This window comes from Thalassoglobus sp. (genome assembly GCF_048270125.1).
Lineage (GTDB): Bacteria > Planctomycetota > Planctomycetia > Planctomycetales > Planctomycetaceae > Thalassoglobus.
In genome coordinates this window covers 173015-286381 of the sequence record NZ_JBLWTN010000005.1, presented here as the reverse complement: position 1 = coordinate 286381, position 113367 = coordinate 173015, and the positions used below count along the sequence as shown (strand labels likewise).

Below are 113367 nucleotides of genomic sequence, written 5' to 3'. Positions count from 1 at the left end.
GCGGACGAAAGCGTGGCACACTCCGTCACGAAGGGCGTCGAGAGTTCGGGAAGTATCTGCATGGCTCACCTTGACTTCAGTCGACGATACCGACTCTTGACACAATCTCGTTCTTGACGGCCACTTGCAGGCGCCCCGATGCGCGAAATCCTTGCTATGTGAGGCTCTGATATCTTGCTTCAAAGGATACCGAGTCAAATCCTTTAATTCTGTCATTTACCTGACAGAACGGTTCTCGCCAAGCCACTACTATCCCGCCTCGCCGTGCCGGACTGTCTGGCGGGCACTTCTGCCGGACGTGTTTCTGGTGGGTTTTGTAACAACAAGCGAGGTCTCAAATGAAGTTGAAATGGTTGGCCGGGCTCTCACTGGCCGTTGGAGTTGGCGGTCTCGGACTGTGGCTGTCCACAGCCCCTCACGCAGTTGCTCAGGAAACGGCTGCAAAAAAGCCGTTGGTGGAGTTCACGAAAGACGGCAAGGTGAAACAGCCTGTCGGTTATCGTAAGTGGGTGTTCATCGGTTCGCCAGTGACACCGAACGACATGAACGATGGTGAAGCCAGCTTTCCGGAATTCCACAACACCTACATGGATCCTGAGAGTTTCGCCTACGTCGAAGAGCATGGCGAGTACCGGGACGGAACTGTGATCGTCAAGGAACTGACCGCGGTGGGATCGAAGGAGGAGTCCAGCGGAAACGGGTACTTCCAGGGTGAATTCACCGGACTGGAAATCTCTATCAGAGATAGCAAGCGGTACCCGGACGAGCCAGGTAACTGGGCCTACTTCAGCTTTGGCCACAAATACCCGCTGAAGGAGATGGCCGCGAAGAATGGTGCTGCCTCGTGCAATAGTTGCCACGAGAATAATGCAACAAACTTTGTCTTCTCTGATGTTTACCCAGTTCTCAAGGACGCCTTGAAGAAGGCAAAGAAGAAGTAGGTTCTTGATTCAGTGCTGCGAGGGTGTGGCGCTCGCCACTCTCGGCAATGCTTCTGGTACGCACGTGGAGACACTGGAGGGCGGAGTGCCTGCCCTCCAGTGTGTTTTTCGGTGCTAGCGAAAGGTGCTCGTTATGTTGAATCGGAAGGTGGATCGCCGCAGTTTGCTCGCGTCGGCCGGGGGGGCTGTTGGGGCGTGGCTTGTGCACTCGGCTGAGGCTGTCGCTGCTGGCGATGGCGTCGCCCGTGAGTCTGGTTCCTCGATGCTGAACTCCCCTTTTGGGGTTACGCCTAATGGATACGTATACCAGCAGAACTTTTTGCCGCGAGGCGAGGTCAATCTGGATCTGTCGCGCACGGCGCTGTTCATTACAGATCCGCAAAACGATTTCATCTCACCGGGTGGAGCTGCGTGGGATCTCGTTGGGGAGGAGGTGCAGCGCGACAAGGTCGTGGAGCATCAGGTTGAGCTGAGGAAGGTCGCCAAAGAGGTTGGCATCCGGGTTTTCTATTCGCCTCATATGTACACCGAGCAGGACTACAGAACCTGGCCTCGCGAGAAACTCAATGCCATAGATAAGGCGATGTTTGCCCTCGGGATGTTCAAGCAGGGGACTTGGGGGCACGATTTCCATCCGGACATGAAACCAGATGACAACACTATCGTGATGAATCCCCATAAAGGGCTCAGCAACTTCTGGACGGGAGACGCAGTTGTTCAGCTCAGAGTTCATGGCATCACTACACTGGTTATGTGTGGTATGTCGTGCAATCTGTGTGTGGAATCGCACTGTCGGGACGCTGCGGAGAACGGCTTTGAGGTTCTGGTCGTTGCCGATGCCACTGCCGGGGCTGGGCCTTTGGCCAAGAAGGCGGCTTTGGTGAATTACGAATTCATCGCTAATGAAGTGGTTACGACAAGCCAGATTATTGCCAGGTTGCGGCGGGCAAAGGCATAGCCTGCATTTGTATTTGGGACTTATTCGAGCCCCTCGATATCGGGCTCGCACTCTTACAACAATGGACCATAGAACAATGAGATACTCGCGCGTTACTACAGCTATTGTAATCGGTCTGCTCGTGGCGATCGTCAATGTTGGGTCGGTGAAGGCCGATCATGGTCGTTACTTGTATATTCAGACAAATGATATTCGCGAGGGGCAGAACGCTGTTCTCGGATACACACGGAACGACGATGGAACTCTGACTCCTCTGGCAGGCAATCCGTTTTTTACGGGCGGAACCGGTATCAACAACGATACGCACGGTAAGCTGGGCCCGAATGACAATGATACCCCACTCGTCGTTAGTTCGGACGGGAAGCGGTTGTTCACCGTGAATTGCCACAGCAATACAATCGCTGTGTTTGATATTTCGCACGACGGTTCCCTCAAGCATGTTCCAGGTTCGCCGTTCTCGTCCCACGGAATCGGTCCGAACAGTCTTTCCGTCAACGGGCACACGCTCTTGGTGTCAAATCGAAATGGCGATTACCATCAGGCGGATGATCTGCGTGGGCGTTCAGAAGGAAGTTACTGTTCGTTCTTTATCGAAGAGAACGGGTCGCTTCGATTTGTCTCCAAGATCGACGTGAAGGACGGTCACAAACCGCTTCAGGTGCATTTTTCGCAGATCAACCCAGCCTTGGCATTTGGAGATGACTTCCAGGTTGACGCAGATTTCGACGGAGATGGGAAGCGATCATTTCTGGCGGGGAAAGAGCCAAGCGTTAAGGGGCAGTTGCATGTGTTTCAGATCGGACATGGCAGTCGCTTGACCGAAAAGGCTCGAATGGAAGTCGCGGAAACCAATAAGCAATTCAAATATAAGGGAATGGCTGATGTTCCAACAATGCCTTTAGGGTTGTGGACTCATCCCAGTCAGCCGCTGCTTTACGTGGGGTTTGTTACCCGTAATGAGCTGGGTGTGTTTCATTACACCAAGGAAGGCGATTTGCATTTCCGAGGTGCTGTTCCAATTAGTGGTCAGGATATCTGCTGGGTGCTGCCGAATCATTCTGGAACTCGGCTGTACGCCGTGAACAATTTGCCACGTCCGGATCTTGGGCAGAAGGCGGCAACGGTCACGACATATGACATCTCAGGCGACCATGCGGAGAAGCCAATTGAGATAGGCGTTCTTGAGGTCCCAATGCCTGGTGGCACGTTCATCAACAACAGGAATTTTGAACAACCGGATAGCACAGCGTTTCAATGTGCTCTCGACCCGGAAGGTAAGTTCTTTTACGTGATCTGCCAGAGAATCAATCAGACTGATGAGAACAAGGGGACCGAAGGGAACATCCTCCATACCTTCAGGATTGATGAGATGGGGCTTCCACAGCCGGCCCATTCGCGGCACCTCGGACCGGATGGCGTGTACTACCGTTGTCGCCCACAGGGCGTGGCAACTGTGAATAGGTAGTGTCTTGCCAATTGTGTTCGAGTATTGCGTACAGTGGTTTCTCACTCTCATTTAAGTAATAGGTGGTTGTATGTCGGTTTTAGATGTGCTTGGTCGTTCGGCGTTAATTCGCTCAGGCCTTGTGGTGGGCAGTGCAGTGCTTGCGGGGCTCGCGTTGGTCCAGACGGCGCATTCGCTCAGAGGTGCGGCGCTCGCGCAGGAGTCTCAGTCGGAACCTTCACTGGATCCACCGCCCGTCACCGTTGATTCTGAGGATGAGGCGTTTTCGCCATACGTCGACGCCACAGGCGGGATCTCACTACCGACCGACTTTGAGACGAAGTTCGTGCATATTGGTACGGTCTCGGTCGAGAAGAAATCCGAGGAGCCCGTCAGTGAACTGCATGGCACCTACACTCGTGCAGAAGATCTCGAAGCGTTTCTGCGAGATGGCCACTTCCCCGATGGCGCTGTGCTTGTAAAAGATGTCCGGGCAACGACCAATTCGAAACTCACGACAGGTGCGGCTGCGTATGGTGCGGACGTGAAGGTCTGGTTTGTCATGATCAAGGATGCCAAGGGGCGGTTTCCGAATAATGACCTTTGGGGTGATGGTTGGGGCTGGGGACTATTCGAAGGCAAAGATCGAACGAAGCAGGTTGCCGTCAATTATCGGACGGAATGTCGATCATGCCATGTTCCAGTAAAGAAGAGCGACTGGGTGTATACGCAGTGCTATCCCGCATTGAACGCGGCACCGAAGAAGGCGGCTTCGACTGACGTCCCGTCTGAGGGTCAGGGGGAACGCCCCGACCTCGCCGCCATGTTTCCGCAATGGAATGATGCTCAGAGGCTTCGTGGTGACGTCGCGGCGGGCCGCGAGTACTACCTGTCGAAGACTGTTGAGAACACGATGACATGCCAAGTGTGCCATAGTTTCAACGCAAAGGATACGATGACAGCTGACGGGGATGGGTTGATCCGGGCCGGCTTCCCCATTTTCGCATCTGCCCAACGAACCAACATCAAGAATTCAGGGACGAACCTGGCAGCGCTGGGTGGTAATGTGTGCGTCATTCACTTCATGGGGGGAGCGGCGCCAGGAATGACGGCGGCTGAATTGGCGAATCTGGATGCATTCCTGAAGAGTGGTGGCGACAAGGATCATGCCACCGCCCGGAATATCGACTACGGGAAGGCGGCTTGGACGATTCCTGAGTCATTCAGCGGCGGAAACCCTGAGCGAGGAAAGGATCTGGCTCTCCAGTCTTGCATCACCTGCCATAACGTTGGCGATCAGAAGGCAAAACTGGTGGAAGCGGGTGGGCCACTCGAGGGGCACTCGTATGGGCCGGACGATCTAAAAGAGCTTGCCTTGCAGATTCGCAACCCGGACTACAAACACAACTCGGAAATGCCTGGGTACACAGATCTTCGCCTGAACAACCAGCAGTTGCTGGACCTGATCGCGTGGTTCGCGGCAAAGTGACTTCCGTGTACGAGTGCAGCCCAACAATCCAAGTGCAGGCAAAGGGAGAAGAAATGGCAGAAAGCGGATCGACAGTTGTTGTTGAGGGTCTCCGGAGAGTATTCGCTGATACGTATGCACTCTATCTAAAGACACAGAACTACCACTGGAATGTGACTGGGCACCATTTTGCGTCGCTGCACGCGATGTTTGAGGCTCAATATCAGGAGTTAGCAGAGGCGTTAGACGCACTCGCGGAACGCCTGCGAATTCTCGGGGAGTTTGCACCGGGAACGTTTGGCGAAATTCAATCGCTGTCGTCCATTAAAGATGGAAATCCAAGTCAGTCCGCCGATCTGATGGTTGGCGACCTGTTTGCAGGCCACGGAGCAATCATCCGTCGGATATCTGAGTTGATTCCAGCCAGTGTCGAAGGTGGGGACGAGGGGACTGTCGGTCTGTTGTCCGAGCGACTTGCCAGCCACGAAAAGACCGCGTGGATGCTTCGGAGTACGTTGACTTGAATATTAACGGGCAGACGGGACAAGCGATTCATCGCATTCGCTGCGGAGAAATCTGGGGTGGGAATCGTGGCGACCAGTTGGAACTCGTGACGAGCAGCCTGCGCGCGAGCTTGTTTTCTCGGTCGTGTGATGGTGGCAAAGGCGGCGACCTCTATTACCTCAGCGTCTGCGAGAGCGACCTTCTCACACGAATTGCCATTGTGGATGTGGTCGGACATGGGGAGTCTGTGTCGACTACGAGTGATCGCCTTTACGAGTCGCTCGCCCGGCAGATGAACTCGTCCGATGGGAGCGTTGTCTTAGCCGATCTGAATCGTCTCTCGAACGAGTTGGGCCAGAAAGCGATGGCCACTGCGGCGGTCTCCGCCTTCTATCACGCCGATTCCAGATTCTATGTAGCCTATGCTGGCCACAACGAGCTGCTGCTGAAGCGGTCCACTGAAACGACCTGGAAGCTAATCTCACCGACAGAGTCCGACGATATTGCCGGCTTGCCGCTTGGGGTACTTGAAGAATGTGATTACGTCCAGCAGTCTCTTCCAGGGGCGGTGGGAGATCGATTGTTTCTGTACACGGATGGGCTTGTCGAAGCCATGGATTCAAGCGGAGAGCAGTTTGGGATACAGCGGCTTCTCAACGTACTGAACGGCACTGGAACTGAGTCGGTTTCTACGGTTCGAATGGCGGTTCTGGATGCGATCATGACGCATTCGGGTGGCTCCCTTGGTCATGACGACGTCACTTTCCTTGTCGTCGAGATCGCAGAACAGGACACAACAGAAAAATGAAGAACGACTTTGACGTTGTTTGGATTGGGACAGGCCAAGCGACAATGACAGTGGTCCCACGCCTGGCCGCCGCGGGAAAGCGTGTCGCGATTGTGGAGCGAAGCTCGTTTGGTGGAACATGCGTGAATACGGGCTGCACGCCGACTAAAACGTTGGTGGCGTCGGCCCACGCGATTCATCTGGCAAGAAGGGGGCGGGAGTTTGGCTTTTCAGCCAACGGCCTCACCGTCGATTTCTCGGCTGCGATGGAGACTCAACAGGCCGCACGACGAAGGTCGAGTGCCGGGATCAAAGCATCGTTGGCTCGACTTGGGACTGTGTTTGAGGGTGAGGCGTCCTTTCAGGACGACCATACGATTCAAGTGGGCGCAGAACTGCTGGAAGCCGACACGATCGTGATTCATGCGGGTACTCGTCCCGTCATTCCGAATGTTGTCGGGCTTGAAGATGTTAACTACCTGACGAATGAAACCCTGCTGGACCTACGTGAACTTCCGTCGCACCTGGTAATCGTCGGTGGCAGTTACATTGCGTTGGAGTTTGCTCAGATCTTTCGTCGGTTCGGCAGCGATGTCACTGTTCTGGAACACGGCCCTCGCCTCGTGTTCCGTGAGGATGAAGACATCAGCCGCGAGGTTGAACGTATCCTGTCCGAGGAGGGGGTGCGTGTTGTTTGCAATGCCAGGGTCGATCGGGTCGATCGGTCCTCGTCAGGTGTTAAGATGGAAGTGATAATTGGCGGGGAGCCGCAGACTGTTGCAGGCTCGCATCTGTTGCTGGCGACAGGGCGAATTCCCAATAGCGATCGACTCAACACTTCAGCCGCAGGACTAAAACTCACTGCGCGTGGTTATATCAAAGTCAACGAGCTGACCCAAACGAACGTTTCGCACATCTGGGCGGTCGGCGACATTAATGGGAAAGGCGCGTTTACTCACACGTCGGTCCACGATGGAGAAGTGTTCTGGGATCAGTTCGCTCGCCAACACGGGTTGAGCACTGATCCGCCGGAACTTGATCGGACTGTTTCGCAGCGATCCGTCATTTACTCGATGTTCATTGACCCACCGCTTGCACGTGTTGGCCTGAATGAAACGCAGGCTCGCGCCAGCGGTCGCAACGTGTTGATGGCAGTCTCTCCAATGTCACGGATCGCACGCGCTCGTGAGAAACGTGAGACGAACGGCCTGGTAAAGATTCTGGTTGACGCGGACACCGAACAGGTTCTCGGGGCGACGATCTTCGGAACGGGCGGTGATGAAGTCATCGGTGCTTTCGCTGTCCTGATGCAAGCGGGGCTTTCGTGGAAGCAATTTCGTCGAGTCGTCTTCCCGCATCCCACCGTGTCTGAACTCATGCCCTGGATCATGGACGGCCTGAAGCCGCTCGTGTGACGCAGTAAGGAATCCCTATGAGCGAGCAAACAAGTGCGACAGAGTCGGGCCGGCAGTTCTTTGCGGATGTGGTGCATGGCCTATCGTTGCCGGGCAAATCGATTCCCAGCAAATACTTCTACGACGAACGCGGTTCTGCGCTTTTCGATCAGATTTGTGATACTGAGGAGTACTATCCGACTCGGGCAGAGCTGGAGATTCTTCAGCACAACACAGAATCGATTGCCTATCAGGTCGACCGTGGAGTCATGCTGGTCGAATACGGGAGTGGCAGCAGCGTGAAGACACGGCTTCTACTGGATTCTTTGAATGAACCAGCAGCGTACGTACCGGTGGATATCTCAGAAGAGCATCTGCTGAAGACCGCCGAGGAACTGCGGTTGGGATTCCCGCAGTTGGCGGTGTTGCCAGTGGTAGCGGATTTTACCAAACCGTTTGCCCTGCCGACCGGCGATTACGGGCAGACGCACGTAGCGCTTTATTTCCCCGGCTCCACCATTGGAAACTTTACGCCAGCCGAGGCCGGGGAACTCCTGGAGATGATGGCCGGCTTACTCGGCACGCAAGGAGGGTTGCTGATTGGCATTGATCTGCAGAAAGAGATTTCAGTGATCGAATCCGCCTACAACGATCGCGACGGAGTCACTGCTGATTTCAATCTGAATCTGCTCAGAAGAATTAACACGGAATTGAACGCTGATTTCAATCTGGATCAGTTTGAGCACCGGGCGATCTACAACATGGTCCACCATCGCATTGAGATGTCCCTTGTCAGTCAATGCGATCAGTCCGTATCCGTTGGTGGTCGCCGATTCGAGTTCCGAAGGAGCGAGCAGATCCTGACGGAATACTCGCACAAGTATACCGTGGAGGGATTTGCTCGCTTTGCATCGCAATACGGATTTTCACTTCATCGGCACTGGACGGACTCAAAAGAGCACTTTGCTGTGCTGCACCTCGTTATCGAACAGGAGTTGGTAGTATGAAAGCGGTCTGGAATGGAACGATCATCGCGGAAAGCGACATTACGGAAATTGTCGAAGGGAATCACTATTTTCCCCCGGAGTCTGTGCACGCTCAGTTTCTGATTTCGTCCGAGCACAAGTCAATCTGCCCGTGGAAAGGCGTTGCGAGTTATTACGATATCAACGTGAACGGAGAAACGAACCCGGGGGCCGCCTGGTATTACCCGAACCCGAATCCGCAGGCCGCTCGACTTAAAGGGTACGTGGCCTTTTGGAAAGGTGTCGAGGTTCAGCAGTGAAAGCGCCGACACAGGAGGATTACGCGTCGCGTGCTTCCGACTCGCAGATTCGCAGATTCATGGCGGTACGTCGTTTCACAGAACGGCTCGTCGAACCGCTGACACCCGAGGACTGTATGGTCCAGTCCATGGACGATGCGAGCCCCACTCGTTGGCATCTGGCCCATACGACGTGGTTCTTCGAAACTTTCGCTCTGTGTGACGAGCCGGGGTACAGAGTCTTCGATCAACACTTCGCTTATCTGTTCAATTCATACTACAACAGCCTGGGCCAACAGTTTCCACGCCCCGCACGCGGTGTCATCTCGCGGCCAGGGCTGGAACAGATTCGGCAGTATCGACACCATGTGGAACACGCAATCGTGTCACGGCTTGAATCGTCGGAGTATGCCGAAAGGCTGAAGTTGATACTCGAGATCGGAATCCAACATGAGCAACAGCATCAGGAACTGATTCTGACGGACATCAAGCATGCCCTCTCGTGTAACCCGATATGCCCAGCCTACGTCGGTCATGGATTTGACTCGACGTCGGTCCATGCCGCAGAGAACATCGTCGTCGAGCCCGGTAACTATGAAGTCGGTCATTCCGACAATCGGTTTTCCTATGACAATGAGTCTCCAAGGCACACCGTATATCTGCCCGGTTGCTCGGTTAGTCGTGATTTGGTCACATGCGGTGAGTATCTGGCCTTCATGAACGATGGAGGATACCAGCGTCCGGACCTGTGGCTTTCGCTTGGATGGAACACCGTTCAGAAGGAAAGGTGGTCGGCACCGCTGTACTGGGTAGAGAAAGATGGCGTCTGGATGCAGTTCACACTGGCGGGAATGGTTCCGATCAACACGAGTTGGCCAGTCTGTCATGTGAGCCTGTTTGAAGCGGACGCATTCGCTCGCTGGTCGGGAAAGCGACTCCCCACTGAGTTCGAGTGGGAAGTCGCTGCAGACAGGCTCTCCGCCGCGGGAGATTCGCCAGAGCCATTCGCTGACCATTTCGTTCAGAATGACCTTTGCATCCATCCGACACGCTCCTCACCGAGACTGCTGGGCGGAGTATGGCAATGGACAAGTAGCAGCTATTCGCCATACCCAGGATATAGACCGGCAGCCGGAGCACTCGGTGAATACAACGGAAAATTCATGTGCAATCAATACGTTCTACGTGGCGGAAGTGTGGCGACGCACAGTAGCCACATCAGAACCACCTATCGAAACTTCTTCCCGGCCGACACGCGATGGCAGTTTACCGGTATCCGTTTGGCACAAGACATCGAACAACCAGGAGGAGCCCAAACATGACGAAATACAACCCGCTCAGCAAAGAGGAAGAACGTGTCATTCTTCACAAGGGAACTGAGTATCCAGGTTCCGGCGAACTGACGGACAACGACGAAGATGGAACCTACATCTGTCGCCGGTGCAACGCGCCACTCTACCGGTCGAAAGACAAGTTCCATTCCGGCTGCGGCTGGCCGAGCTTTGATGATGAGATACCCGGTGCCGTTCGCCGGGAAGTGGACGCCGACGGTCGTCGAACAGAAATCCTGTGCGAGAACTGCGGCGGTCATCTGGGCCATGTCTTCATTGGCGAAGGCCTGACAGACAAAGACACCCGCCACTGTGTGAACTCCATTTCCATGCAGTTCATTTACGAGGGCGAAGAACTACCTGAGATCATTATCCCGTCACAGCGAGATGACGAACAGCTACTTTGAACGTTTTCCACCCACTTTACGAGAACTGGAGATTAGTAATGAACCGACGTACCATGTTATTTGGGATGAGTGCCCTCGCTACTACCGGAGTTGCATTCGGTCAGAGGCCACACGCGCATGCTGCCGACGAAGCTTCCGACAGACTGAGAGCTTTACTCGAGCAGTGCGCTCACGATTGCGCCGAGTGTATGACTGAATGCGAAGCTTGTTACCGGCACTGTTCGGGCCACGTTCTGCACGGAATGAAGGCTCATGCAGTGTGCATGCAGATCTGTAATGACTGCGCCGAAATATGCGCGGTCGCCAGCCGTATCTGTGCTCGCAGCGGGCCTTTGGCAAAGACCATATGCGAGGTGTGCATCGAGGCCTGTAATGCGTGTGCGAAGGAGTGTGAGAAGTTCCCGGATCAGGACCAAATGGTACGGTGTGCCGAACGATGCCGTACTTGTGCAAAGACATGTCAGGAGTTGGTCACCGCGTTGGCATAATTGTCGCAAGAATCTCTGTCATGAAACAGCGAGACCGTGGACCGGCAATGAAACGACTTCTGCGAGACGTTCGCGCGTGTGAAATCTGTCGTGAATTTCTACCGTTTCCACCGAGGCCGATTCTATCTGTCGGTCCGAGAACCAAAGTGCTTGTGATTGGACACGCGCCGGGAAGAAAGGTCCACGAAGCGAGGAAGCCATGGCAGGACAAGAGTGGCGAAACGCTGTGTTCGTGGCTGGGTATCAGTCGACAGCAGTTTCTGGACACCAAACTCTTCGGCACCATGCCGATGGGATTTTGTTACCCGGGCACAAAGCCGGGCGGTGGTGATTTTCCACCTCGCCCGGAGTGTGCTTCGGCCTGGCACGAAAAACTTCTGACGCTCATGCCTGAACTGCAGCTCACTTTGGTCATTGGCCAGTTCGCCATACAGAGGTACCTGAGGTCCGGCAAGAACCTCACGGAAACTGTACGCTCCTTCAGTGACTATCTGCCGGCTTACTTCCCGTTGGTCCATCCGTCACCGTTGAACTTTCGCTGGCAGGCGAAGAACCCCTGGTTTGAGCAGGATGTTGTGCCGTCCCTGAGGCAGCGTATTCAGGAGGTAATAACGGGATGAATTCCGCAAATACGCTTGAAGTGTGCGAACCATGAGTAAAACCCAAGGAGCATCTCTGGCGATCCAGTTCGACGCCCAGAGTGTGGACAACATCGATATCGACGCGATCTGCCGATTGCGGAAGTCGGAAGAACTGGACGAACGCGTGGTATGGGCCAACATCGCGGACTGTTCCTCTTCCTCGCGTGTGCGCGAGGTGGCCCAGGCGTTCGGTTTTCACGAGTTGATCGTGGAAGATATTCTTGGCAATCGACAGCGACCGAAAGTCGAGACCTACGGCAACCAACTGTTCTTGATTCTGCGGTTGCCAGATACGTCCTCCGGGGAATTCGAATCTCAACAGGTTTCGATACTGGTTTGCCACCATGTTGTCCTGACATTCCACGCGGGAGGCGAAGACTGTTTTCAGCATCTCCGGGCACGAATTGAAGATCCAGGTGATTCAATCCGTGGTCGTGGACCGGACTACCTGGTTTACGCATTGTTTGATGCGGTGGTCGACACGTACTTTCCCGTTGTTGAACGCATCGCCCAGGAGATTAGCGATGTCGAACGCCGTTTGGCCGAAGCGGTCAGCGTCGACTCCGTGACGCACTTGCAGGCACTTCGCTCAACGCTTTTTGTCCTGCAGGAGACGATCGAGCCACATCGTGAAGTTGTTTCACAGCTGGGCCGCGAAACCAATCTCATCGACGATCAGACGCGGCTGTACCTTCGGGATGTATCCGATCACTTGTCTCAGGTGCTGCATGCCACCGAAACTCATCGCGAGCAGGTTGCGGATCTGCGAGACTACTGCTTTGCGGAACTGAGCTTCAGTCAGAATGAGACCATGAAGATTCTGACGATTGTGGCCAGTGTCTTCATCCCTCTGAGCTTCGTCGTGGGGCTCTATGGAATGAACTTCGACCCGACGGTGTCTGGCTGGAACATGCCGGAACTGAAATGGAAGTACGGCTACCTGATTGCTCTGTGTCTTATGGCGGCAATCGTTGCATTGTCATTGGGAGGGCTCTGGTGGCTGAACAAAGTGCAGCGTGCCAGCCGTGCGAATCGGTTTATGACCACGAGGCGGGTGTTCTCCAAATGAGCGGCCCTATACGCGACCAACTCTCCCAGATCTGCGAGCGACTGAATACAGAGAAATGTTATCCCCCATGAATGTTAAGCTCGATATCAAGGAGTTTCTGCAGCAACAAACAAACGCCGTTGTCGTCGACGTCTTGCCGCGGTCCAGCTTCCGCACAGGTCACATACCCGGCGCAATCAATCTTCCGGTTCATGAATTACGAGAGCGGGTCAGCGATGTGATTCCGGGGCTCAACGTGAGCATCATTGTCTATTGTGCGAACGTTACCTGTCCACTTGGCGGTGAAGCCGTGTCGCTGCTCGGTGAACTCGGCTATTCGCAGGTCGCTCATTTTCGTGGTGGGCTGGAAGAATGGGTCTCACTCGGTCATTCGCTTGTCTCCGAAGTGGCCCCAGAAACAATGCCAACGGCATCCGAGCGTCTGTTGCAGTTGGTTGATACGCTCTCGATTGAACAATGGGTCGTTCTGTGGTTTTCCATGGTGTTGGTGTGCGGGTGTGTTTACTGGATTAGCAACTGGACGAGCTTTCCCGGTCTGCAGCAAAACGATAAACCACTTTCCGCGAGCCTTCAGGGGTTGGTCGATTGCCTGTACTTCAGCGTTGTCACAGCAACGACACTCGGATACGGCGACATCACTCCGGTTACTTCATGGGCTCGCCTGCTGGCAGCGGCCGAGGCGATTGGTGGAATGGTCGTTGTTGGCGCAATGATCTCCAGGCTTCTCTCTGCTCAGCAGGAGAAGCTGCTTCGCGATACGCACAATCTCGCCTTCAATGAGCGGCTTGGCCGGATGCAGACAAGTCTGCATCTGCTGATTGCCGAGTTCCAGGACATGGAGTCACAGCACGCCGAACGGAAGGTTGATCAGACGCGACTGCAGTTGCGACTTTCAAGTGGTGCGACCATTCTCGTTCGCGACCTGCGAATTGTCCGGGAACTATTGCACGATCGTGGATACCAAGCCGACGAAATGTCACTGGAGTTGCTGCTCGTCACGCTCAATAGCGCGCTTCACGCTTATCTGGACGTCCTGTCCATTTGCCAGGCAAGCCAGCATCGCGTCACGATTCAGCTTGGGGCAATTGTGTCTGAAATTTGCTCGGAATGTATGCCAGCGGGATTCTCCGAAGAGGTTAGGGGATTGATCCGGAGAACAGAACTTCTCGGTCAACGGATTCGTCAAACCAGCGCCCGACCATAACTATATGCATCGGCCATCCCGAATTCGCAAGGGCTTCATCCAGCCGCCTGGTCGACAGCCGGAGAATTCTCACGAATCAGAGTTCTCACTATATCAATCCGAAGTGGTTTGCTCAGGAATCCATCAAACCCTGCGTCCGCGACTCGCTGTTGTGTGTGGGCGTCGGTAGCACCGCTGATTGCGTAGATCTTCAATTCGGGCACTCCATCCATTTCTCTCAACATTTGCAAAACTGTGAACCCATCGACTCCCGGCATGTTCAGGTCGGTTACGACAATCTGAGGGGTAACGTCACTTTCCAACGCTGCCAGCGCCTCGCGCCAGCTAAGGGCCTTTGAACAGGACACTCCCAAGGCTTGAAACAGCGCACAATGGGTACGGAGCACAAGCTCGTCATCGTCGAGCAGGAGGACATGCGAAGTCATGGCGAAGTCGGATTCGAAGAGTTGACAGCTCGCGCAAAACCGGACCAGTCCCAGCAAAATCGCGGGACACGTACACTATCCGGTCTAAAAGTCGCTCAGGGAGCCGCAGAATAGTATGGTCGCAGACAGACGCGACCATTGACTATGGTTAGTGACGGCTCGTCAGTGTTTCTTACGTCGCTTTCGCAAAAATCCTTCTACAGAATCGTATCGGCACACCTTCCGTCTCAACTCGTGTCGAAAGGCGATTGTCAGGATTCCCGGTGTGGGCCATTTAGGAGATGCCCGACGTTGTCCAGGTGAAGGATCAGTTCCAGAAGCGGTGCCTGAGTCAGCCTCGGAACAAGTCTACAGGTTACGCAGATGAATCCGATCTATTCCGGATTTGCCGACACGGCCGCCACCACGATTTCAAATTCCTCACGACAACATTCACACTGACTCAGATGAATGCTGACACAGATTAGATCCGGCGGAATCTCTGTCTGGACAAGAACTGCCTCAACAAACTGAGGCAGCCGTTCGAGACAACCGTCACAGTCGAGAATGTCTTCAACTGTGGTGGCCACCATCTGCAGGAGTCGCTTTGTATGTTCTGGGAGGGAACTCATTGGTAGTCTCCTGTTACTCAATGGCTGGCAAGGGCGGTTAGGTCGTCGGGGGAAATCCCTGCATTCAATAATCCATCCCGTAATCGAATCCTCGCATCGTGAATTAACTTGTAGATGGCGTTTCGATTGCTTCCCAAACGTGAGGCAATTTCTTCGACAGGCAACTCATCCAGTGTCGCCTGTATTGCCGTACGCTGCCGATCAGTGAGGTCTTCCTGAATCTTCTGCGCCAATACACTCAGGATTCTTCGGCGATCCGAATCTGCTCCGGGTGACTCGGTTGCATCACTCAGTGAGGCCACCAACGCCGGACCTTCACTCGCGTCGAGCGAGACATCTTTGTATCGGCGTTTCCGGAGTTCTGTCAGCCCGACGCGCGTGGCAATACTGATTGCCCATGTGGTGAAGCGACTGCGTCCTTCAAATCGATGAATCGAATCCAGAATCTTTACCAGTGATTCCTGCACAATATCTTCAATGGAAAGCTGCGAGCCATAGCGTTCTGTCAGAGTTCGCCTCAGTGCACGGACCAGCAATTGACGCAGCTTGCTGACGGCGGCGTCTCGATGAATCGGATCATCGGAAGTCAGCTGGCTGACCCAGGCTTCATCCGTGAGGTGGTGTGGCATGCGGTAATATCCCGATCGCTTACTTTCTCTCAAACGCTCCGTCATTGTCGCAGATCTGTTCGGCACGTCCAGTCGCTAGTCACCGGTACCATGCTTTGCATCAAGAAGAGTCGCTGGCAAGGGTGTATTACGTCTCCCGCATCATGTTGCCCGCAGACACAAGGTGACGAGTAGAACAGAGTCAAGTACAGCATTGACAGAGTGAAGCGTTCCAGCCGTCAGGCATACCAGATCCCCGGGTTCAAGATGATGGGTCGTCTCTCCCACGTTGAAATCGACATGCCCCGCCAGACAGACAACGGCGATATCACCCATGGCCTTGTGTTCAGCAACAACTTCACCGGCCGTCAACGGCAGTCGAACGGCTTTCAGGGAATTGCTGCTGGCAAGAACGCCTTTTTTGAGGTCGCTGATTGCCAGGTCACGGGGAATGACATTGATTATTTCGTTGAAGGAAGTGGTCATGAGAGAAGTGTCTTTCTAATTGCGTTCGTGAAGCCAAACGAACTTTGCTGGAAGGTGAAGTCTGGAATTGTCGCTCAATAAGTGAGACGCAGTTGAGTTGGCTTATCTTACGCCGGGTCACAACGTTTTGTCGCCATTTGTCAGTCATCGGCTTCTGCGCACACGATGCGCTGGGCGTATTTCCGATACACCGTGGCAGTCGAGACACCGCAAACCGCACCAATTCGACTGGCTGCGTCACTGTTTGCATCATTTCGACCGTTTTTTTCCGCTGGCCCCCGTGCTTCAGGTAAGACGGACGCGAGTCGCGGCGTCTCAGCCTGGTCCGGTCGCTGTCGGCGTTCATGACCTTCCAGGTAACGCGACATGATGAGGAAATGACTGGTAAGACGGGTTCACTGTATGTCGTCAGATGCATAAGGAAGCGACGTTAAAAACCTCTGGCCGCTCGATCTGGACACTCAGTTTCTCACGTGACAATTTTCCGTCCCACACGAATTCAGGGAGTTAAAACATGTGTCGTTGCAATGCTCTGACTAGCCGCCTAACCGTCGTGCTTGTTCTTCTGGCCGGTGCAGGTCTGCTTGGACAACAGATGCTCCACTCAGTCGCTCAAGACAAGTTCACAGAAAGCCGGGGAAAACAACCAGGATCACCAACCAGTTCACTCAATCGAAAGGAACGAAACACAATGGCAACGATCGACAGAACTGCCAACTCACAACGAGACTGGCAGAACTACGTCAAGCCCGCAGATGCCGAACTGCGAAAATCGCTGACGGCGATGCAGTACAAGGTGACTCAGCATGAAGGGACCGAACGAGCCTTCACGGGAGAATACTGGAACAACAAGCATGACGGACTGTACGTCGATGTTGTTTCCGGCGAGCCGCTGTTCAGTTCAAAGGACAAGTTTGATTCCGGAACCGGCTGGCCATCGTTTGTGCGACCGGTGGATGATGCGAACGTTGTCGAAAAGACAGACCGAGCCTTCTTTATGACTCGCACCGAGGTTCGGTCGAAACACGGTGATTCTCACCTGGGACACGTCTTCGACGATGGTCCGCGTCCGACCGGACTGCGATACTGTATCAACTCCGCTTCACTGAGATTCGTTCCGGCGGAGAACCTCGTGGCGGAAGGCTATGGCCAGTACGCCCTGCTGTTTGGACTGGAAGACACCAGCGATTCGTCCAACGCTACTCAGGATGATGACTTCAACAAGCAAGGAACTGAAATGACCACTAAGACTGAACGAGCTGTCCTGGCAGGCGGCTGTTTCTGGGGGATGCAGGATCTCATTCGCAAGCTGCCGGGAGTGCAGTCGACGCGAGTCGGCTACACGGGCGGCGACGTGAAGAATGCAACTTACCGCAATCATGGAACGCATGCCGAAGGTCTTGAGATCGTGTTCGATCCCTCGAAAACCAGCTACCGCGATCTGCTGGAGTTCTTCTTCCAGATTCATGACCCGACCACAAAGAACCGTCAGGGAAATGACCGTGGATCGTCGTACCGATCAGCGATTTACTACACCAGCGATGAACAGAAACAGGTCGCGCTGGACACCATCGCAGACGTCAACGCTTCGGGACTGTGGCCAGGAAAGGTTGTGACCGAACTTGAACCGGTCGGTGACTTCTGGGAAGCAGAGCCTGAGCACCAGGATTATCTGCAGCGATATCCCAGTGGCTATACCTGCCACTATCCTCGAAAGGACTGGGTGCTGCCGAAACGGAGTGCTCCAACTGGTTCATAACGTCGAACTGGCTGGAGTATAGCCTTCAGGCAGACTGAACAGTAACGATCAACTCGTCGACCGAAGCTGTCTCCAGCAATCGGCGGGCAAACTGCAGACGCAGGACGACACGACATCAGAATCAAACGAGCCCTCGGGTGACCAGCACGGCGACCACGTGCTGCCCTCACCAGAGGGCTCGACCGGTCGTTCACGATGAATCCCTTACATGCATCCCGACAGGCGGACACTCTCATGAAACTCAACACAGACAACCGATTCAACGCTGAACTGCCTGCTGACAACGACACGAGCAATACGCGACGACAAGTCCGTGGTGCTGCGTTTTCGTTTGTCGAACCTCGCCCGCCTTCCAACCCGGTGCTGCTTCACGTTTCGGAAGAGGTCGCTGATCTCATCGGTATCGCAGATGGAGAAGCCAATCGCGCCGAGTTCCTGAATTGTTTCAGCGGAAGGTCCGTACCCGAAGGCATGCAACCATACGCCATGTGCTACGGCGGTCATCAATTCGGATCATGGGCCGGGCAATTGGGGGATGGCCGTGCTATCAATCTGGGCGAAGTCGAACACGATGGCCAGCACTGGATGCTGCAGTTAAAGGGAGCCGGTGAGACGCCGTATTCCCGACAGGGAGATGGCCTGGCCGTACTGCGTTCGTCAGTGCGCGAACATCTCTGCAGCGAAGCCATGCATCATCTGGGAGTCCCAACCACGCGCTCGCTGTGTTTGATTCAGACCGGTGACAAGGTGTTACGCGACGTCATGTACGACGGTCACCCGGAGATGGAAGACGGGGCAGTTGTCTGTCGAGTCGCTCCCAGTTTCATTCGCTTTGGCAACTTCGAGATCTTCGCTTCTCGCAACGATGTCGACACGCTCCGACGGTTGGCGGATTTCACCATTCGACACCACTTCCCGGAGATCGAACCCGTAAAGCCCGATGGCTACGTGAAGTTGTTCCGCACTGTGTGCCAGCGAACGATGGAAATGATCGTGCATTGGCAGCGAGTCGGCTTTGTCCACGGAGTTATGAACACGGACAACATGTCGATCCATGGTGAGACGATCGACTACGGACCGTATGGCTGGCTTGAGGGGTTCGACCTCGATTGGACTCCCAACACGACGGATGCTGGTCGAGGCCGCTATCGGTACGGAAATCAGCCGGCGGTCGCGCTGTGGAATCTGCAGCAACTGGCATCGGCATTGTATCCGCTGATTCAGGAAACCGAACCACTGGTTGAAGCCCTCCGGGACGCGCAGTCGGAATTCCTCCGACGCAATCAGGAGATGAAAGCCGACAAGATCGGGCTCACAAGTGCGCAACCGGGCGACGCAGCGATTCTGGATGAGCTTGACGAGGTTCTGCAACTGACGGAAACCGACATGACCATCTTCTATCGACGCCTGGCGGATTTTCCCGTCGACACGACGATTGATGAGGGGGCCGCGTTTCTGTCGCCGGTTGTGGATGCATTTTACAAGCCCGAAGAACTTCGAGGCGAAACCCTGAATCGCTGGCGATCGTGGTTCCAGCATTATCAGACTCGACTGAAGCAGGACCACATCAGCGACTCACGGCGGCGTACCCGCATGAACACAGTCAATCCGAAATATGTGCTGCGAAACTACATGGCTCAACTGGCCATCGACAAAGCCACGAACGGAGATGTCTCGTTGATTGAAGAACTTCATGAAATGCTGAAACGTCCCTATGACGAGCAATCCGAATACGAACACTGGTTCGCCAAACGTCCAGACTGGGCTCGCCACAAGGTCGGCTGCTCAGTGCTGTCCTGCAGTTCGTAGTGTCGTCGTTGGAGTACAGGCTTCAGCCTGTCGTTGCCGGTCGTTCATTTGAGCATGAACCGCACCACCTGATCACTGATCCTCAACATCGACGAGCACAATCATCCCTCACGAAGGACATACACGTGCCGAATACATTGCACCTCACCCGACCTCACTTGGGTATCGTCGGTCAACAGGCTCCGGCCTGGTCCGTTTCCGAATGGCGGCAACTGCCAGTGGGCGTCACCACACTAAACGTGGACGACTTTCGCGGCAAAGTGCTCTACCTGTACTTCTTCCAGTCATGGTGTCCCGGCTGCCATTCCAGTGGCTTCCCGACGCTGCAGAAACTTCAGCAGCAGTTCACCAACAGCAGTGACGTAGCGTTTGTGGTCATACAGACAACATTCGAAGGCCATGATCAGAACGGCGTTGACAAGTTGCTGCCAACGGCTGGACGCTATGGCCTGAAAATCCCGTTTGGCCAGAGTGCAGGAAATTCCGGAACGCCGGACATCATGTACAAATACCGCACCGGTGGAACTCCCTGGGTCGTGCTCATCGATAAGCAAGGCAAAGTTGTCTTCAACGACTTCCACATCGACCCAGCCGGCGCGGCGGAAGCGATCAGGCAGCTCAAGACTCGCTGATCATCTTTCTGCATTGACAGACTTTCACATCAGAATTCAGACGGAGCAAATGATGACATCCGACACCAACCACAATCTTCCCGAAATCGATCGCCGAGTTCCCGAAGAGCTGCAGACCGCTACGTTTGCCATGGGGTGCTTCTGGAGTCCGGATGCCGAATTTGGTGCGATGCGAGGTGTGTGGCGGACGCGAGTTGGCTACACGGGCGGCAGTACCGACGCTCCGGAATACCATAACCTTGCGGATCACACGGAAGCGGTGCAGATTGATTTTGATCCCGCAGTCTTTTCGTTTGACAAACTTGCGGAGCTGTTCTGCCGCCGTCATGGTCCGAGAGCAAAGGCCCACAAGCAGCAATACATGTGGGCCCTCTGGTATCACAACGACGAACAGGCAGACGCCATTCACGCGGCTCGACGGCGTGTCGTCCGGGAAACCGGTGCTAAAATGGACATGCACATCGCTGCTGCGCTCCCGTTTTATCGAGCGGAGGATCGTCATCAGAAATACCGCCTGCAGCACTCGCCGTTGATGACGTACTTCCGAACGATGTACCCCGACTTTCAGGATTTTGTGGACTCCACCGCCGCAACTCGGATCAATGGATTGGTGTCCTGCAAGGGGGACGCGTCTCTATTCAAAGATGAACTCGCCGACTACGGTATTCCGTCAAACGAAATACTCTCGAGCCTTCAATTCGTATCGGTCGACTCGGCCAACAGCACCTGCGGAACAGTGTAATTAGCCATGGACCGGGATTTCGTTTACCTGAACCATGCCGGAACAAGCTGGCCGAAACCTGATCCCGTGATCAAAGCTGTTTCACAGGCGATGATGTCCTCGCCAGTGGAATGGCCCGGGGAGTTTCAACGCGCTCATGAAGCAGCGTGCCGGTTCCTTGGCGTGCGGAATACGGAGCAACTCATACTCACTCCGGGCTGCACATCATCGCTGGCGACAGCTCTTGCCTTGGTGGACATTCCCTATGGCAGCCAGGTGATCACCAGTTGCTGGGAACACCACGCACTCTCCGGCCCGCTGTTGCGGCTCAGAGAACGCAACGTCACTGTGCGAGTGCTTCCACCAGGAGAGCTGGGCCTTGGTGTGGACTTGAGTCGATTTGAAGGCCTGTTAAGCCACGGTCATACGGCGCTGGTGGCGATTACGGCAGCCTGTAACGTCACGGGTGATCTGCTGCCCATTTACGATATCATCTCAATCGCACAGAGATTCGGTGTGATGGTGTTGATCGATGCAGCCCAGGCCATTGGCTGGCTCGATCTCCAATTCGATGAGCTTGGAGCGGACTTCGTTGCATTCGGAGGCCACAAAGCTCTGCAGGCCCCGTTGGGAATCGGCGGGCTCTATGTCTCTGATTCAGCTCACATGAAATGCGGCGGTGCCACCTGTGAACTTCCCGCAGCTTCAGGCGCTCGTGGCGACGAAAGTCAACACGGAAAAACTCGTCGACCCGGCCCCAGTTACTGCGATGTCGGTTCCGTGGATCTCGTTGCCCTGGGAGGCCTGCAGGCGTCATTTGAGTGGCTGCGGCAAACTGAGTCTCAGATTCGGCTGGCAACAGCCAGGAAGCAAACCGCTCAACTTCGAGATACCCTCGCTCAGTTCCCATGTGTGCACATCCATGGCCATTTCTGCGCAGAGCAGAGACTCCCAGCCATTGCATTCCACGCCGAAGGCATCAAAAGTGCCATCCTCGCAGAACAACTTAGTCGTCATGGTGTGATTGTCGGCAGTGGTTTACAGTGTTCACCGCTGTCACACCAAACACTGGGGACGACTCAGCATGGCGTTGTGAGGCTTTCTGTCGGCATCGAACAATCTGATCAGGACATCGCAACGGCACGTAAGCGCCTACAGATTGCGCTGACGGACCTTGGGCTTCGCTGACGCCAAAGATTATTGACACCGGAGACAGCTCACCCGGTTGATGAAGTCGGCTGCCCCAGCCAGAGCGTTTCAATAGTATCGAACGCAAACTGCACAGCGAGTGCAAGGACGGCGGCAGGAATCGCCCCTTCCAGAATCAACTGCGTGTCGTTCAGGCGAATGCCAGTAATGATCGACTGGCCAAAACCACCTGCGCCGATCAGGGCCCCCAGTGTCGCGAACCCAACATTCATCACGGCAGCCGTCTTGATGCCTGCCAGAATGCTCCGTGCGGCAAGTGGCAATTCAATGTGAAACAGCCGATAGAACGACGAGACACCCAGCGATTGAGCAGACTCCTGTAGTTGCGGCGTGATTGACTGGATGCCGGAGTGTGTATTTCGAACGATCGGCAGCAGACTGTACAGCATGAGTGCGACGATGGCCGTTGACGAACCGAGTCCAACGCTCACCAGACCCAGGGAGTGCATGACTGGCATCAGCAGCACCAACAGTGCCAACGCCGGGATGGTCTGAAAAATTCCGGCGACGCTCAGGACAACGGCGCCGACCATGCGCCGCTTTGCCGCAAAGACTCCTAACGGAATTGCAAACAAAATGGCAGGAATGAGCGACCTACGAACCAGATCGAGGTGTTCCAGCGTTCGCCTCGAGATCCGCTGGAATGCCGAAAGTTTCTGGACGTGACTGCTGAATCCCAGCTGTGTCTCGATCAGTTCGGAAGCCGCCTCAGATTCCGACACTCGGTCGACCTCCACCCGGGCATTCGCAGCAAGCATTGTGGCTTCATCAATCTGTCCGGTAAGCCGCAGCAAAGATTTTAGTCCGGTCTCATCGCGGTCTGCAAGATCAGCCCGGTAAAGTAAGACGGCGTCGTACCGTGGAAAGTAGGCTCGATCATCTTCCAGAAGAACCAGGTCGTGTGTCTGAATTTTTGCATCTGTGGAATAGGCATCGATGACATCAATGACTCCAAGGTCCAACTGACGATACGCCAGGTCGTGGTCGAGCCCCGAAACCGTCTTCGGCTGCAACCCGTAGCTCCGATGCAGGTTGGGCCAGCCATCTTCGCGGTCCATGAACTCGTTGCTCAGTCCAAAGATCAGGTCCGAATGCGCGGTCAGATCAGAGATACGTTTGACTCCCAGCTCGTCGGCCCGATGCCGGTGCATCGCCAGGGCATAAGAATTATTGAATCCAAGCGGGTCACTCATCTCAACGCCCTGTTCCCCTAGAACTTTTCGCATTTCGTCGAGAGATTCGACTTCTTGTTCGGAGAGAATCTCTTCCCGAATTGTCCCAGTGTATTCGGCGTAAACATCGATCTCCCCATTCCGGAGGGAATCATACACCAGTCTCGTGCCACCCAGTTCACGCAGGTGACGCGCCGGACTCCCCGATTCTTCAAACATCACGCGCAGACATTCGCCCAGAATGACTGATTCGGTGAAACTCTTGGACCCAATTCGACGTTCGCCTCGCCCAGGCGACGAATCCAGTGGAGCAAAGCCCAGAATGGTGAGTGCAACGCATAGCATCAACAACCGCTTCATTGTGGCCTCCTTGTAAGAACATGCTGCTGAGCGCTCACGAATCGCTTCGCGAAATCCGTTGCGGGCCGTTCGACCAAGTCGCTGATTGTCCCCTTCTGAACGACATGGCCGGAATCCAGCAGCACAACCATGTCCGCGAAGTACGCTGCCTCATGCAGATCATGAGTGACCATGACTACAGTTTTATGAAGCGATTCAAATATCTCGCGCAGATCCTTCTGTAATTCGCTGCGAATGATTGGATCAAGTGCCCCCAGAGGCTCGTCCAGCAACAGCACTGGTGGGTCCAGCATCAATGCTCGCATCAACCCCACGCGCTGTCGTTGTCCACCGGAGAGCTCTGTTGGACGGCGCCCGAGCATCGAAGCCGACAGCCGGACCAGCTCCAACAGTTCACTGACACGCGAATTAATTCGCTCCTGCTTCCAGCCCAGGTACCGTGCAACAATGGCGACGTTCTCCGCCGCTGACATGTTCGGAAACAGTCCTCCATCCTGAATGACATACCCAATCCGATGTCGCATGTGTTCAATTGGCTGTTCTGATAACGGCTTTCCGTCAAAAGAGATTGTCCCCGTCGTTGGCGGAATCAGCCCCAGCAACATTCGTAGGATCGTCGACTTTCCACACCCACTTGTTCCTAAGAGCACGCAGGTGCGCTTCTCTGGAATCGACAAACTCATTCGGAAGAGTGCAGTGGTTCCCGAAAACTGCTTGGACACATCAGAAAGGGAAATCATGAAACGATGCCCAGTATCTTGAATACGAATGAAGAGTTTTGCGAAGGTAACCCTCCACTGCCTCTATTGATGTAGTCTGTCATTGGCCCATTCGGGGTGCCAGGGTGGCAAGTTAGTTTCTCAGAGCGACAATAGACTGACTGTAATGTGGATTACATTATTTTCCTCGTCCATGCCATCTCAATCACAAAGACGCGCACTCCCTCGCCACCCCTGGCACAACTCTGTCAGGCATTAGAGCAGCACCGAATGCGGCAATCTCAATTTAGCGGGCTACATGCCCAGAGGTGATTTGATTCCTCGACAACAGAAAGCTGCGGAATGCGTTCCTGCTCAATTCGCAGGTTTTCCGATGCGCAGATGCGAAATGCCTGCGACTCTTCGACCGTCAACCCAGGGGGAGCGAAAAAAGGGGCACGGCCTGTGCCGTGGGCTCCGATACTATCCCGCCATTCTGCCACTGATCGCTCATCCATCATCATGCTTTGGGTTCCGGGCAGGACAGCCCGCAATCGCGAGAGGATTTCGAAGCCTTCGACGTCGATGTCGCCCCAGTACCAGATGTCTTTATTGGCGAGCCATTTGAGGTATCGCAGGTCGGTGACCGCGTTGCCGAGGCCTCCCATCGCAATCGTGTCGCGGAGGAACGGAAGCGTCAGGAGATTGACTTTATTTTCGACGATGACAGCCCGACGGCAGGGAATGGGGTACTCGGCGAGTGAATGCAATGGAATCGAGCATTCACTCCACGGAGACTTGGCCTGTGCTTGAACGCCTTCATCGAGGAATCGAACGAGAATGAGCGGTTCCACGTAGCGCAGACCGAAGCGTCGGTCGAAATGGTCCTCGTCGGCGCGAATTTGGTGTGGCGGCAGAACGATATCGAGCCAAGCTCGAAGGATGCGACGGTTTCGTTCGACAAACTTCGTGTCCACCGCAATTGGAAGTTCGCGTGCGAACAGGTTTGGTCGCGGATGCTCAACGAGGTAACTGATCACGGCAAACAACCCATCCAGTTCGGTCGCGGCATCAACCAGCTCTTTGCGATGCGAACGAATCCATGGACTCAGTTGCGGGAAGCGTTCCTGGATCTCTCTCACGGCCGCAGTGAACGTTGCAAACTCAGCTTGTTTGCCGATCAGCTGAAGAAAGTCCTCTTCGGTCTCAAACAGGATTTTCTCGGGGAACTGATTGCGTCCGTGTCGCCTTGAGTTTCGCTCCTTCCATTCGATCGAGTATCCGTACCCAAGTTGTTCCTTCGAGCCAGCCCGCAGGCGTTGAACGGATTCTGCCGCAATCGCGATGTTATCGTCGAGCTTCTTCTCGCATGGAATCAATTTAGGAAAAAATGGCTCGTCGTTTAGCCAGGCGACCTGCCAGGTTGAGTACAGGTTCAGTGCTTTCTGTCGGATATCGTCCGGATGAATCATGACACCACCGTTCGGCCCTCGGGAACAGCGGTCGCCTCGCACTCGTCAAACTCATCGGCGCTCATTTCGTAGATGGCGGAGCGGTTCTCCTTTTTGACGACGTGCAGGTAGCAGCCCACGTATGGCTGAGTGACGCGGGCCTTGGCGTCGAGCGGAGCAACAATCAGCAGCTGCAGCCCGAATTGCCGGAACAGATCGAGCGCGTATTCCGCATGCTGGTCATCCACCTTGGAGAACATCTCGTCCACGACAACGAAATGAAACCGGTCGCTGACCGGATGCTCCGGATCGAGGTCGTACTGATACGCAATCGCGGCCACAAGAATCGTAAAGGCCAGTTTGGCCTTCTCACCCCCGGACTGACCACTACTGTCCTGATAAACCGAGACGGACTTGAGGGTGCAGGGCTTTCAGGGTCTTGCTGTTTTGTGTAGACCACGGGAATTACTCAGGTTGACATCCACTTGATCGCAGGGAGGCGACTGGTATGAGTGCGGAGAAATTGTTGCAGCGTTTTATTGCCAAATGTCCGTTCGCTGTCTTGACGCAGGTTGCGATTCGGGGCTTGTTGCGGGACGAATTGGATCAGGTCTTTGCAGCCAACCGCTCGCGACAGTACGTCAAGGAGGCGTTGTTTTCCGATGTGGCGCTGACCGTCGCGGATGTCACGCTGGGGTTGGCCCAATCGTTCCACCAGGCTTACGCCGAACACAAACAGCGACTGGGAATTTCGCTCAGCAGTTTTTATGAGAAGGTGAGGATCGAGCTGCCGATTTCCGAGGCGGTTGTGCGCGTGTCTGCCGAACGGGCCGCCCAGTTGCAACAGGAACTGGAGTTTGTCGAGTGGGACGTGTTGTCGGGCTACCGGGTGTATTCGGTGGACGGAAATCACCTTCAGGAAAGCGAGAAACGTCTGGGGCCGCTGCGCGACGCCTATGACGCACCGCTGCCGGGCACGACGGTGGCCCGCTTCGACCATCAGCGACAAGTGTTTGATCGCGCGTATCTGCTGGACGACGCGCATGCTCAAGAGTCGACCCTGCAGGACCGCATTGTCGCCGACCTGAAGCCTGACGATCTGTTGCTGGGGGACCGTCAATACTGCGTGTTGAGGTTTCTGCACGGCATCGACGCGGCCCAGGCCGCCTTCGTCATTCGACAGCATGGACGCTTCAAGGGAGTGCTGCAGGGTGCACCCCGCCAAGTCGGACAGACGTCGCGCGGCACGGTCTCTGAACAGGAACTTCGCACCAGCGACCGGGACGACGCCCAGGTCATGCGACGGATCACAATCACACTCAACAAGTTGACCAAAGACGGTGAGTCCGAGGTCCACCTGTTGACGAATGTGCCAGCGGAGGTGAATGCCCTGACGATTTCCGAACTGTACCTGGTGCGCTGGGAAGAGGAGACCGCGTTCTACTACCTGACGACGACCCTGACCTGCGAACTCAAGTCGATCGGGCATCCCCGGGCCGCCTTGTTCCTATTCTGCATGGCCATGCTGGCTTTCAACGTGCGGCAAATCCTCTTGGCCACATTGTACGCCACGCACGATGAGTCGAGTGTCACGGAGGTGAGTCACTTTCAAATCTCCGTCGAGGTCCGGCGCTACACCGACGGCATGCTGGCCGCCATCGACCCCGCCCACTGGCCCCAACTGATCCCCGCAGAACTCCCCGCACTGGCCCAACGCCTGCGCGAGATCGCCACTGCGATCCCACTGTCAAAGTACGCCAAAAGTCATCGCGGCCCCAAGAAACGAAAACCAAAACCACCCCAGCCAAAACGCAAGAAAACGCACATGTCAACAGCCAAAGCCCTCGAAAAAGCCAAACTCAAAACACCCTGAAAGCCCTGGACTTGAGGGTGTGCCGATCGATGACTTCCGCAACGAAGTCGAACCAGCGCCGCACGTCGGTCACCTTGTCGCGCCAGCGGCGGGTGTCGTCGTCCTGGAGCCGGACGATCAACTCTCTGATGCGCAGGAACCGGGCCTCGTTGGCTTCGGCACTGTCGTCAAAACTCTCCTCGACGCAGTCGCGTAACCGCGTCTGGAAATCAATGATCTCCGCGTCGCGAACCGGACGCGGTTGCAACTGAATGTGCGTGTCCGGGCGATATTCAAGCTTCTTGAGCGAAAGGTTCAGCAATTCGATCTTGTCTTCAATGACGCGACGCTCCTGTTCCAGGCCGTTTCGGAATACGGCAATCTCTTCAATCACTTTCTTGTTCAGGCGTTCCTTGAAACGCTGTTCGTGCCGCGGTAGGTCGTCCTCCAGAATGCGCTGACGCAATTCGAGAAATCCATCCAGGTAGTCGATGGCGCCTCGCAGTTCTGCGGATTCTTCCGGACAGAATCGGAGAAACCTAGCCATCGCATCGGTCAGTTTATTGCGGATCGGCTCGATCAATTCCCGAATCCGGGCAATCTGTCGATCCTGCCGTTCCCGCCACTGCCGTTGCATTTCGAACAGCGTTTCCGCAGTGAGCGGCGGATCGACGAACACCGCATCGAGATCAGCAAATGACGCTCGGTGGGCTTCCAGCGACCCCTCGGCCTGACGTCGACGCAGATCGTTCTCTGCGTTCTTAACCAACTGCTTCGCCTTAGTGATGTCATCCTGCAATAGCCGTTCGTCGCCAATCAGTCGACGTTCACTCTGCTGAAGTAATTCGCATCGAGCTTCAGCATCCGTGAGCCTTTGCTTCAGGACTCGCAGGGCATCGGACTGGCTCTCAATCGCCCGGCGTTCTTCCTCAAGTTGTCGAATCTCCAGGTCGTGTGTCTGGAAGTCGATTTCGCTAAAACTCGTGATCTTCTGAGCCGACTCGACGGCAGTCAGTTTCGACTGCAAGTCGGATGCCAGTCTTTCCAATCGCTCCAGTTGGGACGTCAAGGAGTGATCGGACTGCGATAATCGTTCGATCTCCTGAGCGAGCCGGAGTTTCTTTTCCCGGTTGTCCCAACCCAGCACAAAATTGCGCGGGTCGACGACGTGATCGCGGTCATCCTTCTCGTGACGCTGACGACCAGACTTCACATGGCGATTGCGGGTCATCGCCAATCCGCGGGTCGACTGAAGCTCCTCAATGGAGTCGCAGCACGCGTAATCAAACCGCTCGATGAGTTCCGCCTTGAGCCAGGGGAGCAGGCTCTGCCCTTCGCGAAACACCAGTTTGTGAATCATCGAGTGACGACCGGCTGCCCCGGTGGATCGACTCGCCTCTTGCTCCGCGACGCGCAGATACACCAGCCGCTGTCCGCGTCCATGCGCCGTCAGTCGCGTGCGTTCGATATGTGTGGCCACCAGCGAATAGAACCGATCGGGCACAAGGAGGCTCAAGGCCAGGCCGTGCAACACTTTCTCAATCGAGGCTTCCCAGTCCGTTTCCTCTGGGCGAACCTGCATCAACTCTGCGGCGAATGGCAGGTCACGAATCGCCAGGCCGAGTTCATCGCAAAGTGCGCCTCGCAACTGGACGGACCACTCGGGAATGTTTTCCCGACGACGTTCAAGCCCGGTGAGTTCTTCTCGCATTTCGGTGAGTTGTTTTCGCAATTGTCCGCGTTCAAGAACCAAATCCTGGTAACGCTCTCTGTTTTGCCTGGCTTCGGCTTCAAATTGAGACCGGAGTGAGGGGAGCCGTGACTGCACCTTGGTCAGATCAGACTGATCACAAATCTCCGCCTCGATCCCCAGTCTGCGGAGTGCATCGTGGAAGAACTGCGATGCCTGACGCTTCCGCTCACCGCGTTCCTGCTCGATGTCGATCAGTCGTGGAATCTCTTTCAATCGATCACCGCCGACCTGATCAATCTGATTCTGCAACGACCTGCAATTCACCTGCAGTGACTTGATGTCTGTGGTGAGCGTTTCGCGATGTTTTCGGACCCGATCGCATTCATCGACTTTGTCCGCAATCAGAGGGACGAATAGATCGATCGTCCGCTGTGAAAAGTACGCGGCAGACGCTGACTGGAGCCTTTCCGCCCGTTCCAGCGTTTCGGCCTGCTCACGATACTCGCTGCCGATGCGGGCGACAGGCTCCAGCAGGTCGCGCTGTTGCCGAGCCTTGACCAAACTGTCATGAGCCTCGCTGAGTTGCGTGAAGTGTCCCAGCAGACAGTCGACCTTCTCGCTCCAGTCATGTGCCTCCAGCATGTGATCGCGGATGAAATCGTTGAGTTTTTGAATATCTTTCACGGCGACCGTTTGATTAAAGACCTCCATCGCCTTGGATTTCACGCGTGTCGTTCGTTGAAACCAGCCTTCATATTCCTGAAACGTTTTGGTTGCCCGCAGGCCCCGCTGCTTCAGCGTCTTGAGAATGGCCTCCGACGATTCCAGTTGACTGAAATCGTCCTGGATGGACCGTTCGTCTTCCGAAAAGCAGTACACCTTGTCTACGCTCTGGTCGGAAGTCAGATACAGCACCTGCGCCACGGTGAAAGACTTCTCGACATCCTCGTTGCGAAACGTCGCCAGAATGACCGAATACCGGTCTCCCTTTTGACGGAGGTACTTTACACGAATCCCCTGGCCCTCTTCGTCGCTCCCTCGGTCATAAGCTCCCAGCAGATACGAACGCTCGTCACGTTCCCGTTTCTTTGCCCCGGCAGCCACGTTGAAATTTCGCACACCAGGACGCACCAGCAACGTCAGGAGGGCATCGACGAGCGTCGATTTCCCCGAGCCGTTCTGACCAATCAACAGCGCAGACATTCCTGCGGGCCGCGCTGAGTAAATCTGTCCGTCGAACGTACCCCAGTTCAACAGTTCCACTTTGTGAAGACGGTATCCCTTGGCATGCGAGTCCGCAAATGGAAGATGGGAATGATTTGCCATGGTTGGCCTCAAGTGATTTCTGTCAGTTCAATTCCGCTTTTCTTAATACCAACGGACACGGCACTGTTCCTAATCGTCGGCGACAGCATCCGTCCCCTGTTTGCGATCGATGGCGGTCTTGAGCTGCTCGTGGAGATGTTCCAGGACATCAGCCGTCAATCGCGCCTTGAGAATTCTCCGTACCTCCCAGCTCAGTGGCTCTTTTCCGAATCTCCGCACGAAGCCAAGATCTTCCAGCTTGTGCAGGGTTGTCTGAAGATCACGCTGCTGCTTGACCTCGTCACTCTGGCTGGGGAAAAAGGACTTCCACGATTCGAGCAGGTCGGTCTCCGCCACCACGCAGCGGGCGTCATGCGTTTCTTCTTCTTCATACCGCCTCAGCGCCTCTCGCAGCAGCACGGCCAGGACGGTCTGTCCAAAGCTGAGACGGGACGTGCGAAACAGCTTGGGAATGGCGTCGTAACCAGCGGGCAGGTCCTCTTCGTGAAACTGCCGAAGGTACGCCAGTCCTTCCGCTTCATCGACGATCAGTTGCAATCCCAGGCGAGCGGCGAATTGCTCGACCTGAGAAGTATTCGACATCAGCAGGTCCCAGACTCGCCCGTCCTCCTGTTCAACCACGCCCTGAAGCAGACGGACTGCCGCCACACTCCAATCACGAAATTCAGGATAGTCACCCCGCATGGCCGTTCCTCCTGGGTGGCAGAAATGTCACTCGCGGGACAGTGACCACGTAACCGTGGTCCTCGGCTTCGTTCGCCGGGATGACAATCGACTCCTTTGTCACCGGATCAATCAAATGTCCGTCTTCACTGGCAATCTGCAAATATCCAACCAGTTCGACGACTCCTGAAGTCACTGGGTATCGAGCCACCAATTCCGTCAGTGTTGGCGTTTCGTCGGTGGCCAGAAGGTGGCGGATGTGGTCGCGCATCTGGTGCCAGTCAAGATGCTTCAGCGCCGCAAAGTCCTCAAAGACGCCGCGTCGTTCATCGGCATCGGGCGTGAAACAATCGAGTTCCACGGACTCAAATCTCGCTGGCTCAACCCAGAATGAGCGTCGGAAGGGAGACTCAATATTGACTGCCAGCTCCAACGCGACACCCGGTTCCTCAGCGCCCGTTTCTCCGCCATATGAAATGGCTAATCGTTGTATTTCCTGCAGCAATCTGGCGACTCGCTGCCGTTCCGCGAAGGCCCGTGCATCCAATAGCCGACGCAGAGTGGCCGACAGGCGCTGGTTCGTCCGCATCACTTTCTCTGCTTCATTCTGCAGAAGCGTGACCATGTTGCGAACGGTCTCCAATCCCTCCCGTTGCTCCAGAAGTTCCGGAATCCTGCGGACTTCGCGAATCACTTTTTCGAGGCGATCAATCTGGCTGGGCGATTGAATCAGGTTGAAGAACTCGTAAAAGCTCACTCCCTGGTCTTCCTGTTTGAGGAGATCCTCGGCATCAAGTGCGAACTCAAGAATCATCCCTCGGCTCTCCATGCCCCCCTGTTGCCGTTTCTGCACCTGCAATGTGATCTCGCGAAACGAATCCTCCACAGCACGAAAGTCTCCCTGCAACTGTCGCAACAGTGAGACAGCTGTAGAGAATCGCTCACGGATTTGAGCGGGCTGGTACTTCGAGATTTGCCCATCCCGTTCGATCTGTTCAATCTCCGCCTGCAGTCGATCGCGCTCCGCGCGCAGATGGGCCAGCCGGATTTCGGGGTCGTCCGATGCTCCGATCACCAGGTCGGAGAGTGTCTCGATCACGAGTTTCAGTCGTGATTCGGTCCCCACAAATCCCAGATCCCGGTCCAGCACGCGATCCAGAAATACGAACACATCTTCCGTGTGCGGAGTCAACTGATAGACGGGCTCATCGCGTCCCGCTTCAAGAAATCGTTGCAAGTACCTGGACTCAGGCGAGCACCACTGAGTTAGATATGCCTCCGGCTTGTCTGTCATGCGGCCAGGATGAGACTCCTGCAACTCGTCCAGATAGAGAACCAGACTTGCGATCAACTCGGAATGCGGTACCACAATCCGACCGGGCTGCTTGAATTGCTGCTCCAGAAAATCAACGACAAACGGGGCGTTACGAGCCCGCAGCAGGCTGAGCGCCGGAGATGTCTCAAAATAAACTTGCAGCTTCCCCAGACGCATGAACGGACGCCTCCACATTTCCCTATGGCGCGTCCCGTTCCATCAAGCACATGCCAACAATCCTGAGCCATTCGACTCAGCCCTCTCCCATATCTCGCAATCCTACACGTTCAAAAAGTATACAGAACGTCCGTGTGGGAAGGGTAGAACTGAATTGTGTGGATGGTGGTGAATTTGCCCCGTGACGGCATAACACTCGCGATCCAACATCTTCGCGCCGTGTGGCCAGATTACCGAATCGTCACGATCGTTCAGCCAACCTGCGAGATGCGGGTCAGGGTTTGCACTCAAGTTCGAATCAGAAACGACGATGCCCCGCATCACATTACTGCAGACGCGGGGCATCATTTGGGTGATTTAAGTCTACAACTTTGACGGCATCAGTCTTTCGTAAGCTGTACGTCGAGGGCTCCGATGTCGATCGCCTTGCGTCCCGCCTGACGTGTATGCTCGCAGAGGATCGCCGACAGTGAACCGGCGGAGCAGAGGAGCAGATCCCAGTCAGCCGAAAACAGTTCATCTTCGATTCGTTGCCGGTGACGACGTTTGGGCACCGACTTGTCGGGGCACTGAACCTTCGCTGCGACGGACCATGTGACGTCTGATCCGCCGCTGGCTCGCACAAACGCCTCATCGAGGATTCGTGTGGCGAGTTCGTCAGCGTGGCCACTGACGATGGCAAGTTGCTTGCCTTCCAGCAGTAACCACCAGAGGTCTTCGTCGAGCAGTTTGTAAACCGCGTTGCAGTCAACCTTGCGCTTGCGGCTGCGTGCGTAGCCGAATCCCTCTGAATCGATGGTGATGCCGTGGGCAGCCAGGGCTGCACGCGAGAACCGCTCGGCAATGTCCCAGTTGTACTGAACCAGCCAATGCGGGGCGTTGCGACAGGCCTCGTCGAACAGTGGCCAGAGTTCGTCGCGATCTTCAGGATGCAGTCCACTGGTGAGCGCCAGCGCATCGAGCCAGCGGCGATCAACGCCGGGAATTCGGACCAGCCCATCGTAGCACCACCAGGCGACGTCACCGTCGGACAGTCCCCAGATCGCGGCGGGCTCCGGACCGTTGAGTGTGTCAACGATCCACTGGCAGGCGTCACGCCCTTTCAAGAACCCGGCGCGGTAGTCACTCAGGTCCGTAGTTTCCCATGACTCCGGCCAATGATCCCAAGTCATAATCGGCCGCGTGTCGTTTTCCAGATGCTCGCACTCGGCATCCCAGCAGACCTTGGCCTGCAGGCCCGTTGCCTTCAGCCGCTCGTAGAACGCTGGGTCGAAATCGACATACGGCTGCTGCCGCGCCGTGAACACTGCGTCGCGGAATACGTCGCCCCGAAACAGTGTGCAGCCGAACCCATTCCCTTCGACGAGGTCGTAGCGCAGACAGGGCTCACCATCTTCGTCAACGATCGCTTCAGGCTGCGGTCGTTCCTCGATGATCTGTCGCCCTTCTTTCCAGGCGACGTAGCCTTTGTGGAACCGGGACGGATACGGCGCAGCGACAGAGGCGACATGGTGATCGAACCCGCGCAGCAGTTTCTCAATGACGTCGTTGGGCGGGATGACATCGTCTTCCAGTGTCAGCACGTAGTAGCCGGTGACCTCCCGAGCCAGCCGGTTATAGATGCGGGCGGCTGCCATCCGCACCGCGTCGAGAGTCGCTCCGTTGTCACGCGGGGCGTCGGCCAGACCAGGGATCGCCACGGCTTCCGTCCTATACCGGACGTCCGCGTAGTCGCACTGGCTGATCCAGCGCCGGATGCGGCGTCCGAACCGCGCATCCTGACTGGTGTCGAGCAGCCAGAGTTTCACCTGCGAGTGGGGCCAGGTCTGCTGCTCCAGGAACTGTTGGAACCGCGGCCAGACTGCACTCCGTCCCGACAACGCTACGAACAGCGTGATTGTCTCCGTCTCCATTGCCCGCTGATTGAAATAGTTGGCAATCTTGTACTTCGAGTTCGTGCGGTTGGCCTCGTGCCGACGGTAGCCGTAAATGCCTCGCTGCTTCCTGGCCTTCCAGCCCTGCTCCAGGATCTTCCGCCAGGCGAGCCAGTCTTCGTGGGAGCAGAGCGAATCGCAGGGGACCTCCAGCGCCCGGCTCATCTCCAGCGCTTCACGTCGCACGATCGAACCGTTGTGGACGTAGTTCAGTTTCCCCATGTCCGCGAGTGTGATCTCTTCCGGCTCTTGGTGACAGCGGTTCCAGTCGCCAAAGTAGTCCACATCGGAGTAGACGATCCCCACGTCGTGCCGATCGAACCCCGCCAGGCCTCCCCGCAGGTAGTCGGGAGCCAGCCGATCATCGGCGTCGAGGAAGCACACGAACTCGGCGCTCGTCGCCTGCAATCCCGACGACCGCGATTGTCGGGGGTCGTGATGGTCCACACGCAGATATCGGACACCCCGATCAGCCCAGCGGGCGATGACGTCAGTCGTGTTGTCGGTCGAAGCATCATCGACAACAACAATTTTATCCGGCCGTCGGCTCTGCCGGATCACACTTTCGAGGCACTCATCCAGGTAGTGCCCGTAATTGTGCGCGGTGATGATGACCGCCAACGTTGGCACAAGCTGCACGCTCACCTGCGGGCGCGGGCCGATCGTCGTTCGGCACCAGAGCGTCAACGATGTCGCATCATCCTTGAGCCATTCCAGATCGCGCCAGCCGCAGTCATCCAGCATGCGGACCAGTTCGGATCGCTCCGGCCGGAACGATCGCGACCGCAGGCCGCCGACGCGATCGGTGGGGTTCTCAGTCGTGAACCGGCCCCGGTAGCCACGATGCTCTGCGTCGGCATCATCGACGACGTGCGTCCAGAGGAGCATCTCGGGCGCAACCTCGGCACATTGCTGCAGCAAACGGGCCGGATCGGAGAGGTGATACAGCAGCCCGACGTTGAAGATCACGTCACACGTCCCCAGCGCGGCGAGGTCTGAGTTCTCCAGATCCTGCTCCAGGAACAGCGTGTTCGTGATCCCCAGTTCTCGCTCGATGAACCGTGCCCGTTGCAGATGCTCACGACGGGCATCGACGCCGACGACATGCCCAGCGCGCCGGGCCAGCGGGAACGTGCGGCCTCCCTCCATGCAGCCGAGTTCGAGGACGCGTCGCGCCATCGGTGCCCGATCGATGAACGCTCGCAGCAGCGGATCGTCCTCGCTCACTTCGTAACTGCCGCCGATGTTCTGGCCGTGCAGCCTGAACCGCGTGGTCCAGGGACCAAGACGATCGTAATCCTGTTTCCAGTCCTGTCTGTCGATCATAGTTCCTCGCGATCGATGGTCGTTTCTTTGTGGGGATGGCTGACAGCGACGTCGATATCGTCGGGGACCGGCTCGCGCCAGCGGCTGTAGATTTCGGAGTAGGCGATCTGTGGAATGCCGAGTTCCCGACTGCAGTAGGCGAAGATCCAGTCGGTTCGAATCAGGCCGTTTCGCTGAATACCATTCCAGAGCGGTTCGTTGAGCGATCCGTCCGGGTGCAATGCCCAGGAGCGTTCGGGCTGCGTCAGGATCGGATCAGTCAGCAGTCCAGAACCGAGCAACCTCTGACCGGCTTGTCTCGTGAACCCCATGCAGCCTCCCTGTATCGGCAGGCAGTCGCCGAACATTGCCACCGGTTCATCAGGCAGATACCGGAAGCGGCGATGGACACGAGCATCGGGGTCAATCTTGAACAGATACTCGGTCTGCATCCCCCACAATGAGAACACCCGTTCGATCATTCTCCCCCCATTGCGAAGCGGATAGAGCCGGTCACAGAAGTGAAGTTCGACGTCGAACAAGTTGCCGAGAGATGCATACCGCAGGTCTCGATCACCATCCGAAACGACCAGCACGCGGGAAAGGGGGAAGTGTTGTCGCAATCGTCGAAGACACGACTCAGCCCGGGCGAAGTCTCGATAGACCTGCATGTGAAACGTCAGGTCAGCGTCAGTGTATGCCGTGCGAATCCCAGCCATCAGGAGCCTGCCTGATCAAACGGAAAGTTCTGTCGCATCACGTCGAGGTCGAAATCGGCTTCAGTCAGATGCCAACGGCAGGCCTGTAGGGAGCGCTGATCAACGTGGGGCAGGGGGACAGGCTCGGGACACAGGTTCTGAGAGATAAGGTAGTCACGAAACTTGGTGTCATCGCCGAGGGGGTGATTGGAGAGTTTGATCCAGGCCGCTTTCAGACCGAAGGCGTGGGCGGCGATCAGTCCATGCAGCGACGAGGACAACACAAACCGATGCTGGCAGAGCCGTCGACAGAACTCCTCGGGAGGCAGCGTCGGCGAGATGACAGTCACGCCCGACACGTCAGGCAACGGGGCTTCGCGGTAATGAGGAACGATGCACCAGTCTCTTGATGGGCTGCCTTCCGGTGGGAAGAGTTCCCGGATGAACGCCGCCGGATCACCCCAGACGGCGGGACACTTCACTCCCGAAGCTCGCACAGCGGCATAGGTCAATGGCCCACGCACCATGCGGATGTCAGCATGGCGGTTGACGTGAATGTGCCAGTTGAGCGTGCCAGTTCCCCATACGACGGTGAACGGATTGGCCACTTGGATCATCGATCCGATGGCAAAGAGATGCGGCTCGGCAATGTCGCCAGTGGTATATCGAGGTTCGATGCCAGCAACATGGCGGACGATCAATGGGGAGATGGCATCGCCGAAGTTGCCATTGTTGTGAACCCAGTGGAGCAACACGTCTTCTGACTCCTCAACGGGCACCATTCATGAACTCGGCACGTGAACGATGTCCATGCACCGTCGACTTCCGCCAGTAGAACGTGGCCAGCGTCTTGCGGGGTTCGGGGCCAGTGTTGCGGGCCACAGCGTGAAACGAGATGTCGCTCGGTTCGAACAGGACCAGCCGGTTGAATTTTGGCATGATCCGTTTCAGACACTCGCGGCCGTCGGCGCTACCGAGTTCGAACTCTCCTCCCCAGTCAAGCTCCCACTCCGAGTTCACGAACAGGATCGCGTTGCAGGCCCGTTGCCAGCCGGTCAGTGGGTGATGGTCGCTGTCGAGATGCACGCCGAGACTCGCGCCGGGTGGGGACGTGTGCAGCCCAGCGCCGTGACAGTTCCAGTCGGCGAATGTGTCATCCAACCCCATCAGTTCACCGATCCGCAGACAAAGCAGCCGTCGGATCAGTTCGGTACAGGCCGGCGGGAACCGCAGCGGGTCTTTCGTCGCGAGCTTGCCACATTCGTACCGATGCCAGAACGGCCAATTGGTGTCCGGCCATTCGAATTCGGCAGCCCGGACCAGTTCCGGCTCGGCCCAGTTGTCGATGATCAGATGCCGGAACGGAAACTCAAACCGCCCCGTCGTGGAGACTTCAGGTTCAGCGGTAGTCGTGGACATATTTGTAACGCTCCGGATCAGGGATGACGCCGCCGGCGATCGAAACGATCGACGGGACGGAAGCGAGCTGGTAGCCAGCCGCCAGACAGCGGCGTGAGAGATCAACGTCGCAGAACTCGAACGGGAACCGGTGACTGAACGCGAATTCCCGGAGAAATTGTGTCCGCGCCGACCACACTCCACCTTGTACGTGGATCTGAGGTTCAATGATGTCGGCGGGGACGCTGGCGACGCGATTGAATTCACAGGGTTGGACGTGACCAGCCAGAGCGATTGATTCGTCGGCGAGCGGCGAGATGAGGTCGGTGAGCCAGGTGGGATCATTGATGAGGCCGTGCGAGGCACAGCAGTAGACGAAGTGCCGGCCATGCGCCTGCAGGGCTGCAGTTTTCAGCGCTCCCGCCAGATAAACGTTGTAGCCCTGATTCCAGAGGAACCGGACCCGTTCGTCTTCCGCCGCCAGCCGGACCGCCTCCATTGTCGGCGCTGGGGAGTTGTCGACAATTAGGTATTCGCCGGTGAGGCTGCAGGCAGCGAGCGAACCAAGCACGTCGCGCACGATCGCCCCGGTCCGGCTCCAGTCCGGCTGGTACAGCACGGTAGTGAACGTCACTTCGAGCACAGTCAATCGTCCTCCAGCTGCGGGTCGTAACTCTCGGGGTCGTAGCACTCGGCCAGGCCGTCGTAGGCGACGCAGGCCGACTGATCGAACTCGAACATCCGGCCGGGCCAGGCTTCCGCGCCCCAGCCGGTCGGCTGCCACACGTCCTGCCACTTTGTGGTCGCAAACGCATCCCGATTGCGAAACCAGAAGAACGTGCCGGCGAAGTGCCAGGGAGACTCGCTCTGGCCGTCGGGATAGATGCGAGGCTGCTCGGAATGCTGTCGGCGATGCGTGCCAACCACCGCGTGATCGATCAGCAGCTCGGCAATCCGTTCCCAGTCATCGAGCAGCTCGTGGTACATGGCGTTCCGCCAGTACCGCGAACCGAGCGGATCACCCAGACAGAGCACGTCTTTGGCGACGCCCTTCGCGTGCGCATAGAACGTGGCCGCTTTGGGATCAGGATCGGCCACACATTCCAGCAGCGGAAGGAACGTGGCGTTCTCGCGCAGCTCGCGGGAGTTCGGCCGCGTGAGAATCTCGACCTCATGAGTGCCGAACGCCGCACGGATTTCCTGCGGCGGTACCAGATCGTCACCGGTCGCCACGGCAATCACTCGACGGCCGTTGAACAGCGTGATGCGTTTGAGCAGCTGCCGGACATTGCGAAGCCAGATGTCGTTCGTGGCGAACGGGGTGAGGTGATAGATCAGATGACGCGTGGTGATCTTCGATTGCGGTCGCGCCACGTTATGCAGATGCCGGCATTCGCAGGTCCAGTCGACGATTCGTCGCCAGTGCTGCGGCAGTTCCATGAAGAAACGCACGTCGTAGTGCGTGTGTCCGGGCGGCAAACAGAAGATGTGGTCCCGCAAGACTTCGGCTCGGGCCACCAGGCAGCCGAACCCGCTGCCACGGATGTCGTGGACCTGCGGACGGTCGGGGAGTGGCGGGGCCAGCTGATGCACGCCGTTGCATGCGGGGCCATTGGGAGCTGCCACACGTTCGCGGGACCAGATCAAATACCGACCATCAAATCGCGAGCGATACGGCGCGGAGACGGTGGCCACATTCTCATCGAATGCCTGCAGCAAGCGTTTGAGCACGTCATCGGGCGGAATCACATCGTCTTCGAGGATCCACGCGAAATCGGTCGTGATGTGTTCCCGCATCCGGTTGTAGATCCGGCACAGGATCTCGTTGACGGCGAGCAACTGCTGGTCACGGGGTGCGTCGGCCAGTCCGGAGGTTGGAACGTCGAGCGAGAACCAGTGGGCGTCGTGATAATCGCAGCGCGCCAGCCAGGTGCGGACCGTCTTGCGGAATCGGGTGGAGCGACTGGTATCGCACAGGACGAGGCGAATCTGGTTGTGCGGCCACGTCTGCTGTTCCAGGAATGTTCGCAACTGCGGCCAGATGTGTTCGCGGCCGGAGAGCGGGACAAACAGCGTGACGATTTCGTGCTCAAGTTGCTGGCGGTCGAAATACTGCTGCTCGCCGTCACCACGCAGGAGAATCGGTGTCGTGTGTCGGGCGACCTCCCAGCCGGAGCGACTGAGGTCACGCAGCAGTGCCGGGATCGTCAATCCGGCGTGCCACAGCGGAACCAGCGCCGAGCGTTGCACCATCACGGTTGGTGCCGCCAATCCAGAGCGGGCAAGTTTCTCGTGCGTGACGCGATCGGGGTACTGCGTGCGTCCACCGGTCTCGAGCAGCTCATGATCGGAGAATGTGGCGGCGATCCGGGGACTGGCCAACATGTCGAGCGCGGACCGACACCAGTCCCGCGTTAGCAGTGTGTTCGGATCGATCAGCAGGAGGTGTTCGGAGCGGGCATCCAGCGGCGATCTCACAAACCGCACCGGCACGCGGCGGATCGGCTCGGTGATCTTCTTCAGTCGCCGTTGCGGTTTACCAACCAGCAAAATCTCCGCCGGTGCCGGTGACTGTCCCAGCACTGACATCAGCAGTGCATCGAGCGTGGTCGGATCAGGCTCCGCAATCACGACGCTGTACGGGGGACGCGCAGGTGCCGGATTGGCAATTGAGGTCAGTGCAGGCTCAGTGGCCGTTACTTCCCCGCGCAGCAGGAGCAGCAACTCCGTTTTGTGTTGCCGCAGTTGTTCGCGAAGCTCTGCAGACACCCGTCGGCGCGGATGATATGCCAGATCATCGCCACGCGGTTCGAGCGTCACGCCGCGACGGGTCAATTCGGCCAGGAGTTCAGCGACTTCGCTCAAGTGACTTCTCTATACTTTGCGATGCAGCAGAGATGTGTTGTTGTGGTCACCAGAGGAGTCATCGGCCAATGAATATCGACGAACTTGTTGCGGACATTCGAGGAATGGAGGGCTGTTCGCTTGTGCCGCCTGCAGGTCAGCCGTCTCTGTCATCCGAGTTGGTTTTGTCCAGTGATCTCACTCGGTTCTACGAACTCTGTGGGGGTGCAAGTCTCTTCGCAAATCGCCCAAACACGGGGCCGATCCGAATTCTCGGGCCAAATGAGATCGATCGAATCGACAACATGATTCTTGGCGAGATGTTTGCGACTGGACCGTTCAGTCAGTGGTTCGCGCTTATCGATGATCAAGACGGGAACTACCTCGGTATCGATCTCGGCAAGTCACACAACGGCAAGTGCTATGATTTCTTTCACGAAACCTTTGCCATGCCTGGATATGTCGCCGTAATCGCAAACTCATTCTCCCATTTGGTGCGTCAGCTCTTGGATCACGACGAGGATTCAAGTTTCTGGCTTCAGGACGACTTCACCGCGTTTGGTGAGGCCTTTGCTCTCTACGGATATGAATCCATCGAGCCAAAGTGACCCTCGGCTCAAATCGTTCCCCACTGATCCCCGTCGCTCAGGTTGCCGATCCGCACCAGCGCCCACCGCAGGCTGCCGTAGTAACCATAGCCGTATCCGTAGCCAGAACCGCCGTAGCCGCCGCTGGGCGGTTCCTTCCAGAGAACGAATGCGCTGCCGGCGGTGTCTGTCTTCAGGCTGTCGGTCTCGCCATCCTCGATGTCGGCCCAGTCGTGTTCTTCATCGAGCACGTTGAGTCGCACGGGCGTGACGCCGCTGACGCAGGCACGTCCGATCATTCCCGAACGAAGCGGTTCCTGCAGGACCAGGAACCGGCCCAGGTGGTCGTCTTCCGTCGGCGTGATGCCGACGACCGCAATCTGATCCTGAAAACTGAACAGACTCTCGCCGGGAGTGAAGATCGGTCGGTCGATTCCGAGCACATGAAACCGCTCCAAGTCATCAGCGGTGCCGTTCTTGACCAGGATGATCCCGGTCTGCGGGAGATCGAGCTGTCGCTGGCGGGCGACGTTCTGGGTCCGGTTCCGAAAGTCCTTCGCGGCATCGATAAACGTGTTGAACGTCCCGGCCGGAATACGAAGCCGATCACCGCGCTGCACCTTTTTGAAGGGGTCGCCCATGTAGAGACCAATAAGTGCTACTCAGCGTGCGCATACACGGCCTTGATGCAGCCGGGAAAGGTGACGTGGCCGAGGCTTGGGTTTACTTAGCGTCGGTGTTGGCGACTCGTAGAGGGGCCATTTCGCCATCGACCACGCGAAACAGATGGCAGTTGTGCAGCATTGATGTCGACTCGCGTACCTGATCTTCCGTCAGTTCACACTCAACGAATGCAACACCAACCCATCCGCGAAGCGAGTTCAGCTCCTTCAACCGATCCAATTGTGCGGAACTCAACGGATGAGGAAAGCTGATTCTGTATTCCGTTCCTATTGGCCACGCCGGAATCGATCCCATGCGACCGCCGCAGTCATTTACTACGCCAGCGACGCGGCGATTCTTTGAATTCACCAGCGCATAGTCGATCGTCACAGCGACCACGCCAATGACGAGACATATTCCGAGAATCCTTGAGAACCGACGCACTGCTCACCTCCTTGCTGAATGATCTCACTGAAGGAGGTGATAATCAACATGCAGATCGAAGGTCAGATTCCGAGCCCTGCGAAGTTGGTGTAGGGATAGACCTGCTCGACGTAGGCCGACAACGGGCGTTTCACGAGCATCTTGGCATCCGGGTCTTCAACATCGGCGTAACGAATCCAGAGATAATCCCAGCCCCGTTTGGCGATGCCGGTCATGCTGCCGACGGTCAGCCCCTGGACATTCGGACTGGCGGCGAACCGGTACGCGATCTCCCAGTCTTCCTGTCCCCGGATGGAACCGGCCGCTCCCAGGAACAATACTTCTCCAGCCGCGAACCCACGGAATGGTCCGTTGTTGACGGTCCCCGTCAGATAGAACAGCGCAGCCTTGTAGGCTCCGGTGACCAGCGCGGCGTCGATGTAGTGCGTCTCGGCGAAGTTGTAGACCGGGATCGTGATGTCGACCCCTTCGACACCATCCTTCGTGACGCCGATGCCGCCGCGAAAGTTCGGCGGGAACACACCTGGTGCTGCCCAGACGCCCACCGTGCCTAGCGACTGTGTAATGTGTTGCGTCCCACCGCCCGTATCGAACGAGTAGGACGAGTCACCGGTCTGCGGTGGCTCGAACCGGCCATAACGGACAGAGCCTTCCCAGGCGTTCTCGGCGATCCGTTCGAGATGGGTCGACTGCCGGACCAGTCCCGCATAGATCGCGGGCGTCTGGGCAATCAGTTCGCTGTGGGCTTCGATGTCATCCGACGTCCCGACAACGAGGAACCGGCGATCAACAGACGGCTGTTCCCCGGCCGACTGCTCGCGCGAATCCCATTTCTCGGTGACGGTGACGGACATGAGGCTCCATTACGTGAACTGCAGGCCGCCGTGATGCGCTTCGTCCAGCAGTCGCCGCGTGTTGCGGGCGGTTTCTTCGGAGGCACGCGCGGTGCGCTCAGCATGCGAGCCTCCGCCGAGACCACGAACCGCCATTGCGTTGAACGTCCCACTGACGCTGACTTTGTCGGCGGCCGACTGCAGGCCTGATCCGGCAGCAGCGAGCTTCTCTTCCAACTGTTGCATCAGATCGGCAGGTGCGTTGGGGTCGGTCGCGTCACCGGCCTCCGCTTCGGACCGTTTGCGGGAAGCTTCTTCGAGTGCTGCCTGCCATTCGCGACGGGCGGCATCGAGCGCGGTCTGTGAGTCCTGCACCTCCGAAGCAAACTGCTGAGCATTCCGCTGGTGCTCGGCGTCCCGCATTTGTTCGAGTTCGGCGAGAGTCCCGGAGCGATCGCTGTCGATCTGTCCCAACCGGGCGCGGCGCTGCTGCTCGCGGGAGAAGATCTCCTGATTCCGTTGGGAGTCGGCCGCATTGTTCTTCCCGGCGACTTCCTCGTTGATCCGGGTCACCTCCGCTTCGGCATCGATCTCCGAGTCAAACAGTGACTTCAGTCGAACCCAGGCTTTGCGGATGAACCCGACCGCTGTATTCCAGGTTTTCGTCAGGCCGGTCGTGAACAGTGCCCAGGCATCGGCCAGGAAGTCGACAGTCTCGGTCCAGCCGGTCTGCAGTCCGGCCCAAACGTTGGCGGCGACTTCCGCTGCGCCGTAGACCGCTTCGGTCCAGACCGCCACGAAGAACCGTTTGACTTCGACCCACTGCTGGTTGAGCGCGTTGATTCCCTTCTGCCACTCCATTTTGAGCGTCAGCCAGAGAATCCGGGCAGCCAGACCGAGGTCTCCCGCCGCCAGAGCATCGCCAATCCCGCCAAATGCCCGGATGGCTGTGGATTTCAGGGCGTTGAACTGGGCCCCCAGCCAGTCGAGCGCCTGCCCACCGAGATCTGACGTATTAATAAGGTATGCGCCGAGTGCTCCGATCCCCGCCAGAACGAGGCCAATCGGCGAGAGCAGTGCCCCCAGCAGCGAGGCAACCGTGCCGATCACGGTGGCCAGTCCACCGAATCCGAATGCTACCAGCTGAATTGTTCCTCCGAGTCCGACCAGCGCCACACCGGCGGCGAGAATCCCGACGATGATCCCGACGGTGGTCAGCACGACCTGTTTATTCTCACCGATCCAGACTCCCAGTGCCGACAGAAACGAGGTCACGCCCCGAACAGCTGCCCGAAGTTCCGTCCCAAATGCTTCGCCAACGGCGATCGCTACCCCTTCCAGCGCCGACAGCAGGATCGTGACATCTCCCTTGAGCGTGTCGAGCTGCGTCCCGGCAATCCGGGAAGCGGTGCCGGAGGCATCACCCAGGGCGGCCGTTGCCTCGCGAAGCTTGTCGGCTCCCTGCGAGACCAGTTCCGCCGCCCCCGCTGCCTGTCGCGCGGGAAAGATCGTTCCCAGGACACGCAGCTTCTCGCCGGAACCGACACCGGAGAGGGCACCTTCCAGATCGGCGAGAATGTCGGCCAAAGACCGGACGTTGCCGGCCTCATCTGTGATCCGGACTCCGAGTCGTTTGAGTTCTCCTTCCGCTGCTGCCGAGGGGGATGTCAGCGACAGCAGCATCCCGCGCAAGGTCGAACCGGCCATCTCTCCCTGAATACCGGCATTCGACAGCAGTTGGATCGCCGCCGTGATCTCTTCCAGCGAGATCCCGGCCGACTTCGCCATCGGCCCGACGAACTTGAATGCATCACCGAGCATCGTCAGGTCGGTATTCGCCGTCGTCATCGCCTTGGCCATCACATCGACGGCGTTGCCGAGTTCTTCGGCAGAGAGTCCCATCCCCGCCATGATCTTCGCGGCGATGTCGGCTGCCTGGCCAATTTCAATCTGCCCGGCCGCCGCAAGGTCGAGTGTGGGACCAATCGCCGCCAGGATCTGATCGACGCTGAACCCCGCCAGCGCGAACGAACTCATCGCCTCCGCCGCCTGACTGGCGGAGAAAACCGTCGTCGCTCCGAGCCGCTTCGCTTCCTGTTCCAGCCGGGTGAATTGCTCCCCGGTTGCGCCGGTGAGCGCCTTCACGCGGGCCATCTGCGATTCGAAGTTGGCGAATGTCTGAGCGGAAAGTGCAAACGGCACGGCCGCCAGCGACCCCACCGTGAGCAGCTGACGGCCAAACTGCTGGACCGATCTCCCGAACGCTTTCAGCTTCGCCTGGGCACGACGCAGTCCCCGCACGAGCTTCGAGTCGTCGGCGAATAACTCGACGTAAGCGCGGGCAGCACGAATTGCACCAGCAGCAGGCACATTGGGTTCCTTGGTTCAGTCAGAGAATCAGTGGGAGTCGAGCGGACGGCGATCGACGAACACCTGCTTCAGGACATCCACCCCCACACGGGGCTTACGCTCATGACGGGAGCGATGTCCCTTCGTGTGTGGATGAAAATCCTTCGGTCGCGCGGCGCGGGCTTTCTTCGGATCACGATGGCAGTTCGTGATCAGCGCCAGCAGGGAAGCGGTATGGTTCCAGCGGTCGCGGGAGGCGGCGTCGGCCATCCAGCAGAGTTGCCGTAGCGTCAGCGGGCCGGGGTCGACACCGATGATGCCGGCGAGTTCGTAGCCGAGCTTCCAGACGTCAATCGGCTGGCCTCGTCGAGCGCCGTTTCGATCGCCTGGTAGAACTCCGGACTCTCCACCGCCTGCAGCGCCTTGTCCAATGTCGCCAGCTGCCGGCGTTCGGCGGCTGTCAGGACTTTCGTCAGCGCCCTTTTGAGCAGCATCCGCTTCCCTTCCGGGAAAAAATCGATGATCGCCTCGATCAGCGCCATCGAGGCCTTGTCCCCCGACTCTTCATCAAGGGCCTCACCAAACTGCTCGGCGGTAATCTCCTTCTCATCCAACTGCGGCTGCAGGATCGCAACCAGGCAATCGAACAGGACGAACGGGTCACCCGTCAGCTGCTCCATCACGTTCGATTTGGGATCGACGATCCGGGTCAGGTTGATCCCGGTCAGCGCGTGCACCCGTCTCAGCGAGGTGTAGTTGATTTCGATCGTCCAGGAGCGTCCCTGGCGGTCAGTGAATGACTTCATGCGAGATGGTTACTCCAGGTTACGTGGTGGTCATCCACTCGGGAGGATGTTCGGCGTAGGTCGGCTTCGCGGTCACGGAAACGGTGATCGCTTCTTCCAGTGGCTCGTTCCGGCTGAAGTTGGTGATCGCCATCGTGGCCCGCAGCCCCTGTGAACCAGCGGTGGCGACGTCACCATCCAGAGCGGCGAATTCGATCGGCGTGTTATTGAAGAACGCATCCTTGATCGCCGTAAACCCGGCGTCCGCCGTATCCCAGACCATCTCGAACTCGATCGAGCCATCCTTGAGCGTCGCCAGGATCGCCCGCCAGCCACCGTTGCCACGGGTGCTGGCATCGGCTTCCCCCGCTTCCACGTTCAGCGTCAGATCCTTGACGTTCTTCATCTCCTGCCAGCTGGGAGTGTCATAGCTGCTGGAGTTGCGGAACAGTCTGGCATCAAGTCCAAGCCGGACGCCCATGGTGATTGCCTCTCAATCAGGTTCGTGAAATGGTCCGTGCTCAGTACTCAGCCGGGACAGCATGTCCGGCAGCGACCAGTGCGTGGTTCAGGTTGACCTCACCGGCGATCAGTTCGGCAAGGTAGCGGCCATACTTCCCGGTGAGATCCTGCTTTGTGCGGATGGTCAGTTCGCGGTTCTCGCCGGTCAGGTCATCGAGGAGCGATTCGAGATACCGGGTCGCCGCGAGACCGCGAGGACGTTCGGTCCCACGGATCTCGGGCGCATTGATCCCGGTCAGCCGGAGCGTGGCGGTGAACGTCACGTGAAACCCGAGGTCGATCTCGGCCTCCACGGTGTCACCATCAATCACTCGTGTGATCCGGGCCCGGTACTCGTACATCGCTGATTACCTCCCGGTTACGCCGTCGGGGCCGGCGCGAACGATTCGCCAACCGGAACCGAAGTGCCGCTGCCGACGGTGCCGCTCGGACCCGACGGCCAGCGGCCGAGGACCGGCAGGTGGCTGATCGGGATGCCGTTGGTCAGGACTTCGAGGTCATCCTCGGTCGGCCAGTCGTCGAGCGGGGCAACGGTGTCGAGCAGTTCGGTGCTGGTGAACCAGGCGGACGGGTTGTAGCCGGCCAGCTGCTCTTCGCTGATCGTAAAGTCCGGCTTGGTGGCATCGGCCAGTGGGATACGGAACAGTTCCGTCGCCATCAGGCGATAGACCCGCTGCACGTACTGGCCGATCAGGCCCGCGAACGCTTCGCTGATTTCCAGCGGGCGGGCGTTCTCCTGGTGCTGCATCGCTTCGGTGAGGCCGATCAGCATCAGCCCGGCGTACTGCTTCAGCCACTGGTTGCGGACCTTGAAGTACGGGGTTGGGTAAACCAGGAACTCCTCGGGGGCCGGGAGCGCGTGCGCCGTCTCCATGTTGAGGATGTTGGCCGGCACAGCCCGCGACGCCAGGATCGACCGCGCCCGCGTGCAGAGCTTGTGGATGCGGGTCAGCGTGTTGATCGACGGCGGCGTCCGCAGCCGGGCATCGGGATGCCAGAGGATCGCCTGCAGATTGCGGCCGACCACGTCCGTCAGATAGCGGATCGTGTCGTTCTGCGACTTCGTGTCGTTGGAGAAGTTGGGGATCGCGAGGCCAAACCGGCCCCAGTCACCGACGTTGTACCAGAGGAAGGCATCGTTACCAGACATGGGCATTCTTTCGTGAAGGTGGAGAACTGAAACGGGGCAAAACTTCAGCAGCGGACTACTTCGTCGACTTCACCCCTTTCGCAGCGAGGAACTGATTGATCAGCCCCTTGATCGATTCCAGCGTCGAGACGGAGCCGGGATACTTCCGGGCCATTTCGGCTTCGGCCCAGGCGAACGCTTCAGCAAACGTGTCCCGCTCATAGGGAGCAAAACGGGTCTCGGGGACGATCGCTTGCGGAGGGGGTGGACTGTCGATCGTGACAACCGGCGGCGGAGTCACTTTCGTCGGTGGATCACGGGCTGGTTTCGGGCTGCGTCGGCGACGGAGCGTGCGCCAGACCGCAAGTCCACCCAAAATTAGACCACCCGCTCCCCCGGTCATGCCGCCGACACCGAGCCAGGTGGCGATCGAGACTCCGGTTTGGATGAGTCCGCTCAGACGATCGAGCCGATCGGCGACATCGAGCGATGTGGCGACGGATGGCTCGTCGGGAACAGTCGGTGCTGGAAGTTCCGACGCTGGCCGATCGGCGACTGGTGGCTCAACCGTCGCTGGTGGTTCGACCTCCACATCGGACCGCTGAGGTGTAGATTCAATGGGATCAGGCACCACGTCGCGTTGCGGAGGCGGCCGAGCGGCGATCTCCTGCTGAATGCCAAGCCGCACCAGCAAGTCATCCGGTTCTTGGTAGCCGGAGACGCGGACACCACCGGGAACAATGAACGTTGGTACTTCCGTCACGCCGAACCGGCTGGTCAGATCGACCTGCTTGTCGGCATCGACAAACTCGACGGAGAACCGCGTTTCCAGCTGCTGACGAAACGAGGCGTTGTTCGCGAAATCATCTTTGAACTGCCGGCAGGGACCGCAGGTCATCGAACCGAACACGTACAGGGTCGGACGGCCATCATTAGGGGGACGCTCTCGCTCGAGTTGTTGACGGACGGTCGCATACGCCTGACGGACTGCAGCCGACGAGATGAACACGCTGGTGGCGCAGTCGGTGCTGTTGAGCAAACCGCAGACTTCCGCCTTCGCGTTCAGCAGCGGGCCACCACTCCAGCCGGGACCGGTGACGAACCCGACCACATTGCCATTGAACGATCCATCGCCGTAATCGAACGTACTCCACCGCAACAACGGGCCGCTGTTCCAGCGGAGTTCGCGACGACCATTCACCTGCGGATAGCCATAAGACCAGAGCCGTTCCCCAATCTGCGGTGGACTCGCAGCGACGGTGAGATAGGGATAGCCATCCCCTTCACAGTCAAAGACCACCGGGCCCTCGGCATCGCGACTGACATACACCCGTTGGGCAGTGGATGTTCGGTCTTTGAATCGGATCGTGACCGTTGCGGGCAACTCGCAATGTTTCGCGGTCAGGACCAGACCATCGGGATCAACGCAGACTCCACTGCAGCCCTCCACCATGACGACCGCTTCGTCAACGGCATCTGCGAATGCCGCGGTGCTGCAGGTCAGCGCCAGCAGTAGGACCAGTACATCACGGGACCGGCTGCGGAGCAGCGCGCCCAGCAGCGTGCGGCAGAGCGCCGCTCCGTACAGAACAGCAGTGAAAGCAAGGAGCAGAAACAACAGCGGCCTCCGGGTGAGCGGAATCAGAACACGCGAGCCGATCAGCGGGGCTCACGGAAAAACGCCGGGCGTGCGTCGCGGCAGCGCGGGGAACTCCCGTTCGAACCGGAACGTCCCTTGGCGGACCAGCTCCCGCAGCAGGCAGGCGGGGTTGAACCGGGTCGGGTTTGAGCGGTTCATCCGTCCCAGCCGCATACAGACGGCGGCGACTAGTTCCGAACAGAACAGTTCGTTGAGATCGGCCTGCGGCAGCAGTCGGGTTCGTTTGAACAACCGCGTGCCGGAGACCAGTGCACCGCCGAGGTCATACGTCACCCGCTGGCCAATGAAGTGCCGGACGAGGATCGTCGTCAGCAGTTCCGATTCGGACTGCGAGAGTTTTTCAATGGGCGACAACCGATAGAGATCGACGTGCCCGCCGGTGGTGATGTAGTCCCGGATGCGATCCTCCGGCAGATGGGCCTGGCAGCCGTCGACCTGGTAGCCGAGGATCGCACAGGGGTGTTTGCAGAGTGTGGTCGACTCAATCCAGACCATGCTGCCGTGAAACTCACACAGCACGGCGACATGGGAGGGGCCGATCTTCAGTCGCGGCGGGGCCAGGAAGGACGCGGTGCCGTAACTGATCGCTTTCGCCGTGAATCCGGTGCCGTAGCAGGCGGCGATGTCGAGTGGCTGAAAGTTGATCTCGGTCATTCGCCCCCCCGCAGTCGGTCGAACAACTCATCATGCCGGGCGAGTCGGCGACGGATGTCCTCCAGTTCCGCCGACCGGAGTTGAGCGTTGGCTCGAACTTCCGCTTTGATCGCGCTCACGTCGGAACTCATCTGCCAGGCCCAGAGGACCGCACCGACGAAGATCACCGAGACCGTGAAACTGAGGAACGAAACGAACCACTTCGGGATGACGACATACCCGTTGCCGTTCATCCCCAGCGCATGCAGCGGTTCAGAATTGGAAGGCGATGCAGCCATAAGACTCCTGGTCAGCGAACAGAATCCCGCCACATGGCAGGGACTTTGGGAAGTTCCTGGCGGAACGCCGGTCCCATGTAGGGGCGTTCCTCGATAGCGACACGCACCGGTTGGCCGTCGGTGGTTTCAACGACGGTCTGGCCGCCGTACTCCAGCGTGGCGGGAGCGTCGCTTCCGGTACTCAGCCGAGCGGGGCCAATCACGACCGAGCGGCGGTCGGGATCGAACAGGAAATAGATGTGCCGCTTAAGCAGCCCGGTTTGGTTGGTAGGCGACTCTTCCGGCTGCGAGGGACGCTTGCGGCGGCGAATCCGCTGCTTCGCATCTTGCCGGACATAGGCTCCGAACCGGGACAGCACCCGCCGTTCGGCCCGGCTGACTTTCGACAGGACTTTCTGTCGATCGAAGAACAGCCGCTTCGCCTGCGAGAGGCGGACTCCGATGACCGGCATCGGTTACTCGATCACTCGAAACGTCAGCGAAACCACACTGGTGAACGTCCGCAGCTGGTCGATGTGGTCCGGCGCATAGATCGTCTTGAACTCCGTCTTCACCCAGATGGCATGCGGAAACGATGTGAGCCGCTTCCCCCGGAAGTGAGCTGCAATCTCCTCGGCCAAAGCCAGCAGCGGATCGAGGTCCGTGTTGTCCTCACCTGTCAGCTTCTGCTGGACAGCGACATCGATTGCTACATCCTGCTGCGTCTGGCCGCGTGAGGCGGTAACGACCGACAGGCCACTCGGAACAACGGTCACCTTGAGTGCCTTCAGTTCCGCCAGTTCCGACCGGGGCAGATAGGACCGTACTGCTGTGAACGGCTGACTGAACGTCGTTCCGTTCAGTTCGGCGATCACAGCCTCAGCAACCTGCGTGATCAGCGGCATCAGGCCTCCGTTGTTCCCGTGTGCTTGGTGGTGATCCGAAACGTCTGGCGGTAGGGATCAGAGAACCGCCATTCCAGCACTTCAAACTCGCGCGGTCCCTCACGGATCAGATCACCACGCTCCGGCTCGGTTGGCTGGCCAGCGAGAATCAGGTCAGCGACCAGAACCAGAAAATCCCGGTCGGTGAACTCAACCCGGACAACATGGCCGTCATCCGCTTCGAACTTCGTCCGACCGATCGTGGCCAGCACATCGACAGTCGACGCACCACGGACATAGGTGACGGTTGTCGCCAGATGCCGGGTCCGCTGCTGTTCGAGCCACGCGGCCCCCTGCGCCAGCAGGTCACCCATTACTGCGACATCCGGACGCGGACTTCAGCATCGTTGTCTCCGGCAGCTGCGACCGTCTTGCCAATCAGCTTGTTGGCCCCGGTTTCGCTGTCGGTTTTCGCCTCAGTGTCGGCGACATCCCAGAAGACTTCGACGCCAGCGGCGATTGCGGTGCTGGCTCCGGTTGCCTTGGGAAAATCAAACACGCCGGCGACATGCAACGCTCCCTGCGTATTGGCCGGGATCTTGCGTTTGGTGACGCCAACGAGATCGTTCTGCACGACGACATCGCCGGCTTCAACATCGGCATTCGGCGTGTAGTCGACCGCCGATCCTTCTTGAACAAACGTGACGAGTGGCATGAGTATGAGACTCCTGAATTGTCAAAGCCATTACGGGGAATGAGGAAGAGAGAGAAGACCACGGACCAGTGTGAACCGGTCCGTGGTTCGAAGGGGCTGTTACGCCTCACCTTTGACCTTCACCGCGCCACGCGGATCCTGTTCCCTCACACCGAAGTCGATATAGCTGCGGAAGCCCATGCCGAGGGAATTGGGAGCAGCATCCACACGCTCGATGACGGGTGTGCGACGGCCGTTGAGGAACACAATCTCGAATGCCGGCACGAGTGCTGGATCGGCGAACAGGTACCACGCCTTGGCACTGGCCCCCGAATACACCGCGTCCGAAAGGTGTGGCATCGAGACCACTTCGTACTTGTTGCGGTGCGGGTTATCGACCGGGATCTTCGTGGCCGTCCCCGAGGCGTCGATCATCAGCTGGGCGGAGCCCATCAGCAGTTCGGCGTCCGTTTCGATCTCTACCGGCACCACGAGGTACTTCGGCCGCACGTTGATCGGCTTCTGATTCTTCGCCTTACCACCCGGCCCCGCCTTCTGCTTGCGGAACTGAGTCTTGGCCACGGTCAGGGAATCGGGACCGAACGCCGTCGATGCGCCAGCGAGATAGTTGTTGTTGGGTCCGCTGAAGAAGTTGTCGGGGTTCGACAGGAACAGTGAGAAGAACAGGTCATCGATCGACTCAGCCCCGCTGCGTCCCATCTGCTTCGGCAGTTCGAGGAACGCTTCCAGATCGTCGTTGATGATGTCGTTACGAGTCAGCATCAGATACTGACCGAACGTTTCTGCCCGATTCTTGAATGCCTGCTCGCTCAGAGCCCCCGCCTTGAGCTCGCCGCTGGGCGAGACCTTTTCGAAGCCGCCCGTCCCGAGCAGTCGATAACGTGTCACTTCTTTGAAGTCACTCACCGAGCCGATGGCACAGAGTTGCAGCGCCGCGATGGGTGTGGCCTCATAGGCGGCCAGCATGGTCCGGTTCATCACGCTTTCGAGAATGCCGGGAAGACTGACCGTGGCAAATCCGGCATCAATCGTGGCGCGACCTTCACCAAACACCCGCGGGACATCGTGTCCTTCGAGTCGTGCGCACTCTGCGACCAGTTCCCTCAGTTTGATTGCCCGGATGGGATCAGCCGCATCAAGGGTTTGTTCTCCGAATTTTCGGAGACACTCCTGCTCGGGGATCTTCGCGGAGAGCCAGACCGCTGCTTCCAGAACTCGGGCCGAAGCAACACCGCGCGACGCGTGAATCGGAGGAGCCTTTGGACGAGAAGCCCGCAACACCGCGAGTTCGGTTTGTGTGGCGTCCCAGCCTTCTTCAACCGCCTGGGTCTGAATCTCCGGAAACTCGCCCGCGCAGATCTCCGTGATTTTCATGATCCGCCGGTGTTCAGCTACCCACTGAGCCCGCAGCTGTCCGGCCAGATTTGGAGGTAACTGGGCCGTCGCAGTCTCTGTGGCAGCACTCGCGCTCACCTGTGCTTCATCCGCATTTGTGCCGTTTGACGCCGGGCTCGTCGCGTTGTCGTTTGACTCCGTGTCGGCTTGATTCGAACTCTGCGACCACATGGCCCGCAGCGACTGGGACTGCTGATCAGTGAGGGCGTTCGGATCAAATCCTTGTGCCTCGACCCACGCTTCGAATTCCATAGGTTGTGCCTCGATCTGTGAAGAGGATGGTTGTGAATGACGAGCGATGAGTTGGGCGATCGTCTGATCGTCTGCCCCCAGCGCAACAAAGCTGACTTCCCGGAGAGTGGACTGCCTGGCGACATAGACCGGACCGCTGAACTTCCGGCCGTTGACTTCGACCGATTCGCCCTGGTCGACGAACACGATCCGCTGCGCGATTGCTCCGATGGAAGACTGCCAGGGGAATCCATTGTCTCCGGAGGCCGTCACCTCGCGGGCGTGGTCATTCGCTCCTGAGATCACCCCGGCCAGCTTGATCGAGCCGGCATTGACCTCCAGCGTTTCCGTGTGGCCGACGATGCGGGAGGCATCATGGTCCCGCAGGATCGGTCGGCTCTTCGCGGAAACTTTCAGTCCGGAGAGATCGACGATGACCGGGAAGGCGAACCCGGCCAGCAGCAACTTTCCCCCGGTATAGGCGGTCATCGAGAACCGCCGCAGTTCCTTCTCAGCGTTGTCCCCAGCGTTCTCATCAGCGGCAGCTTCGAGAAACCGGAAATCGGTCGGTCCTTCGCCTTCAATGATCCGCAGGTTCGCCGGAACCCGCAGGGGATCAGGCAGCTGCGACGGTGTCGCGGTTTTGGGGTTGGTCTTCGGCATCCGACTCCTCTTCGTCAATGACAGTCGATTCAGGCATCAGTCCCAGTTCATTCAGCAGCGCCAGTTCTTTGGCCCGCTGACGAATCTGTGTCTCCCAGTCGAGTCCCATGCGGGCGTATTCATCAGCCAGCGTGGTTGTGAATGACGCCAGACGGACGGCTTGGGCGTTCGCTTCCTTGAGCGGGTCGACATGGGAGGTTCCATCCCACATCCACGTTCGCTGCGTCAGAGTGGGCTGAATCGCTTTCGGCAGCAGTCCGGGGACCATCGCAGCTTCCGCGAGCCACGCTTCCAGGATGCGATCCATCACCACTGCTTCGAGATGCGATTGCTCGACGCGGATCGACTTGAAATACGTCTGGTGATCGAGTCGGCCCGATGCATAGTTGTGCCGGCTGGAATCCCCGGTCAGGACATTGACGGGAACGAGCAGACAACGTCCGATTTCTCCCAGGATTTCTCGTTTGAACTCGCCATACGTGGTCGTCGGAAACTGAGCCTGGATCTGGCTCACCTTCCAACCGCCCGGCATGGTCATCAGCATGCCCCGCTCAAGCTCGATGAGGTCCATCGGCTCGACCGACTCGGCTTCCCCGTTGGCAGGAGCGTCGGTATAGAGCACGCCCCCAGGCAGAGCGGCGATTTCAGCAGCGGTGATTACCGCCAGTGTGTATCGACGTAGATGTGCAAACAGCGGGAGCGCCGGAGTAATGTCGGGAATGCCGCGTGCCTGCCCCGGGCGGTCCGCCCGGAAATAGTGAATGACGCTTCGGGCGGGAACGCGGTCGTATTTGAAACCAATTCCCGCCAGGGGATCACCCGGATGGTCACGCAAAATGTGAAACTCAACCGGATTGCCATCGCCGTCGAACCGGATGCCATCGATTGCCCGCAGGGCTTTCAGGGACAGATCCGGCGTTGTGACCTGATCACATTCGATGAGTTGCACATCGAGTTTGATTGCTGATGGCAGGGCTCGGTTGTCGGTCAGCAGCGCGAAGGCTTCGCCATCGGCCGCTCGGGCCATGCGCATTGTGCGCAGCTTTTCTGCCAGACGGACGTTGCGGCACCACTGTGAAAACTCCTGTTCAAGGTGCCGATTGACACTGTTATCGGGTGTCAGCATCTGCAGCCGGGGACCGGTCCCCACCGTGTCGTGTGCCAGTGTCAGCACCAGCCCCTTGGCGTAACTGTTGTTGGCGACTTCGTATCGGCTGCGGATGCGCAGCAACCGGCGCACTTCCGCGTTGTTGGCGGCGTTGGCGGAGAGGTCATCCGCGTTACGCCAATGCCGCCGGTTTTCGTCGGTCGTCGCCGCCGCATCATATTTCGCCTTGATCAGCCGCAGTGTCTGAAACACCGTTTGCGATGGTTCAGAACGTCGAGCAGGCAGGAACTGGCGCAGCCAACGAAGCAAGAAGGATGGTCCTCGAACTGAAGGAGCACGCGGGAGCCAGCGTGGCTACGACCGCTGAGAGAGAATCAAGAAGCGCCCGGAGGGCTGATCTTCGTGAAGCGAATGCCGCGACGCTTGGACTTCACTGCCTGCTTGGAGGCAAGAAACCGATCGGCTTCGATCTGGTCCCTGAGAGAGTGCTGCTTCACGCTGGAGGAATCACCACGAGCCTCGGCAGGCCCCTGAGCATTATCGCGAATGGTGTCATCAAGCGGTTGTTCCGGCATCGGAGAAACTGTCCCCCTCTATAGTATTTATACGTTGGCGGCGGAAATTCGTACGAAAGTTTCTGGCAAGATTGTGTCACGCTGGTCTTTTCAGGCTCTGTTGCGTGCCCGCAGGTCCGAGAGTTTCAAGCGTTTTGTTGCTCTTGGGGCCACGTTCCCCTCGCCAAGCAAACTCGCACCCTGAATCGATGCCCCCACAGCGCAGCCGACCAGGCAGTCGAGCCAGTGGTTGTCGGGCTGGTTGGGACGGGGTTTCCATTCGTCGACGGTGCGGCCGCGACCTTCTGTACGGACGCGGTACTCGGCGACGAGATGCTCGGCAAACAGGCGGTGCGGTTCTGGTTTCTGGCCGAATAGCGAGAGTGAGCCTTTGTCCGCGATGGCCACCGCCAACCTGGCGAAGACGAAGGACTTCCAGAAGTTCGTATCGAATAGAGCATGGCGGACCGCCCGTTTGCCCATCACGCCTGGGATACGCCAGTTGAGACCGACACGGTCACCCGGCCGGCGCTTGTAGTCTGAGAACGGGAGACTCGACGCCCCCACAAACCGCCCGTGACTCGGCAGCAGCAGCGCTGCATGGGGCGACTGCCGGCAGAATTGGTAGACCACGTCGGTCGACGTACCCCAGTTGGCATCGATCAGGCAGCGTTCGATTCGCAGCGAGGCCCCATCCTCACGCTGCCATTCTCGCGATAGTTGCTTCTCTGTGAGCGCCTGCAGTCCAGCGTAAATGGCTCCTTCGAGTCCCGTCCCTTCCGCGACCGTGGACAGCGTCTTCGTCACATCACGGAGTGAGAAGTAGGCCCGCTGAGGATCTGGCCAAGCTCCGTACTCGAGCACGGCCCCGCTGAACTCCTCACCCCAGGCGCAGACGACGTAGAACAGCAGCTTCTGCTGCACGTCGATGAACATCGTCAGGTGCTGGCAGCCGAGTGGAACGCGTCCCTTGGGTAGACCGTTGAGTTTGGCGGCGATCTGGTCGGCCGTCAGTTCGTTCTCATCGACCTCGACTTCCGGCAGTGGCTCGTTCTGGTATTCGGCCCAGAACGCCGCTTCATCCTGCAGCTTCAGGTTCATTGCATGCTGGATCGCGGAGAGTTCGTCGTAGTTGAACCGCTCCGGCCAGGCAATCTTTGAGCCTGTATCCATCAACGCTTGATGTTGTCGATAGAACTCGGTCGCCGCAGCGCCGCCGTCTTCATTGCGCAGCCCTTCCGCACGCAGCTCGGCATACCGATCCCACAGCTTGGTGTCGCTGGGGAACGCATAGACCATCTTTGTGCGTTCGCCCTGCCACGACGGGTGGTGGTCCCGGTTCAGAATCCGGTCGGCCATGTCTCCCGGTCGGATGACCGTACAGGGCATGATGCCGGAGATCTTGTGCCCCGGACCGGCGAGACCGAGAACAGCCCCGGCGAGAATGCTTTCCCGCTGTTGGCATTGAGAGACCGATCGTGCCGACTCGTCGGTTTGCGGGTCGTCGAGCACGACGAGGCTGGGCCGAACCGACTTGCCATCCGGCCGTTTGAACTTCATCCCCCGAATGCGGCCGGTAATGCCAGCGACTTTGATGATCGCGCCGCTGGCCAGTGCGCGACTATCCTCTCGAATCAAGGCACTAAGTGTTTCATCCCCGGACCAGCCCTTCGGCTGCAGCGTCGGCAGGACGATGTACTTCGCCGTCCAGCCGATGTGAGTCCGCTCACTGTGGTACAGCTGGCCGTTGCAGCGGTTGGCGATTCCGTCGAGTGACTGAATCGGATGACAGACTTCAGGATAGTCTGCCAGCAGCAGTTCGTTGGCGTCGAGTTCGGTCTTGATCGACTCGAGCATGTCCATTGCATGCCCTTCATCGGAGCCGATGAGGCACACGAACTCTCGATGACCGTTGAGCACCGCCCAGATGCAGGCGCACTCACAGATGGTCGTCTTGCCACTGCCGCGAGGCATCGCCATCGCAAACAGGCCCCCCTGCAGCACCGCCTGCTCAATCTTCCGCAGCACTTTCAGATGATCGTCGGACCAGGCCAGGTGGAACGACTGCGGGAAGTACGACTCGCAGAAGAACTGAAAGTTGGTTGCTGCCTTGGATCGTCGCGTTGGATCAGAGATCGCCGGCAGGTCACCGATGTCCCGTCCGGCGGCCGAGAGTTCCGCGCTGCGGCGGGCGGCACGATCTTTGTGCTGCTCGTAGGACTCAGGAGTCTGCGCGGGCTTTGGGTTATGGCGTTCCCAGGCCAGCCACGCGGTGTATCGCACCAGGTCGACACGGTTCCCGTCACCAATCCGGAACCCGGCCCGTTGGCGATCGCGATAGAGCTGACGCTCGCTGGTCACTTCGCCGAGCAGCGTCGAGTTAAGCAGCCGGACCAGCTCGCTCGGCTTCAGTTGTCGGGGGTCAATCGCCACGGGTTCGACCTCCGCCTTGGGAGGTAAGCCAAGCTGCGTACGTCACCAGGTTGATCGTCCCATCGCCGTTCGTTGGCGCACCGACTGCCACATCCGCCTCGATCTGCTCGACCCGAATTTGTCGAGCCCCCGCCTTCGAGAGCAGCTGCGCCGCGTCGGCAATCGGGAGCGCCAAGGGGTTGATAGGGCCGTGTTCGGACATGTGAAAACCTGCTGAAAACCTGCTTTTTCTGCTCAGAACTGAGTGGATGACGTTTCGCATCCGAGGTAACTCGTGTCATGTCGCAACCGCGATGCGAACCACGAAACGCTAACGAAAGGAACAACGATGAACGCCCGCCAGACGACCGCGAAACACGCCGAGACGATGGCCGTCCTCCTGACGCGGATGCAGGCTGCCACCAACACGGTCCCGCACCAGGAGCGAATCAACTGGGGCCATGCCGAGCAGATGCACGACGCGCTGAAGTACGCGGTCTACGCCGCCTTCGCGATGGGGGTGGTCAACGAAGACGAAGCCCGCGACATCGGGTTCCCCGTTTGAGTCAAACCGGAGACGACACATGACCAACGCAACAACGAAACAAAGCCTCAACGACCTCGACCAGGAACTCCGGCGGCATATCAACCGGCTGCTGGAAATCACCTGCGACGACTGGCAGGTCTCGAACCTGATCTATGACGCGATTCAGAACGCCGCCCGCATGGGGCAGGCCTGCCGGGCGCTGCAACGCGATCTGGCCGGCGACGGAGACGAACAACCATGCGACGCCCCCTGAGTCAACTGCCGCCGGGAACGCGGTTCCTTCAACCGGAACTGGCGATTACCGGCACGCTTCTGATGGTCAATGAATGCCGGGCGCGTGTCCGGATTGACCAGCCGCAACAACTGGTCGAGTTCACCAGCCCGGATGGCTCGACCAGATCATTCCGGGCCTCACGCAATCACGAAACCTCCTGGGCCCCGACCGTTGTGGTCGAGGCCCTTTCCTTTGAACCCCTGATTGAAAGGGACACGACGATGGCGACCAAGAAGACCACGAAGAAGACTCCAGCCCGAAAGACCAAGGCAGCAACCAAGGCTGCGCCGAAGAAGCCGCGTGCCACGAAGGCCACGGGCAAGCTCAGTCAACTCGATGCGGCTGCGAAGGTGCTCACCGAATCAGGCGAGCCGATGACGACCAAGGCGATGATCGAAGTGATGGCGGCCAATGGATACTGGACCAGCCCGGCTGGCAAGACCCCGGCACAGACCCTTTACGCCGCCATCACGCGCGAGATCTCGGCCAAGGGAACCGAGGCCCGGTTCCAGAAGGCCGACCGGGGGCTGTTCACCGTCAACGGCGGCAACACGACCGCCAAGGCGAAGTCTGCCCCGAAGGCGAAGACCACCCGCAAGAAGACGGCCAAACCGGCGGATGGGACTCCCGGACCGAAGGCGGTCTCCGACCTCTTCAAAATCTAAGGAGCAGACCATCATGCAACATCCATTCCCGATCGGAACACAAGTCGCGTTCAATATCGAAGACCTGGTACTCGGAACCGCCGACGTGGCCGCATCCGAGTATGACGACGGTTGGCTGTATCGACTGGTGTCCGTCGCGATCACGCGGGGGGACACCGAGACCCTGCGCCAACTTGCCACGGAAGGCGATGACGGTGTCTGGGCCTGTGAACACGAGGTTCAGGCCCAGCTTCGGGGATATGCCACCGCAGGAGGTGCCGCATGACCCACATCTCCGACGCCATTCGCGAGGTGACAATCGCGATGCAGAAGGCCATCGCGAATGGTTACCGCTCGCGGATGATCGATGCCGACGACTTGGTCGAGGTGCTGCTGGCAATCGCCGACCGCCTCGACCCGCCGGTTGCGGAATCGGTCGCTCCCGAGTTCGCCTGCCCTGAGTGCGGGGAACGCAATCCGGACCGTCTCGTATGGATCGCTGACGAGTTCCCCGGCGCTGACAAGTTCGTCCGCTGCGACGCCTGCGGCACGATCTTCGATCCCACTGAAGGAGGTCCGTGATGCCCCGCCGCACAATCGACCACCGGCAGACGTTCGCGCTCGAAGATGGCTGGCTGGTCCGCACGGTCGTCAAACCGGACGGCTCGTCGTACCAGCACCGCTGCAGCCTGGACTCTTACCGGGCTGTGGCACACTTCATCGATGAGCACGCCAACGTGGGGGTCACTACGAACGGGTTGTGGGACAGTCTACCGGAAATCCGCTGCACGCAGGCGGCGATCGCACTGGCGTTCCTCAAAGAACGCGGCTGCGTCACCGTACGCCACCGCCGCTGCTACCCGGCCTCCAACTTCATGGTCGAGGACGCCCTTACCGAGTTTCACGCTCTTGATGCCTGACGGGCCAACTGGCCCACGACGCCCCACGTCAATCCGTGCGGGCGTTTTTCTCGTGGACGCCCAACCATCGCCGAACTTGGGTTTCAATGGTACGGTTCGGGTACATTCACTCATCGGCAACTCCTCCGCCGGCATCTTCTGGCAGGTGCAGTTTGTCAAAGAATGCCTTATGTCGCATAGCGGCGTCATCGATCAGTTTTTCATATGTGATCACCTCGAAGTAAGCACAATCAGAGTGCTTGAAGTAGCCGCGGCCGTCAGACGTTTCGAGGAAATCATACGCCTTCAATATCCGATGGAGTGGCTTTGAACGATCCGCGATCAAGTAGACGAAGAAATGCACATTCCGAAGGTCACTGATTGGGCGACCGTCGCGAAACCTAGCCGTACCGTCGCGAATATCCTCAACGTACCGGACTGCTTGCGTGTACGGATTGTCCTCCATCGTGTATCCCTCGCGGCCGGGCCGTTTGAACTCGACGAGTGTAATTGTCGCTCGCTGCGGCTCGTTCGGCCCAAATGCATGGGCGGCGTCGTACACTGTAAAATCTGGTTCCTGAGCGGACGCATTCTTGAGCGTCGTATGTCGAGAGATCGCCATGTCGGACGCCAAGTACTCGTGAAACGACATTCTTTCATCGATCAGCCACAAGTTGGCAGCGCTGACGGGGTAACCGTCAGTGTCGAAGCCCATTGGAAAGAAGACTGCATGCACCGACTCTTCGAAATGGAATTTTCCAGAATCTTTCAGTCGCAATCGCTCCTTCAGAAACCAAAGGATGACCCGTCGGTGGGCGACATACGACGCCAAGTCGGACATGGCCGCCTCATTCCAATTCTCCAGCACCTCCTTTATCTCAGCGCGAAACGAGTCGAGGTCATCGATGTGTTGCGATGCTCGCTTCGAGACGCGTCGCGTGCGAGCCCGTAGCGATTCCATGTAATCGCGATAGACCGCGTTGATTGCGTCTTCCAGTTTCGAGTCTGGTAACGATGGCTCGATCTTGTTTAACTGGGCGGCGCAGTGCTTCAAGAGTGGCCGATATCGAACCTCGCGATCACAAATCCTTTGAATTCTCTCCTGTAGATCCGCGTACATTGCAGCGACCCGGTCACCCAGAAACTTGCGACCACCGGCAGCAGTCTTCTCTACGATTTGCTCCCGGGTCAGTTCATTTGGTAACGCAGTTTCTTCAGTGGCGATATCAATGTAGGTGCGAGAGTCATTTGTCAATTCGTCCAGTACGTCCCCAGAGACAAATGCACTGTAATAAAGGGAAGTTCCATCACATCGAATTCCCCCCTTCGGGACGCCGAGTCCGGCTGGGATTGTGTGAGGGTCCTCGGCCGGCCTTCCGTTTGCCAGCATCGTAATCGTATGGCGTTGTTCGCCTGGCTCCCCCGAAACGCGATGGAGGAGGTGGACGACGTTGAAAGTCTTTCCTGTGATCTTGAATTTGCTTTCGTGCCGGTCAACCAGGAAGTTCTCACGAAAGTACTGACGGAGCTCGATCGTCTCATGTAGGAGACCGTCGACTACCTCGATCTGCGGACAAGTGTCCAATGCAAGAAAACGCTGAAAATGCACTGCCAATCGATCGACGAAAGTCGATGGCTTTTTGGGCCACTCGTCACGGAACTTCTTCTGAAGACTGCTGAGCGTTACGAGTGTTCCGACAACCTCGTTTTCGCCAGCGGGGCCAAGTTTTTCGTCTCGGGTACCGTCTGCCTCGACAGCGTACTCGAAGGTTCTCCTACAACGAGCTCCTTCACCATTCTCAAAGACACTCGAGACGGACACTCTCTGAAATGCAGAAAGCCAAGAAAGCCGCCCGATACCTTTTCCGCCTTTCGCGGCGCGAAAGTCGTCGTCCAACCGACAGAACGCTGCGAAATGTTCATCATCGAAGCCAACTCCGTTGTCTTCAATCACGACATCCTTGATTGGGGGCACCGACCCACCATCAAACAGCGTACCTTGGCTTTCATCTCTGACGACGACGATGCGAATTCTCGCGTCGGAAGGCTTCCACCCGGATGATGTACGGTCCTCAATCGCTTGAAGCGAATTCATCACCGCTTCAAAGACTGGTAGATTACATCGTTTGGGGGAGAGGTTGAGGTTGCGGACTCTACCTCTGAGGTACGATTCCATCGCCTGCAAAGGCCTTTCTCTGAAACCTTGTTGGTACTTCGTCGCATTCGTTGCCCAAAGCATATCGATTTCCAACTGTCGCAGGGAGTTACTTCACTGGCCAACATCAACCGTGCACTCATCTTTCTGAGTACGCGTTGCCTGTTTTCCCGTGAACTGCTCCCACCGCTGCACGATCACGTCGCAGTACAACGGATCGAGTTCCATCAGGAATGCCCGGCGGCCAGTTTGCTGAGCCGCGATCAGCGTGGAGCCGCTGCCGCCGAAGAGGTCGAGGACATTCTCGCCGGTGCGGGATGAGAACTGCATCGCCCGGACGGCGAGTTCAACCGGCTTCTCGGTCAGATGGACCATGCTCTGAGGATTCACCTTCTTGACGTGCCAGAGGTCGGTGGCGTTGTTTGGGCCGAAGAACTCGTGGGCGGCTCCTTCCTTCCAGCCGTAGAAGCACCATTCATGAGCACCCATGAAATCTTTTCTGGTGAGTACGGGGTGCTGCTTGTCCCAGATGAGGGCCTGTGAGAAGTACAGCTTGTGCTTCTTGAGGAACGGTGGGTAGTTCGCACAATTCGCGTAGCCGCCCCAGATGTAGAACCCGCGACCAGGAACCAGTACGCGGGCGATGTTGCCGAACCAGGCGTCGAGTAGTCGATCGAACTCGTCATCGGAAACGAAGTCGTTGGCAAGCGGTCGGTCCTTGGCCCGGAGTTTTTTCTGCGTCGGTTTCGACTTCTCCGGATGTCGAGCCACATCCATCGACTGGTGATGCGTGGTTCCTTTGAACGAGGACAGCCCAGCAGCGATCGCATTGTTCGATCGAGGTTCGACCTTCACGTTGTACGGCGGGTCTGTATTGCAGAGATGAATCGGCTGGCCATCCAGCAGCCGGTCAAGATCCTCCGGCTTGCTGCTGTCGCCGCAGAGCAGACGATGCTCACCGAGAATCCACAGGTCTCCCGGTTTGGTAGTTGCCTCATCCGGTGGCGCGGGAATCTCGTCCGGATCGGTCATGCCTTCCTGCACACCCGGATCGAGCAGTTTGGCGAGTTCGTCCTGATCAAACCCCAGCAGCCCGAGGTCGAAGTCCATTCCCTGCAGTTCGGAGAGTTCGATCGGCAGGAGTTCCAGGTTCCATTCGGCGATCTCGGCGGTCTTGTTGTCGGCGATGCGGAGCGCCTTGATCTTCTCCGGCGACAAACCGCGAGCAACATGCACCGGCACTTCGGTGAGACCGAGTTTCCTGGCTGCCTTCAACCGCGTGTGGCCGATGATGATCACGCCTTCGTCGTCGACGACGATCGGCTGTCGAAAGCCAAATTCCTCAATCGACCGGGCCACGGCTTCGACCGCATCGTCATTCAGACGTGGGTTCTTGTCGTAGGGAATCAGGCGATCGATCGGCCAGGTTTCAATGGTCATTGCGCTTGCGATCATTGTTGTTCCTTTGCGGGTTGCGGTTGAATCTTGTCGACGTGGAGCACAACGGCGCGACAGAGCGAGATGAACTCCTCATTCGTCAGGGTGCCTTTGGCACGGTTGACGTCCCTGCTGAGGATCTGAGCGTTCTCGATGGTGTGCGGTCCGCCACGGGACACGGCGAGGATGTGATCCATTGATGCGTCTGCCGGGGCGAGCGGTTCACCCGTCAGAGCACAGCGAAAGTCCTGGCGAACCAGGAGATCATGGACTTCCTGAACGGTCACGGTTTCGCTGCTCCTTGGGGTCCTGATTGGCAGTACGTCGTCGAAGCGCTCGGGACGAGAGTGCCGCTGCTCGGCCAACCAGGCCGCGAAGCGGATCAGGTCGATTCGGCGACCATCGCCGATGCGAAATCCGGCTCGGTGCCGGTCGCGGTAGAGTTGGCGTTCACTGGTCACGGTGCCCAACTGCGTCGAGTTGAGCAGTCGCACGGCTTCCGACGGTCTCAATCCAGTCAGCGTGAATCGAGGGGGACATATCGGCAAGGGGGCCGCGTGCGTGCCCGGCACCAGCGTTTCCAAGTTGCTTTCTCCCGTTGTCGCTGACTGGTCTGATAGAGCGAGGTCAACATGCGTGAAACACCGCTCTCCCAGTCAGACGCCGGTTCTGTGGCAATCGCAGCATCGCGACTCGGCGACGACTGGCTGTGACGAATCCGCCAGGACTGAACCATGCTGGAGATCGCACGTTCCCAGGGATTGGTCACCCGCCGCTGCATCCGCCCTTCAGATTCCCATTGGGCTGCCAATCGCCAAACAGTGCCGTTCCAAGGATTCGATTTCTGTGTCACAGGGACTCCAGCGGCAGCACGGCACCGGGACCGCAATTTTCGATCACCCAATGCCAGCCCGTTTCTGTGACAGCCACTTTCCGCACACGATTCCGGCTGCGGTCGACTTGGCGGGTCACCAGACCACAGCGCTCCAGCCGACGCATCGTCCGCGACCAACGGCTCCTTCGGCAGACCGTCGGGGTCTCGTCGAACCAGATCGCCGGGCGATAGGTGACGAACGAGTCCGGGTGGCCAGCCACACGGGCAACGGCAATCAGCATGCGACCGGAATTTCGGTCCAGGCGGGGTGTCACAGGAATGTTGTCGGAAGTTGTCATGAGCAGACGGTTTGCAATCGAAAATGAAAATCCGGCACGAAAGAAAGTGTGGTCGATACCGCGACGGTTCCCGCGTGTAGCACCTTTCGCCCCCCGCCTCGGAAGGAACCATCGCGTCAATCGCCGACGCCACTGGTGGCCACGTGTCGCGTCGCTGGCCAACTCGCACCGGTGGCCAACCTCCGCGACTCGATGCGACACGGGCCAACGTGGGCGTTGACGTGGCGGTATCACGTTTTTCGAGGACGGAACTGCCCGCACCAGTCGGTAACCAGCACTCTCGGGAATTCGCTGAGTAGCCGGATGGACTCGCCGTTCAGTTCGATCTCTGGCCCCAGGACTGGGGGACCGAACCGGCATTCCCCTTCGGCACGACCTTCGTCCCAATCGCGTTCGGCGACATCTGCGATGTCTTTGCCGTCAATCTGGAAATAGTCGCAGTCAAAACAGCAGCGGTGCACGTCATCTCCTGTTGGGCTTGCGGACGGCAATTCTCGGAGTAGCGATCCGGAATCCGTCATCCACCCCCTCACACACAAAATCTGCGCGAGTGGGGGTCCGTGTGACGGATCTCTATAGAGAGTAAAAGAGAGAGACTATTTTCATATATTTCATAGACTTATGGCTTCTGAAATCCGTCACCGAATCCGTCACAAACGGCTGTGACGGATTGTGCTGGATTCGGCCTTTCAGACATCCCAAACCACCCAGCCGCATAGTTTTGCCCCTCGAATCGTGACGGTTTGTGACGGATTCAACCCTCGTCGTGACGGATTTCCGAAGCGAGTTGATAGCCGAACGCGGACTTCGTCTTCGTTGGGATTTCGACCGAATTGATGTCACCCTGCGAGAGCAACGTGCTGATGATCTGGTCGAAGTCAGCCATCTTCAGATGCATCGTCCGCATCAGTTTGTTCCGTCCCATACGGCCACCAGCATCCCGCAGTTTCTTGAGGAGCTTGAGGCATTCGGCGTGAAACGGATTGTCCGCGACATGGCTCTGCGCCATGAACAGCATTCGGCGGGTCTGATGCGTTGCGAACTGAGTGGCCCAATTGGCGGCGTCGGCATCGATTGATGGCTCGCGATGATTGGCGCTGATTGAGTACAGCAGCGCCAGCTTGCGGATATGCTCGTTCGTTCGACCCCAGACAGTCATTCCCACGGGATCGCCACGCTCTTCAGCCTTGGCGTATTGCGCCTCACAATGGCGGCGGGCATCGATCAGCAGTGACTGAGCTTCGTCGGTGTAGTGGACGATATGCGGGATCGGGAAGAAGTTTCCCATGTTCCCTTTGCCGGGATTGAAATTCGCCCAGTAGGTCGCGGTCTCCAGGATTCGTGGTGGGAGATCAGCGATCTTCGGCTCCTGACCTTCCCCGCGTTTGCCGGCCTCGACGATCAGCATGCGGGCGAAGAAGCCGTTCGTCAGCATCCTCTCACTCAACGCAGCGTAGTAATGAGTCGGGATGGCCGTACCATAGATCACGAGGCACGGCTGCTCGATCGTCTCACCACGTTCCTTGCCGGCCTTGCGTCGCATTGGAAACACGCTGGCTGCCGCTGAGTACATTGTCAGCAGCGTTCCGAGGATGCCCTCGTACCGTGCGTCCTTCGCTTTGTTGATCGACTGCAATAACCCGTCGATTTCGTCGGTTTGAAACAGCATCGCCGGCCGGACGTACAGCGCATCCTGCAATCCCTCGCCGGACGCGAAGTGCTCACCCAACGCATTTGCCTGATCGATGGCGTGCAGAATCCGCGTATTGACTCGACGCGGCCAGTCCTTGCCTGACGATGAATGCGCCAGGCTGAGCAGGTACAGGTTGGTCCGGTTGTCCGCTTGATCGCGAACCTTGCGACCGCCGAGGAATGCCTGCAGTGCCAGCGCACCGCAGAATGCCAGCGGCTGATTCGGATAGGGAGCCGTCGCCAGCGAGAAGTCCATCACCTCAGAGATGAACCCCGGTACCCGCAGGAGTTCCGTCGGAATGGGACCGGGGTCATCTGCACTGTCAGTCGGCGGTTCACGTTCCGTTGCGCGGACCGTCGGTACTTTACCCTCGGCCTGACCAACCAGGGCGGAAATATCGACGCCAGTATCAATTGGCTGCTCCCATTGCTGGTTCAACAGCCAACCACGGGGCTGGTTGTGCGGTTTGGTCGCGGCGCTGGTGACCTTGTGTCGGAGTTCCTTCTCGGTCCACGGTGGCTCACACCTTGGATTGAAGTGATCGAGCAGCAGCGTCAGCGCGTGTTCGGGATCGATCTCAAACCCGTGAACGAGGACCGTGGCAGCAGTGTACGTCGCAGCATGGCCGCCGTTGCCGCTGATGGCTGGTGGGAGTTTGTCGAGGTATGCCAACGCACGAGACTCAACATCGCTCGTCGATTGGTGTTTGGTGGTCCGGTCAAGGTGCGACCCTGTACGCACCACGGCATCGGTGCGACCATTGCCAGAGGCAGCAACCGGATCAGTGTCTCCATGTCGGAGCTCGATGACTCGTTTCGCCAGTGCTTCCACGCATGCTGTCAGCATCTCTGCCGGCACCACCGCTGGTTCGCCAGTCAGAACGTCGTATTGCTGTCCGCTCGGATGAATGCTCGGGCCAACAACGGTCTGGCCGCCAGTTGATCGCAGCTCAACGATCATCTTGCGGGTGACGGGATCACGGTGCTGCACCGTCCTCGCGCCACCGGCGACATACCACCAGTGTGAGTCGGCTGCACCCGCGCGGCCAGATTTGGCTCCCGTCACTGGCAGGTAGTTGCTGGCGATCGCCCTGGCTTCGACACAGTCGAGATCGACATCGACCAGGTTGCCGGATGGCTCTCCGAGAATCAGTCCAACGTTTGCCGGCTGGTCGAAGTATTGAGAAAGTTCGTCTTCAGCCAGGCGGAGTTGTTCCCACTCCTTGATGACAGGGCGTTTTTGTTTGTACGGAATCGGTACGACGCACCAGCCGCGGCGCACGTATTCGCGTGCGGCATCGAGTGGTGTGACAGCGTCATGACCAACCTGGTCCATCGGTTACCAGTGCTCCTCCCGGAGAATCACCTCGACAACCCGCGCTCCGTGAATCGCGCCAGCATCGCGATTCGCTTCATGCGGATTGCGATAGAGTCGTGGTGCCGGGAGTGAGCCGGGAACGTCGACCAGCAGGAGTTCCGGCGAGCAGCCCGGTTCGTCAATAACGATCGCCCAACCACGGAATGGTCGCGCTGTCGGCTTGGCATGTGCGGTCGGCATTTATCCCTCGGCGGTCTTCGTCTGCGTTTGGATCAATTCGGCTGCTTTACCGACCGGTGGACGGTCATCAATCAGGGAATCTGTTGTCTGTGCGTCAATCAGAATCGCCAGGCACGCGCGTGCATGTGCCAGATGAGAGATGCCGCTCTCCGGATCGTCGTTTTGACGATCAAGCCATTGGGCCAGATGCCGCATGGCTGCCGAGAGATAGATCGATGCCCGGATTGGTTTCACGCGCCAGTTGTAGGCTCCGCCGTATTTATCAGCGCCATGTCCAAACACCACGGCTTCGAGAATGTTGGCGGATTGCGGGACGAGATGCAGAGCAGGCTTCCTGCTTCCAATGACATCCTTCGGGTTCTCGGTAGCGCCATCCGGATGGAAGATGCGGGGCAGATCGTGTTCGGTCATCATCTCAGGCCTTTCCTCCCCATGCTCGAACAGGCGTGGTCACGGCCGCCTTCGCATCCCAGCCATACCGATAGAGCCGTGCTTCAACAGTCGGTTTCGGAATTCCGTTGAGGCGTGCCCATTCCGCGAGTGGTCTGATGATGCCGTCGATTTCAATGTTGCGGTTGGATCGGAGATTCAGTGTCTGTTCCTGTTGAAGTGCCCATCGGCAGTTCTCGGGCGAGTAATCGCCGTTGCCATCGATGCGGTCGATGCTGTGTTTCGGAGATGGACGAGGGGACATGTCAGCCACGAAGGCTTCATATTCATGCCATCTCTGGCAGACTCGAATTCCACGCGCGCCGTAGAACCGGTATCCGGGATTGCCTTCGTTGTAACACCGCTGGAACATGAGGTTCCAAATGTTGTACAGCGGTTTCTGTTTGCGGAATCGGCTGTTGTATTCACGCTGGCAATCACGACAGTCGCTTCGTCGCCCCGATGGTCGCCGCCGTTCTCGATTGAATTCCGATGGAGCCTTTAGCTGACCGCAATGGCTGCATGTGATCTGTGATGGCTCTCCATTGGGCAGGTCGTGTTCGGTCATCAAGTCAGTGTCCTCAGGCGGAGCGAGTGCGGCGATTACAGACCACCACATTCGGGAACTGTCACGTTCCCAGCAGTCCTGGCAGAGTTGAAAGTCGCTGCCGACCGAGTCGGCTGGTTCGAACTCCGTGCGACAGCGAGCGCAGGGAATCGGCATCAGCCTTCCCCGGCGTTGCAGCGGCAACAGAGATTGCAACGGTGGCAATCAGCGCAGCCGGAGCGTTCCTTGCTGCATTCGGTGCAATGGACGATGGCTTGTTCGTTCAAGGCGGTTCCTTTTAATTGGAGAAGAAGTGCGTTAGCGCGGCGACGCAGTCGGCCGGATCAGCGGAGCGTGGCCGTATGACGGGGATTGCCAGTTCGTCGGCGAATGTGCATTCCTGCGTTGCACCGTGGGAGTAGCCGGGAACGCGGAGCAACACGTCGCAGCGGGCCAGCAGTTGGCGGTCGTAGGCCAGCCATGTGTCGTACGGCTTTGGCGAAACGAGATGCCAAGCCAGCGTAAGATGCGGGATCAGCGGAGTGAACCCGGCATCCAGTAGAGCATCGGCGATCCGAATGACCGCGTGCGTGTTCGCGACAGGGTCAGGCTGTGTGTACGGACCCGCAACGTAAATGAGCGGGACATGGTCAGTCGCCGTCTTCCGCCCTGCGATGGCTTTCTGTTGCGGCGAGGTCAGCGTTTGTGGCATTGGCAAGTCCCTGAAAGAAGCGGTGGATCATGGGGCCGTAATACGCATCACGAGCCAGCAGATAGCGTGCTCGCATCACCTTGAGCGATTCCCGGCTGACCGGGTTGTGAACGAGCGGATGGCAGACTTCGAACTTCTCAGGGAGTACATCGTCAGTGACGAATCCCCAGGGCCGGACGGTGATGGCGTCATCGACTCCACCGCCGGCGAACGGAATGACGGGGGTGTATTCGACGGAGAGGTCAACCATCTCCAGCAGTTCCGGCGTGATCCCTTCCTTTGCCAGTTCGTCATCCATAAAGCGTTTCAGGACGTTCAGAATGCTCAAACAGTTGACTCCGCTATGAGAGAAGAGAATCAGCGGCTGTGCAGCAGCCACGGTTCGAAGTACGCCTGCTTGCCGTTGAGCACGATGCCGCAGCCGAGGATTGGTTTGTGGGCGAACTTGCGGCCGTACTCGAACTGCATCCGGCTGGCATCGATGCCGCAGCCGACGGAAAGACCGAACACGCGAAACTCGGGATTGGCCCACCAGCGGACGCCGGCCTGATTGTGGAAGTGGCCGATGACCGTCGAGCGGAAGTTGTCCTTCGCCTGACCGAATGCTGCGTCCTGTCCGCCGCGACCACTGTCACCGTGGGAGTAGATGACGCCATCGATTCGCAACTTGGTGAATCGGGGATGGACGGTCCAATCGACTTCCCACATGTCGGCGTAGTCGCGTAACAGTTCCGGCGGCAGACCAGCCGTGACCGCCTGGCGTTCGGTCAGGGCATCGTGATTCCCGATCAGCCAGTCGGCCTTGGGAAATGCCTTTGTCAGCGATGCCACCTGTCGTTTCGCACGGGCGTATTCGAGCGTGGCGTTCCGTAGGCTGGGACTTTTCTCGTGGTATGAGATGGAGGCCCAGTCCACGAGGTCGCCGATGTGGACCACACGGTTGATCGCATAGCGCTCAGCGATTCGCTGCAGAAAGTCCACGTATCCGGTGCGCATGCCGGGACAATGTGTGTCGCCAATAATCAGGACTCGAGCCAATCGTCAGCCTCGGACAGGTTTGTCAGTTGGGCGCGGCGTGATGCAGGCCACCACCTTCGGGTCGGGATGGCCGTCGCGACGGAGGCGCTGCACGATCGCCAGCACCTCGGGGCGGTTGCGGTACCAGAACACCTCGTCGATCCCATGCAGCAGACGGACGGCTTCGGACAGCGCGGCTTTCTCTTCGTCCGTGGTCGCGAGGTTGTACCGGATATGGGAGTCGTCACGCGGGCCGCATTCGTGAAGGTCGCCTCCGAAGCGGAGGTACGATCCACACTGCGGACATTCGTGGACGTTCATCGTCCAGAAATCGGGCATCAGTCACCGGGCAGCAGGTTGGTGAAAAAGAGTTGCCGCCCGGTCGTGCATCAGAGAATGCGTCCGAGCAGGCTCGCCTTCATGGCGTCGATCGCCTGGCAGGCGATCAGGTGTTCTTCGATCAGAGCGTGGTCGTGCGGGCTACCCATTTCGGCGTCGGCGACCTCCAGCGATTCCGCCAGGGCGCTCAATCCCTCAACCGCCTTGTAGTACGCCTCGCGAATCTCCTGTGCCCGGTGGGCGTCCATCGTGCGGAAGATGTCTCGCAGGTTGCGTTCGCGTTCTTTTTTGGTCTGGTCGGTCATCTTTGGCTCCCGTGTTGGTGGTTGGTCTGCACGTGACACATGGAGCCATGATTTCGGAGAGACATCAAGCGCTGTCGCCAGATGTTTGCGACGATTCTGGCACCGGGCGCGAAGAATCCGCATCAATCAGCAACCTGCAGAGATCAGCGGCCAGAATGAGAACGAGGTCCACCACAACATCCTCGTCCGTGACGTCGTACTGATCATCGTAGTGACGAAGATCGCAAACCAGCATCTCCCACAATCGGTCGAAGCTGATACGGACCACGCCGTACGCCTCCATTCGCGATCGATACGGAGCCGACGCTTGAATCTTCTCACGAATCCGTTCGAGGACATCCTCGATCATCAAAGCCCTCCGTTCGGCTTCGGTACATGGGCCGAAAATCGCATGCAGAAGTTTCTGCTCAGCGGTCATTTCAACTTCGCTTTCAAGCATTGGGTTCCCTTGTTGAATCAGAACGGAACATCATCGAGATCGACCTCGGCCCAGATCGGACTCGGTTCCGGTTTTGGGCCGAGTTTGCAGCTGTGGATACGGTCGAACTTTTCGCCGGCGACGGAGCGGACTGTCACGGATTCCGTATGTGCCAGCGCACCGTTGTTCGCCAGGTCGCACGCCTGTTGAGCGGTGTCGGGGCAGGGATCTGGTGACCGGGCTTTCCACCACTGCTCGGCTTTGCGGCGTGCCCAGCCGGTGTGTTCAAAGCAAATCCATTCGCTCACCCAGTAGTCGAGACCCAGCCGGTAATCGACCCGCAGCGTCTTGGGTGCATCGTCATCGGCGTCTTTTTTAGTGTGGACGCTGAATGTGATGTCCCGGACTTCGAACTCGGCGTCGCTCACCTGGCCGGAGAGGACGCCGGCGTTGGTGGCCTGCGATTCGTGCTTTTTCCGTTCCGGCGGCGGGAACTCGTGTCCGCACTGTGGGCAAATGGAGTACGCCGGTGCGATCAACGCTCGACAGTTTGGACATTCCTTCGCCGGCGCAGGTCCGTCACCATCACCGCGTTTCTCGACAACCTGCAACTGGTCAACCGGACCATGCCGGAGCACGTTCCCGCCGTAGTCGAGAACCAGGCAGTTGGCTTTCCCGAAGTGCAAGCGGAATCCTCGACCAACCATCTGGTAATACAGTCCCGGCGACAGCGTGGGTCTCAACAGCACGACGCAGTCAACATTGGGTGCATCGAACCCGGTCGTCAGGACGTTGACGTTGCACAGGAATTTCAGAGGCGGCTGCTGGAACAGTCCTTTTGATTCACCTCGGAACCGACGCAGCGTCTCATCCCGCTCTCCATCTGGAGTCTCACCGCAGACGAAGCCGCATTCGATACCGTGTCGTTCGTGCAGAACCTGACAGACGTGGCGACCATGCTGCACTCCGCTGGCGAAGATCAGCACGGACTTCCGGTCTTTCGTGACCTCGACGATCTCCGCACACGCGGCCTCGACGAGAGCAGCATCATCCATCGCTGCTTCTACCTCGCTGGCGACGAACTCCCCAGCACGAACATGCAACTGGCTCGTGTCCGCCTTGGCGATCCCGGCTTTGGAGATCAGCGGTGACAGAAATCCGTCGGCAATCAGCTGCCGGACGCCGACCTCAAAGCAAACTGCGTTGAGAAAGTGATCGTCCCGACAGATGGGACCGGCATCGAGCCGAAACGGCGTCGCCGTGAATCCAACGACGCGAACGTGCGGATTCAGCACCTTTGCATCGGCCAGAAACTGCCGATACATCCCTTCGCCATCGGCGGGAATAAGATGGCACTCATCCACGAGGATCAGGTCGAACGCATCCAGATCGCAGGCCCGCTTGTAGACCGTCTGAATCCCCGCCACGATGACTGCGTGCTGAGTGTCCCGGCGTTTCAAGCCGGCAGAGTAAACTCCGACTTTCAGTTCCGGGCAGACCAGCTTCAGTTTGTCGACCGACTGCTGCAGCAGTTCCTTGACGTGTGCCAGGATCAGCACGCGGCCGTTCCAGGTTTGCACAGCGTCACGGCAGATGGTTGCCATGACCGGCGTCTTGCCGCCACCCGTCGGGATCACGACGACCGGGTTGTCATCATGATCCCGCAGGTGCTGGTAAACAGCGTCAACTGCCTGCTGCTGATAAGGACGAAGCGTCACCGCCGCGGGCGGTTTGTCGCCGTGGAGAGTCGATGCGGATGGGATCGCTTCTCGCGGCATGCTCAATAGACCTCATAGACCTTGATGCGGGGCTTGAACCGGCGACGGCGGCTGGGATCACTCCACCAGTCCCAGAACTGGTCCTCGATTTCGTCGAGAATCAGGTCACAGACCTCGTCGGGCGAGCAGGCCTCGCCCGTTTCTTCCGGGGTGGTGATCTTGAACAGGAAGTCGTGTTCGAATCCGAATTCATCGGGATCGAACTCTTCGACCCCCTCGAACTCTTCGAGCGGGACAATGCTGGACATGGCTGGTCGTCTTTGTGATCGGGGATGTACGGGGCGATCTGTATCTCGGCACGGGGCTCGGTGGACTTGTCATGCATCTCGACGACGCCTTTCTTGATCTGGCTGTCGTCAGCGAAAACGCCGGCGTGTTGACACGCGTCCCACAACGCCTTGTGGTAGTTGTCCCAATCGCGACGGCGGCGATCGGGGGGATACAGATCGAGTTGAACTTCAAGTGGGCCAGAAAGAGGCTGGCCGACCCGCCCCGCGAGGAGAGCGCAGACCACTTCGCGGTACTGTCTCCCTTCGCGGCTGAGGAGCGTGCGATAGCCAACATGCCGGTAATACCGGTTGACGCTCGGCGGGAACGGCAGCACAAAACGAAGCACGGCTACCGCGTCTGTCGCACTGTGAGTCAAGGACATAGCGATGTCCCCAGTCGACAGGCTCACGCCCGTTTCCACGGCGGCGTGGAACCGGCATGGCCGGTTTGTGCCTGCGCACCGCTGTCGCGGAGCTTCGGCGATGATGGCCGTAGCTCGGCGGAGCCGTGCGGAGGCACCGGGTCCAGGGCCGTGCCCTGGCGCTTCTTGTAGCTCTTGATGACGTTCGTTAGTTCTTCCGTATCGTCCCGCTTGCGACAGGCGACCTTGGCCACGAGTGGCAGGTCGTGCAGTTCGCACGAGTCCGTCGGTTGCAGGACACCGACTGCCCGGCAGATCGCCGACAACGTCCCCTTGGCAATCTTGACCGTGGTCTCGTTGGCGTTGTTCAGATTGAGCCGGTCCCAGAGCTTCCGTCCCTGGTACGGCCCCTCGATCACCTGCAGTTCGAGTTCGAGATAGGCCCCGTCACCCGCCTTCGTTGGTTTCATTTCCGACGTCGTGATGATGCAGAGATAGTCGCCGTTCGGGATCGGATCGAACGAATCATTCGGTTCCACGGTCTGGGCGTCGAAGCCACGAAGATCAGCCATGTGATGGTCCTTGAATTTGAGGTTGGAGATTCTGTCAGTGCGCAGCGGTGGCGCGGTTCATCAACGGGAAGTGCAAGTCAAGCGGTCTGACCGAGGTGCTCGGCATAGACTCGAAAGTCCAGCGGCATCTCTTCCGGCAGGCTCATCCGGTTCTTCGCCATATGTGCCGGTAGTTCCGTGGTCCGGATGATCCGGTCGCCAGTCCCGATGCCCCGGGTGCGAGTCTTGTCGAACCCTTCCTCGGTCTGCTTCGTGTGGACCTTGTAAGTCGCGAACAGCACCTCGTCGCACCACTCCTGAATCAGCGCTGAAGCGTGCTTATTCAGTCGGGGTGAGTACCGGTCATAAGCATCGGTCTCGGGATTCTCGAACCGCTCGATCTTGGCGTGAGCGATCAGGATGACCATCATGCCCCGCTCGTTCCGGAGGGCATTCAGTCCATCAAGTACTTCTCGCCACGGTTCCAGGGCATACGTGTATCCCTTGGCAAAGCCGTAGTCCTCGATGGACGTGATGTCGCGTCCGCGATCCGTTGTCGGTCGCCGGCGGATGACTTCTTTCCAGATCAATTGCTCCAGCCAGTCAGCGGAATCCACGACGACCGTCTGAAAATCATGAGCCTCCGAATACAGCGCCATCACGGCCGCCATGACGTCATCGAACGACTCCGCCAGCGGGAATCGGGCCGCGTCCAGGTTGCCGAGCCCGTCTTCGGTCTGAATGAACACCGGCTGGGGAGCCATCGCCCCGAACGTGCTCTTGCCGATGCCGTGAACTCCGTAAAGCATCACGCGGCGTGGTTTCTGGTTTCGTCCCGATTCAATCGTCTGCAACAGGCTCATTCGTTCTCCTCGTCGTCAAAGTCATCGAAGTCGTCATCGTGTCCAAATCCGGCAGCGGCAAAGTGGTGGCGCAACTTGCTGAGCCGGTACGAAAGCGTGGTTGTCGCCACACCCAAATGGCGGGCCGCCTCTGTCAGCGTCATCTGCTTGAGCAGCCCCGCGAGTTCCTGCAGGTCGTGCGGCAGCCCCGCCAGCACTTCGTCACAGTCGATGCGGAGATCGATCCGTTCGAAGTCGCTGACTTCCGGCTGACCGCGAATGCCGTCCAGCAGCCCGAATTCTGCACCTTCAGTCAGCGCTTCGTTCCGCTGATAATCGCAGTGCAAACACTGTCGGGATCGCACCAGGTCAACCACCTTGGCGTCCACCAGGTTGGCGATGAACGTCGTGACCTTGCCCTTCGCATCGTCAAAGGACGACCAGCGATCCAGCAGATGAAGCGTCAGTTCCTGACTGATGTCTTCTGCTTCGTCCGGTGCAAAACCGGAAGTGCCGGCAAGTTCGTCTGCCTTTTTGCTGATGTACCAGGTCGCATAGCAGTCGCTCAGCGCGTGGGGATGTCCAAACGGGGATGACGGCATACGTTCTCCACGGGAGAAAGTGGTTCTGCCGCGATCGAAGCTCGCCACCGGGCGGCGGCGGCGACAGCGTTGGAAGCCCAAATGCAGCGTGCCGGGCTGGCTGTCGGTTTCGTGCGATTGCTCGCGGCCTACATAAAGTTATTAGCCGCTCGCAAGTCCGATTGCGCGCTTTTCCGCCAAAGTCACATTGGATTCTACATTGGGGACATGTCCCCAATGTGGACGCAATATTGCGTCCACATTGTGTCCCCGATCATCAATGTGGACGCCACATTGCGCCAATGTGACTTTCATGTCCCCAATGCGGGTGCGTAGAGACTGTGTCCCCGATCAGAGCGGATTCTTTCTCACCGTGGTCAGCACGTCGCTGGCCAGCCAAACCTGTGAGAGGAGAAATCCAAGATGGACACTAAGAACGAACTGACGATCGATGAGAAACTGGACCTGGTCCGCAGCCGCGCTGTGCGATTCGGAATCAAGAGGCACGACCTCGAAGATGCCGTCCAGGATGTCATCATCGACTTGCTGGAATTCACACCAGATCCCAACAAGGCGAACGGTGCTACGGAGTCGACGGTCTTGATTGCGGTCATTGATCGTCGCCTGATGGAGTGGCTCAGGACGCAAAAACGCTATCAAGGCATGCTTGAGCGATGCGGTTCCATGCTGCCGTCCGGCGAAGAATTGGCCTATGACAGCAGTGTTGCTGCGAGTGATGTGGCGATTGACGTCGAGTCCGTGCTTGCCGATCTGCCGGAGTTCGAACGGCAGGTCGGAAAGATGCTTTCTGAAGGGCACTCAGCCTATTCGATCGCGGACGAACTTGGCGTTGGACGTCGCGCCGTCAACTCGGCGATGAACGTGATCCGCGAACGGTTCACCAGTGCGGGTCTCGGTGGCGAGGAACTCGCATGAGTGAGTTCAACAACATCGCGAATCCTGCTTCGTCCGGCGGAGACATGACTGGATTCTCTTCGCCAGATGAGCAAGGAGTGTGTGTGCCCGACCGGCGACCACTGTCGTTGTCCTGGATGACCGACGAAATGCTCACGGAAACCCGGAAACTGTGGTCGCGACGGTACGAGCGAGACATCTCGACGGAGGAAGCCGTCGAGATCCTTCAAAACATCAAACGGTTTGCCGAGATGCTGCTGGAAAGGAGCGAATCATGAATGTGGTTATCTGGTCCCGCGTTTCTTCGCGGGAACAGCGGGAAGGCTATTCGATCGATGCCCAGTTGCGGGCCACGCGCGATCGGGCGGAGAAGAATGGATGGACGGTCGTCCGCGAGTTCTCGGTGGCGGAGTCGGCGAAACGCGGTGCGGAGCGCCATGCGTTCAATGAAATGGTTTCCTGGGTGAAAGCGAACGCGAAGCGGGAAAACCTGCGGGCGATCCTCAGCCACAAGCTCGACCGCGTTTGCCGCAATATGCGGGACGCGGTGCGGATGCAGGAACTGGAGGACAAGCACGGCGTCTCGCTCTCGTTCGTCGACAACGAATTCGGACCAGGACCGGCCGGAGCGTTGTCATTCAATGTGATGGCGGCCGTCGCCCAGTACTACAGCGACAATCTGCGGACCGAGGTGCTGAAGGGAATCGACGAGCGGTCCAAACAAGGCTGGCAGCACGGATTGGCACCGTTCGGCTACGTGAATACCACCGAGGATCGAGACGAGCCAATTCAGCCACATCCGGAGAATGCCAAGGCGGTCGTCAGGTTGTTTGAACTGTATGCGTCCGGCGATCACACCCTCGAATCGATCGGAGACACACTGGCCGACGAAGGATTCGCGTTTAGACCGTCCGCGCCCAGATTTCACCGGACGGCTGTGTCGTACATTCTCAATAATCGGTTCTACATCGGCGAGATTCGTCGGGGAGCGAATCTGTATCAGGGGCGACACCAACCGCTGATTGACCGCTCAACATTCCAGACGTGCCAGGACCGGCTCCAGGGAAAGACCCGCCGCACAAAGGCAAAGATCAATCTGCCGCTCTCCGGCGGACTATTCACCTGCGACCACTGCGGCGCGATGATCACGGGGGAGCGGATCAAGAGGAAATTGAAGGGAGGCGGAGTCCGCCTTCACGACTATTACCGGTGTGCGAACAACTATCCGGATTCAGAGCATCCCAGTGTCCGGTGGCGAGCCGACGATCTGGAAGATGCCATACTCGCCGATCTGGCCAAACTTCGAATGCCGGATGACGAAGTGGCGAACTGGTTCCGGTCATCGCTGCAAGTCGCGTTCTCTCAGATCGGCGACCACCAACGCAATCAGCGGATGGCCTTGAGCAAGCGGCGGAGCGAGTTGGCCACGATGAACGATCGATTGCTCAACGCATTTCTGGCCGGTTCGATCGACGAACCAACGTTCAACGCGAAGCTCGCCGCCCTTCGCGACGAGGCGGCGCAGATCGAGGAAAGGTTGGGCAACGTCGCGACGCTCGAACCGCCCGACGTGCGGGCTGCGCTCGCGGTCTTCGAGTTCTCTCAAAAAATCCCGGAAATCTGGCGCGGTTCAAAGATGCTCGAAAAACGGCGGATCCTCGAAACGCTATCTTTGAACCGCCTGCTCGGCGACGTAACTCTAGTGCTGGAAAAGAGAAAGCCGTTTGACGAACTCGCCAAACGGCCTTCAATCCAGTTGAGTCGGGATGACAGGATTTGAACCTGCGACCTCTTGACCCCCAGTCAAGCGCGCTACCAGGCTGCGCTACATCCCGTGTTTGTGAATGTTAATGTTGCGGAAATCTTTTGGACTCAGCATCAATCACAAGGGGCGTCAGTTTATGTGAATGAGTGGGGTTGTCAATCTACCGGTGGGGGCGGTTGTGATTTCTCGCTCACATCACTGAATACTTTTACATCCGATCCTTTCAAAGCAACCTTAATGCTTGCCATGCCCGTGAAGGTCATTTTTATGTCCTCCTGGACTGCTTGCTATGGGGCTGATCGTGTTGATCAATTTTAGAGTTGCTCTCAGCGAGCAATAGTGCGTCGAGAGACGGAGGGTGTGATTGAACGCTGTGACGATGGGCGAATCAGCGTTTTGTGGCTGTCGATTTTTTGCGGTATCGACGACTCACTCCCAGTGCAATCGTGATCGCAATTTGCCCCGAAATAACGAACGAGATTCAAATCACGAAGCCGTTGCTCACGACCCAGCAGTTGACCGAATTGCTCGAGCCTGAAGTTGAGCAAAGAATGTTTACTGGTGGGCCATTTGTGTTTGTCTGCAATTATGCAGAACGCGCGAGCATCGAATTTGAGGATTCGGCAGTGTAAATCCGGTCGAGAATTTCTTTCCCGGAGAGTGATGCATGGACAGCGATTTTTTCATGCACCACTTGCGCAACGGACGACCAGAGACGTCGGGCTGGCATGGTTGATGTGTAGTGATCGTAGTTTGTGTAGCTATCGAGTGTGTTTTTGACACGATGATAATTTTCGTGTGAAACCTGCATTGGCTTTGCATTTTCGGTCTTTTTAAAGACTGTCCGGACATGCACCGATTTGCTCACCAGATCTGTCCTGACGACTTCGAAGCCTGCTCGTCTTCCGAGGTTTTCCATTGTGTCTGTATTGAAATTGAAGATATGTGCGAAGTGCCAGCGGTTGCAGGGCGTGTGGTACTTACTTTCAACATTCGGGACTTCGACGATTAAGTGACCTCCTTTTTTCAGACCTTTCCAAATCCCCTGAAAAACAGTGAGTGGATCACGAAGGTGTTCGACGACATGGTTCGCAGTCACAACATCGAAGCTGTCTGGCTCGAACATTGTTTCGTCGAACGGACCGATCTTTACGTCGATGCCATACTCCTGAATTGAGAAGCCTCCGTAGCCTTCGTCGGGCTCGATCCCAGAAGCCGCGAACCCTTTTGACTTCAGCAAGTAGACGAACTCTCCGCCACCGGAACCGATATCAAGAACTCGTTGACCAGGCTTTGCAAACTCTTCGATGAGGGGGAGTCGCAGCAATGCCCGTTTTCCAGCTCGATAAATGTGTTTTCGCTTCGGTTGAACGACTCCCTTGTACTTGAGTCGATACTCCTTAGCGTAGTATTCCGCAACTTCTTCAGCTGTGGGAATTGGAGAGATAAAGACGAGTCCACAACCTGTGCAAACAACAGTGTGCAAGTCTTCCCCAGCTCGGCCACGCGTTGCCAACGTTTGATGCTCATCAGATGAGCACAGTGGACAGGTCACGGAAGTGTTTGTTGCAATTGAGGTTATGTCGCTCATATCTCGGCATCCATGCCTGAAGTTCGAAGTGATTGAGAAGGGCATTCGTTGCCTGGCTCAGAACCAGATCGATAGTTTTTATCGCAAATTCTTTCTCCGCTGCAAGATGAATCGTTCTTTCTGGAGCACTTTTTTCACATCGTTATTAATCGGGATTCATCCACTTTGAAGCAATTGGGCCAAAAGGGGCACGATGGACCAAGCTCTCAGCTTATCTGAATGCCACATAATAATGTTCATTTTGCATCAGGTTTCATACTGCGTCTCACGCATTCAGTGAACTCAAGCTGATCGCGAATACGTTTTCGAAACCTAATTTCATCTGCGACCCAACTTAATGAACGGCATACTGGTTATGGAGGCTGCGTGTTTCAGCCTCATCTTGACCTCAAAAGGAGAATTCGATTAGAAGGCTGACTCGTGATTTCGCACCAATACCATGCCGAGAGAGTCGACCGTGAATTCATCAACCTACAATTCAGTGTTTGACGATTGTTTCCATTCCATCCTCAGCGCGGTGGAAAGTGCAAACGTTTCGAATCGTCCGTTTCCACACTTTCTGTTCCAGAACATTCTTCCAGAGTCAGTGTATTTTCGACTCCTCGAAACGTTCCCTCCTATTGAAAACTATTCTGAGCTGGGCAAATACGCAGGAACTGAAGGGCAAACCCGCTATCGTTGCAGCTTAACGCAAGAAGGGCTTCAGGGAATGGATTCTGAAAGCCAGGCGATCTGGAAAGCCGTTCGCGATGCACTCGGACATCCAACAGTCAAAGCGACTGTCTTTCGGCAACTTTCTGAAGGGCTCACCTACCGCTACTCAGTCCCGCGCGAAGAAGTCGAAAATGTGACTGCCTATCCCAAAACCGAAATCTATCACGAAAAATCGGGCTACTCGATCAAACCACATCCCGACACACGCAAAAAAGTTGTCACCATGCAAATCGCATTACCAACTGACGACTCACAGTCTCACTTGGGGACCGAATTCTACCGGCTCAGCCCACTCGGCCTCCTCTCGAAGCCAGTCGGGTTTACCAAAGTGATGACAACGCCTTTCCAACCGAATAGCGGCTACGCGTTCGTCGTCCTGAATACAAAATTCAAACGCAGCTGGCATGGTCGCAGTGAACTCGAAGAGAACAGTGGCGAGCGCAATTCGCTGCTCCACCTCTACTATGGCGACGTGGAAAATGGTGACCACGAAGTCTACGAAAAGTTCTACTCACCAACCCCGCAACTCAAAGCGGCTGCATAAGCGAAAACTTCTCGCTGCGAAAATCTCGCAGGTTCGATGCAAGACATCCTTCACAAGTTCCGTGAAGAGTCAGGTTTTGTCCTGCGAGAACATTCTTGCATGGTATGTTTTGGCGCAATCTCGCGATCTGGTCTTCAGTGAACAGAGCATTAAAAGTGGATTGCAAAAAATTGTAGAAAGTGAGCAGGCAGAAGGATTAGAGCATCCCTCGATGTGGTGTGCAGGTTCTGCCTTTTTTCTACCCACGACTTCTTACCACGCCCGCACGTCAAGTCTCCGAACTCGGCGAAGCATCAGAGATGGCTGTTTTGAGTTAGACGCGAGCGGGGATATGTGAGGAGACTCAGGAGGGTCTTCGCGTTGCAATTTGAACAGGTTTGGCTTACGCTCATTTTTTGTTCTTGCGACAGAATGATTCTGTTTAACATGTACGTCCAAAGTTGAATGATGGGCCATGAGTTTCAGGTTCGTTTTACTTTTACTTCTTACAGCGGCCTTGAGTTCACCTGCCCTCTACGCGGATGAAACAACTCAACTCTTGGATTCCGTTTCGGTCTCTTGGGACGACCATCGTTCCCGCTCAGCGACTTCGAAAATCCACTTCTTATCCGCAGTGATTGGCTGCAAAGAGCAGAAATTCAGTGTGGAAGACGTGCGGCGTCTCGTTGCGGAATTTGAATTTTCTGCCGATGAAAAGTTCATGCTGGAGTTTGTAAGTACGTTCTACCCCGAGGTGATTGAACGGCACCGACAGCATGATCAATCGACCGGGCCCTGGGATCTGTGGGATGATGTCGTCCTCTTGGATGATGGAGTCAACAAACGGAGCATCGGTCGACACAATGAGCACATTGTGGCTCGTGGACTGCATCTGATGTATTCGAAGCATTTGTCGCAACAGATCACCGCCTTCGAGAAAGGGCGTTGCATGGTCTACTTCTATGACCGTGAATGGTTTCTGGGAATCCCTGCTGCACAGATTCTCGGACAAGTAGAGGTCGCTCAAGCTGAAGCGAATTCGTTGAAGCTATCGGGGAAGAAATCAGGGGATTGGGTTCTCGATGGAGAAACGCATTTGCCGATTTCACAAACATCGATGGACGATCAATCCAAGTTTGGTCGACTTACCTATTACAAACTTCCCACTGTTTTTCCAGGAGATGTGACTGCGCCAGCTATCCGTGTCGAGATCGACTTTCGAGATGGAATCGCTCAAAAAGCAGAGTTAACCGCGATTGTCGATGCCGAATTCAATCTCGATATCCCGCAAGCAGCGTTTGTCGTGCCAGTGAAAGAGGGCGCTGTGATGGTCGATCAAAGATCAGAGGAACGCCATGCTCGCGCACTCAAACACAGCATCGAAAATGCCGCGGAATATTTCCTGGCAAATGGAATCGCACGCAAGACTGTCGCGGCGACTCCAGACCCTGGGTCGCAAAGAAAATTCGACTGGAAGGCATTTTTTTTGATTGCCAACGGAATCTCTCTGATTGTTTTGGGAGTGGTTCTCTGGCGCAGGTCAGCGAATTAGATATTACTGTTTTCAACCACAGCCTGTTTTCGTCACGAGTGTGAAAGAATGTTGTACTACAAAGCGTTGAGTTTGGTTTTGATTTGCACGGGGGGAGTGTCACTCCTGAACGGTGTCTCACCTCAAGTCATTGCAGGTGTTCAATGCCAGGGTGGACAAGTCTTCGACGGTACCATTTGTGATCCGGCACATGCCCGACAAATGCACATGGTGATCAGCGCCAACATGCGTTGTGAAGATGATTCCTCAGGGACGAACTGCCACCCCACAGAAAGATCACAGTGCGGAACGCTCGAAGGCTACCAGTTCGCCGTGCGCGGAATGTGTGTCACAACGATGGAGTCGAGTGACGAATTTGGGTGTCAAGAAAATTCCGGGGCGACGTTCGTTCCTGTCGATTACTATTCATCGACCTGCAAATACAAAGATGGAGCATGTGTGTGCATGCTGATCGGATCGACAGTTCATCCAACCCAATACTCCGAGCAATGTAGTTGCTCTCAGTAATAGGTTCTCATGCAGAGCAGTCGACGCGATACATCCCGTGAAACGCAAAGCGTCACTATTCATTCAAGCTTGAATGCAAACAAGTTCATCTGCAGCAGCTTCGACCTCAACAGGAGAAATGAGCGGAAGTTGATCGACGAACCCGACCAATAGAGCAAGGTCACATAGTTGATTGATTCGGCGAGGGACACCTTGAGCGAGTTCCCAGATCGTTCGAACTGCTCGCTGATCGAAAATCTCTTCAGCTCCGGCTGCTCCGAGCCGATCCGCAATATATGTTTGAACTTGCTCATATGTGAGTGGCTGTAAAGCCATCCGCACCGAGGCACGCTGATCAAGCGCTTTGATTCGCTGAACACGAGACAAAAGGTCCGACCTTCCAGACAGGATCATCGAGAATCGACACGTTCCTTGTTCATGCAGGTTCAGTAACAGCCTCAGAACATCGAGATGTTCGACATCGAGCAAATGAGCGTCGTCAATCACAAAAACCGGGTGCCCATTGTTCTTCGCGATTTCGCGAAGCTTTTCTTCCACCTGAATGAGAACACTTTCGGTCGCAGTCACGTTTGCCGTCTGGATTCCTAAACGCATTGCGAAGTAGTTCAGAATCTCTCCCGGTGCAAGACAGGGAAAGACCAGACGAATGAAGGGACCGATTCCATCGTCATGGCACTCTCGTTCCAGAACATGCGTAAGATACGTCTTCCCCAGACCATGATCACCAAGCAGAAGTCCGATCCCCTTGTTCTGTTGAATCAGGTAGCGCAGCTTCAACAAGCTTGCCTGATGGGACGGACTGGCTGAGTAGAAATCTGGATACGCCCCATCTTCGAAAGGTCGTGAACTCAGTTTCCAATACACCTCGTACATAGTTCCACTTTCCACGATTCAGCAGCGAGTTGCCACTTTGATTATTGGTCCTGAGTTCGATCGATTGCTCCGTCGAGCTTTGATTTTCCTGCTAGAGCAGTTTGCTCTACCGTGTGCCCGTGATGCTCACTTTCGAGACTTCGCAGACTGCTTGCCACAAGGCAGAACGTAAAGATCAATATTGGATTTACTATTGCATTGGATTTGCTATTGCTGAAAACAGAGAAGGGCGGACGACTACTCTTCTTCAGGCTCTATCGAGCCAACCAACCAGACAACAGGACGAGCAACTTCGTCTTCCCTCTCAAATGAAATTTGGACAACTTGAGAATCTTGATGTACTGCTCGCTCATCAACTTCGTTTTGCTGGGTACTTGCTTGGGATGTTTCATTCAGGTGTGAGTGAGTCGACTTGGATTGCAACTCCTTCAACGGACTACCTGAAGCGACTTCAAGTTGGTTGGGCTCTGGAAGATCTTCGCGACTGCGAAACACATTCTCAGTTTTGTGCGATCCGAGCCTTGCACGCACCGAAGCATTTTCGTGACGAGTGTCGCGAAAAGAGGATGCTCCGCCAACGATGAGTATCGCTGCCAACCAAAACCAGAATTGCTGTTTTTTCCATGGATTCATTCCATGCACTCCCTGCCTTGCGCTGGAATTTGTGCGACTGCCGGTTGAAGGTCTTCTCCGCGATCGATCTCAACGAAACCTTTAATCAAACTGCAAACACAAGCGTCTCCGGGTGGAAACTCAGGAACGAGTTCGTGCGGTACCGATCACTCTAAACTTTCAACCTTCAGCTGTGCCCTGTCGAGTTTTGAAAATCTCGCTGCAATCCGTTTATCGAGAGGCCCTTCTCATATCGAGGGAGCATTCATCCCTCGACCATCGCGACCCAAACGATTCTTCACCTTATCGCAGTGTTCACAAAATTCGTGGTCTTCATCGACAACGTTTTGGAAGGACCGCGCCATCTCTTAAATCGGCTAGCTGCCGTCCGAACTTAACAATATTGCCGATTGTAAAGGTTTTGCAGGGATCGAATCGCTTGAAGTAGCAGGTGGGAGAGGGCGATACTACGGGACGAATCAAAATTCCTGTTCTCATGGAGACTTGTGCCAGATGTACACCTTGAAATCTTCTCACCCCATATTGCCTAAGCTTTCTATTCCGGGGCTCGCTATCGTCGCCTGCCTTTTGAGTTCGCCAGCAACCTCTCTCTCTGCCGATGCAGATCCCTACGGCGGGTTCAAAATGGGAATTCAGAGTTATTCACTTCGTGGATTTGATGTCGACGAAGCATTAAAGCATTCGGAAAAACTCGGCCTGAAGTACTGGGAGGCCTACCCCAAGCACATTCCGATCTCGACAGTCCCCGCTCACATCAAGGAGCAGAAAGCGAAACTTGCAAATTCCGGAGTTACGCTCGCTGCGTATGGAGTCGTTGGATTTGATGCCAATGAAACCAAAGCTCGCGAAGTCTTTGATTTTGCGAAAGCGATGGGACTCAAATCGATCAGTGCGAATCCGAAAAAGGATACAGCGACCTTTGACCTGCTCGAAAAGCTCGTCGAGGAATACCAGATTCCGATCGCGATCCATAACCATGGTCCCGGGGCTTTGTACGACAAGGTTGATGACATTCTAGAAATGGTCGACGGTCGCAGCCCGCTCTTGGGAGCCTGCGTTGATACCGGTCACTACTTGCGAAGCAATGAAGATCCTGTGGAAGTGATTCAAAAGCTTGGCAAGCGGGTTTTCGGTGTTCACTTCAAGGACGTTCGCACCATCCGTTCTGAGGAAGAGAAAGCGAAGCTCATGGCTGTGCTGCCGAAGAACAGAGCCAATCACCTCGAAAAAGAGGGCAAGATCTTTACGATTCTCGGCGAAGGAGAATTGAACATCGTGGGGGTGTTGCGGGCGCTTCGAGAAATTGGATACACCAACCCGATCTCGCTGGAATACGAAGAGAACCCACAGAATCCTCTCTCTGATATTGAGCTTTGTCTGGCAGCTGTCCGCGAAGGTGTTGCCTATCTGGACAGTAATGACGAAGGCTTCACACAAATCTGGGATGGTAAGACATTTGATGGCTGGAAGATCAACGAATCTCCAGACACCTGGAAAATTGTCGACGGTGCGATCGTTTGTCAGGGACCTCGCAGCCATCTCTTCTACGTCGGAGACGGTACTCCGTTCAAGAACTTTGAACTCAAAGTTGATGTCATGGCTGAGCCCAACAGCAACGGTGGAATCTACTTCCACACGGAATTTCAGGAGAGCGGCTGGCCTGAAAAAGGATTCGAAACTCAGGTCAATAACACCTATAAAAAAGATCCTCGCAAAACAGGAGGTTTGTACGCAGTCGACGATGTTACGGAACAGTTGATCCCTGACAACACGTGGTGGACTCAGCACATCATCGTCAAAGGTAAACGCGTCATTATTAAAATCGATGGAAAGGTCGCCACTGACTACACCGAGCCTGAAAACTCAACAGGTCAGCCAGACCAGCCGAAACGCCGAATCGACAAAGGAACTTTTGCTCTCCAGGGACACGACCCGCACAGCACTGTCCACTTCAAAAATCTCCGCGTGAAGAAGCTCGCTGACTGAGACAGCGAAGAGATCTTTTCAACATCACCTTGGCAGTCTGCCTCGTGGAGATCCGCGTTTTTTCTCAAAGAACCGAATCTTCACGGGTGCAGAAAACGTGTCAGTGCACTGAGTGGCTCACACATCACTATGTGTCAGCCGAGACAATGCCCGCCGAGACAAGGATTGCGTTACGACAACGATGCGGGGACCCCACTTGACTCGTCCGGGACAATGGTCCCGGGCTACGTCGCGTTCTTGATTTCCTTTCTTGCTCGACTTTAAAACCGGCAGTCATCATGAGCCATCTCATTCCGACACATTTCTTTTCCTACTTGTCACTCATCTCTTGCTTCTTGCCGATTGTGTCTCTCTTCAGTTTTCAGAGTGTCGCCCGTGCCCGGCAACCGAACATCATTGTGCTGCTGGCAGATGATTTGGGGTATGGAGAACTCGGCTGCCAGGGGAACCCTCAAATTCCGACTCCGCATATTGATTCAATCGCCAAAAACGGAGTCCGCTTCACTCAAGGATATGTGACCGGCCCCAATTGCAGCCCGTCGCGAGCAGGTCTTCTCACAGGAAAAATACCGACCAGATTCGGATACGAATTCAACCCAATCGGAGCCAGAAACGAAGACCCAGCTATCGGCCTGCCAGGCAAAGAGATCACCCTTGCAGAGATGCTGCACGACGTCGGATACACAACCGCGTTGATCGGGAAATGGCATCAGGGAGGGACAGCTGCCTATCATCCGCAGCGTCATGGATTCGATGAGTTTTTCGGATTCACTCACGAAGGCCACTATTTTGTTCCGCCTCCGTATCGAGGTGTGACAACGATGCTCAGACGAAAGTCTCTGCCAGGAAATCAAAAAGGGCGATGGACCGGACGAAATCTTATCTACACAACGCACATGGGCCACAATGAACCTGACTACGATGCCAATAATCCGATTGTGCGTGGTGGACAACCTGTCGTGGAAAGCGAGTACCTCACCGACGCATTCACACGCGAAGCTGTCGACTTTATTGACCGGCACTCCGACAAACCGTTTCTCCTTTACCTGGCTTACAACGCTGTCCATAGCCCGTTACAGGGGGCGGACAAGTACATGCAGCAGTTCGAATCAATCGAAGATCCCCATCGCCGTATTTTCGCAGCCATGCTCGCCAACCTCGATGACAGTGTCGGTGCGGTATTGAATCAGATCGAGAAATCTGGCCTACAGGAAGAGACTCTGATTTTCTTTTTAAGCGACAACGGCGGGCCAACCCGCGAGTTAACATCGAGCAACTTGCCACTGCGCGGTGAAAAATCGCACATGTACGAGGGAGGGGTGCGTGTCCCCATGATGGTGAAGTGGGAAGGGCAGATTCCAAAAGGAAAAACCTACGAGAAGCCAGTCAGTAGTATGGATATTTTTGCCACGTCCGCAAATCTCGCAGGCGCACAAGTTCAACATGAGATTGATGGGGTCGACCTGATGCCGTACCTGCTCGGCAAAAAGGAGACCGCTCCACACGAGCAACTCTTCTGGAGACAAGGTCCGCGTTCTGCATTGCGATACAAAAACTGGAAACTCGTCAATATGTCTCGAAACGAGAAGAAGCCGCAATGGGAACTGTATGATCTTGATGCTGACCTTCGTGAACAACACGACTTGGCGGGCGAGAAACCTGACCTCTTAAATTCGCTGATTCACCGATGGGAACAAATGAACAGCCAAATGAGCGAACCACTGTTTTAACGTACCTCTTCAAAATTGTCCGATGCATCATCCGACATCAACCCTCTCCGTTCTGATGATTGAGACACCGAAGGGCGATTTTTCCAATACATTCGGCGAATTCAGCTCTCTCATTCGCCTGAAGTCTCGCTGCCCTCTATGATTCACTGACAGGCTGAGACTCATTTAATCCTCAAGAGATTCCGCACCGACCATGTCCGACGAAATACCCCAACATACAAAATCGAACAGCGGACGTTGGACTGTAGTCGCGATGTTTGGATTCGCCTTCACGATGATCGGCTTACTCTTCGCATATTGGGAATTCTACACTGCTCCTTTTAGAGAATTGCAGTATGCCATCGCGGATGAATACCCTGAATCCAGCCCGCGAGTCGTTGGAGGCCAGCACAAAAGCCACAAAGAAGACTTCCCCAAAATCCTCCGTGTCGTGGTATATGTCCCGCAGAAGGAGTTCAATCCTGAAAAGGAAGTTGAGAAGAGCGAGTCGCGTGCAGCCGATCTTGCCCGCCTGGCATTTAAGCATCAGGACGTTGGAGAGTACGAACAACTGGACATCGTCCTTCTGCAAAAAGTACCCGAAGGATCGCGCAGACGCTGGACAACTTCAAAATCCATCGAAGAATGGAAGCCAATTCTTCAGTGACCCGGGTTACGTCTTTGGCTGACTTTACGTTTGTGGCTGCGTTTGTGCTTGCATATTGCACGTTCTCACACGTGATAGAGCATCTTTCGAATTGGTTTGCAGGTTCTGCCTCGTGGCGAACAGCATTTTACTAGAGTAATGCGTTCTTCACGGGCACACGGTAGAGCAAACTCCTCTAAAAACGCTGCTGCCACCAGAGCTACACTTCAGGAAGCTTCACGAATGAGTTCTTGATGTGCGCTGAGCCCGAAAAGATCCAGAGAGGGTTATGTGCCGGGCCGTGGAGTCCCTTTTCCCTCGGAGATGTACGTCGATCGGCCAGCTGCGTGATCGTCCATCGAAAGATCCGCGTCGGCATCAGTCTGCCCCGCTTCGAAGGCTTCGAAGTTTTTTTTCAGGTAGTTCACGCACCAGCCACATCCAGTTCCGGCTCCTCCACATTCAGAAAGCTGACTCGCCCGTCGCGGTTTATGTATGCGCAGGTAGTTCAATATCTTCCGCTTGGTCACATGAAAACAGAAACAGATTGTATCGCCGAGCTCCACGGGTCATTGTCGCTATTAAGAATAAGTTGATTTCAAAGAATGATGATCGCACCGAAAAGCAACATCTACAGACGATCCAGCCCGTCCAGCCATTGAATCAGAGCATTCACGAGATCGAAAGAGAATTTTGCTTCTTCTTCGCTATCAATTTGAGCAGTCGGGAATTTTTGTTTTCTCAACAGCTCGACGGATTTCAAAATTTGGTCACGTTGTCGCGTTTCAGGAGCAGCCACAAACGCTGTGAGTAATCGCTGTTCGGGATTGCTATCCGGGGGCGGAAAGCGAAGTGGACCTTCAATAGAAATGAGTCCACGAAACAGGTCCCGATACTTAAAAGCGAGTCGTGTGGCAAACACTCCAGAGTCCTGCGCTCCCATAACTGCAACCCGAGCCGCGTCAATTGAGTAATTCTCCTGAACCCACCCGACCACATCTTTGGCATACTCCTCATCCGTGGCAGCCCATCCACTCAGGTCTTCGGCACGTGGACCAACAAGAATAATTCCTCGCTCGGTACAAAGATCTTTCCAGAACTTCAGCACGTCGGCTTCCATCGTTTCGCCCGATGGATGGACCCACATCAGCAGTCCATACTCAAAATTTGGATTGTAATTTTCCGGAACAAAGACCCAAAAGCTGCGATCACTCCCCGCGAGTTTCTGATTGGACCGCCCTAACTTGATTTCTTCGGGAACATCTCCTGGAGGGATATCAGACGGAGGAATGTTTGTAAGTCCATCCCCATCGGGGAACGCTTCCAGTGTGACATTGACCGTTTGAGTCTCTTCTTCACGATCTAAGATCACCGTGAGCTCCTCACCTTTCTTCCTGGTGGTCAGGATAACGGCAATTTCGTTCGGCGTGGAAACCTGTTGTCCATCCATAGATCGAATTCGATCTCCCAATTTCATCCCCGCTGCCTGAGCGGGACTGGAATCGTAAACGAACCTGACGAGGACGCCCTCTTCGGGTGATTCGTCGCTGGCACTTCGCCGAGCTGGCAGAATACCTATCGAGGTGAATTCGTATGCGAGCAACTCGCCAGTCAATTGAATCTCTCTCTCGATTGTTTCATCGCCTCGCTTAACAACCAGTGAAATTTTTTCTCCGGCATAACGATTCCCCAGTTTTTGACGCAGGTCGACAAGCCGATTGACCGGATGTTCATCGATTTCAATCACGACATCATCAACTTTCAAACCTGCTTGATCTGCAGGAGATTGTGGTCGCACGCGAAGAATTTTCGCTTCCCCGGTGAGTGGGCCTTGTGCTTCAAACCCGACTCCTAACAGTCCAGACTGTAAATCTTCACCAGCTTTCATTCGATCAAGAACACGCTGAATGTCTTCGAGGGGAATCGCGAATCCAATCCCGGAATCGTACCATTCCACACCAGCTGTCTCGCCGGCTTGCTGCGGTGAAAGTGGGACGAGAATCCCCATGCACTGTCCAGTCAAATCGATCAACGGGCCGCCATAATTGACGGGGGAAGTTTTTGCATCCGTTTGAATGGCCTTCCCGTTGACTCGATTCAATGCACTGACAATCCCAATTGAGATATTGGGAAATTCCACGTCGAACGTGCGGCCCAGTGCAATGGCACGCTGCCCAACTTTTAGTTCCTCCTTGGGAGAAACCGAGATCGGCTTCAAACCGGACGCTTCAACTTTTAGCAATGTCAGCATTTTAGATTTATCGCTGGCGACGATTTCGGCTGCGTATTTTTTCTCTTCGTCTTGCTCGATCAACGTGACGAGAACACTCGCAGGATCAGAGACGAAATTGAAGCTGCTGGTAATGATGTAACCATCGTCACTCACAATGACACCGGTCGTCGGTCCGGTCCCTGTCAGAACGTCGCCAACAAGGTCCTGTCCCCCTACGGTTTCGATTCGAACTATCGAAGGACTCGCAAACGCAGTCGCCTGCTGAATCGCTTGTTGTTCCTGGCTGAACAATGGTTGCGCCTGAAGCATTGATGACGTATTCATCACCGTGAAGGCAACCAGAAAGAGGCAGACTGTCCGGGAGGAAGTCTGGTTGGGTTCTGTTTTCATAATTCGCAACATGATTTCACTCTGCCAAAGCCGCTGCCTCACGATTAAAGAAACAGCTCTGCTACTTTCGCGGGACAACAAACTGGACCGTAATCAAGTCGTCTCCACGACGAACAATAAGTTGCAGGTCATCCCCGGGGATCAGCTGATCCAGAATTTCGTTGAATGTTCGAATCGACTGAACAAGCTCCCCATTCGCGAAGACAATTAGATCGTCAGGCTTCAGGCCGAACTCATCCGCTTTCGACTTTTCGATCACTCTATCCAAAAACGCAGGTGTTCGAGCGACAACGTCCGGGACCAGGACAAAACCGAAATCAGTCGACTGATAGTCACTTTCACTCGGTTCCCCCCCTGCAGCGAGAAGGTCATCGCTCCGACTGAATCGACCAGCGATAATGTCCTCAATCGGCTGTTTCAGAACGGAAAACGGGATCGCGTAGTTGAGCCAGGTGTTATTGTTTCCTTTGAGTTCCCGCCCGAGCATGCCGAGCAATCGGCCATCCATCGTCGTCAGTACACCACCCGCTGCACCGGGATTGTTGGTCACGGCATCGACAAGATAAACTTCGCCATCATAGGGAACTTTATAGCGACCGCGACGTGCAGAGAGTTCTGTTTTCGCGGAGACAACACCTTGCATCACAGTCACTGGCTCATCGCCGGTGGCAACTTTGAAGACGTTGCTGAACGCAAGAATCGGTGTTCCCGGACCAACTTGAACGGAAGAACCGATATCGAAGAACGGTAATTCCTCGGCATCGATCTTCAGGATGGCGATATCTTTTTGGGAGTCCGTCCCAATCACTCGTCCGTAGAACCGGCGACCATCATTCAGGACGACAGCGACTGCATCAGAGTCCAGAAGGTGATTCCAAACGGTCGCAATGTGACCGTCTGGGGAGACGAGAATTCCGGTCCCGTAGTTGGCGAGGTTCTTCAATCCGCCAGCCCCAAAAATCTTCACAACTTTCGGCTGAACGGATTCAATCGCCTCGGAAGCGGACTGTGCTTTCGCAAGTCCGCAATTCAACAGACAGGAAGCGAAAAACGAGTACATTATATATCGAGATATCATGGTGAGCCTTTCGAATCGGGGTCGAGAAACTTCAGCGAAGTGACATCCAACTCGCCCCAAACTTGCCCCCCTGAGCGAACCGTCAATCGTGATGGAAATTTGACACCATCAAAATCCCGCATTTCTCCGAATCGGATTCTGCACGAATCATGCTCTTCGTCAATCACGGTATCGACTCCAATGAGCGCTCCACTCTCCTGTTGAAAATACCAGCGCGAGGTCAGCAGTCCTTTCGTGGTCACGAGAACATCCACTCGCTCCCCCTGACCATCTAGTGGTTCGCTTCCGACGTAGTAGAACTCTGTGAAGTAATCTTTTGGGTCAATCAGCAATTGCTTCAACTGCTCCAGAGAGGCCAGCAATCCACCAGAATCCATCGGCTCTGCGGTGAATTCTCCCCCCAGTTCCAGGACAGCGAACCCCTGCTCAAACTTGGCAGCGATTGCTTCGGGTTGCATCCGAATTTGCAGCGGAGCCCCATCTTTGAATGTTGCATCGAGCGCCCACATGCGCGGCTTCGAATTGAAATCGCCCCATCGTCGAATCGATTCGAGAAATCGATCTTGTGCGATTTGATTGAAGTAGTAGTTTGCGTACCCGCTCTTTTCTTCGTAGAGCTTCAAATATTCCTTGGGAATATCCGGCTCTTGCTTCTTTCCCATGTGAGGAATTGGAATCGGGATTTTCGGTTTCTCTTTTTCGTCTGGCTCAGGCTTATTCGGTGGCGGTCCTCCTGCAAGCTCAGCACGACGATGTAACCCGGCGAGTTGAACCACAATATCGAACCGTGCTCCGTCTCGTTGAAAAGAGAGAGGAACCTGCCAACTCTTCGGGTAGATCCCCAGAATATTTTTGTATTGATTCACACTGCGAACAGGCCGGCCTGCGAAAGAAATTAGTTCATCACCTTGGCGGAGTCCGCGTCGGTATGCTTCCGATGTTTCCAAAATGTTTGAGACGACAACAGCTCCATCCGAAGTACTGGTGACGGTTGCCCCGAGCGTCGCATGGTCGACGATGCGGCCACTTTTCAGATGATCAAGAAAGTGCATCACCTGATTGATCGAAATGGAATAGCCAGCTCCAACGTTCACCTTGCCACGTTTTTCAACGGAAATCCGCCCGTTAATTCCGATCACTTCGCCATTGATATTAAACAAAGGACCGCCTGAATTTCCGGCATTGATTGACGTATCGACCTGAATGCAATCGGTGTACTCCAGAAACGTCCCAGCTGGATATTGATAGCGATGCGTTCCACTGACCATTCCGTAGGTGACTGTCGGTTGAAAATCATCCGCGAGGAGGAACGGGTTTCCCATTGCGAAAGTCCAGTCTCCCATCTTTACGGTATCGCTATCACCGATTTCAGCATGTGGGAAATCGTCACGACCGAGGAGCTTCACAACTGCGACATCGCCTGTCGGATCAATTCCGACCAGAACAGCATCGTACAGGCGACCGTCATTCAGGCCGCATTTCATAAAGCCACCGAGACCCTGAACCACGTGAAAATTCGTGACTGCGAAGCCATCGGAAGAGATCAAAACGCCGGAACCGCCCCCTTGTCCTCCGGGAGCAAAGATCGCCACAACACTGCTCGCAACACGTTCGACAGTCTCAATACGATGTTGCTGTGCCTGAAGCACAGCTTCCGGAACAACGACGGACGTTTGCGAGAACGCAGTTGTCTGCGTCATCAAAAAGAAGATCACCACAGGCATCCAGCGGGATGCGCGAAGGTGCATCGCAGGTTCTAAAAATTGATTATGCTTGCTTGTCACTTGATCACCTGGGCATCACCGAGAGCAAAGTGTTCGAGAATTCCTTTTCCGACCCCCAATGATTCTACGCGAATGATCAATTCACGAACATTGGATAAGTTCAAATTGATCTTCTCCGGCGGGGTATCCCAGGAAAACTCCTTCGCGTACAACTCTTCTGAATCTCCCTCGAAGACCAACTTGACCTTTGGGTTGAATCGTGGCATTTTCCCGACATGCGTCTGGTCAAACCCTGCAACTGTCCGAAGCTCGGTGAATTGCCGGTTCAAGCGGAAACGTACAATCGCCCCGGAGTGCATCCACAATCCCCGTTGATACTGCTTCCCATCGATCAACAGTGGACGTCGTCCTCCTGAGCCTGCAGGAAAGTTCAGAGCTGTAAACCAGACGACCGGGAATTCACTATTTGGAGAGACCGACGTAGAGTCGTCAAAGGGAAGATCCGCGAGATAGCGAATCCTTCCGCCACCAAAATCGATCTCCCGAGTCTTCGAGAGGTCTAGCTCCAGATTGATTCCACTGACCAGCGAGACTGCCAACGTTGTCTCTTTCAAGGTGATGGACTTCGCTTTGAGTTCGTCTCCTTCTGTTGTGCGCAACAGGCCGACTCCCGGAGTCTCATTCGCCGATCGGTTCGCGAAGACAACCGCGAAGATTCGATCCACCGGAGCTTTCAGCTCGCGGCCTCGCACATTGATGGTGACTCCCTTATCGGTAAGTTCGCTTACTGTACCGGCAACGTAGTCGAGCACATCACCTTTTCGAAATACAAGAAGATCATCTCGAGCCCCACGCGATTGCAGGTCCGTCCAACTTTCCTGAACTTTCTCATCAACCGCTCCCCAGCGAATGTTCTGAATCGCATTAACAGGGACAGTCGTCGCTCCGTAGCCAATGGTTTCCACTTCTGCCTGTTTTTCTTTGAAGATGACCGTCTCAAACGTGAGCAGCGACTGATCACTCAGGCGGACAACTTTCTTCGCAGCTTTGCTCCCCGTCGGTGTCTCATTGACTTGTGCATCATTGAAACGGAGCAGCATCAGCTGATCCACCGGGAGTGTTTTGTCTTGTGCTTCCGTCTGCACGACCACTTGAGCAGAATCCAGCTTTGTCAATTCACCAACGGTTGACTGACCATCAAGTGTCGTGACGGTGACGGGTGTTCCCGATAGCGTCGCCACCAACAGCAACTGTAATGCAGCATCCAAACTTGCACCTCTCGCGACGAAATCTGTGACTGAAAGCGATTTGCTCTTCAGTCTGTTCAGAATGAACAAAAATTGAACGTGCCAGTTCGTATCAACATGCACAAACTGGCGCCGATGATTATAGGAAACAGAATCCCGAAAGTCGCGAGAATGTCCCAGATTTCGAAAAGACGTGGCAGAGTTTCGGGAATTGTGGCCCCCAGCGACTCAGTCGCACGACAGCATTTCCCTGCGTGCTTCAATGTTGCACTCCCATTTCCTCCGCACTTGCACGAATTCTCCGTTCTATGAAATGCTACCGCAATCAAACACTTTCGTGCTGCATGTACCGGTGAAGAAACGGATTCAGACTGATCCGGCTCAGAGTCTGTCCATTGAGGTCGACAGCGTCTCTTCACTCCCTCCCCCGATGACATGACTCTCGGGGGCTATTGCATCTTTCAACTACTCCTATTTCGGAGCGGGGCGATCGGCGAGTTTCTTGAGGTACTCCTCAACTGCTTGTCGGTAGTGTGAGGGGAATTGTCGGTCGAGCATATTCTTGGCAGCTTCACGAGCTTTGGGAGGAAGATCGCCCCAGTTGTCTTTGTTCCCGATATCTTTTTTATCGGTGAGGCCTTCCCCTTTAATTCCGCCGAGATAGGTATCACTCGCTCCTTGATCGGGAGCGGACGATCCGCCACCACTTCCGCCAGCCTGGGCCTGCTGTTGCTGCTCTTCCAGTTTTTTGATCAGTTCATCGAGCGTCTCAACGATTTTGTTTTCGACTTCCTGGACGCCTTCATCTGTTTTGCTGAGGTCGAGACGTCGCTGAACATCTTTCATTTGTCGAGCCACTTCGCCGAGTGATTTTTCCTTCACGCCTTCAAGGTCCTGAAGCATCAACTCGCCCAGTTTCTGATATCGGATCGGCAGATTTTCCGTTCGATTGAGTAACGCGTCCAGAGATTCCAATCCCTCTTCGCGCATCAACAGATGATGTTCGCAAACCGACTGATAAAACAGGCAGCCAGCGGGATCGACGACATAGCTGGGATCGATGGTGTGAAACAATTCGGCAGCTTCGTTGTACGCGGTTAACATCGACAGATGTCGCGCCAGGAAGTATTTGACGTTGTGACCCAGTAACGGTTCTGTCGCAGTCCGTTCAGTAGTCGGCGCCTTGAGTTGCAGAACTTCAGGACCGAATCGCAAGTCGCGACATTGATCGACCAAAGCACGGACCTCGTCGTCCGCGAGATAAAACGTTCGCATCAGGGCATCGAAAAGCTCTTCGGCCTGCGGGTCGCTTTCAAACTTAAAAAACGGCTCGACGGCATCAACGACGGGAGACTGGCCCAACCCTTTAAATGCCAGCCATTCTTCGACGGAGAGACGGAGTTCTTCCTGCGACGGGGCTGAGTAGACCTCTTCATTGGCGAAGAGAGGAGTACTCAGTCCGCCAGCGACCACGACGGCAATTATCAATGAGGTAATGGGTAATGTACTTCTCACTTATTTCTCCCGACGGAAAGGTCGTAAGTCGCTTCCTGAATCCGTTTTTGTCGTTGAGCGATGTCATTAATCAGTGATTGCTGATCCGCATCAATTTCTGACAGACTCCCGATTTCAGTCCCAAGCTGTTGAGTAATTCGGTTCACCTGCAATTGCAGCGAGCGAATCATTTTGAGTTCTGCAATTTGATTGACCAATCCGGGATCCTGGGGTTCTCCCTGTTGCTGCTGGCCCTGTTGCTGTTTTTTCTCTTCCTGATCTTTTAATTCCTGCTGAAATGCTTCAATCATTTCTTCGAGAGTTTCAACGACGAGTGTTTCGACGAGTTGCGTTGTCTTCCCTGTGTCCTGTGCTCCCAACCGGTTGATGACCACTCGCATGTTCTTGTTCATCTGTTCGACAGCTTCCGGGAAGGCAACTGACGATCCTTCTTCACGCAATAAATTGAGAGCTTTCCCGGCATCCATCAGGTTCTCTTCCTGGTCTTTTCGAATCTCGTTCGTTTTGGAAGCGTATCCCTGTTGTGCTCTTGAGTCTTTTTCGATCGTGTCGAGACGTTTGGTTTCCGAATTGATTTGTAGTTGCCGACGCAACATATTTTGAAAGCGTGCTTCAAGGAGTGTCAGGTAGCTCTCCTTCTCTTCTTCTCGCAACTGCCGCAAGATTTCTTCGAGTTCGGCTTTCAACTGTTCCAAGCTGGCGATACTGGCATCTTGATCTTTAACTGCCTCGTCGTTTTTCTTTTTAAGGAGTTCTTCGATCGCCTTTTCCATTTGTTTGCGGGCCTGCTCCAGCTGCTCTCGCCCGGGAGTCTTCTCCTGCTCTTGCTGCTGTTGTGGTGGCTGATCCTGTTGTGGTTGCTGGCCTTGCTGGGACTTCTCGCCTTTTGATTTCTCACCCTGTTGAGACGGACTCTCCTGAGATTTTTCTCCACTCTCGGATTTTTCTCCGCTCTCGGATTTTTCTCCGCTCTCGGATTTTTCTCCGCTTTCTGATTTTTCTCCGCTCTTTGATTCTTCACCCGACTTGGAAGGTTCACCTTGTTGTGATTCTTCTCCAGACTTCTCCGGCATCTTACCGTCAGAAGACTCTTTCCCTTCTTCCTTCTTGTCGTCGGACGATTTCTCAGAGTCACCCTGTTTCTCTTTTGAATCTCCTTCGCTGGAAGACTCAGCCCCCTGTTGATCCGACTGCTGTTGATCCGACTTCTGTTGATCGGAGTTATTTTCATTCCGTTCGGCGTCGTGTCGATCAATCTCCTCAGCGAGTTCCTTTGCCTTGTCGGCAATTTTCTGCTGAGCGTTTTTCAGTTGTTCCGAATCCCGATTTCGAAGTGTTTCAGCGCGAACATCTTTTTCGCCCGCGATCAGTCGGTTCGTTTTCTTGAGATACTCTTCGACGCGTTTCATTTCCTCAGCGAGTCGTTGACGTTCATCTAATGACCGCAACAGCTTCAGAATTGAATCCATTCTCGCAATCAATTCATCCTGACGGTCGACAGCTGGTCCGTATTGAGCGGTCTTTTTTTCATCGCCATCGCTGGAGCGAAGAAGCTCTGCAATGACTTCCATATCAGCGAGCAGGTTCTCTTCCTGTGACTTGCTGCGAGCGCGATAAAGAACTTCCGCCTGTTCCGGATCTTTGCGGCGCATTTGCTCCGCAACATCGTACAGAGACTTCTCGAACCGTTCGTAATCTCGAAAGATCTGCTTTTGCAGATTGTTGAGATCAACGTTCTGTGCAGCTTCGGCAGATTCAGTTGCAGCCGGAGAGACGGCAGGAGATGCTGGGGAATCTTCGCTGAGACCGGGTGCTGGTTGAGCATTGCTGATGTTCAACGAACCGGCCACCGTCATCATGCAAAAGAAGCAGATGTACAGATTCCGCATACTTGACTCCTCATTCTTTTATCGTCATTGAGGATGAATATTGATGAATCATCCCGATTATTGTTCGAAATCAAAGAAAAAATTCTCCTCAATCCGCTTCTCTTCCGTCAATTTCTTTAATCTCATCTGCTCATCACGAAGTCGCTGAATCGTTTGAATCAGGTCATTCATTGTACCGCGATCCTGCATTTCCTCCAAGATGCGATCCATTTGTTCAATCAAAGCATCCACCGCCGGAACGGTTTCCCGGAGCGCCACATCAAACCCGGTTCCTCGCTGCAAACTGAGTCTCTGTAACGCATAACGTTGGTCCGCCTCAACAAACAACTTCTCATTCAGCACACCTAATGGAGCAATCACGCCGTTGTCGATGCGATCAAGTTTGTCTTTCGTATCGATCCCGTTATTGACCATTTCTTCTCGTAAACTCTGAAACGAGACTTCAATCGATCGCGATTCCGTTTGATTCTTGCGTAATTGATGCAAACTTCGCTCAACAAAGGCTGAAAGGATCGACTCTTCGACTTGAACGTTTTCCGCGAGATTCGTTTGCTGGTCTGCCAGCAGGTCTCGCAAATCTCCAGCTTCGGCACGAATCTGTTCGAACCGCAATCGCAAGTTGACCTCTCTGTCGAAGAGCCGTGCTTGAAGTTCTTCGTCAGTGACAACCCTGAAGGAGAAAATTTCTCCGTGTGCGACATGCGGCCCATTAAAGTCGTCCGCATCTTGTGCATAAATCGCCAGCGTGAGCGTTTCGCCCTCTTGAAGCTTTAAGGGACGCAAATTGAATCGCTCAACATTTTTTTCCGCTGCATCGTTAAGTTTGAACTCTTTTTGCCCTTTCGGAAGCTTGTTAAGAGGAAGGGTTTGCTCCTCCATCTGGCTGCCGACTTTGAAACCAAACCAAGCATTCGCAACTCCATAATCGTCAGAAAGCTGCCCCTCTACCGGGATGCTTGCATTGCGGGTAATCAGCGAACCGACACCTGTCCGTTTCGTGTCGACCACCGGAGGCTCATCGACAATGCCGTTCACGAGTAATGAGGCCGGTTCCGGGCTGTAGATTTCGTCGTTATCTTCGAGGAAGATTTTTAATGCGGAATCGGGTGGAATCGGAATCGGCAGTTCTATGCGATCACCAAGTTCTTCCCACTGCTGTTCCGCTTTAGAAGAAATCACGAAGGGAATTTGAAACCCACTCCGATCTTCGGTGAGCAAACTTTCCGGAGAAGCAGCCACCTCGATGGTTCGTAAAATCTGGTTTTCTTCATTCCGAAGGGTAAACGTTGTCGGCTTAGGAACTTCGTAGCCATCGACCAACTTATAGCCGAAGGAAAGTTGAAATCGGCTGCTGCGAAGATCGACCGCTCGCAGCGGCTTATTGCATCGCCCCTGCAACTCAAACCCTGTTTCCATCGGCAGGGAGACCTGAGTCCCCACCACGGAGACCGGCTTATCTTCCATTCCATCCATACCGGTGTATGAAGGATAGTCACACATGAGTGTGATCGCATCGACTTGAGGCGGGTCAACAATTTGGATTCGGTACGGAGTTCGATTTACAAAATCTCCTCCCCGAATCCATAACCGATAATCATTTACGACGCGAGAAAATGAGTGGCGGAATTCCCCATCGCCGAAGCGATTCATATTCGCGCGGCCACGTTCGGTCGCGTTGCCCTCGAATGCAATGTATTGAATTGTGACCTCTTCCGGTGCGATGGCTGCGTCGTCGCTTTCGACGAGGAGTTGCAAGTCGGCCCCTCGGGGGTGTTTATAACTCCGATTCTCATCAAACTCTCTCACACGTTCCCCCGGTTGGCTGAGCACTTTCAGCACCAAAGCCTGTTGGCGATACGGGTCCCAATAATTGTCTTTCGTCAAAATGTAAGCATGCACCCAGCGTTGCACGCCAGCTGCGTTCGCTACTCCAAAAACGGCCAGTGTACTGAAGAGAACCGTCGCGATAATGGCGATTCGTTTCAGCGGAGTTCGATCAAACGTCTCTTCCAATGGAAGCTCTGAAATCTTTTCAGCAGCCTCTCGGCTGGTTTGCTCTACCATTTTGGCAGTCAGCGGTGAAGTCGTTTCGTGTTCAAACTCGACAGTAGTAATGAGCTGATCTCGAAGTTGCGGGAATCTCCGCTCCAGTGCTAATGCCAGATCTTTGAGTTGCAGGTGTTTGAAGAGTCGAAGGGCAACCCATGAAACACCGAGCCCAACAAGCCCTCCTACCATCACGATCAGACAGATGAGTCGAAACGATGTCGGCAACTCAAGACTCGAAAACCAGAAATACGCGACATCAACCAGAAAGGTAACCCAGAACATCATCGCAGCGACGGCCACGAAAACGGCAATCCCTTCCAACAGAATGTAGCGGCGAATCCAGCGACGAAACTGTTTTAAGACACTCTGAATTTCGTTGGGAATCTGGCTCATTATTTCTTTCATCGCATCTCAGAGCATTTCAATGCTGGTCGTGCCCGTGAAGCTCACTGTCATGACTTCATAGACTGCTCGCCACGAGGCAGAACGTAAAGACCAATATTGGATTTGCTCCAGCCGAAGACTTGAAGTCGCCGGCGTAACGATTTGGTATTTCCTGAATCGAATCTCGCTACCGCTTCGTCTGAATCCTTCATTCCAGGAAGATGTCCGGACTACTGCTGACACTTCCAGCGACTCAAACGATTCTTTTCCTCGAACAAAACTTAACGATTGAATTCTACGCAAGCTTCAATAATTTTCGCGTCAACCATTCCGCCGAGACCAGCAGTACCATCAAAAACATCAGAAACTTGCGGTCCCAGAGTTCTTCGATTTTCTGGTCGATGGTCACTGACTCCCCTTTGTTTGGCAGCAGTTTCGGAACCGCAGCCACAGCCTCTTCCAAGGTCACGTACTCACCGCCGGTCCCTTCGACGAGCCTGCGAAGCTGTTCGACTTCCTGAACCAGCGACGCAGCTTCCTGTCGCGGAAATTGAACTTCGATATTCTGCTGAATCCGGTCACTCGATTCAGGAACCTGATACTCAAAACGATACGCACCTGCGACAAGTGGACGATAGTCACCCACGAATTCTTCTGGCCTGAGGGGATCACGAACAAGGACAGGCCCCGGAAGGATTGGACTCCCATTCGGGCCATAAAGTTCCAAAGGAATTTCCTCTGAGACCAACGGTTCAAACTGCGGAGTGACTGAACGTACACGCAACGGGACTGTTTGCCCAAGTTCGAATTCTGTTCCGTCAAGAATAAACAAGCTGCGTTGCAAGCCTCGTTTCGATCGTCCTTCAGCTGCTTTTCGAACTGACTTGATCCAAAATCGTTCGTAATAGCTTTCATCAACTGACCGCAATCGCCACATCTCCGGACTACCAAGGTACAAAACTTGTCCCTGCCCAAATCGCTGAGCTGCCAGCAATACCGGTTGGCCTCCCGGTCCTCTCGACAGTGGGTCTGTAAACTCGGCAAAGATCGTCGTTCCCGCTTTGGCTCCGCGCGTCGGATAGGTTCTATACACACCGGGAAACTGTGCCCAGGCCGACTCGTCTCCCGTTTCCGCCAGCTTTAAGAATTCGGCAACTTCCCCGTCTTGAGTAAAACCAATCGGGAAAGCGGTTGAAGCGGCATCGCGGTTGCCCAGTCGCAAACTGACTTCTTCCAGTAATACGGGATAAAGTCGTTTAATCTTTTCGAATTCCTCGCTCGCTGCCAGCTGAGGTGTATTCACGTCGCCTGCAACAACGAACAGTCCGCCACCTTCGTTGGAAATCCAGTCTGTCAGCAAGCCTCGCTGTTCTTCACTCACCTGAGACCAATCAACATCAAACGCGATGATGGCATCGTACTCGTACAGCGACTCTCGGTCTTCAGGAAATCGGAACAGCAACCGGTTTGATTCCTGGCTGATCCCGACCGATCCCGTTTGCAACCAGATATCGGTCAGTATCGAAGGATGTCGATAGAGTGCAGTTTTCGCGAAACGGTAATCTCGCATCGGCCCTCCCGCGATCACCAGTACTTTTAAGGGACGATCAAAAATGTTGACGGACCGGCTAAGTTGATTGTCTTCCTGTCGTGTCTCGTTTCCTCCGCTCAAGCTGGCGCGAACCGTAAACTGATACTCTCCGCCATCGCTGGGCTTGAGATCGAACAGTACTTCGGTCGGTGTCCCGTCTTCGGAGATGGTCCGCGTTTCTGTCAACACAACAATCGGCTCGGGATCATTCGGTCCTTTTTGAAGCAGATCCACTTGTGCAGACTTTCCAGCGACACCCTGTCCTCGCAAAATCGCAGAGAGCTCGAAAGCGTCCCCCTTTTGAACATCGGTCGGCGCGATCAGTCTCGCAACTTCCAGGTTCTGTGGAGGCTCAGTGCTGCCGACTCCAACAGAAACCAGCCGCACTCCGTATTCGGTCGCTCTGTCGCGAGCAGCGGAAATATCGCGACCGGCGTTCGTCGCCCCATCTGAAATGACCACAATCCCCGAAAGCGTCGATGTTTTTGCTTCAACAAGAAGTTTGTCGAGACTGTCTCCCAGACGCGTCAAATGTCCATCCGTCTTTAAAATTTCATCCCAGACGATCTTTTCCTCCTGAGGAGAATCGCTGCCATTTGCTTCACCAGTTTGCTGAGCGTTCGGCTGAGCCCCATCTGCTGGACTGGCATTAGTAGGGAATCGAGCTTTCAACTGGCTGAGATCATCGCTGAATGTGAACAGGTCCACGCTATGGTCGGCTCGCAGCCTTTCAAGCAATGGAGACTCTCCAAGTAATTCCAGGATCGCCTCCGACCGGGTTGGAACACTCTCGGCTCCAGCAGAGCGGGGGTCTCGAACCGGTTGCTGCATCGAAGTAGAAGTATCAACAAGAAAGATGACTCGCGACGGCCGATGTGTATCTGTTTGGGTCCGCTCATGGGGATTGAGTGCCATGATCAGCCCCAGCGTCAAAAACGCCAGACGCAGGGTCGTCAACAGGATCGTCCAGCCACGATTGAACTGTTTCGTATCACGAAAAACAAAGTAGAGCGTCGTTCCGATCGCCAGGAGCAACAGAACGATTGGCAACCAATCCGTCCAGAAGTAGGGCCAGTCAAATTCAATACTGGATGACGTCCCGGACGGAGTCGCTGTAGTGCTCGATTGTGCAAGAATTGAGTTCAACACGCGATCCGATTCATTTGATTGAGAAACATAGGGATTGCCCCGTCATCCCGTACTGTTCAGCTGTCCTGTTCAGTTGTCGTAAATTGTAGCAGGAGAAGAACCGCTCGTCGAAACCAGAATGAGTTCAGCCCTCTGTTTCGCCGGACACTCGAACTGTCGGGAGGAGAAGTTTTCCACTCTCCTTTCGAACCGGTTCCCCGAAAACCGTGTCAAATTCAGAGCGAACTCGACTTTCTCATGTTGAACTACTCGCGAGCAACGCAATTGCTGTCTAAACTGCGTTCATTCAATGAAATCTGAACGATTTCCAGACTTTGCCGACGAACAGACACTCGAATCGACCTCCACTTATGTCAAACCGCCGTATTCTTGTCACCGCCGCTCTGCCGTATGCCAATGGAAATATCCATATTGGCCACTTGGTCGAATACGTCCAGACCGATATTTGGGTTCGCTTCCAGAAATTACGGGGCCATAACTGTCGTTATTTCTGTGCGGACGACACCCACGGCACCGCAATCATGATTCGCGCCCGCAAAGAAGGTCGCAGCGAAGAAGAATTAATTGCTGACGTCCGTGAAGCTCATATCAACGACTTTTCCAAATTCGATATCGAGTTCGACAACTTCGGTTCGACACACAGCGAAGAGAATCGGGAACTGTGTCATCAAATTTGGAAATCGATCCGCGATGCCGGACTCGTCAAGCAAAAAGAGATCGAACAGCTTTTTGATCCGGAAGCACAAACTTTCCTCGCTGACCGTTTCGTCAAAGGGACATGCCCGAAGTGCGGAGCGACAAATCAGTACGGCGACAACTGTGATAAGTGCGGTTCCACTTACACGCCCGCCGAATTGATTGACCCGAAAAGCACATTGAGCGGGGCAACCCCCGAGTTGCGGACTGCGACGCACCTGTTTATCGAACTTGAAAAATGCCATGAGTTCCTGAACGAATGGACTCAGTCGGGTAAGCACCTGCAGCCAGAAGTCGCCAACTATCTGAAAGGGCATTTCCTGAGTGATGAACTTCGCGACTGGGATATTTCACGGCCCGCTCCCTATTTCGGATTTGAAATCCCCGACTTCCCCGGAAATTACTGGTACGTTTGGTTCGACGCGCCAATCGGATATATCGCCAGTACCTATGAGTGGTGTAAAAGAAACGGCGAAAACCTCGACGACTGGTGGAAAAGCGACCAAACCGAAATCCATCACTTCATCGGAAAAGACATCACCTATTTCCACACTCTCTTCTGGCCTGCGATGCTGAAGACAGCTGGACTCACACTTCCAGAGAAAGTGCACATCCACGGTTTCCTGACCGTTGACGGCGAGAAAATGTCCAAATCAAAGGGGACATTCATCGAAGCTGCCAAGTACGCGGAGCATCTTGATCCGTCGCATTTGCGGTACTTCATCGCTTCAAAACTGAGCTCCAAAGTTGACGACATCGATTTGAACTTCGATGAGTTCAAACTGAAAGTCGATAGCGACCTTGTTGGCAAGGTCGTCAACATCGCCAGTCGGTGTGCCAAGTTTGTAGCAGGAAAAGAACTCTCCGCTGAGTACCCCGAAGATGGAGGTTTATTCGAACAGGCAGCCGCCGTCGGAGAAAAAATTGCTGAGCTTTACGAGAACTGCGAGTACAGCAGCGCTGTCAGAGAGATCATGGTTCTGGCAGATCGTGCGAACCAATACATCGAGGGAAAAGAACCGTGGGTCGTTCGTAAAGACGAATCACGTGCAGACGAACTTCGCGACATCTGCACTGTCGGTCTCAACCTGTTCCGGCAGGTAATCATTTATCTTGCACCGGTTCTCCCCAGCATCCAAAAACAAACCGAAGAACTCTTAAACAATAAAATCGAACACTGGAACGACGCCCAAACGCCACTTCTCGGCACAACAGTTGGCAAATTCCAGCACATGATGAAACGCGTCGACGAAAAGAAAGTCAAACAAATGGTTGAAGAATCCAAAGAGACACAAGCAGCCGATGCAATTGCTGCTCCACAATTTAATGATGGGCCAGAAGCTCTTGAAAAGGAGCCGATGACCGAAGAACACTGCACAATCGAAGACTTCATGAAGGTCGACATGCGAGTCGCTCGCATTGTGGAAGCCGGACACGTCGAAGGTGCGGATAAGCTACTGCAACTGAAACTCTCACTCGGAGGCGACGAAACACGAAACGTCTTCGCTGGAATCAAAAGCGTTTACACTCCGGAAGAGCTCGTCGGACGACTCGTTGTCTGCTGTGCGAACCTGAAGCCTCGCAAAATGCGATTCGGCCTCAGCGAAGGTATGGTCCTCGCCTGCGGGCCCGGCGGAAACGAAATTTTCCTCCTCAACCCCGATGACGGAGCTCAACCGGGAATGCGCGTCCATTGATCAACTGAACGAAGTTCAGTGACGACACAGATTTCTCACTCATCCCCATTCACTCACTTTTCACAACATTCCATCATGGCAAACATCAACGACAACTTTCTGAAACTCAAAGCGGGTTATCTCTTTCCAGAAATCGGACGGCGCGTGAATGCGTTTTGCGATGCAAACGCCGATGCGAACGTGATCAAGCTTGGAATCGGTGACGTGACCGAACCGCTTCCCGAAGCGATCCGCACCGCAATGCACTCTGCGATCGACGAAATGGGACAGAGCCAAACCTTCCGCGGTTATGGCCCCGAGCAAGGCTATGCATTCTTGCGAGAAGCCATTGCAGCGAATGATTTTCAATCGCGCGGCTGTGACATTTCCTCAGAGGAAATTTTCATCTCTGATGGTTCAAAATGTGATACAGGAAACATTCTCGACATCTTCGGACCAAGTAACACTGTCGCGGTTCAAGACCCGGTCTATCCGGTCTATGTCGACACCAACGTCATGGCTGGCCGAACGGGCCAAGCTGATGAGAATGGACGCTACGAAGGACTCACTTACCTTCCATGCACAGCGGAAAATGATTTCACGCCGAGCTTGCCGGAACAGCCGGTCGACATGATCTACCTGTGCTACCCCAACAACCCCACTGGTTCTGTCGCCAGCAAAGAGACGCTCAAAATGTGGGTCGATTACGCCAACGAGCATGGCTCAATCATCCTCTTTGACGCTGCCTATGAAGCCTTCATCACAGACGATTCGATCCCGCACTCGATCTATGAAATCGACGGAGCTCGAAACTGTGCCATCGAATTCCGCAGCTTCAGTAAAAACGCTGGCTTCACCGGGACTCGCTGTGCATTGACAGTTGTTCCAAAAAGCCTGAAAGGCAAAACGGCAAACGGAGAGGAGAAGGAGATTCACGCTCTCTGGAATCGTCGCCAAAGCACCAAGTTCAACGGCGTCTCATACATCATCCAACGGGGAGCTGAAGCTGCTTATAGCGACGCAGGCAAAGAGCAGATCAAAACCCTCATCAACTTCTACCTTGAGAATGCCAGCATTCTCAGCGAAGGTTTGCAGCCTGTTGGAATTGATGTCTTTGGCGGCGTGAACGCTCCTTACATCTGGCTGAAGACTCCGGAAGGGATGAAGAGCTGGGAGTTTTTCGACCACCTCCTCGACAAAGCCCACCTCGTCGGAACCCCCGGCTCCGGGTTCGGCGCCAGCGGTGAAGGCTACTTCCGCCTGAGCGCATTCAACAGCCGCGCCAATGTAGAAGAAGCGGTTCAACGACTGAAATCACTGATGGGGTAAGCAATACTCCACAAGTAAACCCCTAAAGACTGCTGTCCCATTGACACTTTGTCAGTTCGATGAAAGAATCCGAATTGCAAAGAATTGTTTCACCTTTTGTTTGTTTCGATGTGTTTGAACGCCCGAAGGAGCAGGGATGAGTAATCTTCGAAAAGACATAGCCTACATTGAGGGCGATAAAATTCCTGCTTGCAATCTCAATAAATCACAAGTTGAAGCATACGCTGAAACTGTCGCATCACAAGCGAACTTTCAGGTTGGTTCGGATCCTGCTGATCTCGTTAAGCGCCTACGCGGACGCATTCACCTGCAGGACACTGACAAATGGGAAGAGACAGCGACTGGATCGATTTTTGTACACGGGCGATTCGATTTTGATATTTGCTTGCCTAAATATACGAGTACTTTGCGGGATCGATTTACTGTTGCCCATGAATTAGGACACTATTTTTTGCATTCCAATCAAGGCGAGCAAGCAATCATTGCCTACCGAAGTGGATCTACACGAATTGAATGGGAAGCAAATTGGTTTGCCGCAGCTTTTTTGATGCCGAAAACGCTTTTCACTAAAGCAATGAAGGAAAACAAATCGATTGTAAGTATCGCCACTCAATTCGGTGTTTCTCAGGAAGCAGCAAAGGTTAGGAGTGAGGTGCTGGGTGACTGAAGAGAAATGGGCGTGGGAGTTAAGGATGTTTTGCAGTGCCGACATTGTTGGCTCAACAGCTTATAAAAGTGGGAATTCAATAAAAAGTGGGTCGTCTTGGGCAGCAACATTCAGCGAATTCTTCCGCTCATTCCCAGAGGAACTTCAAAACAGTTACGCAAAGCTACCAGCAAAATATGAAGACAGTACTAACCAACTCACCCCTTGGAAATTTTCCGGCGACGAGATTTTATTTTCCGTACCGATCTCTCGCCATCAAGAGGGAATCTCTCACCTCTGGGCTTTCAAAGATGCCGTAAAACGGTTTCCCGAAGAAAATTGGCAGAAGAAAGACTTGCCTCTTGGCCTCAAAGCCACTGGCTGGATTGCAGGTTTTCCTGTAACTAACCGAAAAGTCCGCATTCAGCAATCCAACACAGTTGATTACTTAGGCCCAGCTATTGATCTCGGATTTCGTGTTTCGAAATTTGCCACTACAACGAAGTTTGTTCTATCTGCAGACCTTGCCTTACTAATTCTTCATGGATACGAAACTTGTGAACCTGCTTCTAGCGACATGCTAAAGCTCTTTTTGGATAGCAAACAAGCGCTAAAAGGAGTAATTAACGGCGTTCCATATCCCATTATCTATTGCGACATGAATGATGGCATTTCGACGGAAGAGGAAATTTTATTGGGATTAGTCCCCATAGATAATCCAGATTTACTTAAGAAATACCTGCGAACATTTTTAGAATCAACCCCCAACCTTATCAAGCCTTTCATTAAGAATGACGAAAACCCCAAATATGGCACATTGCCGGACGAAATCGTTAATCTTCGCGAACAAATGATGGCCGAAGAATCTGACAGAAATTATCTGAATCAATCACATCTACCCGAGCCTCAAGTTGAGGGGGCCGCTCGTCAGCCGAACCAACCGTCTATTGAACCACCAGATACAAATTGACTTCCGCCTGAGCGCATTCAACAGCCGCGCCAATGTAGAAGAAGCGGTTCAACGACTGAAATCACTGATGGGGTAAGTATAACTCCACGGTCTGAGGATCAGAAAAATGTTGCGCCAGCAGAGCAGGGGAGTTTACCTTTGATCTTCTAAATGCCTGACATTGAGTTTTGATTGTTTGATGCGTTGCTTGCTGCGAGGGGATTCGAGAGAATCGATCTGCCTTGGTGGTGTTTGAGTGCACAAGGTCGATGTTTCGTCGACCCGGTCCTGATGTGGCTGCAAAAACTCTGCTGAAAGCGTTCTTTTCACTGTCCCAGTGTTAAAAGAACGCTTTGCAAGGCAATTTGAGTGAGGCAACATTTGTTGCCTCACTCTACTTTTTTCGCTGATCTCCATCGCACAGCCTTTCACCGCATCGTGACAGAATGTCTGCAAAAGGGACCTTTCAGTTGGCAACCGGTTGCTGTCTCTCGGCAGCGACGGCAGTTGTCACTCTCTTTTGGCTGCTCAATTCCGATTCGCAAATTTCGTTCGCAATCATGTCCGTACTTCTGGTTGCGATTTGTGCAATCATGCTGTTCGGTTGGTGGACGGCCTTTCTGCAATTGACCTCGAAGCATCCCTGGCACTGGATTCGAACGAAATTAGGCTGGGGCCTTGGAATAGAAGAATTGGCCAATCGCCTGGGCTATTCAGTAGAAGAACTGATTGAGCACCAACCTCAATATATTTCAGCGTTCATTCCCAAAAGATCGGGTGGCACTCGCGAGTTACGGATTCCCGATAAAAAAACTGCTGAAATTCAGAAACGCATTCTGCTTCGCCTCCTCGTAAAGCTTCGATCTCACCCAGCTGCCTGCGGTTTTGAAACTGGAAAGTCGATCGTCCACAACGCGCTGCCGCATGTCGGGAAAGCTGTTGTCATTAAACTTGATGTGGTCGACTTCTTTTCATCGACAACGGCATCGCGAGTCGAAGCCTATTTTTGTCGAATCGGCTGGAATCAGAAATCAGCAAAACTCCTCACGAAATTAACATGTGAGCAGGACAGCCTTCCACAAGGGGCCGCAACGAGTCCCCGGATCAGCAACCTCGTCAACTATCTCCTCGACGAACAGCTGGTTCGTTGTGCCACAAAGTATCGGGGGGAGTACTCTCGCTACGCGGATGATATCACCTATTCATTTCGAAAGGATTCTCCAAAGAGAATGCGCGGAATCATCCAGCGGACCCGCCATCTCCTAAAGCGATCCGGGTATCAACTGAATTCAAAGAAGCAGCGCATCCTCAGACAACATCAGCGGCAAACAGTCACCGGGTTAAACGTGAATACGAATGTCAGCCTCTCGCGGAAACTTCGAAGAGAACTTCGAGCTGCCAGACATCGTTTAGAGAATGGAAAAGAATCAACCTGGACCGCCGAGCAACTACAGGGATGGGCTGCCCTGGAATACATGATCCAAGAACAGACAAAATCGTAAGGCAGTACATTTTTGCATTGGAATTCGCATTCTGCCTCGCGGACAAATGTCATCTCCTACAGAAGAAGAACAATAGTCTTTTAAAACTGATCCCAAATCTTTCTATTCACTTCTCTGGCACAGAGAAAGGCCACGATTCCATAGGTTCTGAGACTGCTTCTAGAGCATCTTTCGAATTGGTTTGCAGGTTCTGCCTCGTGGCGAACAGCATTTTTACTGGAGAAATACGTTCTTCACGGGCACACGGTAGAGCAAACTGCTCTAGAACTTCTGACCGGTTTATAACGCCTTCTCTCGGCAAGTCGATCAATCAGCCGCAACAGTCTCGACTCAAGACGTGCATCATTCAACGGGTGATGTAGATTTACACCACCCTGTAGGTTTCCTTCTTGCGATGTTGCCAAGCTGTATGCGCAGACAAGTTCTCGACATTTTATTGGCCTGCGCGGCGTTACTGCCGTTCTATTCGATTTACGCTGCGCATTG

At 55.7% G+C, this 113367-nt stretch carries 116 protein-coding genes, 1 tRNA gene and 2 pseudogenes (2 of these 119 only partly in view); 46 read left to right on the top strand and 73 right to left on the bottom strand.

What is annotated here, in order from left to right:
• Positions 1–62, bottom strand: the 5' end (the start) of a protein-coding gene (locus ACN0YR_RS09005; protein WP_417848870.1) for a Crp/Fnr family transcriptional regulator. It extends 607 nt beyond the left edge of the window; 62 of the gene's 669 nt are visible here — the first part of the coding sequence; it begins with the start codon at positions 60–62; the stop codon falls past the left edge of the window.
• A 276-nt stretch (positions 63–338) separates the two neighbouring features.
• Between ACN0YR_RS09005 and ACN0YR_RS09000 the strand changes: the two genes are divergently transcribed.
• The 15 genes from ACN0YR_RS09000 to ACN0YR_RS08930 all read left to right on the top strand — a co-directional run bounded on the left by ACN0YR_RS09000 (position 339) and on the right by ACN0YR_RS08930 (position 13900).
• On the top strand, positions 339–941 hold the full coding sequence (locus tag ACN0YR_RS09000) for a cytochrome P460 family protein (RefSeq protein WP_417848869.1): 603 nt from the start codon (positions 339–341) through the stop codon (positions 939–941).
• A gap of 133 nt (positions 942–1074) precedes the next feature.
• Positions 1075–1899, top strand: coding sequence for a cysteine hydrolase (locus tag ACN0YR_RS08995; protein ID WP_417848868.1), 825 nt, complete (start codon positions 1075–1077; stop codon positions 1897–1899).
• 76 nt (positions 1900–1975) lie between these two features.
• Complete coding sequence (locus ACN0YR_RS08990) at positions 1976–3364, top strand: hypothetical protein (protein ID WP_417848867.1); 1389 nt, start codon at positions 1976–1978, stop codon at positions 3362–3364.
• A 70-nt stretch (positions 3365–3434) separates the two neighbouring features.
• Positions 3435–4832 (top strand): cytochrome P460 family protein, encoded by a 1398-nt coding sequence (locus tag ACN0YR_RS08985; RefSeq protein WP_417848866.1) that lies wholly within the window; start codon positions 3435–3437, stop codon positions 4830–4832.
• 53 nt (positions 4833–4885) lie between these two features.
• Entirely contained in the window at positions 4886–5335 is a 450-nt protein-coding gene (locus ACN0YR_RS08980) for a Dps family protein (protein WP_417848865.1), read from the top strand.
• A complete protein-coding gene (locus tag ACN0YR_RS08975) occupies positions 5308–6123 on the top strand; it encodes a PP2C family protein-serine/threonine phosphatase (RefSeq protein ID WP_417848864.1) in 816 nt (271 codons plus the stop codon). Before ACN0YR_RS08980 ends, ACN0YR_RS08975 begins: the two co-directional genes overlap by 28 nt.
• Entirely contained in the window at positions 6120–7517 is a 1398-nt protein-coding gene (locus tag ACN0YR_RS08970; protein ID WP_417848863.1) for a mercuric reductase, read from the top strand. The genes ACN0YR_RS08975 and ACN0YR_RS08970 overlap by 4 nt, the downstream gene beginning before the upstream one ends.
• Before the next feature lie 17 nt (positions 7518–7534).
• A complete protein-coding gene (egtD, locus tag ACN0YR_RS08965; protein ID WP_417848862.1) occupies positions 7535–8503 on the top strand; it encodes an L-histidine N(alpha)-methyltransferase in 969 nt (322 codons plus the stop codon).
• Positions 8500–8781 carry a DUF427 domain-containing protein gene (locus tag ACN0YR_RS08960; protein ID WP_417848861.1) on the top strand — a complete coding sequence of 94 codons (282 nt, stop codon included), beginning with the start codon at positions 8500–8502 and terminating at the stop codon, positions 8779–8781. Before egtD ends, ACN0YR_RS08960 begins: the two co-directional genes overlap by 4 nt.
• On the top strand, positions 8778–10082 hold the full coding sequence (gene egtB / locus ACN0YR_RS08955; protein WP_417848860.1) for an ergothioneine biosynthesis protein EgtB: 1305 nt from the start codon (positions 8778–8780) through the stop codon (positions 10080–10082). The genes ACN0YR_RS08960 and egtB overlap by 4 nt, the downstream gene beginning before the upstream one ends.
• Entirely contained in the window at positions 10079–10498 is a 420-nt protein-coding gene (locus ACN0YR_RS08950) for a methionine-R-sulfoxide reductase (RefSeq protein WP_417848859.1), read from the top strand. The genes egtB and ACN0YR_RS08950 overlap by 4 nt, the downstream gene beginning before the upstream one ends.
• Before the next feature lie 38 nt (positions 10499–10536).
• Entirely contained in the window at positions 10537–10986 is a 450-nt protein-coding gene (locus ACN0YR_RS08945; protein ID WP_417848858.1) for a four-helix bundle copper-binding protein, read from the top strand.
• 20 nt (positions 10987–11006) lie between these two features.
• The gene (locus ACN0YR_RS08940; RefSeq protein ID WP_417848857.1) at positions 11007–11606 is read left to right on the top strand and encodes a uracil-DNA glycosylase family protein; all 600 of its coding nucleotides are present in this window, start codon (positions 11007–11009) and stop codon (positions 11604–11606) included.
• A 31-nt stretch (positions 11607–11637) separates the two neighbouring features.
• A complete protein-coding gene (gene corA / locus ACN0YR_RS08935; protein ID WP_417848856.1) occupies positions 11638–12696 on the top strand; it encodes a magnesium/cobalt transporter CorA in 1059 nt (352 codons plus the stop codon).
• Between the two features lie 67 nt (positions 12697–12763).
• Entirely contained in the window at positions 12764–13900 is a 1137-nt protein-coding gene (locus ACN0YR_RS08930) for an ion channel (RefSeq protein ID WP_417848855.1), read from the top strand.
• Between the two features lie 35 nt (positions 13901–13935).
• On the opposite strand, the gene ACN0YR_RS08925 is transcribed toward ACN0YR_RS08930, so the two are convergent.
• Complete coding sequence (locus tag ACN0YR_RS08925) at positions 13936–14325, bottom strand: response regulator (protein WP_417848854.1); 390 nt, start codon at positions 14323–14325, stop codon at positions 13936–13938.
• On the opposite strand from ACN0YR_RS08925, the gene ACN0YR_RS08920 reads away from it, so the two are divergent.
• On the top strand, positions 14272–14439 hold the full coding sequence (locus tag ACN0YR_RS08920) for a hypothetical protein (protein ID WP_417848898.1): 168 nt from the start codon (positions 14272–14274) through the stop codon (positions 14437–14439). The two genes, ACN0YR_RS08925 and ACN0YR_RS08920, sit on opposite strands and share 54 nt — an antisense overlap.
• Positions 14440–14699: 260 nt before the next feature.
• Here the strand turns inward: ACN0YR_RS08920 and ACN0YR_RS08915 are convergent, their stop codons facing one another.
• The 4 genes from ACN0YR_RS08915 to ACN0YR_RS08900 all read right to left on the bottom strand — a co-directional run bounded on the left by ACN0YR_RS08915 (position 14700) and on the right by ACN0YR_RS08900 (position 16398).
• Complete coding sequence (locus ACN0YR_RS08915; protein ID WP_417848853.1) at positions 14700–14936, bottom strand: hypothetical protein; 237 nt, start codon at positions 14934–14936, stop codon at positions 14700–14702.
• Between the two features lie 17 nt (positions 14937–14953).
• Positions 14954–15565, bottom strand: a complete 612-nt coding sequence (locus ACN0YR_RS08910; protein WP_417848852.1) for an RNA polymerase sigma factor — start codon at positions 15563–15565, stop codon at positions 14954–14956.
• A gap of 141 nt (positions 15566–15706) precedes the next feature.
• Positions 15707–15880 (bottom strand): AraC family ligand binding domain-containing protein, encoded by a 174-nt coding sequence (locus ACN0YR_RS08905; RefSeq protein ID WP_417848896.1) that lies wholly within the window; start codon positions 15878–15880, stop codon positions 15707–15709.
• A gap of 290 nt (positions 15881–16170) precedes the next feature.
• Positions 16171–16398 (bottom strand): hypothetical protein, encoded by a 228-nt coding sequence (locus ACN0YR_RS08900; RefSeq protein ID WP_417848851.1) that lies wholly within the window; start codon positions 16396–16398, stop codon positions 16171–16173.
• Between the two features lie 323 nt (positions 16399–16721).
• Between ACN0YR_RS08900 and ACN0YR_RS08895 the strand changes: the two genes are divergently transcribed.
• The 5 genes from ACN0YR_RS08895 to ACN0YR_RS08875 all read left to right on the top strand — a co-directional run bounded on the left by ACN0YR_RS08895 (position 16722) and on the right by ACN0YR_RS08875 (position 22139).
• Positions 16722–17789, top strand: a complete 1068-nt coding sequence (locus ACN0YR_RS08895; RefSeq protein WP_417848850.1) for a bifunctional methionine sulfoxide reductase B/A protein — start codon at positions 16722–16724, stop codon at positions 17787–17789.
• 234 nt (positions 17790–18023) lie between these two features.
• Positions 18024–19598 carry a protein adenylyltransferase SelO gene (locus tag ACN0YR_RS08890; RefSeq protein WP_417848849.1) on the top strand — a complete coding sequence of 525 codons (1575 nt, stop codon included), beginning with the start codon at positions 18024–18026 and terminating at the stop codon, positions 19596–19598.
• Between the two features lie 125 nt (positions 19599–19723).
• The gene (locus ACN0YR_RS08885) at positions 19724–20230 is read left to right on the top strand and encodes a TlpA family protein disulfide reductase (protein WP_417848848.1); all 507 of its coding nucleotides are present in this window, start codon (positions 19724–19726) and stop codon (positions 20228–20230) included.
• A gap of 49 nt (positions 20231–20279) precedes the next feature.
• Positions 20280–20972 (top strand): peptide-methionine (S)-S-oxide reductase, encoded by a 693-nt coding sequence (locus ACN0YR_RS08880; RefSeq protein WP_417848847.1) that lies wholly within the window; start codon positions 20280–20282, stop codon positions 20970–20972.
• A 6-nt stretch (positions 20973–20978) separates the two neighbouring features.
• Positions 20979–22139, top strand: coding sequence for an aminotransferase class V-fold PLP-dependent enzyme (locus ACN0YR_RS08875; RefSeq protein WP_417848846.1), 1161 nt, complete (start codon positions 20979–20981; stop codon positions 22137–22139).
• 29 nt (positions 22140–22168) lie between these two features.
• On the opposite strand, the gene ACN0YR_RS08870 is transcribed toward ACN0YR_RS08875, so the two are convergent.
• The 4 genes and pseudogenes from ACN0YR_RS08870 to ACN0YR_RS08855 form a co-directional block, all read right to left on the bottom strand.
• Positions 22169–23692: a glycine betaine ABC transporter substrate-binding protein gene (locus ACN0YR_RS08870; RefSeq protein WP_417848845.1), complete on the bottom strand. Its 1524-nt coding sequence runs from the start codon at positions 23690–23692 to the stop codon at positions 22169–22171.
• Positions 23689–24432 carry an ATP-binding cassette domain-containing protein gene (locus tag ACN0YR_RS08865; RefSeq protein WP_417848844.1) on the bottom strand — a complete coding sequence of 248 codons (744 nt, stop codon included), beginning with the start codon at positions 24430–24432 and terminating at the stop codon, positions 23689–23691. The genes ACN0YR_RS08870 and ACN0YR_RS08865 overlap by 4 nt, the downstream gene beginning before the upstream one ends.
• Before the next feature lie 260 nt (positions 24433–24692).
• Positions 24693–25862: a DUF3322 domain-containing protein gene (locus ACN0YR_RS08860; protein WP_417848843.1), complete on the bottom strand. Its 1170-nt coding sequence runs from the start codon at positions 25860–25862 to the stop codon at positions 24693–24695.
• Positions 25859–26242 (bottom strand): annotated as a pseudogene (locus ACN0YR_RS08855) (SbcC/MukB-like Walker B domain-containing protein); the annotation flags it as partial. The pseudogene ACN0YR_RS08855 and the gene ACN0YR_RS08860, both read right to left, overlap by 4 nt.
• 107 nt (positions 26243–26349) lie before the next feature.
• Here ACN0YR_RS08855 and ACN0YR_RS08850 point away from each other — a divergent pair.
• On the top strand, positions 26350–27714 hold the full coding sequence (locus ACN0YR_RS08850) for a transposase (protein ID WP_417848842.1): 1365 nt from the start codon (positions 26350–26352) through the stop codon (positions 27712–27714).
• Here ACN0YR_RS08850 and ACN0YR_RS08845 read toward each other — a convergent pair.
• The 9 genes from ACN0YR_RS08845 to ACN0YR_RS08805 all read right to left on the bottom strand — a co-directional run bounded on the left by ACN0YR_RS08845 (position 27701) and on the right by ACN0YR_RS08805 (position 41067).
• Positions 27701–30712, bottom strand: coding sequence for an ATP-binding protein (locus ACN0YR_RS08845; protein WP_417848841.1), 3012 nt, complete (start codon positions 30710–30712; stop codon positions 27701–27703). The genes ACN0YR_RS08850 and ACN0YR_RS08845 overlap by 14 nt on opposite strands.
• A 69-nt stretch (positions 30713–30781) precedes the next feature.
• Positions 30782–31396: a DUF4194 domain-containing protein gene (locus tag ACN0YR_RS08840; protein ID WP_417848840.1), complete on the bottom strand. Its 615-nt coding sequence runs from the start codon at positions 31394–31396 to the stop codon at positions 30782–30784.
• On the bottom strand, positions 31386–32867 hold the full coding sequence (locus ACN0YR_RS08835; protein ID WP_417848839.1) for a DUF3375 domain-containing protein: 1482 nt from the start codon (positions 32865–32867) through the stop codon (positions 31386–31388). Before ACN0YR_RS08835 ends, ACN0YR_RS08840 begins: the two co-directional genes overlap by 11 nt.
• Positions 32868–33247: 380 nt before the next feature.
• Positions 33248–36127, bottom strand: coding sequence for a glycosyltransferase (locus ACN0YR_RS08830; RefSeq protein WP_417848838.1), 2880 nt, complete (start codon positions 36125–36127; stop codon positions 33248–33250).
• Positions 36124–36825, bottom strand: a complete 702-nt coding sequence (locus tag ACN0YR_RS08825) for a hypothetical protein (protein WP_417848837.1) — start codon at positions 36823–36825, stop codon at positions 36124–36126. The genes ACN0YR_RS08830 and ACN0YR_RS08825 overlap by 4 nt, the downstream gene beginning before the upstream one ends.
• Positions 36825–37586, bottom strand: a complete 762-nt coding sequence (locus tag ACN0YR_RS08820; protein ID WP_417848836.1) for a polysaccharide pyruvyl transferase family protein — start codon at positions 37584–37586, stop codon at positions 36825–36827. Before ACN0YR_RS08820 ends, ACN0YR_RS08825 begins: the two co-directional genes overlap by 1 nt.
• The gene (locus tag ACN0YR_RS08815) at positions 37573–38223 is read right to left on the bottom strand and encodes a 2OG-Fe(II) oxygenase (protein WP_417848835.1); all 651 of its coding nucleotides are present in this window, start codon (positions 38221–38223) and stop codon (positions 37573–37575) included. The genes ACN0YR_RS08820 and ACN0YR_RS08815 overlap by 14 nt, the downstream gene beginning before the upstream one ends.
• A complete protein-coding gene (locus tag ACN0YR_RS08810) occupies positions 38204–38845 on the bottom strand; it encodes a glycosyltransferase family 2 protein (RefSeq protein ID WP_417848834.1) in 642 nt (213 codons plus the stop codon). Before ACN0YR_RS08810 ends, ACN0YR_RS08815 begins: the two co-directional genes overlap by 20 nt.
• Positions 38846–38847: 2 nt before the next feature.
• The gene (locus ACN0YR_RS08805) at positions 38848–41067 is read right to left on the bottom strand and encodes a hypothetical protein (protein ID WP_417848833.1); all 2220 of its coding nucleotides are present in this window, start codon (positions 41065–41067) and stop codon (positions 38848–38850) included.
• A gap of 68 nt (positions 41068–41135) precedes the next feature.
• On the opposite strand from ACN0YR_RS08805, the gene ACN0YR_RS08800 reads away from it, so the two are divergent.
• Positions 41136–41654 carry an SMI1/KNR4 family protein gene (locus ACN0YR_RS08800; protein WP_417848832.1) on the top strand — a complete coding sequence of 173 codons (519 nt, stop codon included), beginning with the start codon at positions 41136–41138 and terminating at the stop codon, positions 41652–41654.
• Between the two features lie 8 nt (positions 41655–41662).
• Here ACN0YR_RS08800 and ACN0YR_RS08795 read toward each other — a convergent pair whose 3' ends face one another.
• From ACN0YR_RS08795 to ACN0YR_RS08780, 4 genes are all read right to left on the bottom strand, one after another.
• Positions 41663–42274, bottom strand: a complete 612-nt coding sequence (locus ACN0YR_RS08795) for a hypothetical protein (protein ID WP_417848831.1) — start codon at positions 42272–42274, stop codon at positions 41663–41665.
• An 82-nt stretch (positions 42275–42356) separates the two neighbouring features.
• Positions 42357–42740 carry a hypothetical protein gene (locus ACN0YR_RS08790; RefSeq protein WP_417848830.1) on the bottom strand — a complete coding sequence of 128 codons (384 nt, stop codon included), beginning with the start codon at positions 42738–42740 and terminating at the stop codon, positions 42357–42359.
• A gap of 62 nt (positions 42741–42802) precedes the next feature.
• Positions 42803–43594, bottom strand: coding sequence for a hypothetical protein (locus ACN0YR_RS08785; protein WP_417848829.1), 792 nt, complete (start codon positions 43592–43594; stop codon positions 42803–42805).
• 9 nt (positions 43595–43603) lie between these two features.
• The gene (locus ACN0YR_RS08780) at positions 43604–45943 is read right to left on the bottom strand and encodes a phage tail tape measure protein (protein WP_417848828.1); all 2340 of its coding nucleotides are present in this window, start codon (positions 45941–45943) and stop codon (positions 43604–43606) included.
• Between the two features lie 114 nt (positions 45944–46057).
• Between ACN0YR_RS08780 and ACN0YR_RS08775 the strand changes: the two genes are divergently transcribed.
• Complete coding sequence (locus ACN0YR_RS08775; RefSeq protein WP_417848827.1) at positions 46058–46210, top strand: hypothetical protein; 153 nt, start codon at positions 46058–46060, stop codon at positions 46208–46210.
• A gap of 2 nt (positions 46211–46212) precedes the next feature.
• On the opposite strand, the gene ACN0YR_RS08770 is transcribed toward ACN0YR_RS08775, so the two are convergent.
• From ACN0YR_RS08770 to ACN0YR_RS08710, 13 genes are all read right to left on the bottom strand, one after another.
• Entirely contained in the window at positions 46213–46728 is a 516-nt protein-coding gene (locus tag ACN0YR_RS08770) for a hypothetical protein (protein WP_417848826.1), read from the bottom strand.
• 19 nt (positions 46729–46747) lie between these two features.
• Entirely contained in the window at positions 46748–47188 is a 441-nt protein-coding gene (locus tag ACN0YR_RS08765; protein WP_417848825.1) for a phage tail tube protein, read from the bottom strand.
• 40 nt (positions 47189–47228) lie between these two features.
• On the bottom strand, positions 47229–47570 hold the full coding sequence (locus ACN0YR_RS08760) for a thermonuclease family protein (RefSeq protein WP_417848824.1): 342 nt from the start codon (positions 47568–47570) through the stop codon (positions 47229–47231).
• 17 nt (positions 47571–47587) lie between these two features.
• Complete coding sequence (locus ACN0YR_RS08755) at positions 47588–48379, bottom strand: hypothetical protein (protein ID WP_417848823.1); 792 nt, start codon at positions 48377–48379, stop codon at positions 47588–47590.
• Between the two features lie 55 nt (positions 48380–48434).
• On the bottom strand, positions 48435–49976 hold the full coding sequence (locus tag ACN0YR_RS08750) for a trypsin-like peptidase domain-containing protein (protein ID WP_417848822.1): 1542 nt from the start codon (positions 49974–49976) through the stop codon (positions 48435–48437).
• Between the two features lie 51 nt (positions 49977–50027).
• Positions 50028–50672 (bottom strand): hypothetical protein, encoded by a 645-nt coding sequence (locus ACN0YR_RS08745; RefSeq protein WP_417848821.1) that lies wholly within the window; start codon positions 50670–50672, stop codon positions 50028–50030.
• Positions 50669–50950 (bottom strand): hypothetical protein, encoded by a 282-nt coding sequence (locus ACN0YR_RS08740; RefSeq protein WP_417848820.1) that lies wholly within the window; start codon positions 50948–50950, stop codon positions 50669–50671. The genes ACN0YR_RS08745 and ACN0YR_RS08740 overlap by 4 nt, the downstream gene beginning before the upstream one ends.
• Positions 50951–50961: 11 nt before the next feature.
• Positions 50962–51402, bottom strand: coding sequence for a hypothetical protein (locus tag ACN0YR_RS08735; protein ID WP_417848819.1), 441 nt, complete (start codon positions 51400–51402; stop codon positions 50962–50964).
• Between the two features lie 3 nt (positions 51403–51405).
• Positions 51406–51834, bottom strand: a complete 429-nt coding sequence (locus ACN0YR_RS08730) for a hypothetical protein (protein WP_417848818.1) — start codon at positions 51832–51834, stop codon at positions 51406–51408.
• Entirely contained in the window at positions 51834–52187 is a 354-nt protein-coding gene (locus ACN0YR_RS08725) for a hypothetical protein (protein ID WP_417848817.1), read from the bottom strand. Before ACN0YR_RS08725 ends, ACN0YR_RS08730 begins: the two co-directional genes overlap by 1 nt.
• A complete protein-coding gene (locus ACN0YR_RS08720; protein ID WP_417848816.1) occupies positions 52187–52528 on the bottom strand; it encodes a DUF2190 family protein in 342 nt (113 codons plus the stop codon). The genes ACN0YR_RS08725 and ACN0YR_RS08720 overlap by 1 nt, the downstream gene beginning before the upstream one ends.
• A 99-nt stretch (positions 52529–52627) precedes the next feature.
• On the bottom strand, positions 52628–54817 hold the full coding sequence (locus ACN0YR_RS08715) for a hypothetical protein (protein WP_417848815.1): 2190 nt from the start codon (positions 54815–54817) through the stop codon (positions 52628–52630).
• Complete coding sequence (locus ACN0YR_RS08710; RefSeq protein ID WP_417848814.1) at positions 54771–56177, bottom strand: phage portal protein; 1407 nt, start codon at positions 56175–56177, stop codon at positions 54771–54773. Before ACN0YR_RS08710 ends, ACN0YR_RS08715 begins: the two co-directional genes overlap by 47 nt.
• Here ACN0YR_RS08710 and ACN0YR_RS08705 point away from each other — a divergent pair.
• Entirely contained in the window at positions 56165–56524 is a 360-nt protein-coding gene (locus tag ACN0YR_RS08705) for a hypothetical protein (RefSeq protein ID WP_417848813.1), read from the top strand. The two genes, ACN0YR_RS08710 and ACN0YR_RS08705, sit on opposite strands and share 13 nt — an antisense overlap.
• Before the next feature lie 66 nt (positions 56525–56590).
• On the opposite strand, the gene ACN0YR_RS08700 is transcribed toward ACN0YR_RS08705, so the two are convergent.
• Positions 56591–58912 (bottom strand): terminase gpA endonuclease subunit, encoded by a 2322-nt coding sequence (locus ACN0YR_RS08700; protein ID WP_417848812.1) that lies wholly within the window; start codon positions 58910–58912, stop codon positions 56591–56593.
• Positions 58902–59114 (bottom strand): hypothetical protein, encoded by a 213-nt coding sequence (locus tag ACN0YR_RS08695; RefSeq protein ID WP_417848811.1) that lies wholly within the window; start codon positions 59112–59114, stop codon positions 58902–58904. Before ACN0YR_RS08695 ends, ACN0YR_RS08700 begins: the two co-directional genes overlap by 11 nt.
• Before the next feature lie 126 nt (positions 59115–59240).
• Here ACN0YR_RS08695 and ACN0YR_RS08690 point away from each other — a divergent pair, with 126 nt between their 5' ends.
• Genes ACN0YR_RS08690 through ACN0YR_RS08665 form a run of 6 tightly spaced genes read left to right on the top strand, consistent with a single transcriptional unit; the run spans position 59241 to position 61276 of the window.
• A complete protein-coding gene (locus tag ACN0YR_RS08690) occupies positions 59241–59456 on the top strand; it encodes a hypothetical protein (protein WP_417848810.1) in 216 nt (71 codons plus the stop codon).
• Positions 59457–59475: 19 nt separating this feature from the next.
• A complete protein-coding gene (locus ACN0YR_RS08685) occupies positions 59476–59691 on the top strand; it encodes a hypothetical protein (protein WP_417848809.1) in 216 nt (71 codons plus the stop codon).
• Positions 59676–60377: a winged helix-turn-helix domain-containing protein gene (locus ACN0YR_RS08680; protein WP_417848808.1), complete on the top strand. Its 702-nt coding sequence runs from the start codon at positions 59676–59678 to the stop codon at positions 60375–60377. The genes ACN0YR_RS08685 and ACN0YR_RS08680 overlap by 16 nt, the downstream gene beginning before the upstream one ends.
• A complete protein-coding gene (locus ACN0YR_RS08675) occupies positions 60331–60642 on the top strand; it encodes a hypothetical protein (RefSeq protein WP_417848807.1) in 312 nt (103 codons plus the stop codon). Before ACN0YR_RS08680 ends, ACN0YR_RS08675 begins: the two co-directional genes overlap by 47 nt.
• Positions 60639–60938 carry a hypothetical protein gene (locus ACN0YR_RS08670; RefSeq protein WP_417848806.1) on the top strand — a complete coding sequence of 100 codons (300 nt, stop codon included), beginning with the start codon at positions 60639–60641 and terminating at the stop codon, positions 60936–60938. The genes ACN0YR_RS08675 and ACN0YR_RS08670 overlap by 4 nt, the downstream gene beginning before the upstream one ends.
• The gene (locus tag ACN0YR_RS08665; protein WP_417848805.1) at positions 60938–61276 is read left to right on the top strand and encodes a hypothetical protein; all 339 of its coding nucleotides are present in this window, start codon (positions 60938–60940) and stop codon (positions 61274–61276) included. Before ACN0YR_RS08670 ends, ACN0YR_RS08665 begins: the two co-directional genes overlap by 1 nt.
• Positions 61277–61382: 106 nt before the next feature.
• Here ACN0YR_RS08665 and ACN0YR_RS08660 read toward each other — a convergent pair whose 3' ends face one another.
• From ACN0YR_RS08660 to ACN0YR_RS08555, 22 genes and pseudogenes are all read right to left on the bottom strand, one after another.
• Positions 61383–63494 (bottom strand): ATP-binding protein, encoded by a 2112-nt coding sequence (locus tag ACN0YR_RS08660; protein ID WP_417848804.1) that lies wholly within the window; start codon positions 63492–63494, stop codon positions 61383–61385.
• 30 nt (positions 63495–63524) lie between these two features.
• Entirely contained in the window at positions 63525–64865 is a 1341-nt protein-coding gene (locus tag ACN0YR_RS08655; protein ID WP_417848803.1) for a DNA modification methylase, read from the bottom strand.
• The gene (locus ACN0YR_RS08650; protein WP_417848802.1) at positions 64862–65341 is read right to left on the bottom strand and encodes an HNH endonuclease; all 480 of its coding nucleotides are present in this window, start codon (positions 65339–65341) and stop codon (positions 64862–64864) included. Before ACN0YR_RS08650 ends, ACN0YR_RS08655 begins: the two co-directional genes overlap by 4 nt.
• A 23-nt stretch (positions 65342–65364) precedes the next feature.
• A complete protein-coding gene (locus ACN0YR_RS08645) occupies positions 65365–65700 on the bottom strand; it encodes a hypothetical protein (RefSeq protein WP_417848801.1) in 336 nt (111 codons plus the stop codon).
• Positions 65697–66221, bottom strand: a complete 525-nt coding sequence (locus ACN0YR_RS08640; RefSeq protein ID WP_417848800.1) for a hypothetical protein — start codon at positions 66219–66221, stop codon at positions 65697–65699. The genes ACN0YR_RS08645 and ACN0YR_RS08640 overlap by 4 nt, the downstream gene beginning before the upstream one ends.
• Positions 66222–66250: 29 nt before the next feature.
• The gene (locus ACN0YR_RS08635) at positions 66251–66541 is read right to left on the bottom strand and encodes a hypothetical protein (RefSeq protein ID WP_417848799.1); all 291 of its coding nucleotides are present in this window, start codon (positions 66539–66541) and stop codon (positions 66251–66253) included.
• A gap of 233 nt (positions 66542–66774) precedes the next feature.
• Positions 66775–69048 (bottom strand): bifunctional DNA primase/polymerase, encoded by a 2274-nt coding sequence (locus ACN0YR_RS08630; RefSeq protein ID WP_417848798.1) that lies wholly within the window; start codon positions 69046–69048, stop codon positions 66775–66777.
• A 3-nt stretch (positions 69049–69051) separates the two neighbouring features.
• Positions 69052–69270: a hypothetical protein gene (locus tag ACN0YR_RS08625; RefSeq protein ID WP_417848797.1), complete on the bottom strand. Its 219-nt coding sequence runs from the start codon at positions 69268–69270 to the stop codon at positions 69052–69054.
• The gene (locus tag ACN0YR_RS08620; RefSeq protein ID WP_417848796.1) at positions 69271–69684 is read right to left on the bottom strand and encodes a dATP/dGTP diphosphohydrolase domain-containing protein; all 414 of its coding nucleotides are present in this window, start codon (positions 69682–69684) and stop codon (positions 69271–69273) included. It abuts the gene before it with no gap.
• A gap of 1 nt (position 69685) precedes the next feature.
• Positions 69686–70423 carry a hypothetical protein gene (locus tag ACN0YR_RS08615; protein ID WP_417848795.1) on the bottom strand — a complete coding sequence of 246 codons (738 nt, stop codon included), beginning with the start codon at positions 70421–70423 and terminating at the stop codon, positions 69686–69688.
• Positions 70424–70544: 121 nt separating this feature from the next.
• Positions 70545–70964 (bottom strand): hypothetical protein, encoded by a 420-nt coding sequence (locus tag ACN0YR_RS08610; protein ID WP_417848794.1) that lies wholly within the window; start codon positions 70962–70964, stop codon positions 70545–70547.
• On the bottom strand, positions 70897–71337 hold the full coding sequence (locus tag ACN0YR_RS08605) for a hypothetical protein (RefSeq protein WP_417848793.1): 441 nt from the start codon (positions 71335–71337) through the stop codon (positions 70897–70899). Before ACN0YR_RS08605 ends, ACN0YR_RS08610 begins: the two co-directional genes overlap by 68 nt.
• The gene (locus ACN0YR_RS08600) at positions 71316–71996 is read right to left on the bottom strand and encodes a metallophosphoesterase (protein WP_417848792.1); all 681 of its coding nucleotides are present in this window, start codon (positions 71994–71996) and stop codon (positions 71316–71318) included. The genes ACN0YR_RS08605 and ACN0YR_RS08600 overlap by 22 nt, the downstream gene beginning before the upstream one ends.
• Before the next feature lie 3 nt (positions 71997–71999).
• Positions 72000–72314 (bottom strand): hypothetical protein, encoded by a 315-nt coding sequence (locus ACN0YR_RS08595; RefSeq protein ID WP_417848791.1) that lies wholly within the window; start codon positions 72312–72314, stop codon positions 72000–72002.
• A 50-nt stretch (positions 72315–72364) separates the two neighbouring features.
• A complete protein-coding gene (locus ACN0YR_RS08590) occupies positions 72365–72619 on the bottom strand; it encodes a hypothetical protein (protein ID WP_417848790.1) in 255 nt (84 codons plus the stop codon).
• Positions 72620–72683: 64 nt separating this feature from the next.
• On the bottom strand, positions 72684–73058 hold the full coding sequence (locus tag ACN0YR_RS08585; protein WP_417848789.1) for a hypothetical protein: 375 nt from the start codon (positions 73056–73058) through the stop codon (positions 72684–72686).
• Positions 73059–73075: 17 nt separating this feature from the next.
• Positions 73076–74815: a DEAD/DEAH box helicase family protein gene (locus ACN0YR_RS08580; protein WP_417848788.1), complete on the bottom strand. Its 1740-nt coding sequence runs from the start codon at positions 74813–74815 to the stop codon at positions 73076–73078.
• A gap of 2 nt (positions 74816–74817) precedes the next feature.
• The gene (locus ACN0YR_RS08575) at positions 74818–75063 is read right to left on the bottom strand and encodes a hypothetical protein (RefSeq protein ID WP_417848897.1); all 246 of its coding nucleotides are present in this window, start codon (positions 75061–75063) and stop codon (positions 74818–74820) included.
• Between the two features lie 47 nt (positions 75064–75110).
• Positions 75111–75467 (bottom strand): annotated as a pseudogene (locus ACN0YR_RS08570) (RusA family crossover junction endodeoxyribonuclease); the annotation flags it as partial.
• A 23-nt stretch (positions 75468–75490) separates the two neighbouring features.
• Positions 75491–76018, bottom strand: a complete 528-nt coding sequence (locus ACN0YR_RS08565) for a DUF669 domain-containing protein (RefSeq protein ID WP_417848787.1) — start codon at positions 76016–76018, stop codon at positions 75491–75493.
• Positions 76019–76095: 77 nt separating this feature from the next.
• Entirely contained in the window at positions 76096–76860 is a 765-nt protein-coding gene (locus ACN0YR_RS08560) for an ATP-binding protein (RefSeq protein WP_417848786.1), read from the bottom strand.
• Positions 76857–77441, bottom strand: a complete 585-nt coding sequence (locus tag ACN0YR_RS08555) for an RNA polymerase sigma factor (protein ID WP_417848785.1) — start codon at positions 77439–77441, stop codon at positions 76857–76859. The genes ACN0YR_RS08560 and ACN0YR_RS08555 overlap by 4 nt, the downstream gene beginning before the upstream one ends.
• A gap of 402 nt (positions 77442–77843) precedes the next feature.
• Between ACN0YR_RS08555 and ACN0YR_RS08550 the strand changes: the two genes are divergently transcribed.
• Genes ACN0YR_RS08550 through ACN0YR_RS08540 form a run of 3 tightly spaced genes read left to right on the top strand, consistent with a single transcriptional unit; the run spans position 77844 to position 80115 of the window.
• The gene (locus ACN0YR_RS08550) at positions 77844–78356 is read left to right on the top strand and encodes a sigma-70 family RNA polymerase sigma factor (RefSeq protein WP_417848784.1); all 513 of its coding nucleotides are present in this window, start codon (positions 77844–77846) and stop codon (positions 78354–78356) included.
• Positions 78353–78613, top strand: coding sequence for a hypothetical protein (locus ACN0YR_RS08545; protein WP_417848783.1), 261 nt, complete (start codon positions 78353–78355; stop codon positions 78611–78613). Before ACN0YR_RS08550 ends, ACN0YR_RS08545 begins: the two co-directional genes overlap by 4 nt.
• On the top strand, positions 78610–80115 hold the full coding sequence (locus ACN0YR_RS08540) for a recombinase family protein (RefSeq protein WP_417848782.1): 1506 nt from the start codon (positions 78610–78612) through the stop codon (positions 80113–80115). The genes ACN0YR_RS08545 and ACN0YR_RS08540 overlap by 4 nt, the downstream gene beginning before the upstream one ends.
• Here ACN0YR_RS08540 and ACN0YR_RS08535 read toward each other — a convergent pair.
• A tRNA-Pro gene (locus tag ACN0YR_RS08535) sits at positions 80097–80170 on the bottom strand. The two genes, ACN0YR_RS08540 and ACN0YR_RS08535, sit on opposite strands and share 19 nt — an antisense overlap.
• A gap of 516 nt (positions 80171–80686) precedes the next feature.
• The gene (locus tag ACN0YR_RS08530) at positions 80687–81691 is read right to left on the bottom strand and encodes a class I SAM-dependent methyltransferase (RefSeq protein ID WP_417848781.1); all 1005 of its coding nucleotides are present in this window, start codon (positions 81689–81691) and stop codon (positions 80687–80689) included.
• A 457-nt stretch (positions 81692–82148) separates the two neighbouring features.
• Here ACN0YR_RS08530 and ACN0YR_RS08525 point away from each other — a divergent pair, with 457 nt between their 5' ends.
• The 3 genes from ACN0YR_RS08525 (at position 82149) to ACN0YR_RS08515 (ending at position 84987) form a co-directional block, all read left to right on the top strand.
• Entirely contained in the window at positions 82149–82949 is an 801-nt protein-coding gene (locus tag ACN0YR_RS08525; RefSeq protein ID WP_417848780.1) for a hypothetical protein, read from the top strand.
• Between the two features lie 454 nt (positions 82950–83403).
• Positions 83404–84480 (top strand): hypothetical protein, encoded by a 1077-nt coding sequence (locus ACN0YR_RS08520; protein WP_417848779.1) that lies wholly within the window; start codon positions 83404–83406, stop codon positions 84478–84480.
• 48 nt (positions 84481–84528) lie between these two features.
• The gene (locus ACN0YR_RS08515; RefSeq protein ID WP_417848778.1) at positions 84529–84987 is read left to right on the top strand and encodes a hypothetical protein; all 459 of its coding nucleotides are present in this window, start codon (positions 84529–84531) and stop codon (positions 84985–84987) included.
• Positions 84988–85050: 63 nt separating this feature from the next.
• Here ACN0YR_RS08515 and ACN0YR_RS08510 read toward each other — a convergent pair whose 3' ends face one another.
• Positions 85051–85860: an ExeA family protein gene (locus ACN0YR_RS08510; protein WP_417848777.1), complete on the bottom strand. Its 810-nt coding sequence runs from the start codon at positions 85858–85860 to the stop codon at positions 85051–85053.
• Between the two features lie 237 nt (positions 85861–86097).
• Positions 86098–86493, bottom strand: a complete 396-nt coding sequence (locus ACN0YR_RS08505; RefSeq protein WP_417848776.1) for a hypothetical protein — start codon at positions 86491–86493, stop codon at positions 86098–86100.
• 492 nt (positions 86494–86985) lie between these two features.
• Between ACN0YR_RS08505 and ACN0YR_RS08500 the strand changes: the two genes are divergently transcribed.
• The 3 genes from ACN0YR_RS08500 to ACN0YR_RS08490 all read left to right on the top strand — a co-directional run bounded on the left by ACN0YR_RS08500 (position 86986) and on the right by ACN0YR_RS08490 (position 90855).
• A complete protein-coding gene (locus ACN0YR_RS08500) occupies positions 86986–88479 on the top strand; it encodes a family 16 glycoside hydrolase (RefSeq protein ID WP_417848775.1) in 1494 nt (497 codons plus the stop codon).
• A gap of 278 nt (positions 88480–88757) precedes the next feature.
• Entirely contained in the window at positions 88758–90209 is a 1452-nt protein-coding gene (locus ACN0YR_RS08495) for a sulfatase (RefSeq protein ID WP_417848774.1), read from the top strand.
• Positions 90210–90402: 193 nt separating this feature from the next.
• Entirely contained in the window at positions 90403–90855 is a 453-nt protein-coding gene (locus tag ACN0YR_RS08490) for a hypothetical protein (RefSeq protein WP_417848773.1), read from the top strand.
• 266 nt (positions 90856–91121) lie between these two features.
• Here the strand turns inward: ACN0YR_RS08490 and ACN0YR_RS08485 are convergent, their stop codons facing one another.
• The 9 genes from ACN0YR_RS08485 to ACN0YR_RS08445 all read right to left on the bottom strand — a co-directional run bounded on the left by ACN0YR_RS08485 (position 91122) and on the right by ACN0YR_RS08445 (position 106083).
• A complete protein-coding gene (locus ACN0YR_RS08485; RefSeq protein WP_417848772.1) occupies positions 91122–91346 on the bottom strand; it encodes a (2Fe-2S)-binding protein in 225 nt (74 codons plus the stop codon).
• Between the two features lie 119 nt (positions 91347–91465).
• The gene (locus tag ACN0YR_RS08480) at positions 91466–93457 is read right to left on the bottom strand and encodes a PDZ domain-containing protein (RefSeq protein ID WP_417848771.1); all 1992 of its coding nucleotides are present in this window, start codon (positions 93455–93457) and stop codon (positions 91466–91468) included.
• 61 nt (positions 93458–93518) lie between these two features.
• Complete coding sequence (locus ACN0YR_RS08475) at positions 93519–94517, bottom strand: S1C family serine protease (protein WP_417848770.1); 999 nt, start codon at positions 94515–94517, stop codon at positions 93519–93521.
• A 14-nt stretch (positions 94518–94531) separates the two neighbouring features.
• Entirely contained in the window at positions 94532–96319 is a 1788-nt protein-coding gene (locus ACN0YR_RS08470) for a S1C family serine protease (protein ID WP_417848769.1), read from the bottom strand.
• Positions 96316–97527 (bottom strand): NPCBM/NEW2 domain-containing protein, encoded by a 1212-nt coding sequence (locus tag ACN0YR_RS08465; protein ID WP_417848768.1) that lies wholly within the window; start codon positions 97525–97527, stop codon positions 96316–96318. Before ACN0YR_RS08465 ends, ACN0YR_RS08470 begins: the two co-directional genes overlap by 4 nt.
• 450 nt (positions 97528–97977) lie before the next feature.
• Positions 97978–99021, bottom strand: coding sequence for a hypothetical protein (locus ACN0YR_RS08460; RefSeq protein WP_417848767.1), 1044 nt, complete (start codon positions 99019–99021; stop codon positions 97978–97980).
• Entirely contained in the window at positions 99018–100910 is a 1893-nt protein-coding gene (locus ACN0YR_RS08455; protein ID WP_417848766.1) for a hypothetical protein, read from the bottom strand. Before ACN0YR_RS08455 ends, ACN0YR_RS08460 begins: the two co-directional genes overlap by 4 nt.
• Before the next feature lie 57 nt (positions 100911–100967).
• A complete protein-coding gene (locus tag ACN0YR_RS08450; protein WP_417848765.1) occupies positions 100968–103352 on the bottom strand; it encodes a hypothetical protein in 2385 nt (794 codons plus the stop codon).
• A gap of 286 nt (positions 103353–103638) precedes the next feature.
• Positions 103639–106083, bottom strand: a complete 2445-nt coding sequence (locus ACN0YR_RS08445; RefSeq protein ID WP_417848764.1) for a hypothetical protein — start codon at positions 106081–106083, stop codon at positions 103639–103641.
• A gap of 350 nt (positions 106084–106433) precedes the next feature.
• Between ACN0YR_RS08445 and metG the strand changes: the two genes are divergently transcribed.
• From metG to ACN0YR_RS08415, 6 genes are all read left to right on the top strand, one after another.
• Entirely contained in the window at positions 106434–108476 is a 2043-nt protein-coding gene (gene metG, locus ACN0YR_RS08440; RefSeq protein WP_417848763.1) for a methionine--tRNA ligase, read from the top strand.
• Between the two features lie 75 nt (positions 108477–108551).
• Positions 108552–109784, top strand: coding sequence for an LL-diaminopimelate aminotransferase (locus ACN0YR_RS08435; protein ID WP_417848762.1), 1233 nt, complete (start codon positions 108552–108554; stop codon positions 109782–109784).
• A 136-nt stretch (positions 109785–109920) separates the two neighbouring features.
• A complete protein-coding gene (locus ACN0YR_RS08430) occupies positions 109921–110451 on the top strand; it encodes an ImmA/IrrE family metallo-endopeptidase (protein WP_417848761.1) in 531 nt (176 codons plus the stop codon).
• Positions 110444–111400: a hypothetical protein gene (locus ACN0YR_RS08425; protein WP_417848760.1), complete on the top strand. Its 957-nt coding sequence runs from the start codon at positions 110444–110446 to the stop codon at positions 111398–111400. Before ACN0YR_RS08430 ends, ACN0YR_RS08425 begins: the two co-directional genes overlap by 8 nt.
• A 425-nt stretch (positions 111401–111825) precedes the next feature.
• Complete coding sequence (locus ACN0YR_RS08420) at positions 111826–112881, top strand: reverse transcriptase family protein (RefSeq protein ID WP_417848759.1); 1056 nt, start codon at positions 111826–111828, stop codon at positions 112879–112881.
• Positions 112882–113290: 409 nt separating this feature from the next.
• Positions 113291–113367, top strand: partial view of a hypothetical protein gene (locus ACN0YR_RS08415; RefSeq protein ID WP_417848758.1) — the start only. 1546 nt of this gene lie beyond the right edge of the window; the window shows 77 of its 1623 coding nt (coding positions 1–77); its start codon is at positions 113291–113293; its stop codon lies beyond the right edge, outside the window.

Excerpts from the sequence above, each read along its gene's own strand:
- ACN0YR_RS09000 (WP_417848869.1), top strand. The coding sequence starts at position 339 with ATGAAGTTGAAATGGTTGGCCGGGCTCTCACTGGCCGTTGGAGTTGGC.
- ACN0YR_RS08995 (WP_417848868.1), top strand. The coding sequence starts at position 1,075 with ATGTTGAATCGGAAGGTGGATCGCCGCAGTTTGCTCGCGTCGGCCGGG.
- ACN0YR_RS08990 (WP_417848867.1), top strand. The coding sequence starts at position 1,976 with ATGAGATACTCGCGCGTTACTACAGCTATTGTAATCGGTCTGCTCGTG.
- ACN0YR_RS08985 (WP_417848866.1), top strand. The coding sequence starts at position 3,435 with ATGTCGGTTTTAGATGTGCTTGGTCGTTCGGCGTTAATTCGCTCAGGC.
- ACN0YR_RS08980 (WP_417848865.1), top strand. The coding sequence starts at position 4,886 with ATGGCAGAAAGCGGATCGACAGTTGTTGTTGAGGGTCTCCGGAGAGTA.
- ACN0YR_RS08970 (WP_417848863.1), top strand. The coding sequence starts at position 6,120 with ATGAAGAACGACTTTGACGTTGTTTGGATTGGGACAGGCCAAGCGACA.
- egtD (WP_417848862.1), top strand. The coding sequence starts at position 7,535 with ATGAGCGAGCAAACAAGTGCGACAGAGTCGGGCCGGCAGTTCTTTGCG.
- ACN0YR_RS08960 (WP_417848861.1), top strand. The coding sequence starts at position 8,500 with ATGAAAGCGGTCTGGAATGGAACGATCATCGCGGAAAGCGACATTACG.
- ACN0YR_RS08950 (WP_417848859.1), top strand. The coding sequence starts at position 10,079 with ATGACGAAATACAACCCGCTCAGCAAAGAGGAAGAACGTGTCATTCTT.
- ACN0YR_RS08945 (WP_417848858.1), top strand. The coding sequence starts at position 10,537 with ATGAACCGACGTACCATGTTATTTGGGATGAGTGCCCTCGCTACTACC.
- ACN0YR_RS08940 (WP_417848857.1), top strand. The coding sequence starts at position 11,007 with ATGAAACAGCGAGACCGTGGACCGGCAATGAAACGACTTCTGCGAGAC.
- corA (WP_417848856.1), top strand. The coding sequence starts at position 11,638 with ATGAGTAAAACCCAAGGAGCATCTCTGGCGATCCAGTTCGACGCCCAG.
- ACN0YR_RS08930 (WP_417848855.1), top strand. The coding sequence starts at position 12,764 with ATGAATGTTAAGCTCGATATCAAGGAGTTTCTGCAGCAACAAACAAAC.
- ACN0YR_RS08920 (WP_417848898.1), top strand. The coding sequence starts at position 14,272 with ATGGGTACGGAGCACAAGCTCGTCATCGTCGAGCAGGAGGACATGCGA.
- ACN0YR_RS08925 (WP_417848854.1), bottom strand. The coding sequence starts at position 14,325 with ATGACTTCGCATGTCCTCCTGCTCGACGATGACGAGCTTGTGCTCCGT.
- ACN0YR_RS08915 (WP_417848853.1), bottom strand. The coding sequence starts at position 14,936 with ATGAGTTCCCTCCCAGAACATACAAAGCGACTCCTGCAGATGGTGGCC.
- ACN0YR_RS08910 (WP_417848852.1), bottom strand. The coding sequence starts at position 15,565 with ATGCCACACCACCTCACGGATGAAGCCTGGGTCAGCCAGCTGACTTCC.
- ACN0YR_RS08905 (WP_417848896.1), bottom strand. The coding sequence starts at position 15,880 with ATGGGTGATATCGCCGTTGTCTGTCTGGCGGGGCATGTCGATTTCAAC.
- ACN0YR_RS08900 (WP_417848851.1), bottom strand. The coding sequence starts at position 16,398 with ATGTCGCGTTACCTGGAAGGTCATGAACGCCGACAGCGACCGGACCAG.
- ACN0YR_RS08895 (WP_417848850.1), top strand. The coding sequence starts at position 16,722 with ATGGCAACGATCGACAGAACTGCCAACTCACAACGAGACTGGCAGAAC.
- ACN0YR_RS08890 (WP_417848849.1), top strand. The coding sequence starts at position 18,024 with ATGAAACTCAACACAGACAACCGATTCAACGCTGAACTGCCTGCTGAC.
- ACN0YR_RS08880 (WP_417848847.1), top strand. The coding sequence starts at position 20,280 with ATGATGACATCCGACACCAACCACAATCTTCCCGAAATCGATCGCCGA.
- ACN0YR_RS08875 (WP_417848846.1), top strand. The coding sequence starts at position 20,979 with ATGGACCGGGATTTCGTTTACCTGAACCATGCCGGAACAAGCTGGCCG.
- ACN0YR_RS08870 (WP_417848845.1), bottom strand. The coding sequence starts at position 23,692 with ATGAAGCGGTTGTTGATGCTATGCGTTGCACTCACCATTCTGGGCTTT.
- ACN0YR_RS08865 (WP_417848844.1), bottom strand. The coding sequence starts at position 24,432 with ATGATTTCCCTTTCTGATGTGTCCAAGCAGTTTTCGGGAACCACTGCA.
- ACN0YR_RS08860 (WP_417848843.1), bottom strand. The coding sequence starts at position 25,862 with ATGATTCATCCGGACGATATCCGACAGAAAGCACTGAACCTGTACTCA.
- ACN0YR_RS08850 (WP_417848842.1), top strand. The coding sequence starts at position 26,350 with ATGAGTGCGGAGAAATTGTTGCAGCGTTTTATTGCCAAATGTCCGTTC.
- ACN0YR_RS08845 (WP_417848841.1), bottom strand. The coding sequence starts at position 30,712 with ATGGCAAATCATTCCCATCTTCCATTTGCGGACTCGCATGCCAAGGGA.
- ACN0YR_RS08840 (WP_417848840.1), bottom strand. The coding sequence starts at position 31,396 with ATGCGGGGTGACTATCCTGAATTTCGTGATTGGAGTGTGGCGGCAGTC.
- ACN0YR_RS08835 (WP_417848839.1), bottom strand. The coding sequence starts at position 32,867 with ATGCGTCTGGGGAAGCTGCAAGTTTATTTTGAGACATCTCCGGCGCTC.
- ACN0YR_RS08830 (WP_417848838.1), bottom strand. The coding sequence starts at position 36,127 with ATGATCGACAGACAGGACTGGAAACAGGATTACGATCGTCTTGGTCCC.
- ACN0YR_RS08825 (WP_417848837.1), bottom strand. The coding sequence starts at position 36,825 with ATGGCTGGGATTCGCACGGCATACACTGACGCTGACCTGACGTTTCAC.
- ACN0YR_RS08820 (WP_417848836.1), bottom strand. The coding sequence starts at position 37,586 with ATGGTGCCCGTTGAGGAGTCAGAAGACGTGTTGCTCCACTGGGTTCAC.
- ACN0YR_RS08815 (WP_417848835.1), bottom strand. The coding sequence starts at position 38,223 with ATGTCCACGACTACCGCTGAACCTGAAGTCTCCACGACGGGGCGGTTT.
- ACN0YR_RS08800 (WP_417848832.1), top strand. The coding sequence starts at position 41,136 with ATGAATATCGACGAACTTGTTGCGGACATTCGAGGAATGGAGGGCTGT.
- ACN0YR_RS08795 (WP_417848831.1), bottom strand. The coding sequence starts at position 42,274 with ATGGGCGACCCCTTCAAAAAGGTGCAGCGCGGTGATCGGCTTCGTATT.
- ACN0YR_RS08785 (WP_417848829.1), bottom strand. The coding sequence starts at position 43,594 with ATGTCCGTCACCGTCACCGAGAAATGGGATTCGCGCGAGCAGTCGGCC.
- ACN0YR_RS08775 (WP_417848827.1), top strand. The coding sequence starts at position 46,058 with ATGTCCCTTCGTGTGTGGATGAAAATCCTTCGGTCGCGCGGCGCGGGC.
- ACN0YR_RS08770 (WP_417848826.1), bottom strand. The coding sequence starts at position 46,728 with ATGAAGTCATTCACTGACCGCCAGGGACGCTCCTGGACGATCGAAATC.
- ACN0YR_RS08765 (WP_417848825.1), bottom strand. The coding sequence starts at position 47,188 with ATGGGCGTCCGGCTTGGACTTGATGCCAGACTGTTCCGCAACTCCAGC.
- ACN0YR_RS08760 (WP_417848824.1), bottom strand. The coding sequence starts at position 47,570 with ATGTACGAGTACCGGGCCCGGATCACACGAGTGATTGATGGTGACACC.
- ACN0YR_RS08755 (WP_417848823.1), bottom strand. The coding sequence starts at position 48,379 with ATGTCTGGTAACGATGCCTTCCTCTGGTACAACGTCGGTGACTGGGGC.
- ACN0YR_RS08745 (WP_417848821.1), bottom strand. The coding sequence starts at position 50,672 with ATGACCGAGATCAACTTTCAGCCACTCGACATCGCCGCCTGCTACGGC.
- ACN0YR_RS08740 (WP_417848820.1), bottom strand. The coding sequence starts at position 50,950 with ATGGCTGCATCGCCTTCCAATTCTGAACCGCTGCATGCGCTGGGGATG.
- ACN0YR_RS08735 (WP_417848819.1), bottom strand. The coding sequence starts at position 51,402 with ATGCCGGTCATCGGAGTCCGCCTCTCGCAGGCGAAGCGGCTGTTCTTC.
- ACN0YR_RS08730 (WP_417848818.1), bottom strand. The coding sequence starts at position 51,834 with ATGCCGCTGATCACGCAGGTTGCTGAGGCTGTGATCGCCGAACTGAAC.
- ACN0YR_RS08725 (WP_417848817.1), bottom strand. The coding sequence starts at position 52,187 with ATGGGTGACCTGCTGGCGCAGGGGGCCGCGTGGCTCGAACAGCAGCGG.
- ACN0YR_RS08720 (WP_417848816.1), bottom strand. The coding sequence starts at position 52,528 with ATGCCACTCGTCACGTTTGTTCAAGAAGGATCGGCGGTCGACTACACG.
- ACN0YR_RS08715 (WP_417848815.1), bottom strand. The coding sequence starts at position 54,817 with ATGCCGAAGACCAACCCCAAAACCGCGACACCGTCGCAGCTGCCTGAT.
- ACN0YR_RS08695 (WP_417848811.1), bottom strand. The coding sequence starts at position 59,114 with ATGTCCGAACACGGCCCTATCAACCCCTTGGCGCTCCCGATTGCCGAC.
- ACN0YR_RS08690 (WP_417848810.1), top strand. The coding sequence starts at position 59,241 with ATGAACGCCCGCCAGACGACCGCGAAACACGCCGAGACGATGGCCGTC.
- ACN0YR_RS08685 (WP_417848809.1), top strand. The coding sequence starts at position 59,476 with ATGACCAACGCAACAACGAAACAAAGCCTCAACGACCTCGACCAGGAA.
- ACN0YR_RS08680 (WP_417848808.1), top strand. The coding sequence starts at position 59,676 with ATGCGACGCCCCCTGAGTCAACTGCCGCCGGGAACGCGGTTCCTTCAA.
- ACN0YR_RS08675 (WP_417848807.1), top strand. The coding sequence starts at position 60,331 with ATGGGACTCCCGGACCGAAGGCGGTCTCCGACCTCTTCAAAATCTAAG.
- ACN0YR_RS08670 (WP_417848806.1), top strand. The coding sequence starts at position 60,639 with ATGACCCACATCTCCGACGCCATTCGCGAGGTGACAATCGCGATGCAG.
- ACN0YR_RS08665 (WP_417848805.1), top strand. The coding sequence starts at position 60,938 with ATGCCCCGCCGCACAATCGACCACCGGCAGACGTTCGCGCTCGAAGAT.
- ACN0YR_RS08660 (WP_417848804.1), bottom strand. The coding sequence starts at position 63,494 with ATGCTTTGGGCAACGAATGCGACGAAGTACCAACAAGGTTTCAGAGAA.
- ACN0YR_RS08655 (WP_417848803.1), bottom strand. The coding sequence starts at position 64,865 with ATGATCGCAAGCGCAATGACCATTGAAACCTGGCCGATCGATCGCCTG.
- ACN0YR_RS08635 (WP_417848799.1), bottom strand. The coding sequence starts at position 66,541 with ATGACGGATTCCGGATCGCTACTCCGAGAATTGCCGTCCGCAAGCCCA.
- ACN0YR_RS08630 (WP_417848798.1), bottom strand. The coding sequence starts at position 69,048 with ATGGACCAGGTTGGTCATGACGCTGTCACACCACTCGATGCCGCACGC.
- ACN0YR_RS08625 (WP_417848797.1), bottom strand. The coding sequence starts at position 69,270 with ATGCCGACCGCACATGCCAAGCCGACAGCGCGACCATTCCGTGGTTGG.
- ACN0YR_RS08620 (WP_417848796.1), bottom strand. The coding sequence starts at position 69,684 with ATGATGACCGAACACGATCTGCCCCGCATCTTCCATCCGGATGGCGCT.
- ACN0YR_RS08615 (WP_417848795.1), bottom strand. The coding sequence starts at position 70,423 with ATGCCGATTCCCTGCGCTCGCTGTCGCACGGAGTTCGAACCAGCCGAC.
- ACN0YR_RS08595 (WP_417848791.1), bottom strand. The coding sequence starts at position 72,314 with ATGCCCGATTTCTGGACGATGAACGTCCACGAATGTCCGCAGTGTGGA.
- ACN0YR_RS08590 (WP_417848790.1), bottom strand. The coding sequence starts at position 72,619 with ATGACCGACCAGACCAAAAAAGAACGCGAACGCAACCTGCGAGACATC.
- ACN0YR_RS08585 (WP_417848789.1), bottom strand. The coding sequence starts at position 73,058 with ATGCTTGAAAGCGAAGTTGAAATGACCGCTGAGCAGAAACTTCTGCAT.
- ACN0YR_RS08580 (WP_417848788.1), bottom strand. The coding sequence starts at position 74,815 with ATGCCGCGAGAAGCGATCCCATCCGCATCGACTCTCCACGGCGACAAA.
- ACN0YR_RS08575 (WP_417848897.1), bottom strand. The coding sequence starts at position 75,063 with ATGTCCAGCATTGTCCCGCTCGAAGAGTTCGAGGGGGTCGAAGAGTTC.
- ACN0YR_RS08565 (WP_417848787.1), bottom strand. The coding sequence starts at position 76,018 with ATGGCTGATCTTCGTGGCTTCGACGCCCAGACCGTGGAACCGAATGAT.
- ACN0YR_RS08560 (WP_417848786.1), bottom strand. The coding sequence starts at position 76,860 with ATGAGCCTGTTGCAGACGATTGAATCGGGACGAAACCAGAAACCACGC.
- ACN0YR_RS08555 (WP_417848785.1), bottom strand. The coding sequence starts at position 77,441 with ATGCCGTCATCCCCGTTTGGACATCCCCACGCGCTGAGCGACTGCTAT.
- ACN0YR_RS08550 (WP_417848784.1), top strand. The coding sequence starts at position 77,844 with ATGGACACTAAGAACGAACTGACGATCGATGAGAAACTGGACCTGGTC.
- ACN0YR_RS08545 (WP_417848783.1), top strand. The coding sequence starts at position 78,353 with ATGAGTGAGTTCAACAACATCGCGAATCCTGCTTCGTCCGGCGGAGAC.
- ACN0YR_RS08540 (WP_417848782.1), top strand. The coding sequence starts at position 78,610 with ATGAATGTGGTTATCTGGTCCCGCGTTTCTTCGCGGGAACAGCGGGAA.
- ACN0YR_RS08530 (WP_417848781.1), bottom strand. The coding sequence starts at position 81,691 with ATGAGCGACATAACCTCAATTGCAACAAACACTTCCGTGACCTGTCCA.
- ACN0YR_RS08520 (WP_417848779.1), top strand. The coding sequence starts at position 83,404 with ATGAGTTTCAGGTTCGTTTTACTTTTACTTCTTACAGCGGCCTTGAGT.
- ACN0YR_RS08515 (WP_417848778.1), top strand. The coding sequence starts at position 84,529 with ATGTTGTACTACAAAGCGTTGAGTTTGGTTTTGATTTGCACGGGGGGA.
- ACN0YR_RS08510 (WP_417848777.1), bottom strand. The coding sequence starts at position 85,860 with ATGTACGAGGTGTATTGGAAACTGAGTTCACGACCTTTCGAAGATGGG.
- ACN0YR_RS08505 (WP_417848776.1), bottom strand. The coding sequence starts at position 86,493 with ATGAATCCATGGAAAAAACAGCAATTCTGGTTTTGGTTGGCAGCGATA.
- ACN0YR_RS08500 (WP_417848775.1), top strand. The coding sequence starts at position 86,986 with ATGTACACCTTGAAATCTTCTCACCCCATATTGCCTAAGCTTTCTATT.
- ACN0YR_RS08495 (WP_417848774.1), top strand. The coding sequence starts at position 88,758 with ATGAGCCATCTCATTCCGACACATTTCTTTTCCTACTTGTCACTCATC.
- ACN0YR_RS08490 (WP_417848773.1), top strand. The coding sequence starts at position 90,403 with ATGTCCGACGAAATACCCCAACATACAAAATCGAACAGCGGACGTTGG.
- ACN0YR_RS08480 (WP_417848771.1), bottom strand. The coding sequence starts at position 93,457 with ATGAAAACAGAACCCAACCAGACTTCCTCCCGGACAGTCTGCCTCTTT.
- ACN0YR_RS08475 (WP_417848770.1), bottom strand. The coding sequence starts at position 94,517 with ATGTACTCGTTTTTCGCTTCCTGTCTGTTGAATTGCGGACTTGCGAAA.
- ACN0YR_RS08455 (WP_417848766.1), bottom strand. The coding sequence starts at position 100,910 with ATGCGGAATCTGTACATCTGCTTCTTTTGCATGATGACGGTGGCCGGT.
- ACN0YR_RS08450 (WP_417848765.1), bottom strand. The coding sequence starts at position 103,352 with ATGAGCCAGATTCCCAACGAAATTCAGAGTGTCTTAAAACAGTTTCGT.
- metG (WP_417848763.1), top strand. The coding sequence starts at position 106,434 with ATGTCAAACCGCCGTATTCTTGTCACCGCCGCTCTGCCGTATGCCAAT.
- ACN0YR_RS08435 (WP_417848762.1), top strand. The coding sequence starts at position 108,552 with ATGGCAAACATCAACGACAACTTTCTGAAACTCAAAGCGGGTTATCTC.
- ACN0YR_RS08430 (WP_417848761.1), top strand. The coding sequence starts at position 109,921 with ATGAGTAATCTTCGAAAAGACATAGCCTACATTGAGGGCGATAAAATT.
- ACN0YR_RS08420 (WP_417848759.1), top strand. The coding sequence starts at position 111,826 with ATGTCTGCAAAAGGGACCTTTCAGTTGGCAACCGGTTGCTGTCTCTCG.